This is a genomic window from Enterobacter sp. Li2LvB3, from assembly GCF_056156645.1.
This window is the reverse complement of sequence record NZ_JBSICG010000019.1, coordinates 1-110,617: the sequence shown is the minus strand read 5'-3', so window position 1 is coordinate 110,617 and position 110,617 is coordinate 1. Positions and strand designations below refer to the sequence as shown.

Annotated in this window: 105 protein-coding genes and 1 pseudogene; 50 read left to right on the top strand and 56 right to left on the bottom strand. The window is 54.2% G+C overall.

Features of this window, described 5'->3' with window-relative positions:
* The first annotated feature begins 289 nt into the window (after positions 1-289).
* From metA to aceK, 4 genes are all read left to right on the top strand, one after another.
* Complete coding sequence (gene metA, locus ACS603_RS16315) at positions 290-1,219, top strand: homoserine O-acetyltransferase MetA (protein ID WP_182063266.1); 930 nt, start codon at positions 290-292, stop codon at positions 1,217-1,219.
* A 270-nt stretch (positions 1,220-1,489) separates the two neighbouring features.
* The gene (aceB, locus tag ACS603_RS16310) at positions 1,490-3,091 is read left to right on the top strand and encodes a malate synthase A (RefSeq protein WP_474944568.1); all 1,602 of its coding nucleotides are present in this window, start codon (positions 1,490-1,492) and stop codon (positions 3,089-3,091) included.
* Between the two features lie 31 nt (positions 3,092-3,122).
* Positions 3,123-4,427: an isocitrate lyase gene (gene aceA, locus ACS603_RS16305; protein ID WP_182063267.1), complete on the top strand. Its 1,305-nt coding sequence runs from the start codon at positions 3,123-3,125 to the stop codon at positions 4,425-4,427.
* A gap of 51 nt (positions 4,428-4,478) precedes the next feature.
* The gene (gene aceK, locus ACS603_RS16300; protein ID WP_182063268.1) at positions 4,479-6,218 is read left to right on the top strand and encodes a bifunctional isocitrate dehydrogenase kinase/phosphatase; all 1,740 of its coding nucleotides are present in this window, start codon (positions 4,479-4,481) and stop codon (positions 6,216-6,218) included.
* Between the two features lie 68 nt (positions 6,219-6,286).
* On the opposite strand, the gene iclR is transcribed toward aceK, so the two are convergent.
* Positions 6,287-7,114: a glyoxylate bypass operon transcriptional repressor IclR gene (iclR, locus tag ACS603_RS16295; RefSeq protein ID WP_182063269.1), complete on the bottom strand. Its 828-nt coding sequence runs from the start codon at positions 7,112-7,114 to the stop codon at positions 6,287-6,289.
* A gap of 194 nt (positions 7,115-7,308) precedes the next feature.
* On the opposite strand from iclR, the gene metH reads away from it, so the two are divergent.
* The 5 genes from metH (at position 7,309) to rluF (ending at position 14,560) form a co-directional block, all read left to right on the top strand.
* Positions 7,309-10,992 (top strand): methionine synthase, encoded by a 3,684-nt coding sequence (gene metH, locus ACS603_RS16290; RefSeq protein ID WP_182063270.1) that lies wholly within the window; start codon positions 7,309-7,311, stop codon positions 10,990-10,992.
* A gap of 176 nt (positions 10,993-11,168) precedes the next feature.
* Positions 11,169-12,800, top strand: coding sequence for a Na/Pi cotransporter family protein (locus ACS603_RS16285; protein WP_182063271.1), 1,632 nt, complete (start codon positions 11,169-11,171; stop codon positions 12,798-12,800).
* A 144-nt stretch (positions 12,801-12,944) separates the two neighbouring features.
* On the top strand, positions 12,945-13,301 hold the full coding sequence (locus ACS603_RS16280; protein WP_182063272.1) for a type II toxin-antitoxin system RelE/ParE family toxin: 357 nt from the start codon (positions 12,945-12,947) through the stop codon (positions 13,299-13,301).
* Positions 13,298-13,636 carry a helix-turn-helix domain-containing protein gene (locus tag ACS603_RS16275; protein WP_182063273.1) on the top strand — a complete coding sequence of 113 codons (339 nt, stop codon included), beginning with the start codon at positions 13,298-13,300 and terminating at the stop codon, positions 13,634-13,636. The genes ACS603_RS16280 and ACS603_RS16275 overlap by 4 nt, the downstream gene beginning before the upstream one ends.
* Positions 13,637-13,687: 51 nt before the next feature.
* Positions 13,688-14,560 (top strand): 23S rRNA pseudouridine(2604) synthase RluF, encoded by an 873-nt coding sequence (gene rluF / locus ACS603_RS16270; protein WP_182063274.1) that lies wholly within the window; start codon positions 13,688-13,690, stop codon positions 14,558-14,560.
* On the opposite strand, the gene ACS603_RS16265 is transcribed toward rluF, so the two are convergent.
* The 3 genes from ACS603_RS16265 to lysC all read right to left on the bottom strand — a co-directional run bounded on the left by ACS603_RS16265 (position 14,561) and on the right by lysC (position 17,271).
* Positions 14,561-14,833, bottom strand: coding sequence for a YjbD family protein (locus tag ACS603_RS16265; protein ID WP_474944565.1), 273 nt, complete (start codon positions 14,831-14,833; stop codon positions 14,561-14,563). It abuts the gene before it with no gap.
* Positions 14,834-14,883: 50 nt separating this feature from the next.
* Positions 14,884-15,828: a ketopantoate/pantoate/pantothenate transporter PanS gene (gene panS / locus ACS603_RS16260; RefSeq protein WP_182063276.1), complete on the bottom strand. Its 945-nt coding sequence runs from the start codon at positions 15,826-15,828 to the stop codon at positions 14,884-14,886.
* Positions 15,829-15,921: 93 nt separating this feature from the next.
* Positions 15,922-17,271, bottom strand: a complete 1,350-nt coding sequence (lysC, locus tag ACS603_RS16255; RefSeq protein ID WP_182063277.1) for a lysine-sensitive aspartokinase 3 — start codon at positions 17,269-17,271, stop codon at positions 15,922-15,924.
* Between the two features lie 374 nt (positions 17,272-17,645).
* Here lysC and pgi point away from each other — a divergent pair, with 374 nt between their 5' ends.
* The 6 genes from pgi (at position 17,646) to psiE (ending at position 24,026) form a co-directional block, all read left to right on the top strand.
* Positions 17,646-19,295 (top strand): glucose-6-phosphate isomerase, encoded by a 1,650-nt coding sequence (gene pgi / locus ACS603_RS16250; RefSeq protein ID WP_182063278.1) that lies wholly within the window; start codon positions 17,646-17,648, stop codon positions 19,293-19,295.
* Positions 19,296-19,661: 366 nt separating this feature from the next.
* Positions 19,662-19,904: an exopolysaccharide production protein YjbE gene (yjbE, locus tag ACS603_RS16245; protein WP_013095034.1), complete on the top strand. Its 243-nt coding sequence runs from the start codon at positions 19,662-19,664 to the stop codon at positions 19,902-19,904.
* A gap of 63 nt (positions 19,905-19,967) precedes the next feature.
* Positions 19,968-20,606 (top strand): YjbF family lipoprotein, encoded by a 639-nt coding sequence (locus ACS603_RS16240; protein WP_474944564.1) that lies wholly within the window; start codon positions 19,968-19,970, stop codon positions 20,604-20,606.
* Entirely contained in the window at positions 20,603-21,340 is a 738-nt protein-coding gene (locus ACS603_RS16235; RefSeq protein ID WP_474944563.1) for a capsule biosynthesis GfcC family protein, read from the top strand. Before ACS603_RS16240 ends, ACS603_RS16235 begins: the two co-directional genes overlap by 4 nt.
* Entirely contained in the window at positions 21,340-23,436 is a 2,097-nt protein-coding gene (locus tag ACS603_RS16230) for a YjbH domain-containing protein (protein WP_474944562.1), read from the top strand. Before ACS603_RS16235 ends, ACS603_RS16230 begins: the two co-directional genes overlap by 1 nt.
* 179 nt (positions 23,437-23,615) lie before the next feature.
* Positions 23,616-24,026 carry a phosphate-starvation-inducible protein PsiE gene (gene psiE, locus ACS603_RS16225; RefSeq protein WP_000202963.1) on the top strand — a complete coding sequence of 137 codons (411 nt, stop codon included), beginning with the start codon at positions 23,616-23,618 and terminating at the stop codon, positions 24,024-24,026.
* A gap of 96 nt (positions 24,027-24,122) precedes the next feature.
* On the opposite strand, the gene malG is transcribed toward psiE, so the two are convergent.
* The 3 genes from malG to malE all read right to left on the bottom strand — a co-directional run bounded on the left by malG (position 24,123) and on the right by malE (position 28,022).
* Positions 24,123-25,013, bottom strand: a complete 891-nt coding sequence (gene malG / locus ACS603_RS16220; RefSeq protein ID WP_182063282.1) for a maltose ABC transporter permease MalG — start codon at positions 25,011-25,013, stop codon at positions 24,123-24,125.
* Positions 25,014-25,168: 155 nt separating this feature from the next.
* Positions 25,169-26,710, bottom strand: a complete 1,542-nt coding sequence (malF, locus tag ACS603_RS16215; RefSeq protein ID WP_182063283.1) for a maltose ABC transporter permease MalF — start codon at positions 26,708-26,710, stop codon at positions 25,169-25,171.
* A gap of 121 nt (positions 26,711-26,831) precedes the next feature.
* Entirely contained in the window at positions 26,832-28,022 is a 1,191-nt protein-coding gene (malE, locus tag ACS603_RS16210) for a maltose/maltodextrin ABC transporter substrate-binding protein MalE (protein WP_182063284.1), read from the bottom strand.
* Between the two features lie 371 nt (positions 28,023-28,393).
* Here malE and malK point away from each other — a divergent pair, with 371 nt between their 5' ends.
* From malK to ubiA, 5 genes are all read left to right on the top strand, one after another.
* Complete coding sequence (gene malK, locus ACS603_RS16205) at positions 28,394-29,503, top strand: maltose/maltodextrin ABC transporter ATP-binding protein MalK (RefSeq protein ID WP_182063285.1); 1,110 nt, start codon at positions 28,394-28,396, stop codon at positions 29,501-29,503.
* 71 nt (positions 29,504-29,574) lie between these two features.
* A complete protein-coding gene (locus tag ACS603_RS16200) occupies positions 29,575-30,888 on the top strand; it encodes a maltoporin (protein WP_182063286.1) in 1,314 nt (437 codons plus the stop codon).
* A 114-nt stretch (positions 30,889-31,002) separates the two neighbouring features.
* Positions 31,003-31,956, top strand: a complete 954-nt coding sequence (malM, locus tag ACS603_RS16195) for a maltose operon protein MalM (RefSeq protein WP_182063287.1) — start codon at positions 31,003-31,005, stop codon at positions 31,954-31,956.
* A 178-nt stretch (positions 31,957-32,134) separates the two neighbouring features.
* Entirely contained in the window at positions 32,135-32,632 is a 498-nt protein-coding gene (gene ubiC, locus ACS603_RS16190) for a chorismate lyase (RefSeq protein WP_182063288.1), read from the top strand.
* A 12-nt stretch (positions 32,633-32,644) separates the two neighbouring features.
* Positions 32,645-33,514, top strand: a complete 870-nt coding sequence (gene ubiA, locus ACS603_RS16185; protein WP_315687576.1) for a 4-hydroxybenzoate octaprenyltransferase — start codon at positions 32,645-32,647, stop codon at positions 33,512-33,514.
* 88 nt (positions 33,515-33,602) lie between these two features.
* On the opposite strand, the gene plsB is transcribed toward ubiA, so the two are convergent.
* The gene (gene plsB, locus ACS603_RS16180) at positions 33,603-36,023 is read right to left on the bottom strand and encodes a glycerol-3-phosphate 1-O-acyltransferase PlsB (RefSeq protein ID WP_182063290.1); all 2,421 of its coding nucleotides are present in this window, start codon (positions 36,021-36,023) and stop codon (positions 33,603-33,605) included.
* Positions 36,024-36,176: 153 nt separating this feature from the next.
* Here plsB and ACS603_RS16175 point away from each other — a divergent pair, with 153 nt between their 5' ends.
* The 4 genes from ACS603_RS16175 to ACS603_RS16160 all read left to right on the top strand — a co-directional run bounded on the left by ACS603_RS16175 (position 36,177) and on the right by ACS603_RS16160 (position 38,993).
* A complete protein-coding gene (locus ACS603_RS16175) occupies positions 36,177-36,545 on the top strand; it encodes a diacylglycerol kinase (protein ID WP_014068500.1) in 369 nt (122 codons plus the stop codon).
* A gap of 108 nt (positions 36,546-36,653) precedes the next feature.
* Positions 36,654-37,262 (top strand): transcriptional repressor LexA, encoded by a 609-nt coding sequence (lexA, locus tag ACS603_RS16170; RefSeq protein WP_182063291.1) that lies wholly within the window; start codon positions 36,654-36,656, stop codon positions 37,260-37,262.
* Positions 37,263-37,325: 63 nt separating this feature from the next.
* Positions 37,326-38,663: an MATE family efflux transporter DinF gene (gene dinF, locus ACS603_RS16165; RefSeq protein WP_474944561.1), complete on the top strand. Its 1,338-nt coding sequence runs from the start codon at positions 37,326-37,328 to the stop codon at positions 38,661-38,663.
* A gap of 120 nt (positions 38,664-38,783) precedes the next feature.
* Positions 38,784-38,993 (top strand): CsbD family protein, encoded by a 210-nt coding sequence (locus ACS603_RS16160; RefSeq protein ID WP_028017939.1) that lies wholly within the window; start codon positions 38,784-38,786, stop codon positions 38,991-38,993.
* Positions 38,994-39,062: 69 nt separating this feature from the next.
* On the opposite strand, the gene zur is transcribed toward ACS603_RS16160, so the two are convergent.
* Positions 39,063-39,575: a zinc uptake transcriptional repressor Zur gene (gene zur / locus ACS603_RS16155; protein ID WP_182063293.1), complete on the bottom strand. Its 513-nt coding sequence runs from the start codon at positions 39,573-39,575 to the stop codon at positions 39,063-39,065.
* A 116-nt stretch (positions 39,576-39,691) separates the two neighbouring features.
* Between zur and ACS603_RS16150 the strand changes: the two genes are divergently transcribed.
* A complete protein-coding gene (locus tag ACS603_RS16150) occupies positions 39,692-40,180 on the top strand; it encodes a cupin domain-containing protein (RefSeq protein WP_166718264.1) in 489 nt (162 codons plus the stop codon).
* Between the two features lie 170 nt (positions 40,181-40,350).
* The gene (locus ACS603_RS16145; protein WP_474944560.1) at positions 40,351-41,598 is read left to right on the top strand and encodes a conjugal transfer protein TraF; all 1,248 of its coding nucleotides are present in this window, start codon (positions 40,351-40,353) and stop codon (positions 41,596-41,598) included.
* Between the two features lie 32 nt (positions 41,599-41,630).
* On the opposite strand, the gene ACS603_RS16140 is transcribed toward ACS603_RS16145, so the two are convergent.
* From ACS603_RS16140 to ACS603_RS16130, 3 genes are read right to left on the bottom strand one after another with little or no spacing between them, the layout of a single operon-like run.
* Positions 41,631-41,966 carry a type II toxin-antitoxin system HicB family antitoxin gene (locus ACS603_RS16140; protein WP_014068507.1) on the bottom strand — a complete coding sequence of 112 codons (336 nt, stop codon included), beginning with the start codon at positions 41,964-41,966 and terminating at the stop codon, positions 41,631-41,633.
* Entirely contained in the window at positions 41,963-42,109 is a 147-nt protein-coding gene (locus ACS603_RS16135) for a type II toxin-antitoxin system HicA family toxin (RefSeq protein WP_474944559.1), read from the bottom strand. Before ACS603_RS16135 ends, ACS603_RS16140 begins: the two co-directional genes overlap by 4 nt.
* Positions 42,082-42,228, bottom strand: a complete 147-nt coding sequence (locus ACS603_RS16130) for a hypothetical protein (protein ID WP_474944570.1) — start codon at positions 42,226-42,228, stop codon at positions 42,082-42,084. The genes ACS603_RS16135 and ACS603_RS16130 overlap by 28 nt, the downstream gene beginning before the upstream one ends.
* A gap of 143 nt (positions 42,229-42,371) precedes the next feature.
* Between ACS603_RS16130 and dusA the strand changes: the two genes are divergently transcribed.
* Together dusA and pspG are read left to right on the top strand one after the other, a co-directional pair.
* On the top strand, positions 42,372-43,367 hold the full coding sequence (gene dusA / locus ACS603_RS16125; protein ID WP_182063295.1) for a tRNA dihydrouridine(20/20a) synthase DusA: 996 nt from the start codon (positions 42,372-42,374) through the stop codon (positions 43,365-43,367).
* Positions 43,368-43,503: 136 nt separating this feature from the next.
* Positions 43,504-43,746 (top strand): envelope stress response protein PspG, encoded by a 243-nt coding sequence (pspG, locus tag ACS603_RS16120; RefSeq protein ID WP_182063296.1) that lies wholly within the window; start codon positions 43,504-43,506, stop codon positions 43,744-43,746.
* Positions 43,747-43,932: 186 nt separating this feature from the next.
* Here the strand turns inward: pspG and ACS603_RS16115 are convergent, their stop codons facing one another.
* Complete coding sequence (locus ACS603_RS16115) at positions 43,933-44,916, bottom strand: quinone oxidoreductase (protein ID WP_182063297.1); 984 nt, start codon at positions 44,914-44,916, stop codon at positions 43,933-43,935.
* Between the two features lie 65 nt (positions 44,917-44,981).
* Here ACS603_RS16115 and dnaB point away from each other — a divergent pair, with 65 nt between their 5' ends.
* Complete coding sequence (gene dnaB / locus ACS603_RS16110; RefSeq protein ID WP_182063298.1) at positions 44,982-46,394, top strand: replicative DNA helicase; 1,413 nt, start codon at positions 44,982-44,984, stop codon at positions 46,392-46,394.
* A gap of 16 nt (positions 46,395-46,410) precedes the next feature.
* Positions 46,411-47,490, top strand: a complete 1,080-nt coding sequence (alr, locus tag ACS603_RS16105; protein WP_182063299.1) for an alanine racemase — start codon at positions 46,411-46,413, stop codon at positions 47,488-47,490.
* A 59-nt stretch (positions 47,491-47,549) separates the two neighbouring features.
* Here alr and ACS603_RS16100 read toward each other — a convergent pair whose 3' ends face one another.
* Positions 47,550-48,680 carry a hypothetical protein gene (locus tag ACS603_RS16100; RefSeq protein WP_182063300.1) on the bottom strand — a complete coding sequence of 377 codons (1,131 nt, stop codon included), beginning with the start codon at positions 48,678-48,680 and terminating at the stop codon, positions 47,550-47,552.
* A gap of 279 nt (positions 48,681-48,959) precedes the next feature.
* Between ACS603_RS16100 and ACS603_RS16095 the strand changes: the two genes are divergently transcribed.
* A complete protein-coding gene (locus tag ACS603_RS16095) occupies positions 48,960-49,592 on the top strand; it encodes a response regulator transcription factor (RefSeq protein ID WP_259349695.1) in 633 nt (210 codons plus the stop codon).
* An 83-nt stretch (positions 49,593-49,675) separates the two neighbouring features.
* Here ACS603_RS16095 and ACS603_RS16090 read toward each other — a convergent pair whose 3' ends face one another.
* The 6 genes from ACS603_RS16090 to ACS603_RS16065 all read right to left on the bottom strand — a co-directional run bounded on the left by ACS603_RS16090 (position 49,676) and on the right by ACS603_RS16065 (position 52,623).
* The gene (locus ACS603_RS16090; RefSeq protein ID WP_315687584.1) at positions 49,676-49,966 is read right to left on the bottom strand and encodes a hypothetical protein; all 291 of its coding nucleotides are present in this window, start codon (positions 49,964-49,966) and stop codon (positions 49,676-49,678) included.
* A 1-nt stretch (position 49,967) separates the two neighbouring features.
* A complete protein-coding gene (locus tag ACS603_RS16085; RefSeq protein ID WP_182063302.1) occupies positions 49,968-50,375 on the bottom strand; it encodes a hypothetical protein in 408 nt (135 codons plus the stop codon).
* A 64-nt stretch (positions 50,376-50,439) separates the two neighbouring features.
* The gene (locus tag ACS603_RS16080; RefSeq protein WP_474944558.1) at positions 50,440-50,922 is read right to left on the bottom strand and encodes a ribonuclease; all 483 of its coding nucleotides are present in this window, start codon (positions 50,920-50,922) and stop codon (positions 50,440-50,442) included.
* Between the two features lie 17 nt (positions 50,923-50,939).
* Entirely contained in the window at positions 50,940-51,389 is a 450-nt protein-coding gene (locus ACS603_RS16075) for a lysozyme (protein WP_182063509.1), read from the bottom strand.
* Positions 51,389-51,991, bottom strand: coding sequence for a DUF2589 domain-containing protein (locus ACS603_RS16070; protein WP_474944557.1), 603 nt, complete (start codon positions 51,989-51,991; stop codon positions 51,389-51,391). Before ACS603_RS16070 ends, ACS603_RS16075 begins: the two co-directional genes overlap by 1 nt.
* A 74-nt stretch (positions 51,992-52,065) precedes the next feature.
* Positions 52,066-52,623, bottom strand: a complete 558-nt coding sequence (locus ACS603_RS16065) for a DUF2589 domain-containing protein (RefSeq protein ID WP_182063305.1) — start codon at positions 52,621-52,623, stop codon at positions 52,066-52,068.
* Positions 52,624-52,829: 206 nt separating this feature from the next.
* Between ACS603_RS16065 and tyrB the strand changes: the two genes are divergently transcribed.
* The 3 genes from tyrB to ACS603_RS16050 all read left to right on the top strand — a co-directional run bounded on the left by tyrB (position 52,830) and on the right by ACS603_RS16050 (position 55,467).
* Entirely contained in the window at positions 52,830-54,023 is a 1,194-nt protein-coding gene (gene tyrB / locus ACS603_RS16060; protein WP_315687586.1) for an aromatic amino acid transaminase, read from the top strand.
* A gap of 260 nt (positions 54,024-54,283) precedes the next feature.
* Positions 54,284-54,997 (top strand): acid phosphatase AphA, encoded by a 714-nt coding sequence (gene aphA, locus ACS603_RS16055; RefSeq protein ID WP_166718272.1) that lies wholly within the window; start codon positions 54,284-54,286, stop codon positions 54,995-54,997.
* Positions 54,998-55,113: 116 nt separating this feature from the next.
* Complete coding sequence (locus ACS603_RS16050) at positions 55,114-55,467, top strand: MmcQ/YjbR family DNA-binding protein (RefSeq protein WP_182063307.1); 354 nt, start codon at positions 55,114-55,116, stop codon at positions 55,465-55,467.
* Between the two features lie 3 nt (positions 55,468-55,470).
* On the opposite strand, the gene uvrA is transcribed toward ACS603_RS16050, so the two are convergent.
* Positions 55,471-58,293, bottom strand: coding sequence for an excinuclease ABC subunit UvrA (gene uvrA, locus ACS603_RS16045; protein ID WP_182063308.1), 2,823 nt, complete (start codon positions 58,291-58,293; stop codon positions 55,471-55,473).
* Positions 58,294-58,544: 251 nt separating this feature from the next.
* Between uvrA and ssb1 the strand changes: the two genes are divergently transcribed.
* Positions 58,545-59,069, top strand: coding sequence for a single-stranded DNA-binding protein SSB1 (gene ssb1, locus ACS603_RS16040; RefSeq protein ID WP_014068526.1), 525 nt, complete (start codon positions 58,545-58,547; stop codon positions 59,067-59,069).
* 79 nt (positions 59,070-59,148) lie between these two features.
* Here the strand turns inward: ssb1 and ACS603_RS16035 are convergent, their stop codons facing one another.
* Positions 59,149-59,430 (bottom strand): YjcB family protein, encoded by a 282-nt coding sequence (locus ACS603_RS16035; protein WP_014068527.1) that lies wholly within the window; start codon positions 59,428-59,430, stop codon positions 59,149-59,151.
* A gap of 481 nt (positions 59,431-59,911) precedes the next feature.
* Here ACS603_RS16035 and ACS603_RS16030 point away from each other — a divergent pair, with 481 nt between their 5' ends.
* Together ACS603_RS16030 and ACS603_RS16025 are read left to right on the top strand one after the other, a co-directional pair.
* Complete coding sequence (locus ACS603_RS16030) at positions 59,912-61,315, top strand: diguanylate cyclase (RefSeq protein ID WP_474944567.1); 1,404 nt, start codon at positions 59,912-59,914, stop codon at positions 61,313-61,315.
* Positions 61,316-61,654: 339 nt separating this feature from the next.
* Positions 61,655-63,223 carry an EAL domain-containing protein gene (locus ACS603_RS16025; protein WP_315687591.1) on the top strand — a complete coding sequence of 523 codons (1,569 nt, stop codon included), beginning with the start codon at positions 61,655-61,657 and terminating at the stop codon, positions 63,221-63,223.
* Positions 63,224-63,228: 5 nt separating this feature from the next.
* Here ACS603_RS16025 and soxS read toward each other — a convergent pair whose 3' ends face one another.
* The gene (soxS, locus tag ACS603_RS16020) at positions 63,229-63,555 is read right to left on the bottom strand and encodes a superoxide response transcriptional regulator SoxS (RefSeq protein WP_003860277.1); all 327 of its coding nucleotides are present in this window, start codon (positions 63,553-63,555) and stop codon (positions 63,229-63,231) included.
* A 98-nt stretch (positions 63,556-63,653) separates the two neighbouring features.
* Here soxS and soxR point away from each other — a divergent pair, with 98 nt between their 5' ends.
* From soxR to ACS603_RS16000, 4 genes are all read left to right on the top strand, one after another.
* Positions 63,654-64,112, top strand: coding sequence for a redox-sensitive transcriptional activator SoxR (soxR, locus tag ACS603_RS16015; RefSeq protein ID WP_014068530.1), 459 nt, complete (start codon positions 63,654-63,656; stop codon positions 64,110-64,112).
* Between the two features lie 331 nt (positions 64,113-64,443).
* A complete protein-coding gene (locus ACS603_RS16010; RefSeq protein ID WP_182063511.1) occupies positions 64,444-65,115 on the top strand; it encodes a glutathione S-transferase family protein in 672 nt (223 codons plus the stop codon).
* Positions 65,116-65,413: 298 nt separating this feature from the next.
* Positions 65,414-66,763: a guanine/hypoxanthine transporter GhxP gene (gene ghxP, locus ACS603_RS16005; RefSeq protein WP_182063310.1), complete on the top strand. Its 1,350-nt coding sequence runs from the start codon at positions 65,414-65,416 to the stop codon at positions 66,761-66,763.
* Positions 66,764-66,912: 149 nt separating this feature from the next.
* Positions 66,913-68,559 (top strand): Na+/H+ antiporter, encoded by a 1,647-nt coding sequence (locus ACS603_RS16000; RefSeq protein ID WP_182063311.1) that lies wholly within the window; start codon positions 66,913-66,915, stop codon positions 68,557-68,559.
* A gap of 81 nt (positions 68,560-68,640) precedes the next feature.
* Here the strand turns inward: ACS603_RS16000 and ACS603_RS15995 are convergent, their stop codons facing one another.
* Positions 68,641-69,528: a LysR family transcriptional regulator gene (locus ACS603_RS15995; protein ID WP_182063312.1), complete on the bottom strand. Its 888-nt coding sequence runs from the start codon at positions 69,526-69,528 to the stop codon at positions 68,641-68,643.
* Between the two features lie 102 nt (positions 69,529-69,630).
* Here ACS603_RS15995 and ACS603_RS15990 point away from each other — a divergent pair, with 102 nt between their 5' ends.
* Positions 69,631-70,041, top strand: a complete 411-nt coding sequence (locus ACS603_RS15990; RefSeq protein WP_182063313.1) for a CidA/LrgA family protein — start codon at positions 69,631-69,633, stop codon at positions 70,039-70,041.
* Positions 70,034-70,723, top strand: a complete 690-nt coding sequence (locus tag ACS603_RS15985) for an LrgB family protein (RefSeq protein ID WP_014830302.1) — start codon at positions 70,034-70,036, stop codon at positions 70,721-70,723. Before ACS603_RS15990 ends, ACS603_RS15985 begins: the two co-directional genes overlap by 8 nt.
* 34 nt (positions 70,724-70,757) lie before the next feature.
* Here ACS603_RS15985 and actP read toward each other — a convergent pair whose 3' ends face one another.
* The 3 genes from actP to acs all read right to left on the bottom strand — a co-directional run bounded on the left by actP (position 70,758) and on the right by acs (position 74,818).
* Positions 70,758-72,407, bottom strand: coding sequence for a cation/acetate symporter ActP (gene actP, locus ACS603_RS15980; RefSeq protein WP_182063314.1), 1,650 nt, complete (start codon positions 72,405-72,407; stop codon positions 70,758-70,760).
* The gene (locus tag ACS603_RS15975) at positions 72,404-72,718 is read right to left on the bottom strand and encodes a DUF485 domain-containing protein (protein ID WP_182063315.1); all 315 of its coding nucleotides are present in this window, start codon (positions 72,716-72,718) and stop codon (positions 72,404-72,406) included. Before ACS603_RS15975 ends, actP begins: the two co-directional genes overlap by 4 nt.
* Positions 72,719-72,859: 141 nt before the next feature.
* The gene (acs, locus tag ACS603_RS15970; RefSeq protein ID WP_474944556.1) at positions 72,860-74,818 is read right to left on the bottom strand and encodes an acetate--CoA ligase; all 1,959 of its coding nucleotides are present in this window, start codon (positions 74,816-74,818) and stop codon (positions 72,860-72,862) included.
* A gap of 423 nt (positions 74,819-75,241) precedes the next feature.
* Between acs and gltP the strand changes: the two genes are divergently transcribed.
* A complete protein-coding gene (gene gltP, locus ACS603_RS15965; RefSeq protein ID WP_182063317.1) occupies positions 75,242-76,555 on the top strand; it encodes a glutamate/aspartate:proton symporter GltP in 1,314 nt (437 codons plus the stop codon).
* 54 nt (positions 76,556-76,609) lie between these two features.
* On the opposite strand, the gene ACS603_RS15960 is transcribed toward gltP, so the two are convergent.
* The 3 genes and pseudogenes from ACS603_RS15960 to fdhF all read right to left on the bottom strand — a co-directional run bounded on the left by ACS603_RS15960 (position 76,610) and on the right by fdhF (position 80,027).
* Positions 76,610-77,284 (bottom strand): tetratricopeptide repeat protein, encoded by a 675-nt coding sequence (locus ACS603_RS15960; RefSeq protein WP_446491954.1) that lies wholly within the window; start codon positions 77,282-77,284, stop codon positions 76,610-76,612.
* A 124-nt stretch (positions 77,285-77,408) separates the two neighbouring features.
* Positions 77,409-77,558 (bottom strand): annotated as a pseudogene (locus ACS603_RS15955) (Hok/Gef family protein); the annotation flags it as partial.
* Positions 77,559-77,879: 321 nt separating this feature from the next.
* Positions 77,880-80,027, bottom strand: coding sequence for a formate dehydrogenase subunit alpha (gene fdhF / locus ACS603_RS15950; protein ID WP_474944555.1), 2,148 nt, complete (start codon positions 80,025-80,027; stop codon positions 77,880-77,882).
* Between the two features lie 257 nt (positions 80,028-80,284).
* On the opposite strand from fdhF, the gene ACS603_RS15945 reads away from it, so the two are divergent.
* Positions 80,285-81,016: a response regulator gene (locus ACS603_RS15945; protein WP_182063321.1), complete on the top strand. Its 732-nt coding sequence runs from the start codon at positions 80,285-80,287 to the stop codon at positions 81,014-81,016.
* Here the strand turns inward: ACS603_RS15945 and ACS603_RS15940 are convergent.
* The 6 genes from ACS603_RS15940 to ACS603_RS15915 all read right to left on the bottom strand — a co-directional run bounded on the left by ACS603_RS15940 (position 81,013) and on the right by ACS603_RS15915 (position 87,131).
* Positions 81,013-82,020 carry a carbohydrate kinase family protein gene (locus ACS603_RS15940; protein WP_182063512.1) on the bottom strand — a complete coding sequence of 336 codons (1,008 nt, stop codon included), beginning with the start codon at positions 82,018-82,020 and terminating at the stop codon, positions 81,013-81,015. The genes ACS603_RS15945 and ACS603_RS15940 overlap by 4 nt on opposite strands.
* Positions 82,017-82,877, bottom strand: coding sequence for a ketose 1,6-bisphosphate aldolase (locus tag ACS603_RS15935; RefSeq protein ID WP_182063513.1), 861 nt, complete (start codon positions 82,875-82,877; stop codon positions 82,017-82,019). Before ACS603_RS15935 ends, ACS603_RS15940 begins: the two co-directional genes overlap by 4 nt.
* A gap of 10 nt (positions 82,878-82,887) precedes the next feature.
* Positions 82,888-83,574, bottom strand: coding sequence for a D-lyxose/D-mannose isomerase (locus ACS603_RS15930; RefSeq protein WP_259833976.1), 687 nt, complete (start codon positions 83,572-83,574; stop codon positions 82,888-82,890).
* A gap of 72 nt (positions 83,575-83,646) precedes the next feature.
* Positions 83,647-84,588, bottom strand: coding sequence for an ABC transporter substrate-binding protein (locus tag ACS603_RS15925; protein ID WP_166718280.1), 942 nt, complete (start codon positions 84,586-84,588; stop codon positions 83,647-83,649).
* A 30-nt stretch (positions 84,589-84,618) separates the two neighbouring features.
* Positions 84,619-85,614, bottom strand: coding sequence for an ABC transporter permease subunit (locus ACS603_RS15920; protein ID WP_474944554.1), 996 nt, complete (start codon positions 85,612-85,614; stop codon positions 84,619-84,621).
* Between the two features lie 2 nt (positions 85,615-85,616).
* On the bottom strand, positions 85,617-87,131 hold the full coding sequence (locus ACS603_RS15915) for a sugar ABC transporter ATP-binding protein (RefSeq protein ID WP_182063324.1): 1,515 nt from the start codon (positions 87,129-87,131) through the stop codon (positions 85,617-85,619).
* 181 nt (positions 87,132-87,312) lie between these two features.
* Between ACS603_RS15915 and ACS603_RS15910 the strand changes: the two genes are divergently transcribed.
* A complete protein-coding gene (locus ACS603_RS15910) occupies positions 87,313-89,592 on the top strand; it encodes an ATP-binding protein (protein WP_315687604.1) in 2,280 nt (759 codons plus the stop codon).
* Between the two features lie 83 nt (positions 89,593-89,675).
* A complete protein-coding gene (gene yjdP / locus ACS603_RS15905; RefSeq protein ID WP_182063326.1) occupies positions 89,676-90,008 on the top strand; it encodes a DDRRRQL repeat protein YjdP in 333 nt (110 codons plus the stop codon).
* A 52-nt stretch (positions 90,009-90,060) separates the two neighbouring features.
* On the opposite strand, the gene phnP is transcribed toward yjdP, so the two are convergent.
* The 16 genes from phnP to ACS603_RS15825 form a co-directional block, all read right to left on the bottom strand.
* A complete protein-coding gene (gene phnP, locus ACS603_RS15900; protein WP_182063327.1) occupies positions 90,061-90,819 on the bottom strand; it encodes a phosphonate metabolism protein PhnP in 759 nt (252 codons plus the stop codon).
* 9 nt (positions 90,820-90,828) lie between these two features.
* On the bottom strand, positions 90,829-91,263 hold the full coding sequence (gene phnO / locus ACS603_RS15895) for an aminoalkylphosphonate N-acetyltransferase (protein WP_315687606.1): 435 nt from the start codon (positions 91,261-91,263) through the stop codon (positions 90,829-90,831).
* Positions 91,256-91,807, bottom strand: a complete 552-nt coding sequence (phnN, locus tag ACS603_RS15890; RefSeq protein ID WP_315688676.1) for a ribose 1,5-bisphosphokinase — start codon at positions 91,805-91,807, stop codon at positions 91,256-91,258. The genes phnO and phnN overlap by 8 nt, the downstream gene beginning before the upstream one ends.
* Positions 91,804-92,940, bottom strand: a complete 1,137-nt coding sequence (gene phnM / locus ACS603_RS15885; RefSeq protein ID WP_182063329.1) for an alpha-D-ribose 1-methylphosphonate 5-triphosphate diphosphatase — start codon at positions 92,938-92,940, stop codon at positions 91,804-91,806. The genes phnN and phnM overlap by 4 nt, the downstream gene beginning before the upstream one ends.
* Complete coding sequence (phnL, locus tag ACS603_RS15880) at positions 92,937-93,617, bottom strand: phosphonate C-P lyase system protein PhnL (protein ID WP_474944553.1); 681 nt, start codon at positions 93,615-93,617, stop codon at positions 92,937-92,939. Before phnL ends, phnM begins: the two co-directional genes overlap by 4 nt.
* Before the next feature lie 107 nt (positions 93,618-93,724).
* Positions 93,725-94,480, bottom strand: a complete 756-nt coding sequence (gene phnK, locus ACS603_RS15875; protein ID WP_182063330.1) for a phosphonate C-P lyase system protein PhnK — start codon at positions 94,478-94,480, stop codon at positions 93,725-93,727.
* Positions 94,477-95,322 carry an alpha-D-ribose 1-methylphosphonate 5-phosphate C-P-lyase PhnJ gene (phnJ, locus tag ACS603_RS15870; RefSeq protein ID WP_182063331.1) on the bottom strand — a complete coding sequence of 282 codons (846 nt, stop codon included), beginning with the start codon at positions 95,320-95,322 and terminating at the stop codon, positions 94,477-94,479. Before phnJ ends, phnK begins: the two co-directional genes overlap by 4 nt.
* Positions 95,315-96,379 (bottom strand): carbon-phosphorus lyase complex subunit, encoded by a 1,065-nt coding sequence (locus tag ACS603_RS15865; protein ID WP_182063332.1) that lies wholly within the window; start codon positions 96,377-96,379, stop codon positions 95,315-95,317. Before ACS603_RS15865 ends, phnJ begins: the two co-directional genes overlap by 8 nt.
* The gene (phnH, locus tag ACS603_RS15860) at positions 96,379-96,963 is read right to left on the bottom strand and encodes a phosphonate C-P lyase system protein PhnH (RefSeq protein WP_182063333.1); all 585 of its coding nucleotides are present in this window, start codon (positions 96,961-96,963) and stop codon (positions 96,379-96,381) included. Before phnH ends, ACS603_RS15865 begins: the two co-directional genes overlap by 1 nt.
* Positions 96,960-97,412: a phosphonate C-P lyase system protein PhnG gene (gene phnG, locus ACS603_RS15855; RefSeq protein ID WP_182063334.1), complete on the bottom strand. Its 453-nt coding sequence runs from the start codon at positions 97,410-97,412 to the stop codon at positions 96,960-96,962. The genes phnH and phnG overlap by 4 nt, the downstream gene beginning before the upstream one ends.
* Positions 97,413-98,138, bottom strand: a complete 726-nt coding sequence (gene phnF / locus ACS603_RS15850) for a phosphonate metabolism transcriptional regulator PhnF (protein ID WP_315687615.1) — start codon at positions 98,136-98,138, stop codon at positions 97,413-97,415.
* A 20-nt stretch (positions 98,139-98,158) separates the two neighbouring features.
* A complete protein-coding gene (gene phnE / locus ACS603_RS15845) occupies positions 98,159-98,938 on the bottom strand; it encodes a phosphonate ABC transporter, permease protein PhnE (RefSeq protein ID WP_182063336.1) in 780 nt (259 codons plus the stop codon).
* 51 nt (positions 98,939-98,989) lie between these two features.
* Positions 98,990-100,006 (bottom strand): phosphonate ABC transporter substrate-binding protein, encoded by a 1,017-nt coding sequence (phnD, locus tag ACS603_RS15840; protein WP_446491969.1) that lies wholly within the window; start codon positions 100,004-100,006, stop codon positions 98,990-98,992.
* A 24-nt stretch (positions 100,007-100,030) separates the two neighbouring features.
* Positions 100,031-100,819 carry a phosphonate ABC transporter ATP-binding protein gene (phnC, locus tag ACS603_RS15835; RefSeq protein WP_014068573.1) on the bottom strand — a complete coding sequence of 263 codons (789 nt, stop codon included), beginning with the start codon at positions 100,817-100,819 and terminating at the stop codon, positions 100,031-100,033.
* A 171-nt stretch (positions 100,820-100,990) separates the two neighbouring features.
* Positions 100,991-101,434, bottom strand: coding sequence for a VOC family metalloprotein YjdN (yjdN, locus tag ACS603_RS15830; protein WP_182063338.1), 444 nt, complete (start codon positions 101,432-101,434; stop codon positions 100,991-100,993).
* Between the two features lie 135 nt (positions 101,435-101,569).
* Positions 101,570-101,905, bottom strand: coding sequence for a zinc ribbon domain-containing protein YjdM (locus ACS603_RS15825; protein ID WP_182063339.1), 336 nt, complete (start codon positions 101,903-101,905; stop codon positions 101,570-101,572).
* 598 nt (positions 101,906-102,503) lie between these two features.
* Between ACS603_RS15825 and crfC the strand changes: the two genes are divergently transcribed.
* The gene (gene crfC / locus ACS603_RS15820) at positions 102,504-104,858 is read left to right on the top strand and encodes a clamp-binding protein CrfC (protein ID WP_474944552.1); all 2,355 of its coding nucleotides are present in this window, start codon (positions 102,504-102,506) and stop codon (positions 104,856-104,858) included.
* The gene (locus tag ACS603_RS15815; RefSeq protein WP_182063341.1) at positions 104,855-105,730 is read left to right on the top strand and encodes a diguanylate cyclase regulator RdcB family protein; all 876 of its coding nucleotides are present in this window, start codon (positions 104,855-104,857) and stop codon (positions 105,728-105,730) included. Before crfC ends, ACS603_RS15815 begins: the two co-directional genes overlap by 4 nt.
* A gap of 55 nt (positions 105,731-105,785) precedes the next feature.
* Here ACS603_RS15815 and kdgT read toward each other — a convergent pair whose 3' ends face one another.
* Entirely contained in the window at positions 105,786-106,778 is a 993-nt protein-coding gene (gene kdgT, locus ACS603_RS15810; protein ID WP_182063342.1) for a 2-keto-3-deoxygluconate transporter, read from the bottom strand.
* A gap of 649 nt (positions 106,779-107,427) precedes the next feature.
* On the opposite strand from kdgT, the gene proP reads away from it, so the two are divergent.
* Positions 107,428-108,930 carry a glycine betaine/L-proline transporter ProP gene (proP, locus tag ACS603_RS15805; RefSeq protein ID WP_182063343.1) on the top strand — a complete coding sequence of 501 codons (1,503 nt, stop codon included), beginning with the start codon at positions 107,428-107,430 and terminating at the stop codon, positions 108,928-108,930.
* A 53-nt stretch (positions 108,931-108,983) separates the two neighbouring features.
* On the opposite strand, the gene ACS603_RS15800 is transcribed toward proP, so the two are convergent.
* The 3 genes from ACS603_RS15800 to ACS603_RS15790 all read right to left on the bottom strand — a co-directional run.
* Positions 108,984-109,937 carry a nickel/cobalt transporter gene (locus ACS603_RS15800; protein WP_182063345.1) on the bottom strand — a complete coding sequence of 318 codons (954 nt, stop codon included), beginning with the start codon at positions 109,935-109,937 and terminating at the stop codon, positions 108,984-108,986.
* Positions 109,938-110,162: 225 nt separating this feature from the next.
* Positions 110,163-110,375, bottom strand: coding sequence for a hypothetical protein (locus tag ACS603_RS15795; RefSeq protein WP_474944569.1), 213 nt, complete (start codon positions 110,373-110,375; stop codon positions 110,163-110,165).
* A gap of 154 nt (positions 110,376-110,529) precedes the next feature.
* The coding region (locus ACS603_RS15790; RefSeq protein WP_474944566.1) for a hypothetical protein at positions 110,530-110,617 on the bottom strand (88 nt) is incomplete at its 5' end.

The window sequence follows — 110,617 nt, the reverse complement described above, 5'->3', positions numbered from 1 at the left end:
GGAAGCCCGGCATACAACTGCCAGGCATCAATTAAGAAGAACCCCGTACCGAAGGTGCGGGGTTTTTTGCTTTTGTGCGAAAAAAATGCCCGGTGGCGCTACGCTTACCGGACCTGCAAAACCGTAGGCCGGGTAAGGCGAAGCCGCCACCCGGCAATGTCGACCGCACGATCCCTCCTTGAAACTTTCTCACCTTTCACTTGCAGGCTCGACATTCAGGCCATTTCTGCGTATCGTTAGCTATCTGGATGTCTAAACGTTTATACGTATGCTGTGAGGATATAAGGTTATGCCGATTCGGGTGCAGGACGAGCTACCAGCCGTCAATTTCTTACGTGAAGAAAATGTCTTCGTAATGACAGCTTCACGTGCAACAGGTCAGGAAATTCGCCCGCTGAAGGTGCTTATTCTCAATCTGATGCCGAAAAAGATCGAAACAGAGAATCAGTTCCTGCGTCTGCTGTCGAACTCGCCGCTTCAGGTGGATATCCAGCTGCTGCGTATCGATGCCCGTGAGTCGCGCAATACCCCTTCTGAGCATCTGAACAATTTCTACTGTAATTTCGACGATATCCGCGACGAAAATTTCGATGGTCTGATCGTGACTGGCGCACCGCTTGGGTTGGTAGAGTTTAATGATGTCGCCTACTGGCCGCAGATCAAACAGGTGCTGGAGTGGGCAAAAGATCACGTCACCTCCACACTCTTTGTCTGTTGGGCGGTACAAGCCGCGCTGAACATTCTTTATGGTATCCCCAAACAAACCCGCACTGAAAAGCTCTCTGGCGTATACGAACACCACATCCTTCATCCTCATGCGCTGCTGACGCGCGGTTTTGATGACTCCTTCCTCGCCCCGCATTCCCGCTATGCCGATTTCCCGGCACAGCTGATCCGTGATTACACCGATCTCGAGATCCTGGCGGAAACGGAAGAGGGTGATGCCTACTTGTTTGCCAGCAAAGACAAGCGTATCGCGTTTGTGACCGGGCATCCTGAGTACGATCCAAACACACTCGCGGCGGAGTTTTTCCGCGATGTTGAAGCCGGTTTAAGCCCGGAAGTTCCTTATAACTATTTCCCAAAAGACGACCCACAAAACAAACCACGGGCCACCTGGCGCAGCCATGGAAATCTGCTCTTCACCAACTGGCTCAACTATTACGTCTATCAAATCACGCCATACGATCTGCGCCACATGAATCCGACGCTGGAGTAATCCACTACTCTGGACGATCCTAAAGCGTTTCAGCTATTCAGATCAGGCACCTTCGGGTGCCTTTTTTATTTCCGAAATGCCACTCAACATTGCAAAAAACTTTAACTCTATATTAATCAGTAAGTTGCATTCAATTAATAATTAAAATGGAAATTGTTTTTGATTTTGAAAAAATTATAGATAATCTTAATTCTGCTGAGCGAAAACCACACAACGATCTTTCGCTCGCATTGGGGGAGTGTTTTTGGATCTTTGATGAGGAGCAGAATGATGACTCAACAGGCAACCACGGCCGACGAACTGGCTTTTAACCAGCCACATGGCGAACAAGAGCAGCAAATCTTAACGCCAGAGGCTGTCGAATTCCTGACCGAACTGGTGACCCGCTTTACGCCAAAGCGCAATAAGCTGCTGGCGGCACGCATCCATCAACAGCAGGAAATTGACGATGGCAAGTTGCCTGGGTTTATTTCGGAAACCGCTTCCATTCGCCGTAGTGACTGGACAATCCGCGGTATTCCTGAAGACTTACAGGATCGTCGCGTCGAGATCACCGGCCCGGTGGAGCGCAAAATGGTGATCAACGCCATGAACGCCAACGTTAAAGTCTTTATGGCCGATTTTGAAGACTCTCTGGCTCCGGACTGGCGCAAAGTCATCGATGGGCAAATCAACCTGCGTGATGCCGTGAACGGCACCATCAGCTATACCAACGAAGCCGGGAAAATCTACCAGCTCAAGCCGAACCCGGCAGTGCTGATTTGCCGTGTACGTGGTCTGCATCTGCCTGAAAAGCATGTCACCTGGCGCGGTGAAGCCATTCCTGGCAGCCTGTTCGATTTTGCCCTCTATTTCTTCCACAACTACAAAAGCTTGCTGGCGAAAGGCAGCGGCCCGTACTTCTATCTGCCAAAAACCCAGTCCTGGCAGGAAGCGGCCTGGTGGAGTGAAGTCTTTAGCTATGCAGAAGATCGTTTCAACCTGTCGCGGGGCACCATTAAAGCCACGCTGTTAATTGAAACGCTGCCGGCGGTATTCCAGATGAATGAAATCCTGCACGCGCTGCGTGACCACATTGTTGGCCTGAACTGCGGACGCTGGGACTACATCTTTAGCTACATCAAAACCCTGAAAAATCACGCTGACCGGGTGCTGCCGGATCGTCAGGTTGTCACCATGGACAAGCCATTCCTCAGCGCCTATTCGCGTCTGCTGATTAAGACCTGCCACAAGCGCGGTGCGTTTGCGATGGGCGGTATGGCGGCATTTATTCCAAGCAAAGACACCGAGCGAAACAACCAGGTACTCAACAAGGTGAAAGCCGACAAAGAGCTGGAAGCACGTAACGGCCATGACGGCACGTGGATTGCGCACCCGGGCCTTGCCGATACGGCGATGGAGGTGTTCAACCGCGTACTGGGCGACAACAAAAACCAGCTGTTTGTCACGCGCGAAGAGGATGCGCCAACCGCAGAAGAGCAGCTGCTGGCGCCGTGTACGGGCGAACGCACTGAAGAGGGAATGCGCGCCAATATTCGCGTTGCCGTGCAGTACATCGAAGCGTGGATCTCCGGTAACGGCTGCGTGCCAATCTACGGGCTGATGGAAGATGCCGCCACGGCGGAGATCTCCCGTACCTCTATCTGGCAGTGGATCCATCACCAAAAAACGCTCAGTAACGGTAAGCCGGTAACCAAATCCTTGTTCCGTCAGATGCTGGCCGAAGAGATGCTGGTTATCCAGGACGAACTGGGCGAGCACCGCTTCAGTAGCGGGCGTTTTGACGACGCTGCGCGCCTGATGGAGCAAATCACCACATCAGATGACTTAATCGACTTCCTCACCCTGCCAGGCTACCGCCTGCTTGCGTAATCCACCACATAACAATATGGAGCATCTGCACATGAAAACACGTACCCAACAGATCGAAGAATTACAAAAAGAGTGGACACAGCCGCGCTGGGAAGGCATTCGTCGCCCGTACAGTGCCGAGGAAGTGGTGAGATTACGTGGCTCGGTCAACCCGGAGTGCACGCTGGCGCAGCTGGGTGCGGCCAAAATGTGGCGTCTGCTGCATGGCGGCTCGAAAAAAGGCTACATCAACAGCCTGGGGGCGCTGACGGGTGGTCAGGCGCTGCAACAGGCGAAGGCGGGTATTGAGGCGGTTTACCTGTCGGGCTGGCAGGTGGCGGCGGACGCCAACCTCGCCTCCAGTATGTATCCGGATCAATCGCTCTATCCGGCAAACTCTGTGCCGTCGGTAGTGGATCGGATCAACAACACCTTCCGTCGTGCGGATCAGATCCAGTGGTCTGCGGGCATTGAGCCAAACGATCCGCGTTTTGTGGATTACTTCCTGCCGATCGTCGCTGATGCAGAAGCTGGTTTCGGTGGCGTGCTGAATGCGTTTGAGCTGATGAAATCGATGATTGAGGCCGGTGCAGCGGCCGTACACTTCGAAGATCAGCTGGCATCGGTGAAGAAGTGCGGACATATGGGCGGTAAGGTATTGGTTCCGACTCAGGAAGCGATTCAGAAACTGGTTGCAGCGCGTCTGGCTGCGGATGTTCTGGGTGTTCCGACGTTGGTGATTGCCCGTACCGATGCAGACGCGGCTGACCTGATCACCTCTGACTGCGACCCGTATGATAGCGAGTTTATTACCGGTGAGCGTACCAGCGAAGGCTTCTACCGCACTCATGCTGGCATTGAACAGGCTATCAGCCGTGGTCTGGCCTATGCCCCGTATGCAGACCTGGTGTGGTGTGAAACCTCGACACCGGATCTGGCGCTGGCAAAACGCTTTGCCGATGCTATTCATGCGAAATATCCGGGCAAACTGCTGGCCTATAACTGTTCGCCATCCTTCAACTGGCAGAAGAATCTGGACGACAAAACGATCGCCAGCTTCCAGCAGCAGCTGTCTGATATGGGCTACAAATATCAGTTCATCACCCTGGCGGGTATCCACAGCATGTGGTTCAACATGTTCGACCTGGCCCACGCTTATGCGCAGGGTGAGGGTATGAAGCACTATGTTGAGAAAGTACAACAGCCAGAGTTCGAGGCCGGTAAAGAGGGTTATACCTTCGTTTCTCACCAGCAGGAGGTGGGAACAGGCTACTTCGATAAAGTCACCACCATCATTCAGGGGGGCGCCTCCTCCGTGACGGCCTTAACGGGATCGACGGAAGAAGCACAGTTCTGATGTTTTCCCCCTCTCCCCGCTGGGGAGAGGGTTGGGGTGAGGGGGAATAAGATGTCGCGTGGCCTGGAATTATTGATTGCACAAACCATCCTGCAAGGCTTTGACGCGCAGTATGGTCGTTTTCTGGAAGTGACGTCCGGCGCACAGCAACGTTTTGAACACGCCGACTGGCACGCCGTTCAGCAGGCCATGAAGCAGCGTATTCACCTTTACGATCACCATGTGGGTCTGGTGGTGGAACAGCTGCGCTGTATTACCGATGGCAAAAACCCTGATGCCGCATTTTTGCTACGTGTTAAAGAGCACTACACCCATTTATTACCCGATTACCCGCGCTTCGAAATTGCGGAGAGCTTTTTTAACTCTGTCTATTGCCGGTTATTTGACCACCGCTCGTTATCTCCCGAGCGGTTATTTATTTTCAGCTCCCAGCCTGAGCGCCGTTTTCGCACCATCCCGCGGCCGCTGGCGAAAGACTTCTTTCCCGATAACGGCTGGGAATCTCTGCTACACCGTGTGTTAACCGATTTACCGCTGCGCTTGCCCTGGCAGAACAAAACCAGAGACATCGGTTTTATCATCGCGCATCTCAGTGAGACGTTTGGTGAAGAGGTGCTCACTCACAGCCATCTGCACGTTGCGAATGAGCTTTTTTACCGTAATAAGGCTGCCTGGCTGGTCGGCAAACTGATTACACCCACCGCTACCGTGCCGTTCCTGCTGCCCATTCACCGCAGCGATGAGGGCGAGCTGTTTGTTGATACCTGCCTGACAACCAGCGCCGAGGCCAGCATTGTTTTTGGTTTTGCCCGTTCTTATTTCATGGTGTACGCCCCGCTACCTGCGGCTCTGGTGGAGTGGCTGCGTGAGATCCTGCCGGGGAAAACCACCGCCGAGCTGTATATGGCGATTGGCTGTCAGAAGCACGCCAAAACCGAAAGCTACCGGGAATATCTGCACTACATCTCAACGGCTGATGAGCAGTTTATCGAAGCCCCCGGCATTCGCGGGATGGTGATGCTGGTGTTCACCCTGCCAGGTTTCGATCGGGTGTTTAAGGTTATCAAAGACAAGTTCGCGCCACAGAAAGAGATGACCGCCGCCCATGTCCGATCCTGCTATCAGCTGGTGAAAGAACACGACCGCGTCGGGCGTATGGCGGATACCCAGGAGTTCGAAAATTTTGTGCTGGATAAGCAGCAGATTGACCCGGTGCTAATGGCGCTTTTGCTCCAGGAAGCTCCGGCAAAGATAACCGACCTGGGCGATAAGATTGTCATCAGCCACCTCTACATAGAGCGCCGCATGGTGCCGCTGAATATCTGGCTGGAGCAGTCGGAAGGGCAAGGATTACGGGATGCCATTGAAGAGTATGGCAATGCTATCCGTCAGCTTGCCGCCGCCAATATCTTCCCGGGCGACATGCTGTTTAAAAACTTCGGCGTCACCCGTCACGGGCGTGTGGTGTTCTACGATTACGATGAAATTTGCTATATGACCGAAGTGAATTTCCGCGATATACCGCCCCCACGCTACCCGGAAGACGAGATGTCCAGCGAGCCGTGGTATAGCGTCTCACCGGGGGATGTTTTCCCGGAGGAGTTTCGTCACTGGCTATGTGCCGACCCGCGCATCGGGCCGTTATTTGAAGAGATGCACGACGACCTGTTCCACGCCAGCTACTGGCGCGGGCTGCAAACGCGGATTAAAAACGGGCACGTGGAGGATGTGTACGCCTACCGGCGTAAGCAGCGGTTTTGCATCAGATTTTCTCCCTCCCCCGCAGGGTGAGGTCATCATGTTTTCTCCCTCTCCCGGTGGGAGAGGGCCGGGGTGAGGGCATCTGGCCGCACTCAATCCTAACGGATCCCACCGTACGCCAGCGTCACCTCTTTTGCCGCTTTAATCACCAGCGCACCTAGCTCGGTTACCCGGTCATCGGTCATGCGGGAGATTGGCCCGGAGATGGAAATGGCTGCAAACGGCTCGCGGTGCTCGTCAAAAATACAGGCCGCGAGGCAGCGCAGACCCAGCGCATGTTCCTCATCATCGAACGAATAGCCGCGCTTGCGGGTCAATGCCAAATCTTCTTTCAGATGCACCGGCGAAACCAATGTGGCGTGGGTATAGGCGTGTAGCCCTTTACGATGCAGCAACCCCGTCACTTGTTCCTCGCTAAGCTGCGAGAGAAACGCTTTGCCCGCCCCGGAGGCGTGCATTGGCAGCTTGCCGCCAATGGGAGCAGACATACGCATCAGCTGTGTACATTGCACCTGGTCGATGATGATCGCCTGATGGTCACTCTGGTCCAGAACGGCCAGGTTCACTGTTTCACCGGAATCTTCCATCAGCTTGCGCAGAATAGGGTGCACAATGGCCAGCAGGTTGCGGCTTTGCAGGAAACTACTGCCGACGATAAACGCATGTGCGCCCACCGCCCAGTGCCCCAGCTCGCCCACCTGACGCACAAAGCCCAGCTGTTGCATGGTGGTGAGCAGACGGTGAGTGGTGGAGTTCGGCAGTCCGGCCTGTTGAGCCAGCTCCGTCAGGGCCACGCTGCTGTGCGACTCGGCTATCCATTCCAGCAGCTTCAGACCGCGAGTCAGCGATTGAACCTGTCCGCCCTGTGGTGCAGCGGTGGTGGCAGCAGGTTTTCTGCCGCGTTTAGCGGGAACGGTCGCGACCATGACGATCTCCTTTTTCTGTATCGTGGAAATCATTTTCGTTTTATTTGCTGTTTTTGCAACCGTTATCCTGACTGATCGGATGAGTGATGGTGAACATGTCTCATGTTACCGCTGTGTGACTTTTCCACTCTGTCAGATTATGCCAGTATGGACTGCTGGCCTTTTGGCCTGGTTGAGCGTTGTCGGGAGCAAGTGTGAGCAGCAAAGTAGAGCAACTGCGTGCGCAGTTAAATGAACGAATTCTGGTGCTGGACGGCGGCATGGGCACCATGATCCAGGGCTATCGTCTGAGTGAAGACGATTTCCGCGGCGATCGTTTTGCCGACTGGCCATGTGATCTGAAAGGGAACAACGACCTGCTGGTGTTAAGCAAGCCGCAAGTGATTGCGGATATCCACAATGCCTATTTCGAAGCAGGCGCGGATATCGTTGAAACCAACACCTTTAACTCGACAACCATCGCCATGGCGGATTACCAGATGGAATCCCTGTCGGCGGAAATCAACTATGAAGCCGCGAAACTGGCGCGCGCATGTGCAGACGAATGGACGGCCCGCACGCCGGATAAACCGCGCTACGTTGCCGGGGTACTTGGCCCGACAAACCGCACGGCGTCGATTTCACCTGACGTGAACGACCCGGCGTTTCGTAACATTAGCTTCGATCAGCTAGTGGCCGCGTACCGCGAATCCACAAAAGCGCTGGTGGAAGGCGGTTCCGATCTGATCCTGATTGAAACGGTATTCGATACCCTCAATGCCAAAGCCGCGATTTTCGCGGTGAAAGAGGAATTCGAAGCACTGGGCGTTGACCTGCCGATCATGATTTCCGGCACCATTACCGACGCCTCCGGCCGTACGTTATCCGGCCAGACAACTGAAGCCTTTTATAACTCGTTACGCCATGCCGAAGCGCTCTCCTTCGGCCTGAACTGCGCCCTGGGGCCAGACGAACTGCGCCAGTATGTGCAGGAGCTCTCGCGTATTGCGGAATGCTACGTCACCGCCCACCCGAATGCCGGTCTGCCAAATGCCTTTGGTGAATACGATCTGGATGCCGACACCATGGCGGCGCAAATCCGCGAGTGGGCTGAATCGGGCTTCCTGAATATCGTGGGTGGTTGTTGCGGTACGACGCCAGAGCATATTGCCGCAATGAGCAATGCGGTGGCCGGGCTGCCGCCGCGTAAATTACCTGAGCTTCCCGTTGCCTGCCGTCTTGCCGGCCTTGAGCCGTTGACCATCGGCGACGATAGCCTGTTTGTGAACGTCGGTGAACGTACTAACGTCACCGGCTCCGCGAAATTCAAACGCCTGATCAAAGAAGAGAAGTACAGCGAAGCGCTGGACGTTGCCCGCCAGCAGGTGGAAAGCGGCGCACAGATTATCGATATCAACATGGATGAGGGGATGCTTGACGCCGAAGCGGCGATGGTGCGTTTCCTCAACCTGATCGCCGGTGAGCCAGACATCGCCCGCGTGCCGATTATGATTGACTCCTCGAAGTGGGAGGTCATCGAAAAAGGGCTGAAATGCATTCAGGGTAAAGGCATCGTTAACTCCATCTCGATGAAAGAGGGGATCGATATCTTTATCCACCACGCGAAGCTGGTACGCCGTTACGGCGCAGCTGTGGTGGTTATGGCATTTGATGAAGTCGGTCAGGCCGACACTCGCGAGCGCAAGATTCAGATTTGCCGTCGCGCGTATAAAATTCTGACCGAAGAGGTAGGTTTCCCACCGGAAGACATTATCTTCGACCCGAACATCTTCGCGGTGGCAACCGGGATTGAAGAACATAACAACTACGCCCAGGACTTTATCGGCGCGTGTGAAGACATCAAACGCGAGCTGCCACATGCGCTTATTTCTGGCGGTGTGTCGAACGTGTCGTTCTCATTCCGTGGTAACGACCCGGTGCGTGAGGCTATCCACGCTGTATTCCTTTACTACGCTATCCGTAACGGAATGGATATGGGGATCGTGAACGCCGGGCAACTGGCGATTTACGACGACCTGCCGGCAGAGCTGCGTGATGCGGTGGAAGACGTTATCCTCAACCGTCGTGACGATGCCACCGAGCGAATGCTGGATCTGGCAGAAAAATACCGTGGCAGTAAATCGGATGAAGCCGTCAACGTTCAGCAGGCTGAGTGGCGCTCCTGGGATGTGAAAAAACGACTGGAATATTCGCTGGTTAAAGGTATCACCGAGTTTATCGAACTGGATACCGAAGAAGCGCGTCTTCAGTCCGCACGTCCGATTGAAGTGATCGAAGGGCCGCTGATGGACGGCATGAACGTGGTCGGTGACCTGTTCGGCGAGGGCAAAATGTTCCTGCCACAGGTGGTGAAATCTGCCCGCGTAATGAAGCAGGCGGTGGCCTACCTCGAGCCGTATATTGAAGCCAGCAAAGAGAAAGGCTCCAGTAACGGGAAAATGGTTATCGCCACCGTGAAAGGCGATGTTCACGACATCGGTAAGAATATCGTCGGCGTGGTGTTGCAGTGTAATAACTACGAAATTATCGATCTTGGCGTGATGGTGCCTGCGGATAAAATCCTCAAAACCGCACGTGAAGTGAATGCTGACCTGATTGGCCTTTCCGGGCTGATCACCCCGTCACTGGACGAGATGGTCAACGTGGCGAAAGAGATGGAGCGTCAGGGCTTTACCATTCCGCTGCTGATTGGCGGTGCGACCACCTCTAAAGCGCATACCGCAGTGAAAATCGAGCAGAATTACAGTGGCCCGACGGTCTACGTGCAAAACGCCTCGCGAACCGTGGGGGTCGTCTCTGCGTTGCTTTCAGCCACGCAGCACGATGACTTTGTGGCACGAACCCGCAAAGAGTACGAAACCGTCCGTATTCAGCATGCGCGTAAAAAACCACGTACGCCGCCGGTTACGCTACAGGCCGCGCGCGATAACGATCTGGCGTTTGACTGGTCCAGCTATACGCCGCCGGTTGCGCACCGTCTGGGCGTGCAGGATGTGACTGCCAGCATTGAAACGCTGCGTAACTACATCGACTGGACACCGTTCTTTATGACCTGGTCGCTGGCGGGGAAATATCCGCGCATCCTCGAAGACGACGTGGTCGGTGAAGAAGCACAGCGCCTGTTCAAAGACGCGAACGAGATGCTCGACACGCTGAGTGCAGAGAAAACCCTTAACCCGCGCGGCGTTGTCGGGTTGTTCCCGGCAAACCGCGTGGGCGATGACATCGAAATTTATCGCGACGAAACCCGTACCCACGTACTGACGGTGAGCCATCACCTGCGCCAGCAAACCGAGAAAGTGGGTTTCGCGAACTACTGTCTGGCCGATTTCGTGGCACCGAAGCTTTCCGGGAAAGCCGATTACATCGGCGCATTTGCCGTAACCGGTGGTCTGGAAGAAGATGCGCTGGCAGATGCATTCGAAGCGCAGCACGATGATTACAACAAAATCATGGTCAAAGCGATTGCCGACCGCCTGGCGGAGGCCTTCGCCGAGTACCTGCACGAACGCGTGCGTAAGGTGCACTGGGGTTATGCGGCGAACGAAAACCTCAGTAATGAGGAGCTGATCCGCGAAAACTACCAGGGCATTCGCCCGGCACCGGGCTACCCGGCCTGCCCGGAACACACCGAGAAGGGCACCATCTGGGAGCTGCTGGATGTGGAAACACACACAGGCATGAAGCTGACCGAATCCTTCGCCATGTGGCCCGGGGCGTCGGTTTCTGGCTGGTACTTCAGTCACCCGGACAGCAAGTACTTTGCTGTGGCACAGCTTCAGCGCGATCAGATAGAAGATTATGCGCAGCGTAAAGGGATGAGCGTTCCAGAAGTGGAGCGCTGGCTGGCGCCGAATTTAGGCTACGACGCGGACTAAGGTCACTTTTCCTTACAACAAACAGGGCGCTCATTGGGCGCCCTGTCTCTTTCTTACGCTTAAACCCTTATACTTGAGAAAAGCTCAGGTTAATCGTAGGCCGGATAAGCGAAGCGCCATCCGGCTTGTATAACATGGGCTTAAGGAACCTATAACGATAAGGAGAACCCCCTTCTGTGCTGACTCTGTTACACCTGCTCTCCGCAGTGGCATTGCTGGTATGGGGCACGCATATTGTCCGTACCGGTGTGATGCGCGTATTCGGTGCGCGCCTACGAACCGTTCTCAGCAGCAGCGTTGAGAAGAAGCCGCTCGCCTTCTGTGCGGGCATCGGCGTGACGGCGCTGGTGCAAAGCAGTAACGCCACCACCATGCTTGTCACTTCGTTTGTGGCGCAGGATCTGGTGGCGCTAACGCCTGCGCTGGTGATTGTGCTGGGTGCCGATGTGGGGACCGCGCTGATGGCGCGTATCCTGACGTTCGATCTGTCGTGGTTGTCGCCGCTGCTGATTTTCATCGGCGTTATCTTCTTCCTGGGTCGTAAGCAGACCCGTGCCGGGCAGCTCGGGCGAGTGGGCATTGGCCTGGGGCTGATCCTGCTGGCACTGGAGCTGATTGTGCAGGCGGTGACACCCATTACTCAGGCCAACGGCGTGCAGGTGATTTTCGCCTCGTTGACGGGCGATATCATGCTGGATGCGCTGATCGGCGCCGTCTTTGCCATCGTCAGTTATTCAAGCCTGGCCGCCGTGCTGTTGACCGCTACGCTGGCGAGTGCCGGGGTTATCTCGTTCCCGGTGGCGCTGTGTCTGGTGATTGGCGCGAACCTCGGCTCTGGCCTGCTGGCGATGCTCAACAACAGCGCCGCCAATGCTGCTGCCCGTCGCGTTGCGCTCGGCAGCCTGTTGTTTAAGCTGGTGGGAAGCCTGATTATTCTGCCGTTTGTGCACCTGCTGGCTGGGATCATGCAAAAGCTGCCTTTGTCGGACGCCGAGCTGGTTATCTATTTCCACGTGTTCTACAACCTTGTCCGCTGCCTGGCGATGGTTCCCTTCGCCGCGCCAATGGCCCGTTTCTGCGAACGTCTTATCCGCGATGAACCTGAGCTGGATGCCCGGCTGAAACCGAAGCATCTGGACACCTCTGCACTGGACACGCCAGCTCTGGGCCTGGCCAATGCTGCCCGCGAGACGCTGCGCATGGGCGATGCGATGGAAACGATGCTGGAAGGGCTGCAAAAGGTCATGCATGGCGAGCCTCGCGAAGAAAAAGAGCTGCGCAGGCTGGCAGATGATATCAACGTGCTTTATACCGCCATCAAGCTCTATCTGGCGCGGATGCCGCAGGACGAGCTGGCGGAAGAGGAATCGCGCAGGTGGGCGGAAATCATCGAAATGTCCCTCAACCTGGAGCAGGCCTCTGACATCGTCGAACGTATGGGCAGTGAAATAGCCGATAAATCGCTGGCTGCGCGCCGTGCGTTCTCGGTCGAAGGTCTGAAGGAGCTTGAAGCCCTGCACGAACAGTTGTTGAGTAACCTCAAGCTGGCGATGTTGGTCTTTTTCTCAAGCGATGTGCCAGGCGCACGCCGTTTACGCCGCAACAAACACCGTTTCCGTATTCTTAACCGCCGCTACTCTCATGCGCACGTTGAACGCCTGCATCAGCAAAACGTGCAAAGCATTGAAACCAGCTCCCTGCACCTGGGGCTGCTGGGCGATATGAAACGTCTTAACTCGTTGTTCTGTTCCGTGGCCTACAGCGTGATGGAACAGCCGGATGAAGACGACGAGCGAGACGAGTATTAATCTCTGAAAGCGCCTCGCAGTTTCCCGCTGTGGGGCGTGACTCAATCTCACTGAAAATTTAACGTTATCCCATTGGACATGTGCGTACGCATGAAGGAATGTGTTATGCCTGTGTTTGTATAAAATTTTATACAGGGATGTGTTATGCTTTCAGAAAGGCCAGCGATGCGACCCATCGCATGGATAGGGAGTGCATTTGACGATTTACTCAGCTTTCCTGAGGTCATCCGCAAAGACGCAGGTTTTCAGTTACACCGCCTGCAAGCCGGGTTAGAGGCCGCTGACTGGAAGCCGATGCCGGAAATCGGTAAAGGCGTTGCTGAAATACGGCTTAGAAGCCATACGGGCGCTTATCGAATTCTCTATTTGGCCCGTTTTGAAGATGCGGTATATGTGCTGCATTGCTTTATGAAGAAAACACAGCGGACTTCCGGACAGGATAAGCACATCGCTAAAGCCCGTTTGCAGGCAGTGATTGATGCGAGGAATAATCGAAAATGAGTAAAGGTGTTGATACTAAAATTCGCCATGTTACGGCGGCAGAAACCAACATATTTTCCGAGCTGGGCTTTGAAGCGAGTGAAGCAAAACGGCTGCAAAAGGATGCTGATAAAGAAGTTGAACAACTGCTGGCCATCAAGCGACAACTGATGCAGGAGATCTCCGCATGGATTGCTGATAATAAGCTCCGTCAGGCTGATGCTGCAGCCATGCTAAATGTCTCTCGTCCACGTGTTTCGGATGTGGTTAACCTCAAAACCAGCAAGTTCACGCTCGATACTCTGGTCATGATGCTAAGTAAACTTGGAAAACCTGTCTCAGTTACCATCGGCTAATCTTTTTACCAGCCCAAACCTAAGGTATATTTCGCCTCTACAGGAGAAACTATGCTGCCAACTCAATCAACCCGATTAAACAAATACATTAGCGAGAGCGGGATCTGCTCACGTCGCGAGGCTGACCGTTACATTGAACAGGGTAACGTGTTCCTCAACGGCAAACGCGCCACCATCGGCGACCAGGTGGTACCTGGCGATGTGGTCAAAGTGAATGGTCAGGTCATCGAACCCCGCGATGCCGAAGACCTGGTGTTTATCGCGTTGAATAAACCGGTTGGTATCGTCAGTACCACGGAAGATGGCGAGCGGGACAACATTGTTGATTTCGTTAACCACAGCAGCCGTGTCTTCCCGATTGGCCGACTGGATAAAGACTCTCAGGGGCTGATTTTTCTCACCAACCACGGCGACCTGGTAAACAAAATTCTGCGTGCCGGAAACGACCACGAAAAAGAGTACATCGTCACGGTGAATAAACCGGTCACTGACGAGTTTATCCGTGGAATGGGCGCTGGCGTGCCGATTCTGGGCACCGTTACCAAAAAGTGTAAGGTGAAGAAAGAAGCCCCGTTTGCGTTTCGCATTACGCTGGTACAGGGCTTAAACCGCCAGATCCGCCGTATGTGCGAGCACTTCGGTTATGACGTGACGAAGCTGGAACGCACCCGAATCATGAACGTCAGCCTGTCCGGTATTCCATTGGGTGAGTGGCGTGATTTAACCGGTGACGAGCTGATTGAGCTGTTCAAGCTGATTGAGGATTCATCTTCTGAAGCGAAACCAAAAGCGAAAGCCAAACCGAAGGCTCAGGCGGTTAAACGCCCGGTGGTGAAAGCCCCGCAGGCAGAAGATAAAGGGCGAGGTAAACCGGCTAACGGAAAACGCTTTACCCAGCCTGGGCGCAAAAAGAAAGGGCGCTAATCAGCGCCGTCCCCGGGTAGAGGTGTTTGCCGACCAGGAAAAAGTCGTCTCTGCATCGGGTTTATAAGCCTGCTGTTTCTTCAACTTGCGGGCTTTTTTTGCTTCTGCTTCACGCTGTTCCATCAGTTTGTCGATGTACTCTTTTTTTACCTGATTGGTTTCGCCGTTAGTCAGTGTGCGGCCATGGGCGATACGGGCGCGGTCGAGAAGCGTCTTGAGTTCACGCTGCTCGGCTTCTGTCATCTCTTGCTGGGTCAATCGTTGTGTCGCCATCGCTGAAGCCTCATGTGGAAGAGGCTTCAGTGTAAAACAAGTGGCGGAAATTAACCTTGTTTCACCACATCTTTTTTCGGTTGTTCTTCGATGGGTTTACCAGACCAGTAACCTGCCAGCAGGGAGCCTGAAAGGTTATGCCAGACGGAGAACAACGCGCCAGGCAGGGCGGCCAGCGGCGAGAAGTAGATTTTACCGAGTGCCGCTGCCAGGCCAGAGTTTTGCATTCCCACTTCAATCGCCAGCGTGCGGCAGGTAGATTCGTCAAAGCCGAACAGTTTGCCACCCCAGTAGCCGCCCAGCAGGCCAATGGTGTTATGCAGTACCACAGCAATGATCACCACAAAGCCGACAGACGCAATGTGCGAGGCGGAGCCTGCTACCACGGCGCTGATGATTGCCAGAATACAGACCATCGAAAACGCCGGCAGACAGGGTTCGACCGCCTTCACCAGGCGCGGGAACAGATGGTGGATAACCAGCCCCAGTGCAATCGGGATCACCACAATTTGCAGAATGCTGAGCAACATCCCCATTACGTCTACCTGAATATGTGCATCGACATACAGGCGGGTTAACAGCGGTGTGGCAATCACGCCCACGAGAGTAGACGCGGACGAGATGGTCACGGAGAGCGCAACATCGCCTTTCGCCAGATAGATCATCACGTTGGATGCCGTACCGCTTGCCACGCTGCCCACCAGCACCATCCCGGCGGATAAATCTGGCGGCATCTTAAAGGCCATTGCCAGCAGCCAGGCCGCGAGCGGCATCACCAGATAGTGCAGGAAAATACCCGCCGCGACAGGTGCAGGGCGCGACAGCACGCGTTTAAAGTCGTCAATTTTCAGGTGCACGCCCATGCCGAACATAATCAGCATCAGCAGCGTGGTGACCCAGGGGCCGATGCCCGTGAAGCTGGTGGGGGTGTAATACGCGAGTACAGAGAGCAGCAGTGCCCATAACGGGAACAGCCGGGTGATGGCGGATAACATAGTTAATTCCTTGCAGTATTGTCGTGTTGTTTAGTTATGAAAAAGCCGGGTCTGTGCCCAGCTTATAGATATTGTTTATCGTGCTAACGAATTTTATTCAAACAAATTCTGATGAAGTTTTTGCACGACAAGCTCTGCCTGATCGGCCGGCACCAGGAAGCAAAGGTTGTAGCTGGATGCACCGTAGCAAATCATGCGGATGTTGAACGGGTCGAGCACGCCGAAGACCTCTTTACCCACGCCACAGGCGCGTGACAGCTTGTTACCGATGATGGCAACCAGCGCCAGGTTTTCTTCGACTTCCACACGGCACAGCTCCGACAGCTCAATCAACAGCGATTGCGTCAGCAAGGTATCGCCAGTAGAAGTTGAACCGGTGGTATCCAGCGTCAACGCGATGCTCACTTCGGAGGTGGTGATCAGATCCACGGAGATATTATGGCGTGCCAGAATGCTAAACACTTCCGCCAGGAAACCGCGGGAATGCAGCATATTGTGGCTATGGAGCGTCACCAGCGTCTGGCGGCGACGCAGGGCCAGCGCGCGGAACAGCGGTGGGTTTTCCGTTTTTTTACAGACCAGCGTACCACCCGCTTTCGGATCTTTACTGGAGCCGACGAACACCGGAATATCGCTGCGCACGGCTGGCAGCAGCGTTGCAGGGTGCAGCACTTTCGCGCCGAAGGTGGCCATTTCCGCCGCTTCTTCAAATGCGATCACATCAATTCGTTTCGCTGCGGAAACGACGCGCGGGTCGGTGGTGTAAATGCCCGGAACGTCAGTCCAGATATCCACACGGGTAGCGTGCAGTGCTTCACCCAGCAGTGCGGCGGTGTAGTCGCTGCCACCACGGCCAAGCGTTGTAGTACGGCCTTTCGCTTCGCTACCGATAAAGCCCTGGGTGATAACGATACCCTCTGCCAGACGTGGTGCCAGCTGCTGAGTAGTCAGCTCGGCCAGCGCTTCAACGTCCGGTTCGGCGCGGCCAAAGCGATCGCTGGTACGCATCACTTTACGAACGTCAAACCACTGCGCCTGAATGTTACGTTCGCGCATGATTTCCACAAACAGCAGAGTGGACATCAGTTCACCATGGCTGACCAGTTCGTCGGTCAGGGCGGTGGAGGTTGCCAGAGAGGCGGCTTCTGCCAGGGTGGTGATGTTTTCCAGCAGACGTTCCACTTCCTCGCGGATGACGTTCGGGTTCTGCAGGCGTTCAAGGATGTCGAACTGAATTTTGCGCAGTGCATCCAGCTTAACGAAACGTTCTGTCGCTTCCAGTCCTTCAGACAGAGAAACCAGCAGGTTCGTCACGCCAGCGGATGCAGAAAGCACCACCAGGCGGGCATTCGGATCGGCTAGCACCACATCGGCGCTGCGGTTCATGGCATCGTAATCAGCCACACTGGTGCCGCCAAACTTAGCGACCACAAAACTCGTCATAACAACCTCGTGTCAGGGAATGAATAAAGCGACCTTGGCACAAGAATGAAACGAAAACAGGTGCAGGCGCAAATACGGCCCTATAAATAAAATGTGGGGGAGGTCCTGTCAATGCTGGGATTATGCGGATTTTTCATGGGGGGGCACCCCTCAGTAACAGGACTTATAACAAGCCGCTATTTTATTCTGCAAATCAGGACGTTCTGAACGACATTCAACCCCCTCGGGGGCAGGTTTTAGCAGCTATACTTTTCGGGTCTTTTCACCTGCGTTTGATGCAGGCCAGGGCAATGGCATAAAAACCATCACAATTTTTATTTGCAGGCGCTACAATCGACCGCAGTCACAATTCTCAAATCAGAAGAGTATTGCTAATGAAAAACATCAACCCAACGCAGACCGCTGCCTGGCAGGCACTACAGAAACATTTTGATGAAATGAAAGACGTCACTATCGCGGATCTGTTCGCGAAAGATGCCGATCGTTTCAACAAGTTCTCCGCGACCTTCGACGACCTGATGCTGGTGGACTTCTCCAAAAACCGCATTACCGAAGAGACACTGGCAAAATTGCAGGATCTGGCGAAAGAAACCGCGCTCAGCGATGCCATTAAATCCATGTTCTCTGGTGAGAAGATCAACCGCACCGAAGACCGCGCTGTGCTGCACGTTGCACTGCGTAACCGTAGCAATACTCCAATCATCGTCGATGGCAAAGATGTGATGCCGGAAGTGAACGCGGTGCTGGAGAAGATGAAAGCCTTCTCTGAAGCGATCATCTCTGGTAGCTGGAAAGGTTACACCGGTAAAGCTATCACTGACGTGGTGAACATCGGTATCGGCGGTTCAGACCTCGGTCCATTCATGGTGACCGAAGCGCTGCGCCCGTACAAAAACCACCTCAACATGCACTTCGTTTCTAACGTTGATGGTACACACATCGCTGAAGTGCTGAAGAACGTGAATCCGGAAACCACCCTGTTCCTGGTGGCGTCTAAAACCTTCACCACGCAGGAAACCATGACCAACGCCCATAGCGCGCGTGACTGGTTCCTGGAAACCGCAGGTGACAACAAGCACGTAGCGAAACACTTCGCCGCGCTGTCTACCAACGGTAAAGCGGTTGGCGAGTTCGGTATCGACACGGCAAACATGTTCGAGTTCTGGGACTGGGTTGGTGGCCGTTACTCTCTGTGGTCTGCAATCGGTTTGTCCATCATCCTGTCTGTTGGCTTTGACAACTTCGTTGAGCTGCTTTCCGGCGCACATGCGATGGATAAACACTTCGCGTCCACCGCGCCTGAGAAAAACCTGCCAGTGCTGCTGGCGCTGATTGGTATCTGGTACAACAACTTCTTTGGCGCTGAAACCGAAGCCATCCTGCCATACGACCAGTACATGCACCGCTTTGCTGCCTACTTCCAGCAGGGCAACATGGAATCCAACGGTAAATACGTTGACCGTAACGGCAATGCCGTGGACTACCAGACTGGCCCAATCATCTGGGGCGAGCCAGGCACCAACGGCCAACATGCGTTCTACCAGCTGATCCACCAGGGCACCAAGATGGTACCGTGCGATTTCATCGCGCCTGCTATTACTCATAACCCGCTGTCGGATCACCATCCGAAACTGCTGTCTAACTTCTTCGCTCAGACTGAAGCGCTGGCGTTCGGCAAGTCCCGCGACGTGGTTGAACAGGAATACCGCGACCAGGGTAAAGATCCGGCGACCCTGGATCACGTTGTGCCGTTCAAAGTGTTCGAAGGCAACCGTCCAACCAACTCTATCCTGCTGCGCGAAATCACCCCGTTCAGCCTGGGTGCGCTGATTGCCCTGTATGAGCACAAAATCTTTACTCAGGGCGCGATCCTGAACATCTTCACCTTTGACCAGTGGGGCGTTGAGCTGGGCAAACAGCTGGCAAACCGCATTCTGCCAGAGCTGGGTGACGACAAAGCGATTAACAGCCACGACAGTTCTACAAATGGTTTGATTAACCGTTATAAAGCATGGCGTGCATAATTAATATGTCATGAAAAATGCCGGCGAAATGCCGGCATTTTTTTATCGGATAATTCCTGATGTCTGTTATTTAACTCAAATTACTGTTCTGAGTTTAATCTGAAAAAGTCCATTAACCTGTTAATTACTGCGGTTTATTTTAGGAATATACGGAGAATGAAACCGGTAATAACTTATTATAACTTTATGAATATAATGTAATTTATATTTATTTAATTATTGTTGTGTGTCGCAAATATCCAATATTCTGAAAACCCCCTCTCTATTTACCTGCACGGCAATCCCTCTGCTTTAGTTGTGTATACTCGATTCCGCTCGAAATTCTTTTTGGGCACATCTCCATTCATTCAATGAAGGGAAATTGTTATGAAGAAAGTACTGTATGGCATTTTTGCCATATCTGCGCTTGCGGCGACATCTGTATATGCGGCTCCGGTTCAGGTCGGGGAAGCGGCAGGGTCGGCAGCGACGTCTGCGTCTGCGGGGAGTTCTACCGCAGCCAGCACCAGCACCGTAAGTTCAGCCGTGGGTGTCGCGCTGGCGGCAACCGGTGGCGGTGATGGCTCCAATACCGGAACCACGACCACCACGACGACCAGCACCCAGTAATACCGGGTGTTTTAATCATAACCACACTTCGGTGTGGTTATTTCGCCCCTTCGGAGAAGAGTCGTGAAGCGACCTGCAATCATCATGATTTGCCTGCTCTTGCAGGCGTGCTCAGCCACCACTAAAGGGCTGGGGAATTCGCTGTGGGACAGCCTGTTTGGTACGCCTGGCGTCCATCTTACTGATGACGATATCCAGAACATGCCTTATGCCAGCCAGTACATGCAGTTAAACGATGGCCCACAACTGTTTGTGGTGCTCGCTTTCGATGAAAACGGGCAGCAGAAATGGGTGACGCAGGATCAGGCCACCATCGTGACGCAGCATGGTCGCATCGTAAAAACGCTGCTCGGCGGCGACAACCTGCTTGAGGTCAACAACCTTGCGGCCGACCCGCTCATCAAGCCGAATCAGGTAACCGACGGCGCAAGCTGGACACGCACGATGGGCTGGACGGAACACAAACAGGTGCGCTACGCCACGGCACACTCTGTATTCCGCTGGGACGGTACGGACAGCGTAAGGGTCGGCAGTGATGAAACCCAGGTTCGCGTGCTGGATGAAGCGGTCACGACCGACCAGGCAAGCTGGCATAACCGCTACTGGGTGGATGAAGAAGGGCAGATACGCCAGTCACTACAGTACCTCGGCGCTAATTTCTTCCCGGTAAAAACCACTCTGATCAAGGCGGCGAAACCATGAAAATCCGCACTAGCATGGCGCTGATCCTGTGCCTTGCCGCGCCGCTGGCCTGGTCTGCGGGCACGGTGAAGGTTTACACGCCTGACAGCACACAACCCAAAACCTTAACCAATGCCGGGCATCTGCTTGATCTTGTCGGTCAGCCAAGGCTTGCAAACAGCTGGTGGCCCGGGGCTGTTATCAGCGAGCGTCAGGCAACGGTGCTGGCAGAACAAAAACAGCGCGCGTTGCTCGCAAGGCTTACCGGCCTTGCAGAACAGGAAGATGGCGATGACGCGGCGGCACTCAACAGCGTTCGCCAGCAGATGCAGACGCTGAAGATAACCGGCCGCCAGCAGATCAATCTCGACCCGGATGCGGTGAGAGTGGCAGAGAACGGCAACCCAACGCTCGAAGGGGAGTACACGCTCTGGCTTCCGGCTCAGCCTTCAACCATCACCGTGATGGGGCTTGTCAGCAGTCCGGGTAAAAAGCCCTTCACGCCAGGGCGCGATGTGGCGAGTTACCTTGACGAGCAGAGCGTGTTAAGCGGCGCGGATAACAGCTACGCCTGGGTAGTTTATCCCGACGGGCGCACGCAAAAAGTCCCCGTGGCCTACTGGAACAAACGCCATATCGAGCCCATGCCCGGCAGCGTGATTTTTGTCGGCTTTGCCGACCACTTCTGGACGAAGGCATATGACGGACTCAACGCCGATATCCTTCACACCCTGATGCAGCGGATACCGGATTAATGAAAAGAACTTATCTCTACAGCATGTTAGCGCTGTGCGTTAGCGCTGCCTGCCATGCAGAAACGTATCCGGCGCCTGTTGGTCCATCGCAATCGGACTTCGGCGGTGTCGGGTTAATGCAAACGCCCACGGCACGCATGGCGCGTGAAGGGGAACTGAGCCTTAACTATCGCGATAACGATCAGTACCGCTATTACTCTGCTTCTGTGCAGCTGTTTCCATGGCTTGAAACCACGCTGCGTTATACCGATGTGCGCACCAAAAAATACAGCAGCGTAGAGGCATTCTCCGGCGACCAGACATACAAAGATAAAGCTTTCGACGTCAAACTGCGATTATGGGAAGAGAGCTACTGGATGCCACAAGTGTCCGTGGGGGCGCGGGATATCGGCGGTACGGGCTTGTTTGATGCGGAGTATATTGTTGCCAGCAAAGCCTGGGGCCCGTTTGATTTCTCGTTGGGTATGGGCTGGGGGTATCTCGGCACCAGCAGTAACGTGAAAAACCCGTTCTGCTCCTACAGCGACAAATATTGTTATCGCGACAACAGCTACCAGAAAGCCGGCTCCATCAACGGCGACCAGATGTTCCATGGCCCAGCCTCACTGTTTGGCGGCGTAGAATACCAGACGCCGTGGCAGCCATTACGCCTCAAGCTGGAGTACGAAGGGAATAACTACAGCGACGATTTCGCCGGGAAGATTGAGCAGAAGAGCAAGTTTAACGTCGGCGCCATTTACCGCGTCACCGATTGGGCCGACGTTAACCTCAGCTATGAGCGCGGTAACACCGTGATGTTTGGTTTCACCCTGCGCACCAACTTCAATGATATGCGGCCGCATTACAACGACAATGCACGGCCTGCGTATCAGCCCGAGCCGCAGGACGCCATTATTCAGCACTCCGTGGTGGCCAACCAGCTTACGCTGCTGAAATACAACGCGGGCCTGGCGGATCCGAAAATTCAGGTGAAAGGCGACACACTTTACGTCACCGGCGAGCAGGTGAAATACCGCGACTCGCGTGAAGGGATCGAGCGCGCCAACCGGATAATCATGAACGATCTGCCGGACGGGATCCGCACGATCCGCGTCACGGAAAACCGCCTTAACTTACCGCAGGTGACCACGGAAACGGATGTGGCCAGCCTGAAACGCCATCTGGAAGGTGAACCGCTGGGCCATGAAACCGAGCTGGTGCAAAAACGCATTGAGCCCGTTGTGCCTGATACCACCGAGCAGGGCTGGTATATCGATAAATCGCGCTTTGATTTCCATATCGATCCGGTGCTGAACCAGTCCGTCGGCGGGCCGGAAAACTTCTACATGTATCAGCTGGGTGTAATGGCCACGGCGGATCTGTGGGTTACTGACCATCTGCTGACCACTGGTAGTCTGTTTGGCAACATCGCCAACAACTACGACAAATTCAACTACACCAACCCGCCAAACGACTCGAAGCTGCCGCGCGTGCGTACACGCGTGCGTGAGTACGTGCAGAATAATGCCTATGTGAATAACCTCCAGGCGAACTACTTCCAGTACTTCGGCAACGGTTTCTACGGCCAGGTGTACGGTGGCTATCTGGAAACCATGTACGGCGGCGCGGGGGCAGAGGTGCTTTACCGTCCTGTTGACAGCAACTGGGCGTTTGGAGTGGATGCCAACTACGTGAAACAGCGTGACTGGCGCAGTGCGCAGGACATGATGAAGTTCACCGATTACAGCGTTAAAACAGGCCATCTGACGGCCTACTGGACGCCATCGTTCGCCCCGGATGTGCTGGTCAAAGCCAGCGTCGGGCAGTATCTGGCGGGGGATAAAGGCGGTACGCTGGATATCTCTAAACACTTCGACAGCGGTGTTGTGGTGGGCGGTTATGCCACTATCACCAACGTGTCACCGGATGAATACGGGGAAGGGGACTTCACCAAAGGGGTGTATGTATCGATTCCGCTGGATCTGTTCTCCACCAGTGCGACGCGCAGCCGCGCGGCAATCGGCTGGACGCCACTCACGCGTGACGGTGGCCAGCAGCTTGGGCGTAAGTTCCAGCTGTACGACATGACCAGCGATAAGAACATTAACTTCCGCTGATGTTTGTTTGCCCGGTGGCGCTGCGCTTACCGGGCCTACGATAGTGTTTTTTGTAGGCCGGGCAAACGCAGTGCCGCCCGGCAAGAATGCTCATGCGGACAAAACATAAACAAAAAATATAGATCTCCGTCACATTTTTGCGTTATACAGGAACCTCGCCCTGGAGAATGAGGTGCTGTATGACATCCCTGACTCGTCCGCGCGTTGAGTTTATCTCAACAATCCTCCAGACCGTGCTGAATCTCGGTCTGCTGAGCCTTGGTCTGATACTGGTCGTCTTTCTGGGAAAAGAAACGGTGCATCTGGCGGATGTGCTGTTCGCCCCTGAACAAACCAGCAAATATGCGCTGGTAGAAGGACTGGTGGTCTACTTTCTCTACTTTGAATTTATCGCCCTGATTGTGAAGTATTTTCAGTCAGGCTTTCACTTCCCGCTACGCTATTTTGTCTACATTGGGATCACGGCGATAGTGCGGCTGATCATCGTCGATCATAAATCTCCCCTGGATGTGCTGATCTACTCGGCGGCGATCCTGCTTTTGGTTATCACCCTCTGGCTGTGCAACTCTAAACGGCTGAAACGAGAATAAAAAAAGGGCGCTCCGAAGAGCGCCTAACAACAGTCACAAGTTGGGTCAATACAATACGTCAAAGTTGAGGGTTGCAGTGGCATAACACAATGAAACTTAGCCTTTTACACCGCCCGCCGTCAGGCCGTTAACCAGCCAGCGCTGCGCCAGCAGGAACACCACGGTAATCGGGATGGCAGAGAGTACAGCTGCCGCAGCAAAGTCGCCCCACAGGTAGTTTTGCGGGTTGAGGTATTGCTGCATCCCTACCGCCAGGGTGTAGCTGTTCACATCGCGCAGTAACAGAGACGCGACCGGCACTTCGGTGATAGCGGCGATAAACGACAGGATAAACACCACCGCCAGGATAGGCACCGACAGTGGCAGCAGTACCAGACGGAACGCCTGCCATGGGGTTGCGCCATCCAGCGCCGCCGCTTCTTCCAGCGAGTTGTCGATGGTTTCGAAATACCCTTTGATGGTCCACACATGCAGTGCGATACCGCCAAGATAGGCGAAGATCACGCCGCCGTGCGTGTTCAGGCCGATAAACGGCACATACTGCCCAAGGCGGTCAAACAAGGCATACAAGGCGACCAGAGACAGTACCGCCGGGAACATCTGGAAAATCAACATCCCTTTCAGCAGTGTAGCTTTGCCCGGGAAGCGCATACGGGCGAAAGCATACGCACAGGTGGTTGAGAGCGTTACGATACCAATCGCGGTGATCCCGGCGATTTTTATCGAGTTCCACAGCCACAGCAGCACCGGGAACGGTGGCGGCGTGACGCGGCCATCCGCATGTTCCACGCTAAAGCCAAGCGCTAACTTCCAGTGTTCCCAGGAGATTTCATCCGGGATCAGGCTACCTGTCGCAAAGTTACCCGAGCGCAGGGAGATGGCGATGACCATCAGCAGCGGGAACATAATAGCCGCGATAAATATCAGCAGGCCTAAATGCGTCGCGAAGAGGCGCAATTTCTGAGATTTGGGTTGAACCATAGACATAGTCTTCTTTACTCCTTAACACCGCTCCAGGCTATTTTGCTTGCCATTTTGAACGCTGGCAGTGCTCAGAATCCTCACGTACTTCGTGTACGCTCCGGTTCTTGCGCGCTGGCAGCGTCCAAACTGGCTGCGCCAATGACGCCTGGTGATTCCAGTTAGTCAAATTTCATTCGTGTAGCTTTCAGATTCACAATCGCCAGAGCGCCTACCAGCAGGAAGATCAGGGTGGCAATCGCCGCCGCCAGACCGAAGTCCTGACCACCGCCACCTTCGAAGGCGATACGGTAGGTGTAGCTCACGAGCAGGTCGGTATAGCCTGCGGGCGTTGTGGTGCCAAGACGGTCAGGGCCGCCGTTGGTCAACAGCTGAATCAGTACGAAGTTGTTAAAGTTAAAAGCAAAGCTTGCAATCATCAGCGGCGTCAGCGGTTTAATAAGCAGCGGCAGCGTGATTTTAAAGAAGTTCTGGAACGGGCCAGCGCCATCCATTGCCGAGGCTTCGTACAGGTCGTCCGGGATGGCTTTCAGCAGGCCCATGCACAGGATCATCATGTACGGATAACCAAGCCAGGTGTTCACGATGATAATCATCGAACGGGCCGTTGTCGGGTCGCTGAACCAGGCCGGTTTGATACCGAACAGTGCGCTCAGCATCATGTTGATTTCACCGAAGCTCTGGTTAAACAGCCCTTTGAAAATCAGAATCGAGATAAACGATGGTACGGCATACGGCAGGATAAGCAGCACGCGGTAAATCGCTTTGCCTTTCAGGGATTCCCACTGTACGAGACACGCCAGCACCATGCCCACGGCAACGGTCAGGATCACGGTCAGCACCGAGAAGACGACCGTCCAGACAAAGATGGCGAAGAAGGGTTTTTGAATGCCTTCATCGGTAAACACGCGGGCAAAGTTGTCCCAGCCGATGGTCACGGTATAGCCCGGGCTGAGTTTGTCATCACCCCATTTGCCATCGGCAGTGATGGACTGATAGAAACCAATGTCGTTGTTCGGGCGATATTTCACGCCGCTCTGGTTGTTAGTCAGCGTGCCGTCATTGGCCAGTGTGTAAAGCGGCTGAGTGCCGGAGAACTGGCGCAGTGAACTCATGGTCACTTTGCTTTCATCGGGCAGCATGGCAGTCAACTGGGTCAGTGCCAGGCGGTTCTGGGTAATGATTCGCAGGTTGGCGCGTTCACCTTCCGGCAGGGCGGCCTCTTTTAAGGCCAGCTTCTGTTCGCCGCCGAATTTGAACGTGTCGGAAACAAAGCTTTTACCGCTCTCTTCGTCAGTGAGTGCTAACTTCCACTCATCACCCGCAGGATACAAGCCGAAGTTGAAGGTCTTACCCGCCTGGTATGAGCGATCCAGAAGCACCTGCGTTGCGCGTTCTTGCGCCAGCTGGTTGGTGCTGCTGTAGTTAGTAAAGGCGATAGCAATGGTACAAATCAGCGGGAACAGGACGAACAGCCCCATCCCGGCGACCCCCGGATAAACGTAACGCCATGCATAGGCTTTACGATTAGCGAAAATATACAGGCCAGCAGAGCTTAAAATCAGCGTCACGATGGCGAACAGGTACTCCCCCTGTACGTACATTAAAACAATCAAGTAGCCCACCAGCAGGCATAACAGACCAATCACTGACCATTTCAGTGTGTCACTTTGCCACCAGTGTTTCTTTTTAATGACATCCATGGGGTTCTTCCTCTACAACGGTGAAAACTTATTGTCAGGTGGCGCTGCGCTTACCTGACCTACGGATCGTGCCGTAGTCGTAGGGCGGGTAAGCGCAAGCGCCACCCGCCGTTTTTCTGACTTACTTGGTGATACGGCCCTGAGCATCTTTCAGCGCAGCATCAACAGTCTGACGACCGCTTGCGGCGTTAATGACCGCAGTACGGGTGGCATACCAGAATGCGGCCATTTGTGGGATGTTCGGCATGATTTCGCCTTTCTGGGCGTTATCCATGGTGGCCGCGATACGTGGGTCTTTTGCTAAATGATCCTGGAAGGATTTCAGCGCAACAGCACCCAGCGGTTTGTCCTTGTTCACTTCATCCAGACCCTGATCGGTCAGCAGGTAGTTTTCCAGGAACTCTTTCGCCAGCTCTTTGTTCGGGCTGGCGGCGTTGATACCTGCGCTCAGCACGCCAACGAACGGTTTAGACGGCTTGCCTTTGAACGTTGGCAGCAGCGTTACGCCGTAGTTGATTTTGCTCTTGTCGATGTTGGTCCAGGCCCACGGACCGTTGATGGTCATCGCGGTTTCGCCTTTGTTGAACGCAGCTTCCGCGATGGAGTAATCGGTATCAGCGTTCATGTGTTTGTTCTTGATAAGGTCAACCAGGAAGGTCAGACCCGCTTTCGCGCCAGCGCTGTCCACGCCCACGTCTTTCACGTCATACTTGCCGTTTGCAAATTTGAACGCGTAACCACCGTCGGCGGCAATCAGCGGCCAGGTGAAGTACGGTTCTTGCAGGTTGAACATCAGCGCAGATTTACCTTTCGCCTTCAGCGCTTTATCCAGAGCAGGGATCTCTTCCCAGGTTTTCGGTGGGTTTGGCACCAGGTCTTTGTTGTAGATCAGAGAGAGGGCTTCAACCGCGATTGGGTAGGCGATCAGCTTGCCGTTATAGCGAACGGCATCCCAGGTGAACGGGAACAGTTTGTCCTGGAACGCTTTGTCTGGCGTAACTTCAGCCAGCAGGCCAGATTGTGCGTAACCGCCGAAACGGTCATGCGCCCAGAAGATGATGTCCGGGCCATCGCCCGTTGCAGCAACTTGTGGGAATTTCTCTTCCAGTTTATCCGGGTGTTCAATGGTGACTTTGATACCCGTGTCTTTCTCGAATTTTTTACCCACTTCGGCCAGGCCGTTATAGCCTTTATCGCCGTTAATCCAGATAACCAGCTTACCTTCTTCAATTTTGGCGAGAGCCGGTGCGGAAATCATCATTGCTGCCAGGGCGGACAATGCGAAAACGCGTGCGCCAGTCTTGATCTTCATATCTGCCATCCTTTTTTGGTGATGTGCTCGTGGATACACTGAGGTGGTTCAACGTGACTCAGTCTCCTTATTTGACATCCTCTTTCCATCCTCCTGAGCCCTACGCCCCACCCCCTGTTTGTGTGATCTCTGTTGCATAAATTTAAGTTATGAGTGCTGGCGCACATAAAAACACACTGAATTTTGCAGGCCGCTTCACGATTTTAGTATCAGCGCCCCAGACGCGGTCGCAGAGCCTGCTCTCTCATCCTCCCGTCTCCTCCCCCATAAAAAAGCCGGGGGTGGAGGATTCACGAAAGTTATGGATACCCCATAGTGAACTTATCTTGAATGTTTCTGTCGGTGACAGGTTGTAACGAAGGGAGAAGGGCATGGCGAGCGTACAGCTGCGTAATGTAACGAAAGCCTGGGGCGACGTAGTGGTGTCGAAAGACATCAATCTGGACATCACCGAAGGTGAGTTTGTGGTGTTTGTTGGCCCATCAGGCTGCGGTAAATCTACTCTGCTGCGTATGATTGCCGGTCTTGAAACGATCACCAGTGGCGATTTGTTCATTGGTGAAACCCGTATGAACGACATCCCGCCTGCCGAACGTGGTGTAGGCATGGTGTTCCAGTCTTATGCACTTTATCCACACCTGTCCGTTGCCGAAAACATGTCATTTGGCCTGAAGCTGGCAGGGGCGAAAAAAGAGGTGATTAACCAGCGTGTGACTCAGGTCGCCGAAGTTTTACAGCTGGCTCACCTGCTGGAGCGTAAACCAAAAGCGCTCTCCGGTGGTCAGCGTCAACGTGTGGCAATTGGCCGTACGCTGGTGGCGGAACCGCGCGTGTTCCTGCTTGATGAACCTCTTTCTAACCTGGATGCCGCACTGCGCGTCCAGATGCGTATCGAAATTTCCCGTCTGCACAAGCGTCTTGGTCGCACCATGATTTACGTCACCCACGATCAGGTCGAAGCGATGACGCTGGCCGACAAGATTGTGGTGCTGGATGCCGGTCGTGTGGCGCAGGTGGGCAAACCGCTGGAGCTTTATCACTACCCGGCAGACCGCTTTGTTGCGGGCTTTATTGGCTCGCCAAAGATGAACTTCCTGCCGGTTAAAGTGACAGCCACCGCGATTGAACAGGTACAGGTGGAGCTGCCAAACCGCCAGCAAGTCTGGCTGCCCGTTGACAGCGCCAACGTACAGGTAGGGGCGAATATGTCCCTCGGAATTCGCCCTGAACATTTACTGCCGAGCCACATCGCTGATGTGACGCTGGAAGGTGAAGTTCAGGTTGTAGAACAGCTTGGTCACGAAACACAGATTCATATCCAGATCCCCGCCATCCGTCAGAACCTGGTTTACCGCCAGAATGACGTGGTGTTGGTAGAAGAGGGTGCCACATTCGCTATCGGCTTGCCGCCAGAGCGTTGCCATCTGTTCCGTGAGGATGGCACTGCATGTCGTCGGCTGCACAAAGAGCCAGGCGTTTAAGCAATCCCAATAAAAGACACGAAACCATCAGGTGAAGTGTTCAAAGAAAAGCAATGATCTCAGGAGATAGAATGATGATTACTCTGCGCAAACAAGTCCCTCTGGCGATCGCCATTGCGGCAGGCATCCTGTCTGCCCAGGCAGGAGCCGTAGACTTTAAAGGTTATGCTCGTTCCGGCATTGGCTGGACCGGGAGTGGCGGTGAACAACAATGTTTCCAGGCAACAGGTGCTCAAAGTAAATACCGTCTTGGTAACGAATGTGAAACGTATGCCGAGTTAAAACTGGGCCAGGAAGTATGGAAAGAAGGCGATAAGAGCTTCTATTTCGATACTAACGTAGCGTATTCCGTTTCTCAGCAGAACGACTGGGAATCCACCAGCCCGGCTTTCCGTGAAGCTAACGTGCAGGGTAAAAACCTCATCGACGCACTGCCAGGTTCTACCATCTGGGCAGGTAAGCGTTTCTATCAACGTCATGACGTCCACATGATCGACTTCTACTACTGGGATATTTCTGGTCCTGGTGCGGGTATCGAAAACATCGATCTGGGCTTCGGTAAACTTTCTCTGGCAGCGACCCGTTCTTCTGAATCGGGCGGTTCTGCGACCTTCGCTGACCGTGATGCACTGGGTAACCGTATTTATGACAACCTGGTACCGAACGATGTCTTCGACGTCCGTTTAGCACAGATGCAGGTCAACGAAGGCGGTACGCTGGAGTTCGGTGTTGACTACGGTCACACCAACATTCCAGACGACTACTACCTGCAACCTGGCGCGTCTAAAGACGGCTGGATGTTCACCGCTGAACATACCCAAAGTATGCTGAAGGGCTTCAACAAGTTCGTTCTGCAATACGCAACTGACTCTATGACCTCCAACGGTAAAGGCCGTCCTGAAGGTGGTAGCATCAACAACAACGGTGACATGTGGCGCGTGCTGGACCACGGTGCGATCTCTCTGGGCGACTCCTGGGACCTGATGTACGTGGGCATGTACCAGGACATCAACCTGGATAACAACAACGGCACCAAATGGTGGACCGTCGGTGTTCGTCCTATGTACAAATGGACGCCAATCATGAGCACCTTGCTGGAAGTTGGCTACGACAACGTCAAATCTCAGAAAACTGACGATACCAACAGCCAGTACAAAATCACCCTGGCACAACAATGGCAGGCAGGCGACAGCATCTGGTCCCGTCCGGCTATCCGTGTCTTCGCAACCTACGCGAAGTGGGATGAGAAATGGGGCTACGCGAACAGCGACTCCGGTACTGGTTATGATTCTGGCGTAGCGTACAGCGACACTTCCGCGAAAACCTTCAGCCGTGGCGACTCTGATGAGTGGACCTTCGGTGCCCAGATGGAAATCTGGTGGTAATACGTAAGACCTGACGTAATGACCTAAAAAGAGGGGCGAAAGCCCCTCTATCCTTAGGGTGCTGCGCGCTATTGCCTGGCCACCGCAGTGCTCACGCTATCAGAGGTAATAACAATGAAAATGAAGAAAAGTCTCGTCGCGCTGTGCCTCTCTGCGGGGCTGCTGGCAAGTGTACCGGCTATCACCTTTGCAGATGTGAATTTCGTTCCTCAGAATACCAGTGCTGCGCCAGCAATTCCGGCGGCGGCGCTCCAGCAACTCGCCTGGACCCCGGTTGATCAATCTAAAGTCCAGTCAACGCAGCTCTCTGCGGGCGGCCAACAGCTTAATGTTCCCGGCATTACTGGCCCGGTTGCCGCCTTTAGCGTACCGGCAAATATCGGTGAACTGACGCTGACCCTGACCAGTGAAGTGAGCAATCAAACCAGCGTATTTGCGCCTAACGTGCTGATCCTTGATCAGAATATGACGCCATCTGCCTTCTTCCCAAGCGAGTACTTTGGCTACCAGGAACCTGGCGTGATGAGCGCTGATCGCCTGGAAGGGAAAATGCGCCTGACGCCTGCGCTGGGTCAGCAGAAGATCTATGTGCTGGTCTTCACCACCGAGAAAGACTTGCAGCAGACCACCAAGCTTATCGACCCGGCTAAAGCCTATGCCAAAGGCACAGGTAACTCGGTACCGGATATCCCGGACCCGTTGGCGCGCCACGTAACCGATGGCCTGCTGAAGCTGAAAGTTTCAACAAACAATGCATCCAGCGTCCTGGTTGGCCCACTGTTTGGCTCCTCCGGCACCGGCCCTGTGACCGTGGGTAATACCGCCGCACCTGTTTATGCTGCTCCAGCCGCTGCGGCAGCTGCACCGGTTGCCGCTGCATCTCAGGCTCCGGCAAAACCATCCGAGCCGGTGCTCAACGATACCGAATCTTACTTTAACAACGCCATTAAGCAGGCTGTTAAGAAAGGCGATGTCGATAAAGCACTGAAGCTGCTTGATGAAGCTGAGCGTTTAGGTTCAACCACTGCCCGTTCCACCTTTATCAGCAGTGTAAAAGGCAAGGGGTAACCGTTTCCCCACAGTGCTGATTTGTTAGTTTTAGTGCGCCTGAGTGGGCGCACTTTTTTTTGTGTCGCCCGCGCTGTTGCGCTGTTGTTGCGATAGTGATCGCTAAATAACGTTTGGCCGCCCTCAATCCGTTTTTCTGCGATACAATGCCATTACGTTATGTATCGGAGAGTCTGGCATGTCACACCCTGCGCTAACGCAACTGCGTGCGCTGCGCTATTTCGACCAAATACCTGCGCTTGACCCGGAGCAGCTTGACTGGTTGCTGCTGGAAGATTCCATGACTAAACGTTTTGAGCAACAGGGCAAAACGGTCACCGTGACGCTGATTCAGGAAGGGTTTGTCACCCCTGAGGCGATTGCCAGTGAGTTGCCGCTGCTGCCAAAAGAAGAACGCTACTGGTTACGTGAGATTTTACTTTGTGCAGATGGCGAGCCGTGGCTTGCCGGGCGGACGGTTGTGCCTGAATCCACCTTGTCCGGGCCGGAATTAGCGCTGCAACAACTGGGGAAAACGCCGCTGGGGCGATATCTTTTCACCTCCTCCGAACTTACCCGTGATTTTATTGAGATTGGCCGCGATGCCGATCTGTGGGGGCGCCGTTCCCGCCTTCGCCTGAGCGGTAAACCGTTAATGCTGACGGAGCTTTTTTTACCGGCATCGCCGTTGTACTGAGAGGAAGAAAAAATGGAGTGGAGTCTGAAGCAGAACAAGCTGCTGGCCTATCACCGCTTAATGCGTACTGATAAACCCATCGGCGCGTTGCTGCTGCTGTGGCCTACCCTGTGGGCGCTGTGGGTTGCGACCCCCGGTTTGCCGCCACTGTGGATCCTGGCGGTGTTTGTCGCTGGAGTCTGGCTGATGCGTGCGGCAGGCTGCGTGGTAAACGACTACGCGGACCGTAAATTCGACGGCCACGTGAAACGTACCGCCAACCGCCCGCTACCAAGCGGTCAGGTCACGGAAAAAGAAGCGCGCACGTTGTTTATCGTGCTGGTGGTGCTCTCCTTTTTACTGGTGTTAACCCTCAACACCATGACCATCCTGCTTTCTGTCGCGGCACTGGCGCTGGCCTGGGTGTATCCGTTTATGAAGCGCTATACCCATCTGCCGCAGGTGGTGCTGGGTGCTGCGTTTGGCTGGTCGATTCCGATGGCGTTTGCGGCGGTCAGCGAAACCGTACCGCTCAGCTGTTGGCTGATGTTCCTGGCTAATATCCTGTGGGCCGTGGCGTACGATACCCAGTATGCAATGGTCGACCGCGACGATGACCTGAAAATTGGGATCAAATCGACGGCAATCCTGTTTGGCCGCCAGGACAAGCTGATTATCGGGATTTTGCAGGTAGCGGTGCTGGCGCTGATGGTGGCGATTGGTCGCCTGAACGAGCTGAACTGGGAATTTTACTGGTCAGTGCTGGTTGCCGGGATGCTGTTTGTATATCAGCAAAAGCTGATCGCGAAGCGCGAGCGTGAAGCCTGCTTTAAAGCGTTCCTGAACAATAACTACGTGGGCCTGGTGCTGTTTTTAGGGCTGGCGATGAGTTATTTTTCATAATAAAAAAGCAGCCAGATGGCTGCTTTTTTATTTTCACCCTCTCCCTGTGGGAGAGGGCCGGGGTGAGGGCATCAGGCCGCGATTTACATCATTCGTCCTGCGTCGCGCTCTCAATCGTTAAACGCACATCAGACGTAATCAGATCAGCCAGCATCTGGTAAACCTTCAGCGTCTCTTCTGGCTCGGCATCGCCGGTATCACTGATAAACCCTTCATCACGCAGCGTCAGCACTAAAGAGCTGAATACCGCCTTGTCGAAGAATTCTGGCGCGTTAATGCCGTGCAGTACCGACAGGCGCTGTGCCAGCGTGCGGCTCTCTTTCTCAAGCGTGCCGCGGTTGATGGATGGGTTAGCACTCAACAACCAGAACGTAATGGCATAGCGTTGCAGGGTTTCACGCGCGCCAGCCGCCAGCAGTTGCAGGGTGCGGGAGCGAGATGGGTTGATATGCAGCTCGTCATTATTGACGGTGATAAGCCCCTGACGACGCAGCTCTTCGGTCAATTTATCCAGCTCTGCTGCCAGCTCGGTTTTACTCCAGCGCAGGAACAGCTCGGCTTTCAACATCGGATACAGCGCGTCGACATGACGCAGCAGGTCCTGACGAGAAATACGACGATGCTGGGTAATAATGGCGGCCATCAGCGAAGGCAGCATCAGCATATGCGCGATGTTGTTACGATAGTAAGTCATCAGCACCGCCTGCTCGCGCGGCAGAATGATGATGTCGCCAATCGTATCTTTCTCAACTTCGAACTTATTCATCTGCAAGGCATGATCGATAAGCTCGCTGGCGGTTGCGGCAGGCGCCGTCGAGTCCACTGAGTACGGAACATTCCGCATAATGTCCAGATAGCAATCGAGCTGCTCGGTAAGCTGTTCACGGGTCAGTGAACGCTGACGCGATGCCAGCAGCGCAGTACAGCACAGGTTCATGGCGTTGGCCGCACCTGCGTTGTTAATACGCACCATCAGCTCGGCGGCAATGCCGTTCACCGTTGGCGTCAGCCATGCAGGGCGTATCGCTTCGATAGGGTCGATAGACTCGCGCCATTCCGGGACATGGTGGTTAAGGTAGTTCATCAGCGGCATTGGCTCGCCGAAGTTCACGTAGCCCTGACCCAGATTACGCAGCTTGCTCAGACCGCGCAGCATCTGTGGCAGGCTCTCTTTCTCTTTAGTCGCACCGCGCAGCTCTTTGGCGTACGTTCCCACTTCCATCACGTGCTCGTAACCGATGTATATCGGCACCAGCGTAATTGGGCGGGTACCGCCGCGCAACATGGCCTGGATAGTCATCGACAGCGTGCCGGTTTTCGGATCAAGCAGGCGGCCAGTACGGGAACGCCCACCTTCCACGAAATACTCAACGGAATAACCACGGCTGAACAGCTCGCCCAGATATTCGCGGAATACGGTGGAATAGAGCTTATTACCTTTGAAGGTACGACGAATAAAGAAGGCACCAAGGCGGCGGAAAATCGGCCCTGCTGGCCAGAAGTTCAGGTTAATACCGGCCGCGATGTGCGGTGGCACCAGACCCTGATGATAAAGCACGTAGGAAAGCAGCAGGTAGTCCATGTGGCTGCGGTGGCAGGGCACATAGACAATTTCGTGGCCGTCATGTGCCAGCTGGCGCACGCGCTCGGCGTTGTGGACGTTGATCCCCTGATAGAGGCGGTTCCACGTAAAGCTCAGAATACGATCGGACAGGCGAATCATCTCGTAGGAGAAGTTCGCGGCGATCTCTTCCATCAATGCGATGGCGTTCTGCTGTGCTTTCTCATGCGAAATCTTCTTGCTGCGCGCTTCGTCTTCCACGGCGCGGGCAATGGCTTTAGACGCCAGCAATTTATTGAACAGGTCCTGACGCGCCGGGAGGCGCGGCCCTACGGCTGCAAGACGCTGGCGCGCAAAGTGCATACGTGCCACGCGAGCCAGTTTTTGCGCGATGATTTTATCCGTACCGTGTTCATCTGCCATACGGCGCAGCGACACAGAAGGAGAGAAACGCACGAAGCTATCGCGACCAAGCCAGGACACCGCGAAGAATTTCTGGATACCGTTGAGCATCCGCAGCGGTGGGTTTTCTTCCCCTTTTTCGCGACCTGGGCGACGACCAAACATCACCGATACCGGCACCATCTGCACATCCAAATCAGGATTGCTGCGGTGTAGATCGAGGTAGTCGTGGAACAGCTTGATGGACTCTTCTTTTGGCGTGTAATAGGTAAACACACGCGGCCCGCCGTGAATGAACACGTAGCGCGGCAGCAGAGTACCGTCGATCTCCAGTGGTTCAAGCGGATCGGGTAAATCATGCGCCAGACACTGGGCGCGGAGCGTGAGCAAGTCTGCCTTCGAGTTGTAAGGCAAAACATACATAATAGGGCGAGAGGTATCGAGCCCTAATTCCAGCGCGGGTTCTGCTGGGATAGACTTGCTTTTTACCAGAACGGTTAATGGTAAATTAAGTAATTTGTAGTAAATTCGTGGCCAGCCGGACATAAACGATGTAAAGCCTCTGGTTAATAATGCAATTGCGGCGCAAGGATAACAGAAAGCGCGCAAAATTTCTGTTGTTACCCGTCATACTTCAGGCGGCAGTAAACGCACTGCGTCTATAGTTACTGACGCTATTTCTAATAAAAGGTTCTTTTAATGGCCAATAATACCACTGGGTTAACCCGAATCATCAAAGCTGCCGGCTATTCATGGAAAGGTTTCCGTGCCGCGTGGATCAATGAAGCCGCTTTTCGTCAGGAAGGCGTTGCCGCAATCGTTGCGGTAATCATTGCCTGTTTCCTTGATGTTGATGCCATAACGCGCGTTCTTCTTATTGGTTCTGTGCTTCTGGTGATGATAGTGGAAATTCTCAATAGCGCTATTGAGGCGGTAGTTGATCGTATTGGCTCTGATTTCCATGAGCTCTCTGGTCGTGCAAAAGATATGGGGTCTGCCGCCGTGTTGCTGGCGATTATCACTGCGGTTATCACCTGGGTCACGCTGCTTTGGTCGCATTTCCGATGAGCCTCGAGGAATAATTAAGTCCCTGGTTTTTTGTGCAGTTTTTGGTTCCAAAATCACCTTTGACTGTATATACTCACAGCATAACTGTATATACACCCAGGGGGCGGAATGAAAGCGTTAACGACCAGGCAGCAAGAGGTGTTTGATCTCATCCGGGATCATATCGGCCAGACAGGAATGCCACCTACGCGTGCGGAAATCGCGCAGCGTCTGGGTTTCCGTTCTCCAAATGCTGCCGAGGAACACCTTAAAGCGCTGGCGCGTAAAGGCGTGATTGAGATTGTTTCTGGCGCTTCACGCGGCATCCGTCTGCTGGTAGAAGAAGAGACGGGCATTCCGCTGGTTGGCCGTGTCGCGGCAGGTGAACCTTTGCTCGCACAACAGCATATTGAAGGTCACTATCAGGTCGATCCTGGCATGTTCAAACCGAGTGCAGATTTCCTGCTGCGCGTTAGCGGCATGTCCATGAAAGATATCGGTATTCTCGATGGCGATCTGCTGGCGGTTCATAAGACTCAGGATGTGCGCAACGGCCAGGTGGTGGTGGCGCGTATTGATGACGAAGTTACCGTTAAGCGCCTGAAAAAACAGGGCAATACTGTGCAACTGCTGCCGGAAAACAGCGAATTCTCTCCAATCGTGGTGGATCTTCGCGAACATAACTTCTCCATTGAAGGTCTGGCGGTTGGCGTCATCCGCAACGGAGAATGGCTGTAATCTCCCCCTGACAGGCTACGGAGCCTCCGTAGCCTGATTCATTTCCCACTCCCGGTATTTTTCATGTCACTGCTGACTGCTTCCGATAAGGCATTGTGGCGTCTTGCACTGCCGATGATTTTTTCCAATATCACCGTTCCGCTGTTGGGGCTGGTCGATACGGCGGTTATTGGTCATCTGGATTCACCGGTGTATCTGGGTGGCGTGGCGATTGGCGCAACGGCAACCAGCTTCCTCTTTATGCTGCTGCTTTTTTTACGCATGAGCACCACCGGGTTAACGGCACAGGCGTTTGGCGCAAAAGATCCCCTGCGTCTGGCGCGTGCGCTGGTACAGCCGTTAATTCTGGCGCTGGGTGCGGGTGTACTTATCGTTCTGCTGCGTACACCACTGATTGAGCTGGCATTACACATTGTAGGTGGCAGTGAAGCGGTGCTGGAGCAGGCACGGCTTTTCCTTGATATTCGCTGGCTAAGCGCACCGGCATCTCTGGCGAATCTGGTTCTGCTGGGCTGGTTGCTGGGCGTTCAGTATGCCCGTGCTCCCGTTATCCTGCTGGTTGTCGGGAACGTCCTGAACATAGTGCTCGACCTCTGGCTGGTTATGGGGTTGCACATGAATGTGCAGGGCGCGGCGCTGGCAACGGCTATTGCCGAGTACGGCACGCTGATTATCGGGTTGTGGATGGTCTGGCGTGTTCTGGTTATGCGGGGCATAACACCTGCACTGCTGAAGGCTGCCTGGCGCGGCAATATCCGCAAGCTGCTGGCGCTTAACCGCGACATCATGCTGCGCTCGCTTTTGCTGCAACTGTGCTTTGGCACACTGACGGTCTTTGGCGCGCGGCTTGGCCCGGAAATCGTTGCTGTCAACGCGGTGTTAATGACGCTGCTGACCTTTACCGCCTATGCCCTCGACGGCTTTGCCTACGCGGTAGAAGCCCATTCCGGGCAAGCGTATGGCGCGCGCGAAAGCGGGCAATTACATGATGTCTGGCGTGCTGCATGTCGTCAGGCTGGGCTGGTGGCGCTGGCATTTGCACTCATCTACGCCTGCTTTGGTGAGTATATTGTTGCGCTGCTCACGTCATTACCTGCACTGCGTGAGCTGGCAAGCCACTACATCATCTGGCAGGTGATCTTACCGGTTGTGGGCGTCTGGTGTTATTTACTCGACGGGATGTTCATTGGCGCAACGCGTGGCGCGGAAATGCGTAACAGCATGGCGGTCGCGGCGGGTGGGTTTGGTTTAACGCTGCTCACGGTGCCGTATCTGGGGAATCATGGGTTATGGCTGGCCCTCGCGGTCTTTCTTCTTCTTCGTGGCCTTTCGCTGGCGTTTATCTGGCGTCGTCACTGGAAAAATAATACCTGGCTTTCATCTCGTCACGACATCTCCTGATGGTAAAAGATTCTGAATAAATTCCTGAGTGCCAGATGCTCAACTAAAATTGTTATCACGTCCAGCATGAAATGAAGGTTTTGGGCGGCCCTTTCACTCTTTAACGATGAGGACCTGATGATGAATAAAGACGAAATCAGCGGCAACTGGAAACAGTTCAAAGGTAAAGCGAAAGAGCAATGGGGTAAGCTGACAGATGACGATATGACGGTCATCGAAGGAAAGCGCGATCAGCTTGTCGGTAAAATTCAGGAACGCTATGGCTACGCCAAAGATCAGGCGGAGAAAGAAGTCGGCGACTGGGAAAAGCGTAACGACTATCGCTGGTAGACCGGTAATACCCGCAAGTACAAGGATGTACACCCTGAGGGCGGCCCTGAGCCGCCTTATCTTTTGCCGTTAGCGCGGTTTTTTCTTTACCAGAATGGAGTGGTCATGCTGGCACGCATCCTGATGGCTGCATGATTCGACCTCCACGCACGCAGAGCATAATCCGTGTGCTTCAATCACATTATGGCGCAGGGCGAAGCCCATTTTGGCTGCCAGCGTATGCATAATGTCTTCAACACCTTCTGCACACTCTTCTTTCACCACGCCGCAGCGGTCGCAGATAAACATGGCCGAGGTGTGGGTAGGCTGATCAAATAAATGGCACAGCACATAGCTGTTTGTTGATTCGACCTTGTGCACAAAGCCCTGCTCCAGCAGGAAATCCAGCGCGCGATAGACGGTAGGCGGCTTGGCCTGCGGCTCGCTTGCGCGCAGCAGGTCGAGTAAATCATACGCACTGATGGCGCCCTGTTGCAGGCTCATCAGACGCAATACTTCAAGGCGCTGTGGGGTCAGGCGCACATTGCGTTGCGCACAGAGCTTTTCAGCTTGCGCCAGCAGCTCTTTTGTGGACTTATCCATTTAGCACCTCGGCTGTATATGGGATGGAAAACCCTCACTTTATCATGTTCTGTTAAAAACACCGAGAACCGCCAGGTGTGCTATACCTGAGGCATTGAAATTCGGGGAAACACCTAATGAAAAGACCTGACTGTATTCGACACTGGCGCGATGTGGAAGGCGCGGATGATTCTACTTATCCCGACAGCACTGAGCGTTTTTCCATTGGCGCACCACTGGCCCGTAAACTTGGCCTGGGGCGAATTGGTATTCATCACGAACGCCTGCCGCCAGGGCGGCGTACGTCTTATCCCCATGCGGAAAGTGACGAAGAGGAGTTTATCTATGTACTGGAAGGCTATCCGGAAGCCTGGATAAATGGCTATCTGTGGAAGCTGGAGCCGGGTGATAGCGTGGGGTTTCCGGCCGGAACCGGGGTATGCCATACCTTTATCAACAATACGGATGAAGAGGTCCGGCTGCTGGTCGTTGGCGAGGCCAACAAAAAGCACAACCGCATCTATTATCCACTGAATCCGGTTTATGCCGCCACGCGTGAAGACCGGTGGGTAGACCATCCGCCGCAGTTTTTTGGCCCGCACGATGGAAAACCTGGGCGAAAATAATATCCTCTTCTATAAATATTGAAGGCCGTCACAAAATACAACAGGCCCGGTGGTGATTTAACTTAGGGAAATAGCGGGTCTTTTTGTACTTATTCACAGCAATAGTTCGTTCCTGTTTGGGTGATAACAGACAGGGGTTATTTCATAACAGACTATAAGACGAGCATACTGTGAAGAAACATTTTAAATTTTCGGTGGTTAGCATCGCTGTCTCCTTGTTTATGGCAAATCAGGCGGGAGCAGCCAATACCTGGACAGAAGCGCGTAGTGACGCGATGGGTGGCACGGGCGTAGCGGCAGGCAGCTATGGCAGCGGGGTGTTAATCAACCCGGCATTGCTGGCAAAGGCGAAACCTGACGATGACGTCACCCTTATTTTACCCTCCATTGGCGCGCAGATTTCTGATAAAGACAATCTGCGGGATAAGATTGATGACATCAGCGATGACGTGAACCGTTATCGCAGCACGCTGGATAGCATCAATCTTATCGACCTGTTAAATCCTCTTAGTCCTGCATCGCGGGAAGTTTCTTCTGCGGCAGGCGACCTGGCCGATCAACTGGATTCACTGAAAGGAAAAACTGCCAGCGGTAAAGCGGGTGGTGGGATCGCTGTAAGCATTCCTAATGATGTGCTCTCGGTGGCATTTGTGGCAAAAGCCAACGCGCGTGCACGCGTGAGTTCTTACATCGATCAGGGCGATATCGACAAACTACGGGCAGTGGAAGCTGCACCATCTGCTGTGTTTGGCGTTGATCCGAACGATCTGAAATCGAAAGGTTTTGGCCGTGCGGCAATTGTTTCAGACTACGGCGTGGCGGTGGCGCGTCAGTTTGATATCAGCGGTGTGCCAGTGTCTGTGGGGATCACCCCGAAGCTGCAACAAACCTGGCTGTATAACTACACGGTGTCTATCTACAACTTCAACAGCGACGACATCAACAGCAGCCGTTACCGTAACGATGACACCGGGTTTAACGTCGATGCGGGTATTGCCGCTGACTTTGGCGATAACTGGACGGTCGGCCTGACCGGGCATAACCTCTTCTCGCGCGATATCGATACCAAAGAGGTGGATGGCGTGCGCGATACCTACCAGATAAGCCCTGTCGTCACCGCTGGTGCAGCATGGCATACCGATCTTCTGACCCTGACTGCGGATGGCGACCTGACGGAAACCAAAGGCTTTAAAAGTGAAGAGAACTCTCAGTACGTGGGTGTTGGTGCAGAAGTTACTCCGTTGAGCTGGCTGGCGGTTCGCGCCGGTTACCGGGCAGACGTGAAGAACAATGACAGCAACGTCTTTACGGCGGGTGTCGGGTTCGCACCGCTCAACACGGTACATGTCGACCTGATGGGCCTGTACGGTGAAGACGAAACCTGGGGGGCGGGAGCACAGTTGACTCTGGCATTCTAAGAAAAAAGGCACCAGCAATGGTGCCTTTTAACTTATCCATGCGCCGCTTTAGTGAGCGTATCGCTGATCCACTGGTTAACGCTTTTACCTGACACTTCAGCTGCGATATTAATCGCAGAGTGAATTTCCGGCGCTATTCGTAAACTGATTTTCCCGCTTGCCGGACGCAGGGGCTCTCGACCTTGTTCTGTGCAGTAAGCAAGATAATCATCAACGGCTTCTTCAAAGGCTGTACGGAGGCCAGAAACATTATCTGCATGAAAACCAATAACATCTCTTATACCTGCTACATGCCCAACGAAGCACAGGTCTTCATCACTGTAATCGATTTTTGCGGCATAGCCTTTATAAGTCATGGTGTTAATCATGGAGATACTCCTGTTGCGATGAGAAAAGCCATTGCGTCGCGAACCTGGTAAACCTTCGCTTCTTTATCCGGATGAGGACGATGAAACGAAGCTACAACTCCATTAATTTCGAATCTCACCCTTGAGCCGTTACCTTCAGACATTTTGCACCCAGCGCGATAAAAAGTGCTTCAATTTTGCGCCATTCCAGAGAGCAAGGTGTTGGTAAAGAGAAAATTAACTGCAATGTTTTTTGGTGGCGGGCGTTCAATGTTTTCATCATTTGTATATTCCATTCAATGTTAATCCTCCGCCAGGTTGAGAATAATGATATCATTTTTTGATATCACATTAAGTCGAATCGTATCCTTTTTGAGCCTGTGCTATAGTAGCGCCCCTTTTCCACCAGATGCTTAAAACTTCGCCATGTCGTCAGAATCACAGACTGTTTTTCCTGCACACCGTTTCTCCATTGCGCCGATGCTCGACTGGACGGACAGACACTGCCGCTACTTCCTGCGTCAGCTCTCCCGCCATACATTGCTGTACACCGAAATGGTGACAACCGGTGCGATCATTCACGGAAAGGGCGACTATCTGGCGTACAGCGAAGAAGAGCATCCGGTTGCGTTGCAGCTTGGCGGGAGCGATCCGGCAGCGCTGGCGCAGTGCGCGAAGCTTGCTGAGGAGCGGGGTTACGACGAGATTAACCTCAACGTCGGCTGCCCGTCCGATCGCGTGCAGAATGGCATGTTTGGCGCGTGCCTGATGGGTAATGCGCAGCTGGTCGCAGACTGCATCAAGGCGATGCGTGATGTGGTCTCCATACCTGTAACGGTCAAAACCCGTATCGGTATCGACGATCAGGACAGCTACGAATTCCTGTGTGAATTCATCAATACCGTTGCCGGAAAAGGCGAGTGCGAGATGTTTATCATCCATGCACGTAAAGCCTGGCTATCAGGCCTCAGCCCGAAAGAGAACCGCGAAATTCCACCGCTGGACTACCCGCGCGTCTATCAGCTGAAGCGTGATTTCCCGCAGCTGACGATGTCGATTAACGGCGGAATTAAATCGCTGGAAGAAGCCAAAGTGCATCTTGACCATATGGATGGTGTGATGGTTGGCCGTGAGGCGTACCAGAACCCGGGCATCCTGGCGACGGTTGACCGTGAAATCTTTGGCGTGGAAGGTGCTGATACTGACCCGGTCTCCGTAGTGCGAGCCATGTATCCGTACATTGAACGCGAGCTGAGCAACGGCACCTATCTTGGCCACATTACCCGCCACATGCTTGGCCTGTTCCAGGGGATCCCGGGGGCGCGTCAGTGGCGTCGTTACCTCAGCGAGAACGCGCATAAGGCCGGTGCAGACATCGAGGTGCTGGAGCACGCGCTGCGTCTGGTCGCCGATAAGCGATAAATTTCGCTAAAAGATAGTTAATTTCACCACGCCCTGCACATTGTTGCGGGGCGTTTTGTTTTGATAACAATGAGTTAGGTTTGGCATGTTTCTTGTAATGCTCAATGCATCATTGGGCATTACCTGGGAGAGAACCATGCTCGAACTACTTTTTGTGATTGGCTTTTTTGTCATGCTGCTGGTGACCGGCGTATCGTTGCTCGGTATCCTGGCGGCGATGGTGGTGGCGACGGTCGTCATGTTTATTGGTGGGTTATTTGCCCTGACGATCAAACTGTTACCGTGGTTACTGCTGGCAATTGCTGTTGTGTGGGTGATTCGGGCGATTAGATCACCAAAAGTCCAAAATTATCAGCGCAATAACCGCTTTCGTTACTAAGGTATTGAGGGGTTCATCACATACCTGCAACTTTTCCGGCTGCATTGCATAGAACGGAATAGGATTTAGTTATCTATTCTGTCACTATGGCTACCGCTAAAGAATTCATCGAGCTGTACCCTACATACAGCCGAACTAAAAAAAGAAAGGGCTTCCTGAAAAGGAAGCCCAATTTCTTTTCAGGGATCAGGGAATTAACAGACTCGACCCCTGCGTCACCCGACTCTCCAGCACCTCATGCGCGCGCTGCGCATCAGCCAGCGGATATTTCTGCGCATCTGCCACATCCACTTTAATTACCCCGCTGGCGATCAGTGAAAACAGCTCGTTGCTGGCTTCCTCCAGCTCCTCCCGGTTAGTGATGTAACCCTGAAGAGAAGGGCGCGTGACATACAGCGAGCCTTTCTGATTCAGAATACCCAGGTTAACACCGGTCACGGCACCTGACGAATTACCAAAGCTCACCATCAGGCCGCGGCGTTGCAGGCAGTCCAGCGAGGCTTCCCAGGTGTCTTTGCCCACCGAGTCATACACCACGCGCACTTTTTTGCCGTTGGTTATCTCTTTTAACCGCTCAACAATGCTCTCTTCACGGTAGTTAATCACCTGCCATGCGCCAGCCTTCAATGCGCGCTGTGCTTTTTGCGCATTGCCTACGGTGCCGATAAGTTTCGCACCTAACGCTTTTGCCCACTGGCAGGCGATAAGGCCCACACCTCCGGCGGCGGCATGGAACAGGAATTGTTCGTCGGGTTTGATCTCGTAAGTTTTGCGCAGCAGATAGTAAACGGTTAGCCCTTTCAGGAAAGAGGCCGCCGCTTGTTCAAACGAAATAGCATTAGGTAAAAGGGCGGCTTTATCCGCCGGCACGTTGTGTACGGAGCTGTAGGCTCCCAGCGCCGATTGCGCATAAACCACGCGGTCACCTTCTTTAAGGTGCTTAACGGCGCTGCCCACTTTAATCACCACACCTGCCGCTTCGGTTCCCAGCCCGCTTGGCAGAGACGGTGGTGGATAGAGCCCACCGCGAATATAGGTGTCGATGTAATTAATGCCGATGGCTTTGTTTTCAACCTGAACGTCGTTTTCACCCGGTGCGGCGGGGGTAAACTCCACGGCGTTGAGTACCTCAGGGCCACCATGCTTGTGAAATTCAATACGCGTTGCCATGCTTCCTCCATAAGAAAATGTGGTAATCTTTCGACCCACTCTTTATCTCGGTAACTCCATTCACTATGGCAGGAAACAAACCCTTCAACAAACAGACTGAACCCCGTGAACGTGATTATCAGGTCGCCGGGTTAAAAGTCCCGCCGCACTCGATTGAAGCGGAACAGTCGGTGTTGGGCGGTTTAATGCTGGACAACGAACGCTGGGACGATGTCGCCGAGCGCGTCGTGTCCGACGACTTCTATACCCGTCCGCACCGCCATATTTTTACCGAAATGGCGCGTCTGCAAGAATCGGGCAGTCCGATTGACCTGATTACGCTCGCGGAATCGCTGGAGCGACAGGGGCAACTGGACAGCGTCGGTGGGTTTGCCTATCTGGCCGAGTTATCGAAAAACACGCCAAGTGCGGCGAACATCAGTGCCTACGCCGACATCGTGCGTGAACGTGCCGTTGTCCGCGAAATGATTTCGGTGGCCAATGAAATCGCCGAAGCAGGCTTTGACCCACAGGGGCGCAACAGCGAAGATCTGCTCGACCTGGCTGAATCACGCGTGTTTAAAATCGCTGAAAGCCGCGCGAATAAAGACGAAGGCCCCAAAAATATAGCCGATGTGCTCGACGCCACCGTCGCGCGTATCGAACAACTTTTCCAGCAACCGCACGACGGTGTAACCGGCGTCAATACCGGCTACGACGACCTCAACAAGAAAACCGCAGGCCTACAGCCGTCGGACTTGATTATCGTCGCTGCGCGTCCTTCGATGGGTAAAACGACATTTGCGATGAACCTCGTCGAAAATGCAGCGATGTTGCAGGATAAACCGGTTCTGATTTTCAGTCTTGAGATGCCATCAGAACAGATCATGATGCGTTCTCTGGCATCGCTGTCACGCGTGGATCAGACCCGAATTCGTACCGGTCAGCTTGATGACGAGGACTGGGCGCGTATCTCCGGCACCATGGGGATCTTGCTGGAAAAACGTAATATCTATATCGATGACTCGTCCGGTCTGACGCCAACGGAAGTGCGTTCCCGTGCGCGCCGTATTGCCCGCGAACACGGCGGCATCGGCCTTATCATGATCGACTACCTCCAGCTGATGCGCGTGCCGTCACTTTCGGACAACCGTACGCTGGAAATCGCAGAAATTTCCCGCTCACTCAAAGCGTTAGCTAAAGAACTACAGGTTCCTGTTGTGGCCCTGTCACAGCTTAACCGCTCCCTGGAACAACGTGCGGATAAACGCCCGGTCAACTCCGACCTGCGTGAATCTGGCTCCATTGAGCAGGATGCGGACTTAATCATGTTTATCTACCGTGATGAGGTTTATCACGAGAACAGCGACCTGAAAGGGATCGCGGAAATCATTATCGGTAAGCAACGTAACGGCCCAATCGGTACGGTACGTCTGACCTTTAACGGACAGTGGTCGCGTTTCGACAACTATGCCGGTCCTCAATATGATGATGAGTAATTTCTAAGGAATTCAAATGCAAGCGGCAACAGTTGTTATTAACCGCCGCGCTCTGCGACACAACCTGCAACGTCTGCGTGAACTGGCACCTGCCAGCAAGCTCGTTGCAGTCGTGAAAGCGAACGCTTACGGACACGGTCTTCTTGAGACCGCGCGAACGCTCCCCGATGCCGACGCTTTTGGCGTCGCCCGTCTTGAAGAAGCTCTGCGCCTGCGCGCAGGCGGAATTACCCAGCCCATTCTGCTGCTCGAAGGCTTCTTTGAAGCCAGCGACCTCACCACGATTGCCGACCAGCATCTGCATACCGCGATCCATAACGAAGAGCAGCTTGCTGCACTGGAAACCGCTGAGCTGAGCGAGCCGGTGACCGTGTGGATGAAACTCGACACCGGGATGCACCGTCTGGGCGTGCGCCCGGAGAAGGCGGATGCGTTTTACCAGCGCCTGTGTGAGTGCAAAAACGTGCGCCAGCCGGTCAATATTGTCAGCCATTTTGCCCGTGCCGATGAGCCAGAATGTGGCGCCACTGAGCAACAGCTCGATATCTTCAACACTTTCTGTGAAGGCAAACCGGGAATGCGCTCTATTGCCGCATCCGGCGGCATTTTGCTCTGGCCGCAGTCCCATTTCGACTGGGCGCGTCCTGGCATCATTCTCTATGGCGTTTCGCCGCTGGACAACAAGCCCTGGGGGCCGGATTTTGGCTTCCAGCCAGTGATGTCGCTGGTGTCTAACCTGATTGCCGTGCGTGAGCACAAAGCGGGTGAGCCTGTGGGCTACGGGGGAACCTGGATCAGCGAGCGCGATACGCGGCTTGGCGTGGTGGCGATGGGGTATGGCGATGGTTATCCACGCGCCGCGCCGTCTGGTACACCAGTGCTGGTCAATGGCCGCGAAGTGACGATTGTTGGCCGCGTGGCGATGGACATGATTTGCGTCGACCTGGGGCCGGAAGCCCAGGACAAAGCGGGTGATGATGTGGTGATGTGGGGCGAAGGATTACCCGTAGAACGCATTGCTGAAATAACGAAAGTGAGTGCTTACGAACTTATTACGCGCCTGACGTCAAGGGTGGCGATGAAGTACGTCGATTAAATTAAGGCGTTCGCGTCCAACCGCCTCGGGTGCCGTTGGACGCGATCCCGCCACCAGACTTATTTCAACACGTTGTAGATGGCCTGGTTGGTTAAGTAATCCGATGCCAGCCCCGATACTGGGTTAAAGCGAGTACCCTGCACGGACGAGAACGGTTTTCCGGTACTGCCCAGAGAAACGTAACGCTCCCCCTGATCGTTCTCAGAAACCGTATATACCGTTTTTTGCATCTGTGCGAATTGCCCCGCATTACGCTGGTTTGCCTGATGCAGTTCCAGCAGCTGTAATCCGCTCAGATTCAGCGTTTTATCCAGGCTTACTCCCCATCTTTGCAGGCACACTTCAGCGAAATGCCGCACGATCGTTCCCGGTTCATGCAGCACTTTTTCGCCACTGTCGCCATTTGCGGAAGCATTGCCTACCAGCGTCGCATGTCGCCCTGACATCGGGTAAATATGCACCGCCGTCGCATTGTCGGTATCCGGGACCACGCACGAGAAACCTTTCGAGCGCTCGTCTCTGGCGTAGAAGGCCACATACTCTTTGACATTGCGGCCAAGCGTGACCTTCTCCGTCTGGAAGTTCCCCATACCCGGCACCGGATCGATGGCAAAAATATTCACCGGAATAGTGGCCAAAAGCGGATCGGCCAGCATGGCATTGGCGAGCATATGGCAGCTAATTCCCCCGCGGCTCCAGCCTACCAGGTTAACCTGAGTTGGCAGGATTTGCCCTTTGCGGAAGGTCTTGATGATCTGCTGCTGAAGCGCCTGCTGCGTCACTTTGCGATCACCATAGTCATATTTACGCCACCAGAAAGAGCCAGTCACTTCGACATCCTGGATGGGGACTCCCGCTTTTTTTAGCTGTTCATAATTCTCCTGGGTCAGCTTTTCGCGCTGCCAGTCAACGTGGCCTTTAATAATATTGATGGCATGTTGCACGTTTTCCTTCCAGCCACTGCCCACAAGCTGTCCGCGAAGTTGCGAATAATCGCCGCTTTTTACCCACAGCTCATCGCTTTGCAAATTGCCGCTTCCTGGCCCATCAAGAATGACCCATTCGGCAAACTCTTTGCCTTTGTTGTTAGCGGCCAGTGCGGAAATTAATTCGCCATTCCAGTAATTAGCATGAGAATCATCGAATTTATTAGAGCCGGTACCACAAAAAAATACTGTTAATGTCGTCATAAATAACCTCGTTAAAATATTACTGTATAGGTGGATGACACAGCTGCCTTTTAATAATAAGTGTCAGGGTTATATTTAAAATATGCCGATAAGCCTGGGCTTTTTCTGATAGAAATGATTTTTCGGGTTATATTTTATTAAGGCTGTGTTTTTCGTTAAGTGTTACTTAACTTTTTGATCAGGGAATATGACATTCGCCTTATGCCGAATGCTGTTTTTACAGTTCGGGAATAGCACTCATACTCATTTTCGGAAAAGGTTGATTGAATAATTCAAGGAATGGAAATCACACGAGGTTATGCTGCGATGAATATATTGATGATCGATGAATTGCCGATCTACATTCACGGTATGAAGACTGAGCTGAAAAGAGTCATGCCGGAATGTACTGTTTTTGCTACAAACAGCTTTGAAGATGCACAGACTATTCTGGCATCAATGCCGGTAAACATTATTTTGCTCGACGGTGAAATGAAATGCAGTGATTTCATCAATAGCCTGACGTCCAATTGGCCCACATTGCCGATTGTGGTGATGTTAAGAAAAGCGACAGACAGGATATTTAATTTTTACATTCGACAAAATGTAAAAGGCATTTTCACCAAAGAGCTTCCGGTAGAGAAAATCAGCCAGATATTAAGCATGGTTTCCTCCGGGGTGGTCTGCTTTCCCGAGCAGGCGGTGGTTCACCGGGAACAGCCCGTTAGCGCATTGCCGATCCACTCTCTGAGCCGTCGGCAGCAGGAAGTTCTCAAACTTCTGGCCAACGGAGGAACAAATAAGCAAATCAGCAGACAACTCAACATCAGTGCAGGCACGGTCAAAGTGCACCTCGAGTCAATCTTTCATCGGCTTCAGGTAAACAACCGCACCCAGGCCGCAATGCTTTATTTTAAATATATTGCTAATTAGACGGCACGCCGTAAATTTTTGCACTATGATTGTCATGTTAAATAAAAGCGCAACAAGTGGGCCCTGTTGCGCTTTTATCGTGTTTAGTGAGATTGTGATTTGAAATAATAGATAACCACAATTAAGGTTCCGAAATCTTGTAATAACCAAAAAGGGAAGCTATCGCTCAAAATGTCAGCGCCTGTCAAAATAAATTTAACGTTTAAGCTGCTTTCGCCAAAAAAGCCAAACGCCAGTGCTGCCAAACCGACTTTACAGAGTGTCGGTAAAGCGTGTACGCGTCGGCTGTAGGCCGCAAATAATATCAATAGCGACGTCACCAGATCGACAACAATAATAAAAGGCAGAACCCATCCATTCATTATGTTAAGCATCTTATTCTCCATCAGGTTTGTTGTTATTTAAATCAGGCTGAGGGAGTGACTCATTTCTGACTTTGCTTTTGATGACGCTGGCAACATCAAAAATATCGCGCTGTTCATGACGGCGAAAGAAGTTAGCCAGCCAAACAATCAGCCCATTGCTCATGGCGCCCAATATGTACCCTAAACCCAGCGTAATATCGGCCTGGTTAAGATCTATTTTCAGCCAGCGGGCTGCTAACCCACCTAACGCCACCGCGGCCCCCATACTGATACCACCAAAAATGATGCCCGCCATAAACCGGCTGTGCTGGTGCAACCGCTGTGGTTGCCAGAAAAAAGAGATACTTACACCACCAAATAAACCTGAAAAAGCCAGTAATGCTTCACTGATAAGCGTAGGGAGAAAGTTGTCAGACATGACGTTATCCTCAACAAAGATAAAACCCCGGTAAATGGGGTTTTATCACCGTGACAGGGGCGGATTATTGGCAAGGTTCCAGCTCAGCCAAATGCTGATACGTATCGGTTGTGATAAACCGCTGTTGCCCGGAAAGGCTGTAAATCAGGTGCTTAGGGCTGCGATAGCCCTTCTGGACGTCGATGTCCGCGCTGAGCCACTGTTGTTTTGCGGGCAAAGCCGGGTTTGCGTAGCTATCGCCGCCAATCCATTTTTTGTTGGTGGGTTTTACCCCCCAGAGAGTCTCCATTTCACTGCCGGACCAGCCAAGACGTTTTGCTTCGTGGGTCGTGATATAGCGAGCGGGCAGGCGGCCAAAGTTCTTGATATTGCGCAGCGTGGTCGCCAGGTCAGTCACGTCGTTAATAGGTGCGACGCCCTGCTCAGATAAAAACGTATTGGTCTCTTTAATTTCATCTTCGCAGGTTTTCAGGGCGGCGCTGGCCTGCATAGCAGCAGAAAGGGTGACGGCCAGAACAGCGACGTTTATGAAAGTACATTTTTTCATCGTATTTTCCTGTTTAATTAACTGAGAAATAACTTCATTTCCGCCTCACGGCGTCGGGTAAGGCCAGTCAACACTTTGCCGCCCGCTTTGTTCCAGCTTTTGAACTGGAGCGCTGCGCCGTCGATATCCCCGGCGTTAAATTTCTTCAGCAGGGTCGATTTCTTTAAATTGCCGACGCCGAGGTTGAAGGCAAACGACACCAGTGCATCGAACTGACTTTGGGTTGCGCTGTGGATCAGCAGCTTTTTAACGCCATCCTCCGTGCGCTTCAGGTCTTTGCGCAGCAGGGTTTTGGCTTCGCCAGTGGTGATTTTGATGAGTTTTTCCATCTCCTCTTTGAGGATCAAATGGCCGTAGCCGATGGTCCACAAACCCACGGCGTCGCGATAACGCTCCAGCTTCAGTCCTTCAAAATGGCAAATCAGCTCGACGCCTTTATCGCCGGTGCTATCAGGTTGTTTTTGCATCATGGAGTCTCCTCTGCTTTGGGACGGGGAATGACTTTGTTGGTGTATTCGTCGATCAAACGCATCACGCTTTCCGGCGGGGGTAATGCGGTAAATTGCATCTCCACGTCGACGTGGCGGCTATCGCGTCCACCTTTGCAGTCGCTTGAGGGCGAAAGGCTGACGTGGAAGCGACCAAATTCGTTTTCACCTGCCTGCTGCGACGGGGTTTGCATCCCTTCAGTGCGGATCGTGAGGTTGACCTTCATTTTTTCCAGCATCAGCCCGCGCGGGGTGGAAAGCGCGACCAGCGGCAGGTCAAAATAGTGCTTTTCATCCAGCGCCAGCTGAACGGTGCGGGGGATCAGCGAGCCGTCGTCCGCCGGTTCAAAAAAAGGGTCCAGCGCCTTCATATATTGCTGGGCGATCATTTCATTGGCTGCCGTCGCCGCGTATTGCATTCCCCGGGTAATATCTTCAAGCGTGACGGGTACGCCCGGAATATCTGCGGGAGGCGGTGGATTATTTCCCTTTACCGGAGGCGGCGTTCCATCAGCCTCTTTCTCCGTCTTATTCTCTGGCTCCTCATCCTTGTTGCCGCGTAGCCATGTTTTAAAAGACATAATTCACTCCTGAAGTGAGGCCACCGACGGCAGCCTCATGCGTTAGGGAAGAGCAATACTCTGCTGGCGAGCCGTTACTGCGCCGCGACAGGCTTGGTTTTGGCGTTGGTGAGGTAATCAATAACGCGTTGCAGCGCTTCAGGCGGTTCCTGACGTTTGATCTGCGTGTGAATGGAATACTTGGCGCGGGTGTCGGTGGAGCGAGTTTGCTCCGATTTATGCGATACCTTGCCGGTCATTTTGGCTTTGAACACGCCCCAGCCGATGGACGCTTCAACGGAGGCTTCCGCTTCAGTGCTGCTGGAGCTGGCTTCGCTCTGGCTCACTTCCAGCTCGAAGTCGATGGTGCCGTCTTCAATGCAAATGATTGGGTGAGTGATGGCCGCCAGCAGCGGGATGCTCATTTTGCGGGTGACGCTGCCTTTGCTAACGCCTTGCTCGTCCACCACGGTTTCGTCGTAATCGAACTCAATGGCGACGGCTTTACCGTCTTTAATACAGACGGAAAGCAGGAAATCGGTATACGACTTGCTGGCCTGAACCTGCGCTTTGATCATTGCCTGCAGCGGGCCGCCGATCATATGTTCCAGCGGCAGGGCGTTAATGACTGAACCAATAAATTGTGAATCCATAATGTGAACTCCTTGAATCAGTGAATGCGCGGATGCGCAGGGTTCACATTACGGCAGGGCGAGAGCGTGAAATATTGGGCAAATGACACGGGGCGAGAGTGCAAAAAACCTATGCCGATCGCAGGATGCGGGGAAAGGGTGGTGTTACGGGAGGTTCCGGTTTATTGTTGAATTCCCTGCCTGATAATAATCTGGAGAACCATCGCGTGTTTCAGAAAGTTGACGCCTACGCCGGCGACCCCATTCTCTCCTTAATGGAGCGTTTCAAAGAAGATCCTCGCAGCGACAAAGTGAACCTGAGCATTGGTCTGTATTACAACGAGGATGCCATTATTCCTCAGTTGCAGGCTGTTGCAGAAGCCGAAGCGCGTCTGAATGCTGTACCACATGGCGCATCGCTTTATCTGCCGATGGAAGGGTTAAATGCCTACCGTAACACCATCGCGCCGCTGCTGTTTGGTGCCGATCATCCGGTGCTTGCGCAAAAACGCGTCGCCACCATCCAGACGCTGGGCGGCTCGGGTGCGCTGAAAGTCGGCGCAGACTTCCTGAAAAAATATTTCCCGGATTCCGGCGTGTGGGTCAGTGATCCTACGTGGGAAAACCACATTGCTATCTTCGAAGGTGCGGGTTTTAAGGTCGCGACTTATCCGTGGTTCGACAATGAAACCAACGGTGTGCGTGTAGAGTCACTGCTGGAAAAACTGAATACCCTGCCAGAGCGCAGTATTGTGCTGCTGCACCCTTGCTGTCATAACCCAACGGGCGCAGACCTCACCAATGCTCAATGGGATGCGGTGATTGAGGTACTGAAAGCGCGCAACCTGATCCCGTTCCTCGACATTGCCTATCAGGGTTTTGGCGCAGGTATGGAAGAAGATGCCTACGCTATTCGCGCCGTTGCCAGCGCCGGATTACCTGCACTGGTCAGCAACTCGTTCTCGAAAATCTTCTCCCTGTATGGCGAGCGCGTAGGCGGCCTGTCTGTGATCTGTGAAGATGCTGAAGCCGCAGGGCGCGTGCTGGGTCAGCTGAAAGCGACCGTGCGCCGTATCTACTCCAGCCCACCAAACTTTGGTGCGCAGGTTGTGGCGACCGTTCTGGGTGACGATAAACTGAAGGCCACCTGGCTTGCGGAAGTGGAAGCGATGCGTAAGCGTATCCTGGCGATGCGTCAGGAGCTGGTAAACGTGCTGAAAGAGGCGGTTCCAGGGCATAACTTTGACTACCTGCTCAGGCAGCGCGGTATGTTCAGCTATACCGGCCTGAGTGCCGCACAGGTTGACCGTATGCGTGATGAGTTCGGTGTTTACCTGATTGCCAGCGGCCGTATGTGCTTAGCCGGTCTGAATACCAGTAACGTTCAGCGCGTGGCGCAGGCATTTGCTGCTGTAATGTAAGTACTCACTCACTGAACTATGTAGGCCGGGTAAGGCGTAGCCGCCACCCGGCTTTTTTTGTACCCGTGTAAAAGATTGCCCGGTGGCGCGGCGCTTACCCGGCCTGCGTCTCTCATCCACACTCTGTGATCTTCTTCTTTTTATTCAGATCCATAAGCAAAAACTCCTTTCATTCGACTCCCCCAGAGGTTATGGTCGGGTAGTTTTTTGACCATTCGCTCAAAATAAAACGATAACAAACTGAATATTCAGGGGAAAACATGCGCAAGATCACACTGGCGCTCAGCGCCGCCTGCTTATTGTTCTCGCTTAATAGTGCAGTCGTTGCGCGAGCTTCCGCGCCCACACCGGTTTACACCGGAACCACCGCCGCCATTCTTGCTGAGCAAGCACCGATTCACTGGGTTTCTGTGGCACAGATTGAAAACAGCCTGATGGGCCGCCCGCCGATGGCCGTGGGTTTTGATATCGACGACACCGTCTTGTTCTCAAGCCCGGGTTTCTGGCGCGGTAAGAAAATGTACTCACCGGACAGCGAAGCCTATCTGAAAAACCCGGAATTCTGGGAAAAAATGAATAATGGCTGGGATGAGTTCAGCATTCCGAAAGAAGTGGCTCGCTCACTGATTGCCATGCACGTTAAGCGTGGCGACAGCATTTTCTTTGTGACCGGACGCAGCCAGACCAAAACCGAAACGGTATCCAAAACCTTGCAGGACGATTTTCTGATCCCTGCCGCCAATATGAACCCGGTGATTTTTGCGGGTGATAAACCTGGCCAGAACACCAAAACGCAGTGGCTGGAGCAGAAAAATATCAAAGTGTTTTATGGTGATTCTGACAACGATATCACCGCTGCTCGTGATGTAGGTGCCAGAGGGATCAGGGTGTTACGCGCCTCTAATTCGACCTATCGACCACTGCCGATGGCGGGGAGTTTTGGCGAAGAGGTGATTGTGAATTCTGAATACTGAGGTATGCTGATTTTTTGAACAAATCAGGCCTGCCGGGTTTACCTTTTGTCGTCTTGCTGCACACTTAAAGAGGCAGGTACTCAGGTCGTGTTCAACCCATTTACAGGTGAGCAAAGATGACAATCTCGGAGATACTTCAATACTGCATGAATAAGCCTGGCGCAGAGCAAAGCGTCCACAGTGACTGGAAAGCCACGCAGATAAAGGTTGGTGATGTACTGTTTGCCATGGTGAAAGAGATCGAAGGTCGCCCGGCGGCATCGCTGAAAACCAGCCCGGAGCTGGCTGAGCTGTTACGCGAGCAGCACCATGATGTCCGGCCAAGCAAGCATCTCAATAAAGCCCACTGGAGCACCGTCTATCTTGATGGCTCGCTGCCTGGCTCGCAAATTTACTATCTGGTGGATGCGTCTTATCAGCAGGCCGTTGAACTGTTGCCGGACACGACCCGACAACAGCTCTCCGTGTGACGATTACAGCAAAGGCTTGAGGAAACGTGCGGTGTGCGAAGCTTCGCACTCTGCAACGGTTTCTGGCGTACCGGACACGAGAATTTCACCGCCGCCGCTACCGCCTTCCGGGCCGAGATCCACAATCCAGTCTGCAGTTTTAATCACATCGAGATTGTGCTCAATCACCACAATGGTATTGCCCTGATCGCGCAACTGATGCAGTACGTCGAGCAACTGCTGGATATCCGCAAAGTGCAGGCCTGTGGTCGGTTCATCCAGAATGTACAGCGTCTGACCGGTGCCGCGCTTGGACAGTTCGCGCGCCAGCTTCACGCGCTGCGCTTCACCGCCGGAAAGCGTGGTCGCTGACTGCCCCAGACGGATATAGGTCAGCCCCACATCCATCAGCGTTTGCAGTTTACGCGCCAGCGCAGGAACGGCATCAAAGAACTCGCGCGCCTCTTCAATGGTCATATCCAGCACTTCGTGGATGGTCTTGCCTTTGTATTTAATCTCCAGCGTTTCGCGGTTATAGCGCTTACCTTTGCACTGGTCGCACGGTACGTAGATATCTGGCAGGAAGTGCATCTCAACCTTGATAACCCCGTCGCCCTGACAGGCTTCACAACGACCACCGCGCACGTTAAAGCTGAAACGTCCTGGCGTATACCCGCGCGAACGGGATTCCGGCACACCAGCGAAGAGTTCGCGCACAGGTGTGAACACGCCGGTATAGGTTGCCGGGTTGGAACGCGGCGTGCGGCCAATCGGGCTCTGATCGATATCGATAACCTTATCGAAATGCTCCAGCCCCTGAATATCGCGGTACGGTGCTGGTTCTGCGAGCGTTGCGCCATTAAGCTGGGTCTGCGCAATCGGGAACAGCGTATCGTTGATAAGCGTCGATTTACCGGAACCGGACACGCCGGTAATACAGGTGAACAGGCCGACGGGCAGCGTCAGGGTTACGTCTTTCAGGTTGTTGCCGCGCGCCCCAGTCAGCTTCAGCACTTTTTCTGGGTTCGCCGCCACACGCTGTTTCGGTACCTCAATCTTGCGTTTGCCGCTCATGTACTGGCCGGTCAGTGATTCTGGCACCGCCATAATATCCTTGAGCGTCCCTTCCGCCACGACCTGACCGCCGTGCACGCCTGCGCCCGGGCCGATGTCGATAACGTGGTCAGCGGCGCGAATAGCGTCTTCATCGTGCTCGACCACAATCACCGTGTTGCCGAGGTTACGCAGGTGGATAAGCGTACCGAGCAGGCGTTCGTTATCGCGCTGATGCAGGCCGATAGACGGCTCGTCCAGCACGTACATCACGCCCACTAAGCCCGCACCAATCTGGCTTGCCAGGCGGATACGCTGTGCTTCACCACCGGAGAGCGTTTCAGCCGATCGGGAAAGCGTCAGGTAGTTCAGACCCACGTTCACCAGGAATTTCAGGCGATCGCCAATCTCTTTCAGCACTTTTTCGGCAATTTTCGCGCGCTGTCCGGAAAGCTTCAGGTTAGTGAAGAAGTCCATCGCGTGGCCGATGCTCATATCTGAGATGGTCGGCAGCGCCGTGTTTTCGACAAACACATGACGTGCTTCGCGACGCAGGCGCGTGCCGTCGCAGGTGGCGCAGGAGCGGTTGCTGATAAACTTCGCCAGCTCTTCACGTACAGCGCTGGATTCCGTCTCTTTGTAGCGGCGCTCCATGTTGTGCAGCACGCCCTCAAACGGGTGACGGCGCACGGAGGTATCGCCACGATCGTTCATGTATTTGAATTCGATGTTCTCTTTACCGGAACCGTACAGCACCACTTTGTGTACCGTCGGGTTCAGGCTGCCCCATGGGGCTTCAACATCGAATTTATAGTGCTCTGCTAACGACTTGAGCATCTGGAAATAGTAGAAGTTACGCTTATCCCAGCCGCGAATAGCGCCGCCAGCCAGCGACAGCTCCGGGTTCTGAATCACGCGGTCTGGATCGAAATACTGCTGAACGCCCAGCCCGTCGCATGTCGGACATGCGCCCGCCGGGTTGTTGAACGAGAACAGGCGTGGTTCAAGCTCGCGCATACTGTAGCCGCAAATTGGGCAGGCAAAGTTAGCAGAGAAGAGCAGCTCTTCGGCTTTTGGGTCGTCCATGTCGGACACCACGGCGGTGCCGCCTGAGAGTTCGAGCGCCGTTTCAAACGATTCGGCCAGACGTGTTGCCAGATCCTCACGCACTTTGAAGCGGTCAATCACCACTTCGATGGTGTGTTTCTTCTGTAATTCCAGCTTCGGTGGATCAGACAGGTCACACACTTCTCCGTCGATACGGGCGCGGATGTAGCCCTGGCTTGCCAGGTTTTCCAGCGTTTTGGTGTGCTCGCCTTTACGCTCTTTAATGATAGGGGCGAGCAGCATCAGGCGTTTACCTTCCGGCTGCGCCAGCACGTTATCGACCATCTGGCTCACGGTTTGCGCGGCCAGCGGTACATCGTGGTCCGGGCAGCGCGGCTCACCAACGCGTGCAAACAGCAGGCGCAGGTAATCATGAATTTCGGTAATCGTACCGACCGTTGAACGCGGGTTATGTGAAGTCGATTTCTGCTCGATAGAGATAGCAGGTGACAACCCTTCAATGTGGTCAACGTCCGGTTTTTCCATTAACGACAGGAACTGCCGGGCATAGGCTGAGAGTGATTCAACGTAACGACGCTGTCCTTCGGCGTATAAAGTGTCGAAAGCCAGCGAGGATTTGCCAGACCCCGAAAGCCCGGTCACGACGATGAGTTTGTCGCGAGGGATAATGAGGTTGATATTCTTGAGATTATGGGTGCGGGCGCCCCGAACTTCGATCTTATCCATTCACCTTTCCCGGTAGGAACACTGTTTGCCTGGTTTGTTTGAAGGACAACCGGCTGTCAGAAACGGCTAATTATGACACAAATTAACCTGTTTGGATATACAGTATTGGAATGCATTTTCTGATTTGCTGTGTAACAATGTCGAGTTCGCGAGAGATTTCTGAACCGACTACGCAACTATGCAAATTGCTGCGTGGAAATGGTACACTCTCGCGTTTACACTATTAAGAAACGTATTCAGGAGACACGAACATGGCCAGCAGAGGCGTAAACAAGGTGATTCTCGTCGGTAATCTGGGCCAGGACCCGGAAGTACGCTATATGCCGAGTGGTGGCGCAGTTGCCAACATTACGCTGGCTACTTCCGAATCCTGGCGTGATAAAGCGACCGGCGAAATGAAAGAGCAGACCGAATGGCACCGTGTTGTGCTGTTTGGCAAACTGGCTGAAGTGGCGGGTGAGTACCTGCGTAAAGGTTCTCAGGTGTACATCGAAGGCCAGCTGCGTACCCGCAAATGGACCGATCAGTCCGGCGCTGAAAAATACACGACCGAAATCGTGGTTAACGTTGGTGGCACCATGCAGATGCTGGGTGGCCGTCAGGGCGGTGGCGCACCAGCAGGTGGCGGCCAGCAGCAGGGCGGTTGGGGTCAGCCTCAGCAGCCACAGGGTGGCAACCAGTTCAGCGGCGGCGCGCAGTCTCGTCCGCAGCAGCAGTCTGCTCCAGCGCCATCTAATGAGCCGCCAATGGACTTCGACGACGATATCCCGTTCTGATTTCCTTTCAGGCATAAAAAAACCTCGCAAATGCGAGGTTTTTTTATTGTGCTCATCAGCACCCGCAGGAATTACTCTGTCAGGTAATCACCATCGGCCAGTCCGGCGGGGTGTGGCTCATTGCTTCAACCATGACGACTTTCACATTTTCCCAGATGGTTGCGATATCCAGCAGAGTGATGCCAAGCAAGCCCGTTGCAAACCAACATGCTGCGCCCAGTCCCAGCACGGTGCTGATCACTGCAAGGCCAGCGTAGTCAGATTTACGAAATTGAATGTTCAGCGTGCTGGCTAAAAACATCAATACCGCACTGAACAACGGCCAGCGCAGGAGAACCATGCTGGTGGTAATGGTTGCCATAAACCTATCCTCGAAAAGCAGACGAACGACTGAAACAGTGTTTTGAGTTACATGATATGTGTGAACTATATCACACTTGATGTTTTATTCGCCAGTATCAGGAAGATGAAAAGAGGGGCAGGTATAGACACGAGATATGCTTCAGAACGTAAAGTGAAAATATATCTTTGCAGGCTAATGATGAGCTTTTCCCGCTCTTTTTAATAAATTCATTGAGATAGCAAAACCTCTGCAATATTTCATTAGTTGTATAATGTTTACAGCATAAACCCTATAGATTATGCTTGAGTGGACAAATAAATGTACTCGTAGCTAATAATTCAGGTTTTTGAATTTTTTGGTTTTTTTCTGTTGCGTATCATTTTCATTACACACAGAGTGTTATTTAATTATTCTGAATTTTTATTCAGTAATTAACGGTTTTTTTGAATCTGAATATATGTTGCGGTCGGTCTATCATTTAATGACCTGCGAACAAATGATGAAAGAAAAACGACGCGATATTGTTAATGACAGTATGCAGGCGCTGCACGCACTGGCTAAGCTTATGCCACTGCTTAATTCTCAGTGCTCTTTATCGGAAATGCTGGACACCATTAACCGGGTTTTAGGTTCAACACTTGCCTGGGTCAGCGTTGATGACGATGACGGATTGCAACGGGTAGTGTGTGCAGGTGACGTCACCTGTCACTCTTTCGAAGTGACTGATTTTCTTGCCAGTACCTCGCTGCAACGCCATCACCGATCGTGGCGGGTGGTGTACTGGAAAGAGCATATCGGCCGCACGCTTTTTCCTCCTCAGCACCCGGGCTACACGCAGTTACAAAGCGGTGTTTTATGCAAACTCTCTTCACACGACTGGCGCTGTAGCGGTTATTTCTTTTTAGCGTTTGATGAACGACTCAATTCTCTCCCTATCCTCAAAAATATCGTGGTGGTACTGGTTGAGAAGCTAAAAGACTATTTTGAAGAAATTATTGCGCGAGAAAAAACAGCGCAAGAAATGCAGCGGGTTGTCACGCAGTATAAAACCTTGTTCGAGCGGGCCCCGGTGCTAATGAACTCCTTCGACAAACACAATCGTTGTGTATTGTGGAATGCGGAATGCGAAAAAGTGTTTGGCTGGAGTATGGCGGAGGTCGCCGCACATTCCGATCCGTTGGTACTTTTCTATCCTGATCCTGAAGAGCGCCGGCGGGTGCGGGAGTCTGTGCATGTTTCCCCCCTTAAAGACATGTATGAGTGGCATCCTCTGCGCAGAGATGGGATGCAGCTGACTATCTTGTGGTCTAACATTCTGTTACCCGACAACTCGATTCTGAATATTGGTCTGGACATTACCGAGCGGAAAAAAGCAGAGCAGCAGCTGGCGGTTAAGGCCACCACTGACGATCTCACCGGCTGTTTTAACCGTTCAGCGATTTTGCAGCAGCTTAAATCGGCGCTGGCGGCGAATTCGCGACAGGATGCAGACAGTCACTTTTGTGTGCTGATGTTCGACCTGGATTATTTTAAGCAAATCAACGATGAGTGGGGACATCTGGTTGGCGATGCCGCACTGATCCATTTTTGCGACCGGCTACGGGAGTTAAGTCCGACAGGTTCTGCACTTGGGCGAGTGGGTGGCGAAGAATTTTTACTTTTGCTGGCGCGAACTGACGGTGATGCTGCAACTCGGCTCTCCAACCAGTTACGTCACATATTGAAGACAAAACCCCTGATTGTCGGCGACAGAAAACTGGAGCTCGCGTTTAGCGCGGGTGTTGTGGAGGTGGGGCAGGGTCAGCGTGATGCCTCGACATTACTCACGCGAGCAGATAAAGCATTATATGATGCGAAGCGTGCAGGAAGAGGAAAAACAGTGCTGGCTTCTGATTATTTATAAATCGAATCAGGGATGACTTGCCACCAAATAGGATAAAATTGCATGCTCAACTTGTTCTTTTTTCATGCTGCCAATAGTTTAGCTTAATCACCGATCCTCTGTTGTGTTATCTTAAAACCTCCCGCTCAGACTGGATAATTATTTTCCTTAATAGAAACGGAACGAATACTTTCAGTTTGGCTTACGGGAGAATATTATCGGCATAACGAAAATTAAGATTTTTAATACTAAAAGTCAGTTGCTAACTTCGCATGATTCATGCAACGTAATCACCTGTTTATCAAAGCATCCGGCCTTCATTACTACAGGCGTACAAAATGCAGGGATATAGGGCGGGAAATGAATCGTAGCGCACGGCGCAAGATGCTAAGGGTGGTAGGGATCATCATGGTAGTTCTGCTACCGGTGATGCTTGCGCTATGGTTTGCCCAGCTAAGAGCCGTAACAGAAACAAGTGCCCAATTACGAACATTTGCCGAGCTGGCGTTAGATAAAACAGAGCTTGTAATTCAGCAGGTTGACCTGGCGCGTGATGACGCTGAAAAATATCGGGGTAAATTGTGTACGCCTACACATCGTCAATATATGTTGAACGTTGTGCGTGGTCGTTTGTTCGTCGCTGATTTAATTTATGCCGAAGGTCAGAATTTTCTTTGTTCGACAGTTCTTACGCCTGAACAACCCTACTTAATATCCTCCGCCAATTACAAACGCAAACCTGATGTTGCTATCTATTATTATCGTGATACGCCATTTTTTACCGGTTATAAAATGACGTATATGCAGCGCGGGAATTATGTCGTCGTGGTCAACCCACTTTCTTACAGCGAGGTGATGTCGGCCGATCATTCGCTGGCGTGGGGAGTATATGACACCGTCACCAATGCATTTTTTTCAGTCAGCGCGCAGGCCAACGTTTCATTATTAAATTCGATGATTCGACATAAGGAATCGACATTTCAAAAAGATGAGCGTTTTTACACGATTGTAAATTCCGAAAAACGCCCTATTGCCGCCATCGTCTCGACATCGAATAAACGTTTTTATGAAACGCTCTATCACCAGGCAACCCTGACGCTGCCGCTGGGGATGATTTGCAGCATTATTATACTGCTGGTGTGGTCACGTACGCATCGTGAGCTCAATTCACCTGGACGATTGCTGCACCGGGCGCTGAATAAGCGCCAGTTGTGCGTTCATTATCAACCCATCATTGATATTAAAAATAACCGCTGTGTGGGTGCGGAAGCCCTGCTGAGATGGCCTGGATTTAACGGTCAGATAGTGATGAGCCCTGCGGATTTTATTCCGCTGGCCGAAAAAGAAGGGATGATTGAACGCATTACCGATTACGTCGTTGAAGAGGTCTTCAGCGATCTGGGTAATTTCCTTGCCGCAAATCCCCATCTTTATATTTCGATTAACTTATCGGCTGCGGATTTCCACTCCTCGCGTCTGATCGCCCTGATCTCGGATAAGGCCCGCTTCCACTCGGTTCGCGCACAGCAGATCAAAATCGAAGTAACAGAACGTGGCTTTATCGATGTTCCTAAAACGACACCGGTTATCCAGGCGTTCCGCCAGGCGGGTTATGAAGTGGCTATCGATGACTTCGGTACAGGCTACTCGAACCTGCATAACCTCTATTCCCTGAACGTCGATATCCTCAAGATTGATAAATCTTTCGTCGACACGCTGACAACTAACAGCACCAGCCACCTGATTGCAGAGCACATTATCGAAATGGCGCAAAGCCTGCGCTTAAAAACCATCGCGGAAGGGGTGGAAACGGCAGAGCAGGTGAGCTGGCTGTTAAAGCGTGGCGTGCAATATTGTCAGGGATGGCACTTCGCGAAAGCGATGCCGCCGCAGGAATTTATGACCTGGCAGCAGCAACCTTTGCACTAAACGCATTAATTCAACTGATGGCGATAATCGCTCGGCGTGCGGTCGAACTCGCGACGGAACACGCGGGAAAAGGTCTGTTGCGACACATAACCCAGATCCATGGCGATATCAAAGATAGGCCGTTGCGTAGAGCGCAATGCCTGCGCTGCCAGTAGTAGCCTGCGCTGACGTATGTAATCGCCCAGCGTTTGATGCATGACTGTGCGGAACATTCTCTGTAAATACCATTTCGAATAGCCCGACTTCTTAGCGACCACATCAATGTTCAACGGTTGGTCGATATGTTCATCAATCCATTCAATAAGTGTCTGAATAATCTGCTGATGCGACATAAGGTTTCCCCTCTGTAGATACAACTATCTCTGTTGATTCGTCGTTTTCTCTGCGGGGGAGTATAATTCCTCAAGTTAACTTGAGGTAAAGAGGTTTTATGGAAAAGAGATTACCGCGCATCAAAGCGCTCTTAACCCCTGGAGAAGTGGCAAAACGAAGCGGTGTGGCGGTATCGGCGCTCCACTTCTATGAAAGCAAAGGGTTAATTAAAAGTATTCGTAATGGCGGGAACCAGCGTCGTTACACCCGCGATGTGCTCCGTTACGTGGCCATTATCAAAATTGCGCAACGAATCGGAATTCCCCTGGCCACCATTGGCGATGCATTTGGCGTTCTGCCGGAAGGACACACACTGAGCGCAAAAGAGTGGAAGGAGCTTTCCTCCCAGTGGCGTGATGAACTGGACAGGCGCATTCATACCCTGGTGGCATTGCGCGATGAACTGGACGGCTGCATTGGCTGCGGATGTCTATCACGCAGTGATTGTCCGTTGCGTAACCCGGGAGACAAACTCGGCGAGCAGGGGACAGGGGCGCGCTTACTGGAAGAGGATTGAGGAGATGTGCAGCCTGTTTGCCGGGTAAGGCGCAGCCGCAACCCGGCAAAAACACCGCACCCTATAAAGAACTAAAGCGCCACATAAAGGGCGCTTTAGTTTTTCCCGGTCTTTGTCTTTCACTCTATCCCGCTGGTTCACGGGAGGGTTTCCCCCGACATCAGCACCCCTCATGTCGAGCTAGTTGGGGAGGTTCCGGATTGTGCTGACACTTTAATTCTATGCAAGGAGCTGATTTTCGCCAGCGATTGAGTTCACTTTTTAGCCAAATTATTTTCGCTGTGTTATTCAATTTTCTATAGTTAAACAGTGTGAATCACAGGAGAACATGATGCTCACCGTACACCATCTTAATCAGTCGCGTTCGCAGCGTGTGATTTGGGCGCTGGAGGAACTCTCTCTGCCTTATCAGATAGTTCGCTATCAGCGCGAAAAAAACATGCTGGCACCTGCAGCGCTTCGGAAAGTACATCCGCTGGGTAAATCCCCGGTGATTGAAGATAACGGGCTGATTCTGGCAGAGTCGGGAGCCATTCTGGAATATCTCCAGGAAACCTATGACGCAGAATTTCAGTTTAAACCGCGAGATCCTGCGCATAAGGTGCAATACCGTTTCTGGCTGCACTACGCAGAAGGTTCTCTTATGCCGCTGCTGTTGATGAAGCTCGTTTTTGCAAGCCTTGGAAAACCGCCTATCCCGTTTGGCCTGCGGGCCCTGGGTAAGGTACTGGGGCAAGGTGTACAAAAGGCCTGGCTCAATCGACAGCTGGAAACACACGCGCGCTATATCGAATCTTATCTTAGCGAAAATAGCTGGTTTGCCGGTGAGCACTTCAGCATGGCCGATATTCAGATGAGTTTTCCGATTTTTGCGCTGCTGGCGCGAGGTGGCGTTGAAAACCTGCCGCATATTCATGCCTGGAAGAAAAGGGTGGAAATGCGCCCGGGATGGCAGCGTACACTCGAACAAGGCGGGCCGTTCGATATTCCAGGTGAAGGCTGAAATGTTACTAAATTGCGCATAGACGATAACGTTTGCGCATCCTCTGGTTAATTCTTCAGCGTCATAAGGTAATTTTAGTGAAAAACGAGAAAGTTAAGTTGAAAAGGGCGGTGATTAGGCTAGATAATCGTTTGCCTTAACTTGACCACCCGTTTTGTAAGCGCGGAGCTAAACGTTTGCTTTTTTTGTGACGCCCCTATTCGTCACAAACGTAGCACAAGGATTTGACGTTTTGCTGGCAGTGGAGTCTCCACCACGTTTACGGACTTTCTATAAAAACTCTCAGGGGATGTTTTCTATGTCTACGCCATCTGCGCGTACTGGCGGTTCACTTGACGCCATGTTTAAAATTTCTGCACGCGGCAGCACCGTGCGCCAGGAAGTCGTTGCCGGTCTGACAACGTTTCTGGCGATGGTTTATTCCGTCATCGTTGTGCCGGGGATGCTCGGTAAAGCGGGCTTCCCGCCAGCGGCTGTTTTTGTTGCCACCTGCCTCGTGGCCGGTGTCGGCTCCATCGTGATGGGCCTGTGGGCGAACCTGCCACTGGCCATCGGTTGCGCCATCTCTCTGACCGCATTTACCGCATTCAGCCTGGTTCTGGGTCAACACATCAGCGTACCTGTTGCGCTCGGCGCCGTGTTCCTGATGGGTGTCCTGTTTACGGTGATTTCCGCAACCGGCATTCGTAGCTGGATCTTGCGCAACCTTCCGCACGGTGTGGCGCACGGTACGGGTATCGGTATCGGCCTGTTCCTGCTGCTGATCGCGGCTAACGGTGTAGGTCTGGTTATCAAAAACCCACTGGACGGCCTGCCGGTTGCCCTGGGTCACTTCGCCAGCTTCCCGGTTATCATGTCTCTGATTGGCCTTGCGGTGATTATCGGTCTGGAAAAACTGAAAGTCCCGGGCGGTATCCTGCTGACCATTATCGGTGTTTCCGTTGTTGGCCTGATTTTCGATCCGAGCGTTCATTTCTCCGGTATCTTCGCCATGCCATCCCTGAGCGATGACAAAGGCAACTCCCTGATTGGCAGCCTGGATATCGTTGGTGCGCTGAACCCGGTGATCCTGCCAAGTGTACTGGCACTGGTGATGACGGCGGTGTTTGATGCCACCGGTACCATCCGTGCGGTAGCAGGCCAGGCGAATCTGCTGGACAAAGACGGCCAGATTATCGATGGCGGCAAAGCGCTGACCACCGACTCCCTGAGCAGCGTCTTCTCAGGCCTGGTGGGTGCCGCGCCAGCAGCTGTGTACATCGAGTCCGCAGCGGGCACGGCGGCAGGCGGTAAAACCGGCCTGACAGCTATCACCGTTGGTGTGCTGTTCCTGCTTATCCTGTTCCTCTCCCCACTTTCCTACCTGGTGCCTGCGTATGCAACGGCACCGGCGCTGATGTATGTCGGCCTGCTGATGCTGAGCAACGTGGCTAAAATCGACTTTGCTGATTTCGTCGATGCCATGTCAGGCCTGATTACGGCGGTGTTCATCGTGCTGACCTGTAACATCGTTACCGGCATCATGATTGGTTTCGCATCGCTGGTGATTGGCCGCCTGGTGTCCGGTGAGTGGCGTAAGCTGAACATCGGTACTGTGGTCATCGCCATTGCACTGGTCGCGTTCTACGCGGGTGGCTGGGCGATTTAAGTTGTCGATATATGCGAAAACGGGTGGCTTTGGCCGCCCGTTTTTATTTTCGGAACACACATCGTTGCCAATTGCGTTACTCTCTGGAAGATAGAATAGAGGCACGACGCCTTCCGTAGTACACAAGAATCATCGCAAACAGGGAACGCATGGAAATCTTTTTCACAATACTCATCATGACCCTTTTGGTCTCGCTATCCGGGGTGGTCACCCGCGTACTGCCCTTTCAGTTACCCCTGCCATTAATGCAAATTGCTATCGGTGCGCTGCTGGCATGGCCGACCTTTGGTTTACACGTCGAGTTCGACCCGGAGTTGTTCCTCGTGCTGTTTATCCCGCCGCTGCTGTTTGCTGATGGCTGGAAAACCCCGACGCGCGAATTCCTGGAGCACGGGCGAGAGATCTTCGGCCTGGCGCTGGCGCTGGTGGTGGTGACGGTGGTGGGGATAGGGTTCCTGATTTACTGGGCGGTGCCGGGTATCCCGCTGATTCCGGCCTTTGCGCTGGCGGCGGTGCTGTCGCCAACCGATGCCGTGGCGCTGTCCGGCATTGTAGGTGAAGGCCGTATTCCGAAGAAAATCATGGGCATTTTGCAGGGTGAGGCGCTGATGAACGACGCCTCCGGTCTGGTCGCCCTGAAATTTGCCGTGGCCGTTGCGATGGGCACGATGGTCTTTACCGTCGGCGGCGCGACCCTGGAGTTCTTTAAGGTGGCCATTGGCGGTATCCTGGCAGGCTTTGTGGTGAGCTGGCTGTATGGCCGTTCACTGGGCTTTCTCAGCCGCTGGGGCGGTGATGAACCTGCTACGCAGATTGTTCTGCTGTTCCTGCTGCCGTTCGCCTCCTATCTGATTGCTGAACATATTGGCGTGTCGGGCATCCTCGCGGCGGTTGCGGCAGGGATGACCATCACCCGCGCGGGCGTAATGCGCCGTGCGCCGCTGGCGATGCGTCTGCGTGCGAACAGTACCTGGGCGATGCTGGAGTTCGTGTTTAACGGCATGGTATTCCTGCTGTTAGGCCTGCAACTGCCGGGCATTCTGGAGTCTTCACTGGTGGCGGCAGAAGCCGATCCCAACGTCGAAACCTGGATGCTGTTCACTGATATCGTGCTTATCTACCTTGCGCTGATGCTGGTCCGTTTTGGCTGGCTATGGACGATGAAGAAATTCAGCGTGCGCTTCCTGACGAAAAAACCGATGGAGTTCGGGTCGTGGACCACGCGTGAGCTGCTGATTGCCTCATTCGCCGGGGTGCGCGGGGCGATAACCCTTGCTGGTGTGCTCTCCATTCCGCTGTTGTTGCCGACTGGCGATGTCTTCCCGGCCCGTTACGAGCTGGTGTTCCTGTCGGCGGGCGTGATCCTGTTCTCGCTGTTTGTCGGCGTGGTCATGCTACCGATCCTGCTCCAGCATATCGACACGGGGGATTCGACTCAGCAGCATAAAGAGGAGCGTATTGCCCGCGCAGCAACGGCAGAAGTGGCGATTGTCGCGATCCAGAAAATGGAAGAACGACTGGCATCAGATGCCGAAGAGAACATCGACAACCAGCTGCTGACGGAAGTGAGTTCACGCGTTATCGGGAACCTGCGCCGCCGTGCCGACGGGCGAAATGATGTGGAAAGTTCGCTACAGGAAGAGAACCTGGAGCGCCGCTTCCGACTGGCGGCGTTGCGTTCAGAGCGTGCCGAACTTTATCACCTGCGCGCCACGCGTCAGATCAGTAATGAGACGCTGCAAAAACTGCTGCACGATCTGGATCTGCTGGAAGCGCTGTTGATAGAGAATCAGTAGCGCTGTTTTGCCGGGTGGCGGCTTCGCCTTACCGGGCCTACGGTTCGAACGTAGGCCCGGTAAGCGCAGCGCCACCGGGCACTATTCAGACCGCACCCAAAACCCCTCGCAGCACTTCAGCCACGCCTGCGCGCTGTGCGACAAATAGACCCCTTCGCGCCAAATCATTCCTAGCTGCCAGTGCAAATCACTTTCCAGCGGGATCCAGCGCAGGGTGTTTTTATCCAGCCGCTCGCAGATAGGCTGCGGCAAAATCGCAATCCCCACGCCTGCCTGAACCATTGCTGCCAGAAAGTCCCACTGACCGCTACGCACCGCAATACGCGGTTTCACATTGTGCTGGTTAAACAGCGCCATCAGCTGACGGCTTAGGGCAAAATCTTCGTTGTAAATAAGCAGCGGGTGCTCGCCCAACAGTTCGGGTTTTACCGAGTCTATCTTCAGCCAGTCGCCGGAGCGCGGCACCAGCACGCACAGTGGGTGGCTAAAGAGCGGCAGGGTTGCCAGCCCGCTCTCTTCTTCGACGGGGAGCGCGGTCATCGCCACGTCCAGTTCACCGTTGGTGACGGCCTGCTGCACGGTTAAACCGCCGAATTCGGAAATTTTCAGCTCCACGCCCGGGTAGCGCTGGCGGAACAGGCTGATCGGCCCGGCCATCATCATCCCCACCATGGGCGGGATGCCCAGACGCAGCAGCCCGCTCGTCAGATGGTTGATATCACCAAGCTCCGCTTCCAGTTGGCGAAACTCCGCCAGGATAGCCAGCCCGCGCTCAAACACCACGCGTCCGGTATCGGTCAGCAGCAGCTTGCGGCCGTCGCGAATAAGCAGCGTACAATTCAGTTCATCTTCGAGATTTTTCAGCATCTTGCTGATGGTAGGTTGGGTGACAAATAACTTCTCCGCTGCGCGGGTAAAACTTTGCTGACGAACCACTTCGACAAAATAGCGCAGCGTTCTTATGTCCATGATTATTCCTCGAAACTATACATTTGATGATTTTAATTCATTTCAGTCCATTACGTGTGGTCACTATACTGGCGCTTCATCTCATTTTTGAGGAAATCACCCATGGCCGTGGCGTTAAGTCGTGTTACGCCTGCCGTTGTGCAACGACTTCAGGTACCGGTTCAGGTACTGCTCTATGCCGCACTGTTTGTTTTCGCGGAATATCTTGTCGGCTGGCTGCATCTGCCGCTGCCTGCCAATCTGGTCGGTATGGTGCTGATGCTGACGCTCATTCTTTGCCGCGTTGTTCCCCTTAACTGGGTCCGCGCTGGCGCACGCTGGCTGCTGGCGGAAATGCTGCTGTTCTTTGTCCCGGCGGTGGTGGCGGTGGTGAACTACGCGCAACTGCTGATGGTTGACGGCTGGCGTATTTTTGCTGTTATCGCCCTGAGCACGTTGATGGTGCTGGGTGCGACGGCCTGGGTAGTGGATAAAGTCTATCGGTTTGAAATCAGCAGGCAGAAGCATGACTAACTTTCAGATAAGCGTGCTGTGCCTGATTGCCACCCTGGTTATCTACTTTGCCAACAAGCGTCTGTATCGGCGTTTTCACGCCCTGCCGCTGATGCCACTGGTGTTCACGCCGATCCTGCTGGTGCTCATGCTGGTGTTCGGGCACATCTCCTGGCAGAACTACATTGGTGAATCCCACTGGCTGCTGTGGCTGCTCGGCCCGGCGACTATCGCTTTTGCGGTGCCGGTGTACGACAACCTGGCGATCATCAAACGCCACTGGATGTCGCTGAGTGCGGGTGTGATTACCGCCACGGTGGTGGCGGTGTGCAGTTCGGTCTGGCTGGCGCGGCTGTTTACCCTGCCGGATGAAATTCAGCGCAGCCTGGCCGTGCGTTCGGTAACCACACCCTTTGCGCTGGCGGCAGCCAAACCGCTCGGTGGGCAGCCGGATCTGGTGGCGTTGTTTGTCGTCGTCACCGGGGTCTTCGGCATGGCGGTAGGCGATATGCTGTTTCTGCGCTTGTCTATCCGCGAAGGGATGGCAAAAGGGGCCGGGTTTGGCGCGGCTTCGCACGGTGCGGGAACGGCGCGTTCTTACGAACTCGGTCAGCAGGAGGGCGTGGTCGCAAGCCTGGTGATGATGCTTTCGGGTGTGGTGATGGTGCTGATTGCGCCGCTGGTGGCATGGGTGATGTTCTGACATCCCCGGCCAGATGGCCGGGGAAGAGAGCAGGTTAGTGCGCGCGGCCTTGTTCGACGCCCAGGCCGGTTTGGGAACGGATAAACTGGGCGCGGAATTTCTCGCGCTCCAGGTTGCCTTCCGGTGAATTATCGGTTGCGGAGAAGGCCCAGATACCGATAAACGCCACGGCGATAGAGAACAACGCCGGGTACTCATACGGGAAGATAGCTTTCTCGTGACCGAGGATCTGCACCCAAATCGTCGGGCCGAGGATCATCAGGATCACCGCCGTCAGCAGGCCCAGCCAGCCGCCAATCATCGCTCCACGGGTGGTCAGTTTTGACCAATACATAGAGAGCAGGATAATTGGGAAGTTGCAGCTTGCCGCAATCGAGAAGGCCAGCCCCACCATAAAGGCGATGTTCTGTTTCTCGAACAGAATGCCCAGCAGGATAGCCACCACGCCCAGTACCAGCACGGTGATTTTGGAGACTTTCAGTTCATCTCGCTCACTGGCCCCTCTACGGAACACGTTGGCATACAGGTCATGCGATACCGCCGAAGCACCTGCCAGCGTCAGCCCTGCAACTACCGCGAGGATGGTGGCAAAGGCCACGGCTGAGATAAAGCCGAGGAACAGGTTACCGCCTACCGCATCCGCCAGATGTACCGCTGCCATGTTGTTACCACCAATCAGCGCGCCCGCAGCATCTTTAAACGCCGGATTTGCCCCCACCAGCATGATGGCGCCAAAACCAATGATAAAGGTCAGAATGTAGAAATAACCCATAAAACCGGTGGCATAGAAGACACTCTTACGCGCTTCGCGGGCATCTGACACCGTGAAGAAACGCATCAGGATATGCGGCAAGCCCGCGGTACCAAACATCAGACCCAGACCGAGAGAGAGCGCCGATATCGGGTCTTTCACCAGCCCACCCGGGCTCATGATCGCTTCCCCTTTCGGGTGTACCGCCATCGCTTCTTTAAACAGGTTATTGAAGCTGAAACCGACGTGCTTCATGACCATAAAGGCCATAAAGCTTGCGCCGAACAGTAACAACACGGCTTTGATGATTTGTACCCAGGTGGTCGCGAGCATTCCGCCGAACAGCACATACATCACCATCAGCACGCCGACCAGCACCACCGCAACGTGGTAGTTCAGGCCGAACAACAGTTCGATAAGCTTGCCTGCACCCACCATCTGGGCAATCAGATACAGCGCTACAACCACCAGCGATCCGCAGGCAGAAAGGATACGAATCGGGCCTTGTTTCAGGCGATACGATGCCACATCAGCAAAGGTGAAACGTCCGAGGTTACGTAAGCGTTCGGCAATCAGGAACAGAATGATTGGCCAGCCCACGAGGAAGCCGAGGGAATAAATCAGACCGTCATAACCAGAGGTGTAAACCAGCGCCGAGATCCCAAGGAACGATGCGGCAGACATAAAGTCCCCGGCAATCGCCAGCCCGTTCTGGAAGCCTGTAATGTTGCCGCCCGCGGTGTAGTAATCATTACGGGAGCGTACGCGTTTTGACGCCCAGTAAGTGATATAGAGCGTCAACAGCACGAAAATCAGGAACATGATTATCGCCTGCCAGTTGGTCGGCTGGCGTTGTACTTCGCCGGTAATAGCATCGGCTGCGTTTGCCGCAAAGGGAAGTGTGGTGGCAAGCGCCGTCAGGACTCGCTTCATGATGCTTTTACCTCACGCAGTACTGCTTTATTAAGACGATCAAACTCGCCGTTCGCGCGCCAGACGTACACGCCGGTCAGCACAAACGAAATGACAATCACGCCAATGCCAATAGGGATCCCGCGGGTGACGCTGGTACCCTCATGTAGCGGGGTGCCGAGCCAGTGCGGGGCAAAGGCGATAAGCAGAATAAAGCCGACGTAAATAATCAGCATGATGAGGGAAAGAAAGAAGGCAAACCGTTGCCGTTTATCGACGAGCTCCCTGTAGTGCGCACTATTCTCTATCTGCTGACAAATATCGTTATTCATCACAGAGTCTCCAGAGTTTTGTAGGGTAGGTGTTTGTAGTTATTCCCTCTCCCTTGAGGGAGAGGGTTAGGGTGAGGGGGTAAGGTGCGGTCTGATGCCCTCACCCCGGCCCTCTCCCACAGGGAGAGGGAGAAAACAGCATTACGATGGCATTGCGATGGCCTGCTTCTCTTCGAGCAGTTTTTCCACCACGCCTGGATCGGCGAGCGTAGAAGTATCACCGAGGTTACTGGTGTCACCTGCCGCGATTTTACGCAGAATACGGCGCATAATTTTGCCGGAGCGGGTTTTCGGTAGCGAGTCCGTCCAGTGCAGTACATCCGGTGTGGCAAGCGGGCCAATCTCTTTACGTACCCAGTTTCGCACCTCGGCATACAGCTCTGGCGACGGCTCTTCACCGTGGTTCAGCGTAACGTACGCGTAAATCGCCTGACCTTTAATGTTATGTGGGATACCCACCACGGCAGCTTCGGCAATCTTCGGATGCGACACCAGCGCAGATTCAATCTCCGCCGTACCCAGACGGTGACCGGAAACGTTCAACACATCGTCCACGCGTCCGGTTATCCAGTAGTAACCATCTTCATCACGACGTGCGCCGTCGCCGCTGAAATACATGTTTTTAAAGGTGGAGAAATAGGTCTGCTCGAAGCGCTCGTGATCGCCGAACAAGGTACGTGCCTGACCAGGCCAGGAGTCGGTGATGACCAGGTTACCTTCGGTTGCTCCTTCAAGCGGATGACCTTCGTTATCCACCAGCGCAGGTTGTACGCCGAAGAATGGGTTGGTTGCCGAACCCGCTTTCAGCTGGGTCGCACCCGGCATCGGGGTGATCATGAAGCCGCCCGTTTCGGTCTGCCACCAGGTGTCCATCACCGGGCATTTCTCGTTACCGATTTTCTTCCAGTACCACTCCCAGGCTTCCGGGTTGATGGGCTCACCCACGGAACCGAGAATGCGCAGGGAAGAGCGGTCAGTACCTTCGATGGCTTTGTCGCCTTCCGCCATCAGCGCGCGGATCGCCGTTGGCGCGGTATAGAGGATGTTGACCTTGTGTTTGTCGACCACCTGGCACATACGCGCCGGGGTTGGCCAGTTCGGTACGCCTTCAAACATCAGGGTCGTGGCGCCGCAGGCCAGCGGGCCGTACAGCAGGTAGCTGTGCCCGGTGACCCAGCCCACATCAGCGGTACACCAGTAAATGTCACCCGGGTGGTAATCGAACACATATTTGAAGGTGGTTGCTGCATAAACCAGATAGCCGCCAGTGGTATGCAGCACGCCTTTTGGTTTACCGGTAGAGCCAGAGGTATAAAGGATAAACAGCGGGTCTTCCGCGTTCATCTCTTCTGGCTGGTGCTGGTCGCTCGCGTTTTCAATCAGATCGCTCCACCACAGGTCGCGACCCTCTTTCCAGTCGATCTTACCGCCGGTACGCTTAAGCACCACAACGTTGCTGACGCTTTTCACGTTAGGGTTTTTCAGCGCTTCGTCGACGTTTTTCTTCAGCGGAATACTGCGACCGGCGCGCACGCCTTCATCGGCAGTGATCACCAGTTTAGAATTTGAATCGACAATGCGACCGGCAACCGCTTCTGGCGAGAAGCCGCCGAAGATAACGGAGTGAATGGCACCGATGCGCGCACATGCCAGCATGGCCACCGCCGCTTCCGGCACCATCGGCATATAAATAGCCACGACGTCGCCTTTTTTAATACCCTGCTCCAGCAGCACGTTAGCAAAGTGGCACACGTCGCGGTGCAACTCTTTATAAGTAATGTGTTTGCTCTGAGAGGCGTCATCGCCTTCCCAGATGATGGCCGTCTCGTTCCCACGTTCGGCCAGGTGGCGATCCAGACAGTTCGCCGCCAGGTTCAGCGTGCCATCTTCATACCATTTAATTGAGACATTACCTGGCGCAAAGGAGGTGTTTTTCACCTTCTGATAAGGTTTGATCCAGTCAAGGATATGACCCTGTTCACCCCAGAAGAGATCAGGGCTGGAGACGGATTGCTGATACTTCTCGTGGTACTGCTCCGGGGTGATCAGGCATCGGTCCGCAATGTTTGCGGGAATGTCGTGTTTATGTATTTGGCTCATGGCTTTTTTTCTCCTTGTAAGATGTTAATAATATGTCTCAAAAACGTTAATTGTAGGGGCTTTACAAGCTTTGTTTATTATTTGGGCGGCAGATCACGCATTGTTTGAATAGTGTGAAAAATGAGCGAATGAAACTTTGAAGGGAAATAATTTAGTTGAAGGATTATTCACATTTGTGCAGAAAAAAGCGTTTTTATAACAAAAGGTTATTTATAAGAATTATTACAAATTAGCGTCATAGCCCTTTTTTGTAGTGAAAAGCCTCGTTCTTTAAGGCTTGCGCAGGATGCCGTACAAATGATACTCATACGCCGCGTTAAAAAATCCCATAAACCAACGCAACACAATTCATACCCTTTCAGTATGTCTCCATATTCATGCAGTTTTGGTGAACTGGATGCTTCATTGAGGAAGTCTGTTTCTATGAAAAACGTTAAAGTCAGCCTGGCCTGGCAAATCTTGCTAGCCCTTGTGCTGGGTATCCTGCTGGGTAGTTACCTCCATTATCATAGCGAGAGCCGCGAGTGGCTGATTGCGAACCTGCTCTCTCCGGCAGGTGATATTTTTATTCATCTGATCAAGATGATTGTTGTACCTATTGTTATCTCTACGCTGGTAGTTGGCATTGCGGGCGTGGGCGATGCAAAACAGTTAGGCCGCATCGGCGCGAAAACCATCCTTTATTTCGAAGTGATCACGACGATAGCCATTATCCTGGGTATCACCATGGCGAATGTCTTCCAGCCGGGCTCCGGGATCGACATGTCGCAACTGGCGACCGTGGATATTTCGAAATACCAAAGTACGACCGCGGATGTGCAAAGCCATGCCCACGGGCTGATGGGGACTATCCTGTCGCTGGTGCCGACCAACATTGTGGCATCGATGGCGAAAGGTGAAATGCTGCCGATCATCTTCTTCTCTGTGCTGTTTGGGCTGGGGCTCTCTTCCCTGCCAGCGACGCACCGTGAACCGCTAGTGACGGTATTCCGCTCTATCTCTGAAACCATGTTCAAAGTCACCCACATGGTGATGCGCTATGCGCCGGTAGGGGTGTTCGCGCTCATCGCCGTCACGGTAGCGAACTTCGGTTTTGCGTCACTGTGGCCGCTGGCGAAGCTGGTTATCCTGGTGCACTTCGCGATCCTGTTCTTCGCGCTGGTGGTGCTCGGGATTGTGGCGCGTATCTGCGGGCTGAGTATCTGGATCCTGATCCGTATTCTGAAGGATGAGCTGATTCTGGCATACTCCACCGCCAGCTCTGAAAGCGTGCTGCCGCGTATTATCGAGAAGATGGAGGCTTACGGTGCGCCAGCTTCTATTACCAGCTTCGTGGTGCCGACCGGTTACTCCTTTAACCTGGATGGCTCAACGCTGTACCAGAGTATTGCCGCCATCTTTATTGCACAGCTGTACGGTATCGATCTCTCGCTGTGGCAGGAAATCGTACTGGTGCTGACCCTGATGGTGACCTCAAAAGGTATCGCAGGCGTGCCGGGTGTTTCATTTGTGGTGCTGCTGGCAACGCTGGGGAGCGTTGGTATTCCGCTGGAAGGCCTGGCGTTTATCGCCGGTGTTGACCGTATCCTCGACATGGCGCGTACGGCGCTGAATGTGGTGGGTAACGCGCTGGCGGTACTGGTTATTGCCAAGTGGGAACACAAATTCGACCGCAAAAAAGCGCTGGCGTATGAACGCGAGGTGCTGGGTCGTTTTGATAAGACGGCTGACCAGTAATATAACGTATTCTTCCCTCTCCCCTTTGGGGAGAGGGTTAGGGTGAGGGGAAAATTACTCCCCGCTCAACGCGTCAAACTCTTCACACCCCGTATCAAACCCTTCGGAACAACTCAGGTTTAACCAGTAAAGCGCCTTCTGTTTATTCGGTGTGATAAAGCCTTTTTCGCCCTGCTGGAACAGCATTCCCGCCCAGTATTCGGCATAACCGGTGCGCGACAATGATGAACTGCGTTTGAACCAGGAGGCCGCTTTTACATCGTCCTGAGCCACTTCAACGCCGTTGGCATAAATCAGCCCCAGCAGCAGTTGGGCGTCGACTGCGGAGTCGTTATCAATATCTTCGGTGGCTGTTTGCAGCAATTTGATGGCCTGTGGGTAATCGGTTTTGCCCGCCTGGGTGTTCACCAGCACGCGCGCCAGCATAATTGCACCGCGCTTACTGCCCGCAATGGTGGCCTGCTGGGCCAGCGCTTTGGCATGCGCGTAATCGCCCTGGGTAAACTGGATTTGGGACAGTAACGCCATCGCATCGATATCCCCGCCTTTTGCCGCTTTCTCTGCCCAGAACGTGGCCTGCTTGCTATCGCCAGAACTGAAGTAAGTATCGGCCAGATAATACTGGGCATGGGCATCACCGGCCTCGGCTTGCTCTTTGTATTGGCTGCCAATTTCATCTGCGTAAGCGAATGACGTAATAAGGAACAACAACAGAAAAAGTGGTTTCATGGATCGTTATCATCTGGGTACATGGCGCGCAGTATAATCGTGCGCACAAAATAAAAAAACGGGTGCATTAAGACCTCAGCATCCGACAAGCCGGGCGGAACAGATGTTCCGCCCGATGAGGCCTGCCTGCGAGGCAGGCTAATTTCGCCGCCACCTCCTGATGTTCACTCTTTATTGTCAGCTCGCACAACCTGCCGCGATTAATAAAGGTAAAAATCACTATGGTCAGGCAGATAATAAAGACAATGCCTAACACAGTTTTTAATGGCGTCATGCCTTTTACTCCTTGTGTAAAAAAGAATAAGAGGCTACTCTCAACCTGTTGGTTGTTGAGGGGTAGCCTCGGGTGAATGAAAATTTCCCGGGGCTTTCCACTTTCTGTCCCTCAACAATGCTCAAGACAGAAAGTCTTAAGCACCCGCTGCACATCTTATCTCTCTGAAATAAAATGCAAAGATGTAATTCTTTTTCGCGGAAATTACATTATTTCTGCGAAACGTATTCCGTAATGAATATTGATAAAATAAATATTTCTATTTGAAATAAAAAAGGGGTGAATAGATCACCCCTTTTATTCACCGATTAATTAACGGCTTCACCCCATAGCACTTTCACGCAGACGGGCTTTCAGCTTGTTATATTCGTCGATGACATACTGTTCGGCAGCATGTTGATCGACAATCGGCTCTACGCGTACGGCGCAGTATTTATACTCCGGCGTTTTGGTTATCGGACTTAAGTTTTCCGTCACCAGTTCGTTACAGGCACCGATCCACCACTGGTAGGTCATATAGACCGCCCCTTTGTTGGGTCGATCGCTGACCTGCGCGCGGGTGATGATGCGGCCTTTGCGTGAGTTCACCCACACCAGCGCTTCATCCTGAATGCCAAGACGTTCAGCGTCGGCGGTGTTGATCTGCGCATAGCCAGGTTCATCCGCCAGGGCGGCCAGAGCAGCACAGTTGCCGGTCATCGAACGACAAGAGTAGTGGCCCACTTCACGCACGGTGGAGAGCACCATCGGATACTCATCGGTGAGTTTATCGATTGGCGCCACCCAGTCGCAGGTGAAGAACTGTGCCAGCCCGTTCGGGGTATCGAATTTCTCCTGGAAGAGATACGACGTACCCTGATCGGCTTCTGACTCATCGCGGCATGGCCACTGGATATACCCCAGTTCACCCATTTTTTCATAGGTGGCCCCGTAGAAGTCCGGGCACAGATGACGCAACTCGTCCCAGATTTCCTGGGTGTTGTTGTAGTGCATCGGATACCCCATCCGGGTGGCGATTTCGCTGATAATCTGCCAGTCGGTTTTCAGGTCCCACTTCGGCTCTACCGCTTTAAAGAAGCGCTGGAAGCCACGGTCTGCCGCCGTATAGACACCTTCATGCTCGCCCCATGACGTAGACGGTAAAATCACATCCGCCGCTGCCGCGGTTTTGGTCATAAAGATATCCTGGACAATCACCAGCTCCAGATCCTCAAATCCTTTACGTACCGCAGACAGCTCGGCATCGGTCTGGAGTGGATCTTCACCCATGATGTAGGCCGCACGCACTTCGCCATGCGCCGCGCGGTGCGGCAGCTCGCTGATGCGATAGCCAGTGTGCTCAGGCAAGCTTTCCACACCCCAGGCCTTCGCAAACTTGGCGCGGTTTTCCGGGAACTTCACGTACTGATATCCCGGATAGGTATCCGGCAGCGCGCCCATATCACACGCACCCTGCACGTTATTCTGGCCACGCACCGGGTTCACGCCGACATGCGGCTTGCCAAGGTTGCCGGTCAGCATGGCGAGGCTCGTCAGGGAGCGCACGGTTTCCACGCCCTGATAGAACTGGGTCACGCCCATTCCCCACAGAATGGCGGCGGTTTTTGCTGCCGCGTACATCCGTGCTGCCTGGCGGATCTCCTGCGCGCTGACGCCGGTTACCGCTTCGACCGACTCTGGCGTATAGCCTTCGACAATTTTACGATACTCTTCAAAGCCTTCCGTACGGGTGGCGACAAACGCCTTGTCGTACAGATTCTCCTCAATAATGACGTGGCCCATCGCATTCAACAGCGCGATATTCGAGCCGTTTTTCAGTGCGATGTGCATATCCGCAATGCGCGCAGTTTCAATTTTGCGCGGATCGCAGACGATGATTTTCGCCCCGTTGCGTTTCGCGTTAATCACGTGGTTCGCGACGATAGGGTGAGAATCCGCCGGGTTGTAGCCAAAAATAAACACCAGATCGGTGTTATCTATCTCGTTAATCGCATTACTCATTGCGCCGTTACCGACCGACTGGTGCAGACCTGCAACCGATGGGCCGTGTCAGACGCGAGCGCAGCAGTCGACGTTATTGGTACCAATAACGGCGCGCGCGAATTTTTGCATTACATAGTTGGTTTCATTACCGGTCCCGCGTGATGAGCCGGTAGTCTGAATCGCATCCGGGCCATACTTGGCTTTGATGGCGCTCAGGCGCGTGGCGACGTAATCCAGCGCTTCGCTCCAGGAGACGGATTCTAGCTTGCCACCGCGTTCGCGGCGGATCATCGGGGTTTTCAGGCGCGGGGTCAGGATCTGGGTATCGTTAATAAAATCCCAGCCGTAGTAGCCTTTCAGGCACAGCGTGCCCTGGTTGGTTTTCCCCTGTGCCGCCTCCGCCCGTACGATTTTACCGTTATCGACCACCAGGTGGATCTTGCAACCTGAGGCACAATAAGGGCAAACCGTGACGACTTTTTTCATCGCTTTTGCTCCAGTTAAACAGTTCTTTTGCACCTATTATGCAGCTTCTATGCCATGTTTTTATTGTGGGTATCCCCAGACTTTACGGCCTATTTCTGGACAAAACGCTGACGAAAAACAGGCAATCGTCAAAATTGACGTGTCGAAGGGGCGGGGGATGTGACCTGGATTGAAATTCCATCACGAAAAAATAGATTTGGCTGGAGCCGATTGCAGAATGGATCAGACTTAACTCTACACCTCTGATGGATGATGCGATGAAACCGGCGATTCTGGTGGTTGATGACGATACCGCAGTGTGCGAACTGCTACAGGACGTGCTTAACGAGCACGTCTTTACGGTGTTGGTTTGTCATAACGGCCAGGACGCCCTGAGCCTGGCGCAGCTTGAACCCAACATTGCGCTGGTATTGCTGGATATGATGTTGCCGGATATCAACGGCTTGCAGGTGTTATTGCAGCTACAGAAATTGCGCCCGGAGCTACCCGTCATCATGCTGACGGGGCTTGGCAGTGAATCCGATGTCGTGGTTGGCCTGGAGATGGGCGCTGACGATTACATCGGTAAGCCGTTTAATCCACGTGTGGTGGTTGCGCGCGTTAAAGCCGTGCTGCGCCGTACTGGCGTGTTGGCAACCGAAGCCGCCGCCCCGCGCGCGCCGGGGATTGCCTTTAATGGCTGGACGCTGGATACCACCCGTTGTGAGCTGAGCGATCCGCAGCGCAATACCGTGTCGTTAACGCAGGGTGAGTATGGTCTGCTGCTGGCGCTGACGCAAAACGCCCGCCGGGTACTGAGCCGCGAACAACTTCTTGAGCTTACCCACAGCGAAAGTGCCGAGGTGTTTGACCGCACTATCGATGTGTTGATTATGCGTCTGCGGCGCAAAATCGAGGCCAACCCGCACCAGCCTGCGCTGATTAAAACCATTCGCGGGCTGGGCTATGTCTTTGCCACCGATGTTTCTCACAACGAAAAAGCCGCTTAACGGTTCTCTTTAATAAACACCTGCAACTCTGTCAGCGTCTTTGCGCCATCAATGGCGTTGGCGGCCATCAGGCTTGCCCGCGCGCAGGCGTGGGCCAGATAAATACTCTCAGCCAGCGGCAGTGATTCATGGCAGCCGTATAAAAAGCCCGCGCAAAACGCATCGCCTGCACCCACGCTGCCAATAATCTCCTCTTGTTCCAGCATCCATGACGGGATCCAGCGACCCGCTTCACCCGGTACTTCTCCCCAGGCGCCTTCCGGGCAGTGGATCACCACGCGCTGCCTGACGCCAGCCGCCAGTAATTGCGCAGCCGCTTCGGCGATGTGGGCGATATCCGGGGCATCGTTGCTGTCGCGCATCTCCAGGCCACTAAACTCGCCGGCTTCAAGTTCGTTAATCACCAGATAGTCGAGATGGCGCAGGGCAGGGAGCACCAGCGGCTGATAGCGCGGGTCGCCCTTACGGGAGACGAGATCGAGCGAGGTTTCATATCCCTGGTCGCGCATCTGTGCCAGCAGGCGTGCGCTGCGCGTGCCAAATTCATCGTCCGGCATATCCAGGCTATCGAGCAGCAGCAGATACCCCAGATGGAAGATTTTCATCGTGCCATCAAGCCGGTCGAAAGCGGGGAGATCCAACAGACGGTTTGCCCCTGGCGAGTGAAAGAAGGTGCGCTGCCCGCTGGGGTCGGTCATCACCTGCGACATCGAGGTGGGGGCAAAAGTGGTGCGTTGTACGCGCTGGCGGTTGACATGATACTGGTCGAGCATCGCCAGAATATAATCCCCGTCGCCATCTTCGCCAATCAACCCCACCGCCTGTAAAGGCAGGCCGACATGCATTTTCGCCAGCGTCAGTAGAACGTTCAGCGGCGCGCCGCCGGTTGAGCGCTCGCTGTGGGTGATTTCCGCCAGCCAGCCGCGCTCCGGCCATTGCACTATCTGGTGAACATGATCCACCAGCATATTACCTGCGGCGATGATCCCTTTGCGTTCCATTATGCCTGCCCCGCGCTGCCGAAGATGCGCATCTGTTCGGCCACCGTGTCGGTTATCGCCTCTTCAATGCCCAGCAGCAGCTCGGCAAACTCGTCATACAGCGGCTGACGGTGCGACATCCGGTGTTCCACCGACGCCAGTGCTGCCTGCGACATGCCGGTATAGAAATTGATTTTGTGGATCCCCAGTTCGATGGCGCGGCGGAAGTCGGCATCGCTAATGCCAGAGCCGCCGTGCAATACCAGCGGCAGACCGGTTTGCTGGCGAATGGCATCCAGACGGGGAAAATCGAGTTTGGGCTCGCCTTTGTATTTGCCGTGCGCATTGCCAATAGCCACCGCCAGCGCGTCGATGCCGGTCAAATCGACAAATTCGCGCGCCAGGTGCGGATCGGTAAAGAAGGCTTCATCCGCATGGCCATACAAAGCTCCGCCTTCATCGCCCCCCACGGCACCCAGCTCCGCTTCAACGGAGACCCCCACCGCATGACACATCTTCACCACTTCCCGGGTCTGGCGGATGTTTTCTTCGTAGCTCAGCGTGGAGCCATCGAACATCACCGAGCTGAATCCTAAGCGCAGCGCACGCACTACTGCCTCATAATGCAGCCCGTGATCGAGGTTAAGCACCACGGGGATATCGTGTCTGGCGGCCTCGAATTTGACCGCTTCAACAAGCGAATCCAAAGACACATATTTAAAATGCACTTCCGCGATGTTGATGATAAAAGGCGACCGCTCCTGTTTTGCTGCGGCAAACAGCGCGCGCAGGAAGTGGGAGTCGAGAACGTTAAACGCACCCAGCGCGTAATGGTGTTCCCTGGCGTGCTCAAGACCGTCGGCAAGAGAAATTAATGGCATCATTCACTCCTTAAATCCGAAACAGGTTGTATTCGTTGCACAGCACCAGCACTGCCGGTTCGTCTTCTTCGATATTGTTGTAGCGGGCGACTGGCTGTAAAAAGTGATTGTCGTGTTCATCGTCATTGACCGACGACACTTCGCCGACCAGCACATCACCAAAGCCGCGCTCGCCCCAGAAACTGTGGTACAGGCCGGGCGTCAGGCAGATGCTCTCCCCTGGTGCCAGGCGCAGCTGGCTGCCGGGTGCGTGGGTCTGAAGGCAGCCATCGATTGTCACGGTAACGTCGGTGTTTTCCGTTTCTTCATGCGCGCCGGCGTTCCATAACTCAATAATCAGATTGCCACCGCCGCGATTAATGATGTCCTCGCGTTTACGCCAGTGAAAATGCATGGGTGTAACCTGGCCGTCGCGTACGTGCATGATTTTTTCGGCATAGCATTTTTCATACGGCACGCCGTTGGGGGAGCCGTTGCGCAGCGTAAACAGCGTTAACCCCTGAGCGGCAAAGTTGTTACCGCCAAACGCGGTTACATCCCAGCCGAGCTTGAGGTCGAACACTTCACGCCATGCGCCCTGGTCGAGCTGTTGCCATTGCGTTGGCGGGAAGCTGGCAAAGGGTGGCAGGTGAACATCGTGCATGGAAAAGAACTGCCGCGTATGGCCGAGGATTTCGTTGATTTCGGAGCGTTTCATGAGGACTCCTTGAAAACAGTTCCCTCTCCCGGTGGGAGAGGGTTAGGGTGAGGGCATCAGGCCGCACAACCGTTACTTAACTGTCCATCCCTTATACGTACCGACGTTCTTTTTATCGATCATCGTCACCGGGATCAGCACAGGCTCTTTCGGCGCAGGTTTGCCCTGTAGAATGTCATAGCCGATTTCTACCGCTTTTGCCGCCATCACCTGTGGATCTTGTGCCGGGGTCGCCACAAACAGGGAATTTTCCCGTTTCAGCGCCTCTTCACCATCTGGCGAGCCGTCCACGCCGACGATAAAGAACTCACTGCGTTGCGCCTGTTTCGCTGCCAGATCGGCCCCGATCGCCGTAGGATCGTTAATCGCGAACACGCCGTCGATCTTCGGATTGGCGGCCAGCAGGGAAGTCATTACCTCCAGCCCGCCTTCACGGCTGCCTTTGGCGTTCTGGTTGTCTGACAGCACTTTGATATCCGGGTGGCGCTTAAACTCGGTCTGGCAGCCTTCCACACGGTTTTGTACCGCAGAAACCGGTGGTCCGTTGATGATAACCACATTGCCTTTGCCTTTGAGGCGATCGGTGATGTACTTACAGGCCATTTCCCCCGCCTGGGTGTTATCGGAGGTGATCGTTGCATCTGCCCCTTCCGCCGCCACGTCAACCGCCACCACGACGATCCCGGCATCTTTCGCGCGTTTTACCGCCGGGCCGATCCCTTTAGAATCCGCCGCGTTGAGGATGATCATGTCGACTTTTGCAGCGATAAAGTTATCAATCTGCGCCACCTGCTGACCCAGATCGTAACCGCTGGAAACCAGCGTCACTTTCACGTTATCACCTGCCAGTTTGCGCGCTTCCAGCTCGGCACCTTTGGTTATCTGCACGAAGAACGGGTTAGCCAGGTCACCCACCGTTACGCCGATGGATTTCAGGTCTTTTGCCTGCGCAAATGGAGCTGCGGCAAGCAGTGCGCCAGCACAGAGCGCGGTCACTAAGGGCTTCAATCTCATGCTGTATTCCTCACTCGTAGGGTTTTGTTGTTATGCACTTTGATGGTGTCGGGTACGGTATTTGTCGATCAGCACCGCAATGATGATCACCGCCCCTTTGATCACCAGTTGCCAGAAATAGGAGACGCCCATCAGCGTCATGCCGTTGTTAAGCGTCGCGATGATCAATGCGCCCACCAGCGTGCCGGTGATCGTACCGATCCCGCCGACAAAACTGGTGCCGCCGAGGATCACCGCGGCAATCGCGTCCAGCTCATAGCCCATGCCTAAGTTGCCGTTGGCGCTGTAGAGTCGCGATGCGCTCATCACCCCGCCTAAGCCCGAAAGCAGCCCGCTCATGCCATACACAAACAGCAGCACCATCCACACCTTGATACCGGTTAAGCGTGCCGCCTGCATATTGCCGCCCACTGCATAGATATGAACGCCCAGTGTGGTCCGGCGCAGGATGAACCAGCAAATTGCGATGACGGCCAGCGCGATCACCACCAGCCACGGCACGGGGCCGAGATAGTTATTACCGATCCACTCGAAGTTGATGTTCGAGTTGATAACCGTTGTACCGTCTGCCAGCAGATAGGCTGCGCCGCGCAGGGCCGTGTAGGTTCCTAGAGTAACGATAAACGGCGGTAGCCCGGCAAAGGCCACCAGCGCACCGTTGAATAACCCCAGCACCATACCCAGCATCAGCGCCGCCGGAATCGACAGCATCGCGAATTCAGGGATAAGCGACACCACCATGGCCGCCACCGCCGTGGTGCCCAGAATCGACCCCACGGAGAGGTCAATCCCGCCGGTTAAAATGATGAAAGTCATCCCCGCCGCCAGCACAATGTTGATAGACGCCTGACGGGTAATGTTGAGCAGGTTACTTTCGGTGAAGAAGTTAGGCGCGATAACGCCAAATACCGCCACAATCAGAATTAATATCGGCAAAATACCGATCGTTTGCATCAGATCGCTCATCAGCATTTTTTTGGCGGAGGCGGATTTCGCCACCTGTTGCGGATTGGTTGAATTGGTCATGATTACACCGCCTGATGATGAGAGTCGTTCACGCCGGTAGCCAGCGTCATAATGTTTTCCTGGGTGATGTCGTGCCCGTGAAGCTCGCCTGCAATGCTGCCTTCGCGCATCACATAGACCCGGTCACTCATGCCCACCACTTCCGGCAGCTCGCTGGAGATCATCAAAATGGCCACCCCCTTGCGCGCCATCTGGTTCATGATGCGGTAGATTTCGCTTTTAGCGCCCACGTCCACGCCGCGCGTTGGCTCATCCAGAATCAGAATGCGCGGGCCTATCGCCACCCAGCGCGAGATCAGCAGCTTTTGCTGGTTTCCACCGGATAACCCACCCGCCCGCACCTGGGAGTGGGGAACGCGAATATTGAGCAGGGCAATGGCGTCATCGGAGATGGACTGGGCTTTTTTACGATTCAACATGCCGAAGGTGGCGTCGCGTTCAAGCGTCGCCATGGTGATGTTCTCTTGCGCTGCCAGCTCCAGGAACAGCCCTTGCTCCTTGCGGTTTTCAGTCAGAAAACCGATGCCGTTATCAATGGCGACGCGCGGGGAGTGGATCACCACCGGTTCGCCGTCCACTTCGATCATCCCGCCTGTGGCTTTGCGCACGCCAAAAATCAGCTGCGCCAGCTCGGAACGCCCGGCGCCCACCAACCCGGCCAGGCCGACAATTTCGCCGGAACGGACCTGCACGCTACAGGGCTGCACTTTTTTGCCGTCGGTCAGGTGGTGCACGTTAAGGCGCGGGCTGCCGAGCGGGATGTCGCGTTCTTTGTTGAACAGATCGCTTAACGGGCGGCCGACCATCATCCTGACCAGCTCAGAGGCGTTGAGTTTGTCGCGCGTCAGGCTGCCGACGTACTGCCCGTCGCGCAGAACGCTGACGCGGTCGGAGAGTTCGTACACTTCCGCCATCCGGTGACTGATATAGATAATCGCCATCCCTTCATCACGCAGGCGCAAAATCAGCTCAAACAGACGATGGGTTTCGCGCGAGGAGAGGGCGGCGGTGGGTTCATCCATCACCAGAATGCGGCTTTTACGATGCAGCGCACGGGCGATCTCCACCTGCTGCTGTTCGGCGATGGTGAGTCTCATCACCAGGTCAGTCGCTTTAAAGTGCGCACCCAGGCGGTCAATGACGGCCTGAGCCTGGGCGGCCATCTCTTTACGCTGCACCAGCCCGCCGCGCGACAGCTCGCTGCCAAGGAAGATGTTTTCGGCAACGGTCAGGTTGGGTGCGAGCTGCATCTCCTGATAAATCAGGGTAATGCCTGCGGCCAGCGCATCTTTTGGGCCTTTGATATGGAACGGCTGGCCGTCGATCAGGATCTCGCCGCTGGTGGCGGTATAAGCCCCGGCGAGGATCTTCATCAGTGTGCTTTTACCGGCGCCGTTTTCACCCATTAACGCGTGGATCTCACCGGGGAAAACCGTCAAATCCACACCCTTGAGCGCGTGGAAATTGCCAAACGTCTTGGCAATATTGCGCATCTCTAATACCGGGGTTCTGCTCATGGCGGATCTCCTGCAAATGTCGATATCCGCACTTCATCACAGGTTCGTAAATGCAAAATGTCAGAAGCTGTTCATATTTGTCATAGTTATGAATAGCTAATCGCCGTCACATTTTTCTTTTCCCTCTCCCCGTGGGAGAGGGCCAGGGTGAGGGCATCAGACCGCAAAGGAGCCTAAACAGATGCCATCACGCCGTCCTCCGTTCTTCGCCAGTGCCCGCGGACGCCTGCTGATTTTTAATCTGCTGGTGGTGGCGGTGACGTTAATGGTCAGCGGGGTGGCGGTGCTTGGCTTCCGTCATGCCAGCCAGATCCAGGAGCAGGTGCAGCAGCAAACGCTGGATGACATGACCGGCAGCATGAACCTTGCGCGCGATACGGCGAATGTGGCCACGGCGGCGGTGCGACTCTCTCAGGTGGTGGGGGCGCTGGAATACAAAGGGGAAGCCGACAGGCTGAAGCAAACGCAAATGGCGTTGCGTCATTCGCTGGAGCAACTTGCCGATGCGCCACTGGCCCAGCAGGAGCCAGCGCTGGTGGCGCGAATTATTCGCCGGAGTAATGAATTACAGCAGAGCGTGACGGGGATGCTGGAGCGTGGGCAGCGCCGACATCTTGAGCGTAACGCGCTGCTTAGCTCGCTCTACCAGAGCCAAAGTTATCTGCGCCATTTGCAGGACATTAACCGCCGCTTCGGCAGCAATGTGCCGGATGCGCAGCAGCTTACGGAAATGGACCGGCTTATCATCGCCGCCATCGACACGCCTTCGCCCCGCGCCACGGTTCAACAGCTGGATGCGGTGACGGCAACCTTGCCCCGCAGCGCCACGCAGTCGGTGGTGAACATGGTGCTGCCCGACTTTGACAACGAACTGCGCAAGCTCGCCCCGCTATCTAACCAGCTGGAAGAGAGCGATTTGTCTATCAGCTGGTATATGTTTCATATCAAGGCGCTGGTGGCTATTTTAAACAGCGACATCAATCAGTACGTTGAGCAGGTCGCGCAAGCCTCTACCCTGCGTACTGCCCAGAGCCATCAGGAGCTGCGCTCCATCAGCGTCTTTATCAGTGTGTTTGCCCTGCTGGCGCTGATTATCACCGGCTGCGCCTGCTGGTATATCTACCGCAATCTCGGGACTAACCTGACGGCGATTTCCAGAGCGATGTCGCGCCTTGCCCACGGGGAGCAGGATGTCTCGGTTCCCGCACTGCAACGGCGCGATGAGCTGGGTGAGCTGGCGCGCGCGTTTAGCGTTTTTGCCCGCAACACTGCGTCGCTTGAGCACACTACCCGGCTGCTGAAACAAAAAACCTCGCAGATGGAGATAGACCGCATAGAGCGTCAGGGGCTGGAAGAGGCGCTACTGCACAGCCAGAAGATGAAGGCTGTCGGGCAGCTGACGGGCGGGCTGGCGCATGACTTTAACAACCTGCTGGCGGTGATTATCGGCAGCCTGGAATTAACCGACCCCGCCTCGCCGGATGCGCTGCGCATCAACCGGGCGCGCAAGGCGGCCGAGCGCGGGGCACTGCTGACCCAGCGTTTGCTGGCATTTTCCCGCAAACAGTCCCTGAATCCACACGCGGTAGAGATGAAACCGCTGCTGGAAAACCTCGGCGAACTGATGTGCCACTCGCTGCCTGCCACCATCACGCTGGACATCGAAGCGCAGTCCCCGGCCTGGCCTGCGTGGATTGACGTCAGCCAGCTGGAAAACGCCATTATCAACCTGGTGATGAACGCCCGTGATGCCATGGAAGGGCAAACTGGGGTGATTAAGGTCCGCACCTGGAACCAGCGTGTCACCCGCAGTGACGGGCGCAGGCAGGACATGGTGGCACTGGAGGTGATTGATCATGGCAGCGGGATGTCGCAGGAGGTGAAATCCCAGGTCTTCGAGCCGTTTTTCACCACCAAACAGACCGGCAGCGGCAGCGGACTGGGGCTGTCGATGGTTTACGGATTTGTGCGCCAGTCCGGGGGGCGCGTGGAGATAGAAAGCGCGCCAGGGCAGGGAACCACGGTGCGGCTACAGCTTCCGCGTTCAACGCTTGCGCCCGTTCCCCGGGATGAAACGCTGGCTGCTACCACCACGGCAGACAGCGATCGGCTGGTGCTGGTGCTGGAAGATGAGAGTGATGTTCGCCAGACCCTGTGCGAGCAACTTCACCAGCTAGGTTACCTGACGCTTGAAGCCGAAAGCGGCGAGCAGGCGCTGAAAATGCTGAATGCTTCGCCAGATATTGGATTGTTTATCAGTGACTTAATGTTACCGGGTGGCTTAAGTGGCGCAGAGGTGATTAACCAGGTGCGAACCCAGTTCCCGCAGCTACCGGTGTTGCTGATGAGCGGTCAGGATCTCCGTCCGGCGCATAACCCACAGCTGCCGGACGTGGCGTTATTACGCAAACCTTTTACCCGTGTACAGCTGGCGCAGGCGTTACGTAAGGTGACGGCATGAGCTACAAAATTTGAGATTCCTCCGCTACCTCATGTCCCGGCCGTTCAATACAGTAAAGCCAGCCCCCCTGCGAGACTGGCTTTATGAAACGTTACTCTACCGCTTTGTTATTGGGTTTGCTGTCCCTGACCAGCCAACTGGCACATGCCGATATCGTTGATGATGCCATTGGCAACATTCAGAAGGCGATTAATGACGCCTATAACCCCAGCAGCAGTAGCAGCGATCGCAGCAGTGATGACGACGATCGTTATGACACCAGTCGTTCCACGGACAGCCGTCAGTATGACGACCGTCGCAGGCAGCTCGAGGACCGACGTCGCCGTCTGGATGAACGTCAGCGCCAGCTTGATGATGACAGGCGTCGTCTGGAAGATGATGAGCGGCGGTTAGAGGAAGATTACGATCGCGGATAAGTGCGGTCTGTTGCCCTCACCTTAACCCTCTCCCACGGGAGAGGGAGAAAGCCTAATCCAGCACCAAAACCATTCCGTCATACCCCGCTTCAATCCCCTCCGGCAGCGGGTTATCCATCATCCACACGTCAAACTGGTGGCTGATATGCGTCAGTATCACCTGCGGGCAGCCAATGACCTCGTTCAGGGCAATCACTGCGTTTAAATCGCTGTGATTACGTGGCGTCTCTTCACGCGGCGCGTGGCTACAGTCGATGATGATGACCTGCGGCTGGTTGTTGAGCAGAAACTTCACCGTTTTATCCGGCAACCCGGCGGTATCCGACAGCCACGCCACGCGGCTGTGCGCGCTTTCCAGCAGATAGCCGAAGGTCAGTTTTGAGTGATTGAGCGGCAGCGGCGTAACCCGTAATCCCTGAAGCTCAAACACCACGAACGGTGCCACGGTGTGATTAAAATCGAGCAGCCCCGGGTGTTTGAAAAGATCGTCGCATCCTTCTTCATCCGGCGGGCCGTACACCGGAATGGTGGCTCCCACACCCCAGCGCAGCGGGAACAAGCCCTGGACGTGATCCATATGATAGTGGGTGAGTAAAAACTGCTGGAAGCTACCTGCCGGCCAGTCGTCCATCAGGTGCGGTATCCCCGCGTCCAGCAGCGTTACCGCATCATTGAATTTGACCACCGCGCTACAGGGGCGGCGGCGGTGTTCATCCTGCAAACGTGCCCGGCGACAGGCCGCGCAGTCACAACCAAACACCGGCACCAGCTGTGCCCCACCTGTTCCCGTCAGCGTGATCGTCAGACTCATAACGCACCTCTACAGCGGTTTAGTGAACCGGAAATGGCTCTGGGTATACCCTTCACGAACGTAAAAGCGGTGCGCACTGGTGCGCTTCACGCTGGTGGACAACTCGGTTAACTCGGCACCCGCGTGGCGAGCATAATCTTCCGCCCACGCCAGCAGCTGGCTGCCTATCCCCAGGCTTCGCGCCTGTGGCATCACCACCAGCTCCTGGATCTCACCAATCCATCTGGCGTGGTGCAGATGAAACTGCATATGCAGCCCAATCATGCCGATAATTGTTCCGTCGAGCACTGCCAGCTGATAGTGCATATTGCGGTCCTGAAGATTGGTGAGAAACCCGGCGTGAAATGCCTGATGATCGAACTCGCTTTGTTTCAGCTCGCAAATCAGGCTATAAACGGCGGAAGCATCATCAGGCGTGGCAGGGCGAAGCTGGCAGTCAGGCATGTTGTTTTTCCTTTTGGCGGATAAGTGAGAGGAAATTATTCACTGACTGTAACAAACTTCCATCGTTGTTGAGGATATGACATTGCGAAGGGGTATACCGTGCCGCACGCTCCAGCCGCAGGTCTATCTCCCGCGCGTTTTCACGCCCACGGCTTTGCAGCCGGTTTCGCAGAATATCTGGCGATACCTGTAAGCACACCGGAAGCAGCGCGGATTCGTATCTGGCGCTGGCCTGGGTCAGATGTGCGCGTGAACCGTTCACCAGCACGTCAAACCCCGCGTGAAGCCACAAATCTATCTCCACGCCAACGCCATAGTAAAAGCCGTTAGCGTGCCAGCTCAGCGCCAGTAAATTCTTCCCGGCGCGGGTAAAAAACTCCTGCTCGCTCAGCGAGATATGATTCTCACTTCCGGCGTTTGCCGCGCGGGTAATGTAACGATGCGCGACCAGCAGTTGTGAATGCTCTCGCTGGCGTAACGCCGTCAGCAGGCTGTCTTTACCGGAGCCCGAAGGCCCCATTAACCAGATTAATCTTCCCATCAGAACACCCGTTTTCCCTGACGCCATACATGGTCGATATGGATGTGCTCGCCCTTACGATGCGCCAGCACCAGATCCGCTCGTTTACCTTCACCAATCACACCGCGATCCTGAAGGTGCAGCGCGTTGGCCGGGTTTTTCGTCACCAGACGGATCGCCTGCGGCAGGGTGAATGTGTTGCTTTCGTCATCCGCCACCCGGAACGCCGCATCCAGCAGGCTGGCGGGGTAGTAATCAGAAGAGAGGATATCCAGCAGCCCGAGCGAAGCCAGTTTACTGGCGGCTACGTTGCCGGAGTGGGAGCCGCCGCGCACGATGTTTGGCGCGCCCATCAACACGTTCATGCCGTGCCTGCGCGAGGCCTCTGCGGCATCGAATGTGGTCGGGAATTCGGCGATCACACTGCCAAGCTGATGAGACTCAACCACATGCTCATGCGTGGCGTCGTCGTGGCTGGCAAGCGCGATATTACGGTCACGGCACATGGCCGCGATGGAGAGGCGGTTAGGCTGCGACCAGCGGGCAGCCAGGGCGAGTTGCTCTTCCTCGTAGCGCGCCATCTCGTCATTAGTAAGGGAGTATTTTCCCTGGTAGTACTCGCGATATTTTTCGATATTGGCAAACTGGCGCTGCCCCGGCGAGTGATCCATCAGCGACACCAGGGTGACGGGCTCGCGCCCGACCAGCTTCTCAAACAGCGGCAGCGTGGTGTGATGCGGCAGCTCGCAGCGCAGATGCAGACGATGCTCGGCACGGTTGAGGCCGCGTTTTTGCGTCTCTTCTACGGCGTTGATCATCTTTTCCAGATTCTCAAGGCGATCGCCGCCGTCGCGCACGTCACCAATTGCCACCGCGTCCAGTACGGTCGTGATCCCGCTGGCCACCATCAGCGCATCGTGACTGCTCATCGCCGAATGGGCGGGCCAGTCGACTTTTGGCCGTGGGGTAAAAAATTTGTCCAGATTATCGGTATGCAGTTCGATAAGCCCCGGCAGCAGCCAGCCGCCTTCGCCGTCCATCGCTTCAGGCGCGCGGCTTTGGGTTTCGGCAAACGCGCGGATCACCCCATCCTGGATCTCAATCGAGCCGCCAACCACTTCATTTTCCAGCACCAGCTTTACGTTATTAACGATCATGCGTGGGTCCCCATCGGGTGCAATCTGTCAGCCACGCGCGAACGCACGGTTTCATCGTGGAAGATCCCCACGATCGCCGCGCCGCGTGTTTTGGCCTGTTCGATCAGCTCAACCACGGCTGTACAGTTTTTGCTGTCCAGCGAGGCGGTAGGTTCATCGAGCAGTAAAATCGGGTAATCGACGATAAACCCACGCGCAATGTTCACGCGCTGCTGTTCACCACCAGAAAACGTGGAAGGGGCGAGATGCCACAGGCGTTCCGGCACGTTGAGGCGCGTCAGCAGGCCTGCGGCTTTGGCGGCGCAGGTTTCACGCTGCACGCCCAGATCCAGCAGCGGCTGCATCACCACGTCCAGCGCGGAGATCCTGGGGATCACCCGCAGAAACTGGCTCACCCAGCCGATCGTTGACCGGCGGACTTCCAGCACCTTGCGTGCCGGGGCCTGCACCAGATCCACCCACTCGCCATTGTGGCGGATGTGAATGTGGCCTTCGTCCGGCAGATAGTTGGCATAAAGCGAGCGCAGCAGGGTGGATTTACCGCTGCCGGAATGGCCATGCAGCACCACACATTCGCCCTTGCTGACCTCAAGCGAGGCATTTTGCAGCACCGGCAGGCGCACGCCGTTTTGCTGGTGGAGCACAAAAGTCTTACTGACATTTTCAACGTGGATCATTTTGGCCTCGCGGAAATTTCATGCCGGGTGGCGGCTTCGCCTTACCCGGCCTACAGGTGCGGTGTTCGTAGGCCGGGTAAGCGCAGCGCCACCCGGCAACAGCAACATCAGTTCTGCAAAACAGACGACACCAGCAGCTGAGTGTACGGATGGTGCGGATCGTCCAGCACGCGGTCGGTTAAACCACTTTCCACCACCTGGCCCTGCTTCATCACCAACAGGCGGTCGGCCAGCAGGCGCGCAACACCCAGATCGTGGGTGACAATCACCACGGCAAGGTTCAGCTCTACCACCAGGCCGCGCAGCAGGTCGAGCAGGCGAGCCTGTACAGAAACGTCCAGCCCCCCGGTTGGCTCATCCATAAACACCAGCTTCGGGTGCGTGACCAGGTTGCGGGCGATTTGCAGACGTTGCTGCATCCCGCCGGAAAATGTCGTTGGCAGGTCGTCGATACGCGAGGCCGGGATTTCAACCTCTTCCAGCCAGTGTTGCGCAGTGGCGCGGATATGGCCGTAGTGGCGTGCACCGGTCGCCATCAGCCGCTCGCCGATATTTCCACCCGCCGATACCTGGCGGCGCAGGCCGTCCATTGGGTGTTGATGCACCACCCCCCATTCGGTGCGCAGCAGGCGACGGCGTTCGGCTTCGCTCATCCCGTACAGCGATTGGCCTTCATATAAAATGTCGCCATTTTGCGGCGTCAGGCGCGCAGAAATGGACTTCAGCAGAGTGGTTTTGCCCGAGCCGGACTCGCCGACAATCCCGAGCACTTCCCCCGGCCATAGCTCAAAGGAGACATCGCTGAAGCCTTTGCCAGGCGCATAAAGGTGGGTCAGATTGTTGACCGAAAGCAGCGGTTTCATTGGCCTTTCGCCTCGCTCTGTTGGCGGCAGAAATCGGTGTCGGAACAGACAAACATCCGTTTGCCGGTGTCATCCAGCACCACTTCATCCAGGTAGCTGTGTTTCGAGCCGCAGATGGCACATGGCTCATCCCACTCCTGCACCGTAAATGGGTGATCGTCGAAATCGAGGCTTTCCACACGGGTGTAAGGTGGCACAGCGTAAATACGCTTCTCGCGCCCTGCGCCGAATAGCTGGAGCGCAGGCATCATGTCCATTTTCGGGTTATCGAATTTTGGGATGGGCGACGGGTCCATCACGTAGCGCCCGTTGACCTTCACCGGGTAGGCGTAGGTGGTGGCAATATGGCCGAAGCGGGCGATATCTTCATACAGTTTCACCTGCATGATGCCGTACTCTTCCAGAGCGTGCATGGTGCGGGTTTCCGTTTCGCGCGGCTCGATAAAGCGCAGCGGCTCCGGGATAGGGACCTGGAAAATCAGGATCTGATCTTCAGTGAGCGGTGTTTCGGGAATGCGGTGGCGGGTCTGGATAAGCGTTGCGTCTTCCGTGCGCTCGGTGGTGTTTACGCCCGTTACGCGCTTAAAGAAGTTGCGAATCGACACGGCGTTGGTGGTGTCGTCCGCGCCCTGGTCGATGACTTTCAGCACGTCGGCTTCACCGATCACGCTGGCCGTGAGCTGAATACCGCCAGTGCCCCAGCCATAGGGCATCGGCATTTCCCGGCCGCCGAACGGCACCTGATACCCCGGGATCGCCACGGCTTTTAAAATGGCGCGGCGGATCATGCGTTTGGTTTGCTCATCCAGATAAGCGAAGTTGTAGCCGTTTAAGTTAGCCATGCGATCGCTCCCGTTGCAGGCGTTTCAGCAGTTCCAGTTCGGCCTGGAAATCAACGTAGTGCGGCAGCTTGAGGTGCGAGACAAAGCCTGCTGCTTCCACGTTATCGGCATGAGCCAGCACAAATTCCTCGTCCTGTGCCGGGCCGGAGATATGTTCACCGTAGTCGGGTGCCTGCAACGCGCGGTCGACCAGCGCCATGGCCATTGCCTTGCGTTCGCTCATGCCATACGCCAGGCCGTAACCGCGCGTGAAGTGCGGATCTTCGTCTTCCGGCGCCACAAAACCGTTGACCATTTCACACTCGGTCATCAGCAGTTCGCCGACGTTAACCGCAAAACCCAGCTCTTCTGGCACAATTTCTACATCGATATAGCCACTGCGAATTTCTGCGGCGAACGGGTGGTTACGCCCGTAACCGCGCTGCGTAGAGTAGGCGAGCGCCAGCAGATAACCTTCGTCGCCGCGCATCAGCTGTTGCAGGCGCGATGAGCGTGAGCAAGGGTAAACCGGGGGCGTGCGGGTGATGTCGTCCGGCGTGCTTCCGGTATCTTCTTCGGCTTTTGCCAGCCCCTGATGCGCCAACAGGCTAAACACGTGCGGGGAGGTATCTTGCTGCGGCCCGGCCGTACTCAGGGAGGGCGTTTCACCGTTTGCCAGCAGCGTGAAATCCAGCAGACGGTGGGTGTAATCGTAGGTCGGGCCAAGCAGCTGGCCGCCGGGGATATCTTTGTACACCGCCGATATTCGGCGCTCTAAGCGCATCTCCGCTGAATTAATCGGCTCGCTTACCGCCAGTCTGGCAAGGGTGGTGCGGTAGGCGCGCAGCAGGAAAATGGCTTCGATGTTATCACCGCTGGCCTGCTTGAGTGCCAGCGCGGCCAGCTCGCGATCGGCAATGCCGCCTTCGGTCATCACCCGGTCGACGGCCAGATTCAGCTGTTGTTCTATCTGGGCAACGCTCAGCTCGGGAAGCTGCTCATCACCCCGTCGTCTGTGCTCCTGCAACGAATGGGCGGCGGCAATCGCCTTTTCGCCCCCTTTAACGGCGACGTACATCAGCACACCTCCACATGAGTGGTTCGCGGTATCGCCAGCAGGCGTTCGCCGCAGGTCAGGATCAGGTCGATACCCAGCGGGAACGGGTGCGGGCGCTCGGTGAGTTCATGGATGATGCACTCCGGCAGCTGTGGCGCGATCATGCGCTCGTCGGCGATCCCTGCCCCGGTGAGGCGTAACATGCGCCCGCCACTCAGGCTGGATACCTGCAAAATCAGCGTGGCGCTGGTTTCCGGGGCCACGGCGCTGCCTTCGCTCAGGGCGTTGAGCTGCTCGTGGCTTATCTGCTCATCCGCCACCGCAAATATCGCCTGATGTGGCTGCTCTACCAGCGGGGCATTGGTGTGAAAACGCAGGTTCTGGCAGGCGATGTCGTTCGACATCCGGCCAGAAAGCCACACCGGGGTGTCGTTATCGGCAAGGGTCAGCAGCACGCTGGTGGTAGCCAGGTTTAGTGGCAGCCAGCCTTGTGAAAGCTGATGCAGAGATACAATAACGCCCGGCTCGCTCATGGCTTTCAGCAGGCGACGAAAACTGTGTTGGGCATCCTGGACGGCCAGGGTAAAAGCGGGTTGAAGCGTCATGCGTTGTCTCCGCGAACGAGCGTAAAGAAGTCGACCCGGCTGGTGTTTACTTCGGCCTGACGCGCGGCAAGGCGTGCGGCGCGGTCAGCTTCCAGCGGGGCAATGAGGGTTTCCATTAATGACTGGAAATGAGGTTGTTCCTGCAACAGGGCGTCGATGACCGCGCAGCGCTCTGCGTGCGCTTTATCGCGCCCTATCACGTAGCTATAGCCAAGCGTGCCGCTGTTCAGGCGAATGACGGCGCGGGTGAGCGTGGCATCTCCGGCAAAGAAGCGCTCGCCGGTTCCGCCCATGCGCGCCTGGATCTGCACCAGGCCAATCTCCGGCGTACGGATGGCTTCGTAATCTGGCGTCAGGCTGAGCGCATTCATGCGGCCATGCAGCGCGGCAGGCTGGCTATGAGCCAGCACACGCATCCAGCGCTGGCGGGTGGAGGTATCAAAGTGCATTCAATGCTCCATTGTGAATTCAATCATGTCGGCGCGGGTCAGGCTGACGGAGTATTCCGTTGCGTTGATCTCACCGTCACGGTGGTTAAGGGTGCGCACGCAGAGCAGCGGAGCCATGTTGGGGATCTCCAGCACTTTGCTCTCTTTGGCCTGCGCGCGGCGGGCGCTGATACGGGTCTGGGTGCGTTTGAGCGCAATACCTGTAGCATCACGCATGAAGTCGTGCAGCGAGCCGCTGGAAAAGTTTTGCAGTACCGGCCAGAGGCCCAGGTCTGCGAAGTAGTGGTCTATCTGGCAGACCGCCACGCCGTTGACCCGGCGCAGCGTGCGCAGGTGCACCACGTTATCGCCCTCCTGAATGCCCAGCGCGTCAGCTACGTGGCTGGAGGCCGGACGCAGTACCGACAGCAGCTTTTCGCTGGTGGGGTGGCTACCCTGATCGAGCAGATTCTGGCTAAAGCGGGCCTGCGCGTTGAGCGGGTAGTCGAACGGGCGCATCAGCACCAGCACGCCCACGCCCTGACGACGCTGTACCCATCCGCGTTCGACCAGTTGATCGATGGCGCGGCGCAAGGTATGACGATTCACTTCATAACGGTCTGCAAGCTGTTGTTCGGCAGGCAGGTAGTCTCCGCAGCGGTAGTGCGTGCGCAGTTCCACTTCAAGCTTTGCCGCGATCTCTTGCCAGCGGGTAGGGTAACTGGTCGGATGTCTGGATAAGTGCATATAAATCAAAGCCTCGCTTCTCAGATGAAGTGCTTACGCAAACGTTGAGAGAGGAAATCCAGCAGGCTGACGGTGATGATGATAAGCACCATCAGGGCGCAGGTTTGCTGGAACTGGAAACCGCGAATGGCTTCCCATAGCGTCACACCAATGCCGCCTGCACCCACCATGCCGACCACGGTGGCGGAACGGACGTTGGACTCGAAGCGGTACAGGGAGTAGGAGATGAGCAGCGGCATCACCTGCGGCAGCACGCCGTAAAGAATTTCTTCGATTTTATTGGCACCGGTCGCGCGGATGCCTTCAACCGGGCCGGGCTCAATGGCTTCAACCGCTTCCGAAAGCAGCTTGGAGAGCACGCCGGTGGTGTGAATGAACAGCGCCATTACCCCGGCAAACGGGCCAAGTCCCACGGCGACCACGAAAAGCATCGCGAAGACCATTTCGTTGATGGCGCGGCAGGCGTCCATCAGGCGACGCATCGGCTGGTATACCCACCACGGCACGATGTTTTCGGCGCTCATCAGGCCAAACGGAATGGAGAGAATGACGGCAAGGGCGGTACCCCAGACGGCGATTTGCAGGGTGGTGGCCATCTCGCCGAGGTAATCCTGCCACTGGCTGAAGTCCGGCGGGAAGAAGTCGGCGGCGAAGGTTGCCATGTTGCCGGAGTCTTTGAAGAGCAGCAGCGGATCCATTTCCGCGCCCTTCCAGGAGATAACAAGCACCGCCAGCAGAATGGCCCAGCTAAATAGCGAGAACCAGCTGCGCTTTGGTGGCGGGACGGTGATGGTTTGCATGTGTGCTCCTTTATCTGTTCTCCCTCTCCCTCAAGGGAGAGGGGACTTGAGTTACTGAACCACTTTATTCACGCTGGTCATTGCGCTCAGCGCCGCAGTCAGGCGGTCAAGGTCTTCAAGCTGCGCCTGAATCTCAGAGACTTTGCTGGTCTTCTCTTCATCCTTCAGACCTTTGTTGTCCTTCACGCCCTGCATCTGTTTAAACAGCGCCAGCTGGCGAATCGGCACCAGTTGCAGGTCGCTTGAGGCGCGGAACGGCGCCCAGCCCAGACGTTCCAGCACGGCTTTCTCTTCCGGCGTTTTGCCGTAGTTCATGAAGAAGTCGTACACCTTGTCCTTGGTGCTTTCGGAGAGGTTTTTGCGCCACACGATTGGGTCACCCGGGATCAACGGGGACTTCCAGATAACCTTCAGCTCTTTCAGCTTGTCCGGCGCGGAGGTCTTCAACTTGTCGAGGTTTTCGGTGTTGTTGGTGGCAACATCTACCTGCTTGTTCGCCACGGCCAGCGCGTTGGTTTCGTGGCTGGCGTTGACGGTGCGCTTAAAGTCACTGGCAGACGCATTGTTCTTGGCGAAGACGTAGTAGCCCGGGACCAGGAAGCCAGAGGTAGAGTTCGGGTCGCCGTTACCAAAGGTCAGATCTTTGCGTTTGGCGAGCATGTCGTTGAGGTTATTGATTGGGCTGTCTTTATTGACGATCAGCACACTCCAGTAACCCGGAGAGCCATCTGCCGCAACGGTCTGGGCAAAGACCTGGCCGTTCGCGCGATCGACCGCTTCCATCGCAGAGAGGTTGCCGTACCAGGCGATGTCCACTTTGTTAAAGCGCATTCCCTGGATGATGCCCGCGTAATCCGGAGCGAAGAAGGCGTTCACTTTGATCCCCAGTTTGGTTTCCATATCTTTCAGGAACGGTTCCCACTGAGGTTTGAGATTCTGCTGTGATTCCGTCGAAATAATGCCGAAGTTCAGTGCTTTTTCCTGCTCTTCCGCGTACGCAGGGCTTAACAGGGTGCTGATGCTGAACATGCTGGTGAAGGCCAGCGCGGCAACGGCTTTGTAGCTCATGTACTTTCCTCGGATCGGGTTGAGTTATGCAGCCTGCGCGTTCTCATCGACGCGATTAATGCTGCGGTAGAGATGGTCAAAACGGTCGTTATCAAACTGATGGCTTGCGCCATCAAAGAACACATGCCCCTGACGCAGCGCGACAATGCGTTCGCAGTAGCGCAGGGCGTAATCCACCTGATGCAGCGTCACCACCACGGTGATGCCGTCGTTCTGGTTAATGTCGCGCAGGGTTTCCATCACGATGCGGGCAGATTCCGGGTCGAGCGAGGCAATCGGCTCATCGGCCAGGATCACTTTGGCTTTTTGCATCAGCGCACGGGCAATCGCCACGCGCTGCTGCTGGCCACCGGACAGGGTGGACACGCGCTGGTGAGCAAAATGGGCCATGCCGACGCGGGTCAGCGCCTGCAACGCTTGTTGTTTCTGTGAAGGGGAGAACCAACGCAGGCAGGTACGCCAGAACGGGGTGCTGCCGAGTGCGCCAATCAGAACGTTCTCCAGCACCGTCAGGCGATTCACCAGGTTGAACTGCTGGAAGATGTAGCCTGTTTGCGCGCGGCTTTTGCGGATATCACGCGCCAGACGGCCCGCGCGTTGCACGGTGTTACCCAATAGCTCAACGTGGCTTTCGGGCGTTTTATCGCAGGTGATAAGCCCGCTCAAATGACGCAGAAGGGTGGATTTACCTGAACCGGAGGGGCCCAGCAGTGCCACCATTTCGCCCTGCTGGACGGTCAGATCAACGGCATGAAGAGCCTTATTGTGATGAAAGGTCTTGCTCAGTTTCTCGACGCGGATGACAGTTTGCATGTGCACAGGCCTCAGAATAAATGTGGCCTCATGCTGGCGCATCAATGTGACATTTGGGTTAAGTCCTGGTTGCGGGAATTTGAAGAGTTGAGGGGAAAACGATGACAATCACGGCAGGCCCGCCAACAGCGCCCGGTGGCACTGTTGGCGGATGCGTTGCGCGTATCCGGTCTACGACGTTTGTTGCTGTTTAACGACGTTAATCATCCACGGCACACCGTATTTGTCGGTGACTTTACCGAAACCGTGCGCCCAGAAGGTCTCCTGCCAGGCCATTTCAATGCTGCCGCCAGCGGCCAGATTATCGAACCAGCGTTTACCTTCCACCACGTCCTGGGTGTCGAGGACCAGGGTAAACCCGGCGTACTGTGCTTTAGTGCCGGGCGGTAACCCATCGCTCATCATGATATCGCTGCCCGCGATGCGGACATTCGAGTGAGCAATAGCGGAATCCGGGAATTTCATACCTGACGGACAGCCTTCTTCACTGTTGTCGTCTTTTGGCATTTCGCCGAAGGTGATTTTGTAGAGAACGTCTGCGCCGACGGCCTGCTGGTAGAAGGCGCTGGCCTCTGCACAGTTGCCGGCGAAAGAGATGTAGGGACTTAATGGCATAATCTTTACCTCAGGTAAAAGAAGCCCAATAAGTGTAGTTCTGTTTTTGTAGGCTGGATAAGCGCAGCGCATCCGGTAAAAGCGCCTGGCGGCGCTTCGTTTACCGGGCCTGCATGAGAGATAAAGGCAGGTAAATCAGTTCTTTTTCACGAATTCAGATTTCAACTTCATTGGGCCAAAACCGTCAATTTTGCAGTCAATATTATGGTCGCCTTCAACCAGACGGATATTCTTCACTTTGGTGCCAATCTTCAGCATTGAAGAGCTGCCTTTCACTTTCAGGTCTTTAACGACGGTAACACTGTCGCCATCGGCCAGCAGATTACCGTTAGCATCTTTAACGATCAGCGTATCGCTATCCGCAGAAGGTTCTGCATTGTTCCATTCGTGGGCGCATTCCGGGCAGATGAACATGCCATTATCTTCGTAAGTGTATTCAGAATTGCATTTCGGGCAGTGTGGGAGTTGCATGTCGGTATCCTCAAAAAAGTGCTTAACGGGCTGGAAAGTGCCAGCTAAATGACGGCATGGTGCCGAAAAAGGCGGCAAGTATAGCGCAAATCCACAACCTTGTCGGTGATATTACATAATAAAAAAAGTGCAAAATTTCTGCCGGGAATGACACTTCCTGTCAGTCAGATAAGCGATTCTTACAGCATTAAGACCGTGGAAAACGTTGATGTTAAATATATCGATTATTTTATTACATCAAATTGCTACGCTCCTTCATTTCGGATAAGGTTAAGCAGTAAGTTGTTATTTATCCACAGTCTCTACCGCCATGCAGCAAATGGCGGCGGTGAATTACCTCTCTTTTTAGGTGGGTAAATAATGATGATATATCCTGAAATTTCCTAAAAATGCGCTACGCTTTTTATCTTTTGGTTATCTGACCAAGGGGGGAGTTTTACACGCAATACAATGATAAGAATATAATTCTGATTATCATCAATCAGTTATATTTAAGTGACCATGTTTTCCACACGTGATCATATAAGCCAAAACAGCATAATTAAAACGAAGTGGCTTAATAAAAGTAATAAATTTGCGTTAAGGAAAGGCTTTTATCATGCACACACAGACCATTTTTGAATTAAGCCAGGAAGCGGAACGTTTGCTCCAGCTTGCTTTGCAGAATCTTGATACGTTGAAATCAATGCCAGTTGCGATGCTGGATAGTACGACTGCCGCTATATCTGGTGAAAATAACAACGTTTTACCTTTGCATTTCAGCGCGCGTGGCGTCGAATCTCAGCAAGCGATGCTGAATAATGAATTACGGAAAATAACCCGTCTTGAAATGGTATTGGCAATTGTTGGAACCATGAAAGCGGGTAAATCGACAACCATTAATGCAATTGTGGGTACGGAGGTCTTACCGAACCGCAACCGCCCAATGACAGCGCTGCCCACGCTTATCCGCCATACCCCTGGTCAGAAAGAGCCTGTGCTGCATTTCTCACATGTTTCGCCTATTGATGCCTTGATCCAGCAGCTTCAGCAAAAGCTGTGTAACTCTGACCGCGGCAAACTGACGCGTCGTCTTGAAATTGATAAAGATATGAATGCGCTACTGGAGCGTATCGAAAAAGGCGAAGCATTTGAAAAACACCATCTTGGTGCGCAACCTATATTTAATTGTTTGAAAAACCTGAACGATCTGGTGAGGTTATCTCAGGCGCTGGGTGTCGATTTTCCGTTTACAGAATATGTGTCCATTGAACATATTCCGGTAATTGAAGTGGAGTTTGTGCATCTTGCCGGAATGGATGCCCATCTTGGGCAATTGACCCTGCTGGACACCCCGGGGCCGAATGAGGCCGGGCAGCCACATCTGCAAAAAATGCTCAGTGAGCAACTGGCGCGCGCATCGGCGGTGCTGGCGGTGATGGATTACACCCAGCTTAAATCGATTTCCGATCAGGAGGTGCGCCAGGCGATTTCAGCCGTTGGGAAATCGGTGCCACTGTACGCCCTGGTTAATAAGTTCGATCAGAAAGACCGCAATAGCGACGATGAAGAACAAGTCAGGGCAATGATTTCCGGCACACTGATGAAAGGGAATATTTCGCCGGGGCAGATTTACCCGGTTTCTTCAATGTGGGCCTACCTTGCAAATCGTGCGCGTTTTGAGATGACAGTAAACGGCCGCCTGCCTAATCATCAGGAGCAGCGTTGGGTGCAGGATTTTGCCGAAGCGGCGCTTGGACGGCGCTGGCGTACGGCTGATTTGGACAATGTTGAACATCTTCGCCATGCGGCGGATCTGTTGTGGGAAGACTCGTTGTTTGAGCAGCCAATCCGTAAACTGATTTATGCCGCTTATGCTAACGCTTCACTCTTTGCCCTGCGCTCGGCCTCACATAAGTTGCTGAACTATGCGCAAAACGCCAGGGAGTACCTCGAGTTTCGCTATCAGGGTTTGACGGTTGCTTTTGAGGCGCTTGAACTTAACATTGCGCGCCTCGAAGAGGATATGGCGTTACTCCAGACCCGCCAGAATGCGGTAAGCGATGAAGTGGAACATGAGGTGGCACAGGCGCTGAGTACCACAGATTACGTTATTGCCCAGCAAAAACTCTGGCTGCAATCGTCGATTGAACATGTCTTCAGTAACGACAATATTCTTGATTTGGCGGGGATTGATTCGCGGGATTTACGCCACAACCCCCTGGAAGAGCTGCAACAGTTAGTGCTGGAAGATGAAGGCCAGGCCCAGATTGTCCTGAGCAAGATCCGCTCTTCCTGTGAACTGATTATGCTGGATGTGCAGAGTAAAATCAGCCGGGAGCTGGCGCTGCGCTTTGATCAGCTGGAGGTCACGCTGGCGCGTTCGCTCAATGAGGCGATGCGCCCTATCGAAACGCGTATTAAAGAACAACTGAGCCACGCCGGGTTCCGCGCGCGGATCAGCTTCCCGGCGTTTCAGGCAAATCAGCTGAATTTCAACACCCGCGCGCTGTTTAACGATGCGATCGCGATGGATAACCGCCCTACGGGGCAGCCTTCATGCGCGGGGAGCGTGCGCGAAACGGTTTCCCGCTGGCTGAACAATCCGGGTTGGGGCTGGGAAGATTACGTCGAGACACGCACACGATATGTTATTGATGTTGGCCAGCTTCATGACAAGTTTAAGCAACATATTGATCAGTTTTGTGAACAAATCCGTAAAGCTTTGGCCGCGCAGGTCGATGTCTCTGTTACGGCGGGTATGGCAACCTTCTTTGCAGAATTTTCGTTATGCCTGACCGGGTTACAGGAAAGCTTGCGTGATAGCCTCGCAGTACGGCAGCAAAATGAGCATTCGACCCGAGCGCTCAGTCAGCTGTTGAAGCACAGTATCACTACTGCGACGTGGATTCAGGAAGATACCCGACTGTTACGCGATGATATTCAAACTCTATTCGCGGCAGAGCAACCATGACAACACAACTACTGGACGGTCCCGGGCGGACGCTGGAGTGTATTCATCCTAAATTTATGGTCGATCTGGTTCAGGGGGTGGACGCTGTGCGTCATTCCCCTTTGGGGCCGCAACAGCTGCAATTTCGTGAGCGTTTGACTCAAGAGATCATGACGCACACCCGGCTGCGGCCCTGGGCAATGGCGGGAATGCTCAACGAAAATGCGGCATTGCGTCTGGGCCTGGCCGAGAAACTGGCGGGGATGCTCGACCCGGGGCACCTGGCGTTGACGCGGATGACGGAAAAACTGACCGCACTGCGCCAGCAGGCTAACCCGCGCGCGCCGCAGTCGCCGGCGCTAATGCAGCAATACGACGAACTTTCATCCCATTTTCAGCAGCGCGCAAACTATAAAGAAAAAGCGTTAACACAACGCGGCCTGACGGTGCAGGCGGGCGAGCACAGCGAACAGATTTTTACCCGCTGGCGGGCCGGGCATTACGACGGCTGGTCACTCGCCGGGCGGTGCTACATCGTGCTGGAGGAGCTGCGCTGGGGGCCGTTTGGCGATGCATGTCGGCTGGCAAATGAAGATGTGGCGGAGATGCTCAAAGATAATCTGCGCAGCATGGCAGCGAATTATCTTGCGCAGGGAATCAATGCATCCCCCGCGACCCGGCATTTTTATCATCAATGGCTGACGACGCCTGCCTCTCCGAGGCTGGTTGATCACAAAGATATGCTGGGCTGGCTTGGCGACTGGTGTCAGGCAGATAAACACCCGGTGAGCTGGTCGGTAACGCAGAACTGGCAAACCGTCGCCTTAGGGATGCCGAGACTCTGTTCAGCGAAACGGCTGGTGGATGCCATGGTAGAAGAGATTTTTGGCTGACGTTCTTGTTACGAACCCTCCCCACACAAGGAGAGGGTATCGTTAGCACGGCGTATTAGTGATGCAACTCTACCGCTTTTTGTTCCACTTTCTGAGCCGCTACACTCCCGAAGCGTTTGGCGTACAGCGCGGTAATGATCGGCACCAGAATGGCCGTCACAATCACGCTGGCTGCAACCAGCGCAGTCGCTGAGGCGGCAACAGGTTCGAAGGCCGGGTTAATCTGGGCAATAATGACCGGGTTTGCCACGGCGGCCCCCGCGGCTGACGAGGCGGCAACACCTGCGGTTCCGTTTCCTCCCCCAATCACACGGTCGGCAATAATCAGCGGGATCCCGGTGATGATGATAACCGCCACACCCAGCACAATACCCAGCAGGCCAGTATCGAGGATAACATTCAGGTTAATGGTATTCCCGAGCGCAAAACCAAAGAACGGGATCAGCACCGGTGTCGCTTTGCTGAAGAAATCACGCAGATCGTGGTCCAGGTTACCCAGCGCAAACCCGATCAGGAATGGCAGGACTGCGCCAACAAAGTGATGCGGTTCAAACGTTGCCAGACCCGCAGAGCCGAGGATCAGCATGGTCATGAGTGGGCCGGATTCCAGAGACATCAGGACGAAGGCGCCGGATTCTTCTTTTGTGCCGTACTGGTTCATCAGGCTGGCATATAACCCGCCGTTGGTCATATCCATCGCCGAGACAATAGCCAGAACGGATAATCCGGCAAAGAAACCGGTCTGTACGCCATTCTCAGGAATAAACAAGGCGCAGACCATTGCGACTACCCAGGCTACAGCGATTTTGGTGATAACCAGCGTCCCGGATTTACGCAATACCGTCCCTGTCGCGCGTAAATTAATAGAGGCACCAATACAAAAGAACCATACCGCCAGAATCGGGACTGTACCGGTGATCATCCCTTTCGTGAAACCACCAAAATAAGCCCCGGTATTCGGTGCCAGAGTATTTAGGATCGCACCAAGCACCAGCGGGACCAGCATCATACCGCCAGGAATGCGTTCAATCGTGGCTTTAATTTTCATGTTTAACCCTCACATCTCACCCCGCGTGGTTGGCGAAAAAGGCGAAAAAATAATTCAATTAATTCAACGAATTGATGGTTTGTGACAGCCGTTAATTCGTTATCCATGCAATAAATTTAAATAAGTGACCTCCTCTTAACGTTCGAAGGAAGCACTCAAAGTGTGGTGTTCGGATTTATGATGCGATCATCGGAATGATGATTCAATGAAAATAAAACAGCGTTTTAGTTATCTAAATCACATATTTCGTGTAAACATTCGCATTGCCGGTTGATAATTAAAAATTCTGTAAATTTGGTGTGAAGAAATGTGGATTGTTTTTTGTTAGGGGAAAAATAATAACGTCCGCAAGGATATTTATGGGGAGCCACTCTGAAAGAGTACGGAGGAGGGATAATTGACAAATCCTGAAGGCAGCTGACGAACAGGGCAAATATGTGTGAAGTTGATCACAAATATAAACGCTGGTAGGGTAAAGAAGTCATTAACTGCCCAGACAGGCGTCAACAGGTTCGGTTGTATAGGCGTAAAACGTCAATGTAAGTAAACCTGCTACGCTTGAAGAGGACATGCGCAAGAGGCGCTCACCTGGTCCACAGACCGCATGAATTTCTGTGGCGCGGACAGGGCCAACTCTACGAGGATAGCAATGCTTAAAAGGAAAAAGGTAAAACCCATCACCCTTCGCGATGTCACCATTATTGATGACGCGAAACTGCGTAAAGCGATCACTGCCGCCTCGCTCGGTAATGCGATGGAATGGTTCGATTTCGGTGTCTACGGCTTTGTCGCCTATGCGTTAGGCAAAGTGTTCTTCCCGGGTGCCGACCCCAGCTTACAGATGATAGCCGCGCTGGGTACGTTCTCCGTGCCCTTCCTGATCCGCCCGCTTGGCGGTTTGTTCTTCGGGATGCTCGGCGATAAATACGGGCGTCAGAAAATACTCGCCATCACCATTGTGATTATGTCGATCAGTACGTTCTGTATCGGCTTGATACCGTCTTACGCCTCCATCGGCATCTGGGCACCTGTGCTGCTGCTGCTCTGTAAGATGGCGCAGGGCTTCTCTGTGGGCGGTGAATACACCGGTGCGTCAATCTTCGTTGCGGAGTACTCCCCGGACAGAAAACGCGGCTTTATGGGAAGCTGGCTGGATTTCGGCTCGATTGCCGGCTTTGTGATGGGTGCGGGGGTTGTTGTTCTGATCTCTACCGTCGTGGGCGAAGATAACTTCCTGGACTGGGGCTGGCGTATTCCGTTCTTCCTGGCGCTGCCGCTGGGGATTATCGGTCTGTACCTGCGTCATGCTCTTGAAGAGACGCCAGCATTTCAGCAGCACGTCGAAAAGCTGGAACAGGGCGATCGTGAAAGCCTTCAGGAAGGCCCGAAAGTCTCGTTCAAAGAGATTGCGACCAAACACTGGCGCAGCCTGCTGGTCTGTATCGGGATGGTGATTTCCACCAACGTTACTTACTACATGCTGCTGACCTACATGCCGAGCTACCTGTCGCATAACCTGCACTACTCGGAAGATCACGGTGTGCTGATTATCATCGCCATCATGGTGGGGATGCTGTTTGTTCAGCCGATTATGGGGCTGATGAGCGACCGTTTTGGCCGTCGACCTTTTATCATTCTGGGCAGTATTGCGCTGTTCCTGCTGGCGATCCCGGCCTTTATCCTGATTAACAGCGATGTGCTGGGGCTGATTTTTGCCGGGCTGCTGATGCTGGCCGTGATCCTCAACTGTTTCATCGGGGTGATGGCCTCTACGTTGCCTGCTATGTTCCCGACGCATATTCGCTACAGTGCACTGGCCGCTGCGTTTAACATTTCGGTGCTGATTGCCGGTCTGACGCCAACGCTTGCCGCTTCGCTGGTGGAAAGCACGCAGAACCTGATGATGCCTGCTTATTATCTGATGGTTATTGCGGTAATCGGCCTGATTACCGGCTTAACAATGAAAGAAACGGCGAATCTGCCGCTGAAAGGGGCTACGCCTGCGGCGTCTGACCTCCAGGAAGCGAAAGAGATCCTGCGCGAGCATCACGATAATATCGAGCAGAAGATTGAAGATATCGATGCCGAGATTGAGGCATTGCAGGCGAAGCGTTCGCGCCTGGTGGATCAGCATCCACGCATCAACGAGTAAGACAAAAAACCCGCCGATGGCGCAATGCCGATGGCGGGTTTTTCTTTATGGGGTTAGCATCCTGCTGCGATGTAATCGCCATTGGCGCTGATGGGGATAACCGTCAGGAACAGAACCGTTGCAAACAGGATCAGTACAACCCCGCCGGTAATTTTAACCACCGGAACCAGCCAGCTCAGAGACGAATTCCCGCCAAAGTACGCGACCGTGCGCTCACGCGCATAACGCACCGCCAGTGACAGACCCATGATCGACAGTGCAGTGCCTAGCGCCATGGTCATTACCGCTGCAATTCCCCAGGTCACAATCCCCAGCGCATTGGAAAACATCAAAATCATAATGGCCCCGCTGCACGGGCGCGCGCCAATCGCCAGAATCACACCCAGGCGCGTTTTCCAGTCGCCCTGAGTCAGGTCTGCGCCTACACCGTGGTGGCCGCAGCCGCAATGTTCATCGTGCTGGTGCAGGGGCCTGAAGGCATTGATGGTCATTTTTCGCGGACGCAGGCTTTTCAGCGCCTGGTAAATGACAAAGGCGCCGAATGCGCCAATCAGCACCGCGCTGATTTTCTCCACATACCAGCGGCTGGTACTGAGATCGCCGGACGCCAGGTTAAACCCGACGGCGAGAATAAAGACAAACAGGATTGCGCTAACGCCCTGCATCAGGCTGCCGAGGAAGGGCACTATCCGTGCGGCAAGCTGGCTCTCTTTGTTGGTGCTGAGATAGGTAGTGACGATAAATTTGCCGTGCCCCGGGCCAATCGCGTGCAGCACGCCGTAAAAAAACGCCCCTGTGAGCAGCCATAACCCACCGCTGTACTGGTGGTTATTGAGTTGCAGCAGATACATAACAAGGTAGCGATGCAGCGTGATTTGTGTGGCGAGACACCACTGAATAAAGGCATTCCAGTGGGAATGCAGGGTAAAACCTGCGACCAGGAGAGCCAGCAACATCAACCCTGCGGTCGGGATGCGCCAGTCGTAGCTAAGGCGTTGAGTGGTCATGAGTTGGCCTGCAACGGGAGTGGACTCTGCGGGAAGTATAGCAAGTTAAGTGTGGGCAATCTCTGATGGAAGGTATCTGGGGTAGCGATTGCCAGAATTCCAAAAGCAAAAACCCGCCTTTTGGGCGGGTTCTTTAAATAGTGGTGCCGGACTCGGAATCGATGTGTTTTGTTATTTCTATGATTTATATATCTGTTTTTTTTGGTTATTTTTCATTTTATACCCTCAATTGTACCCTATGTCCGTCAGGCCCGTTTTACTGAACGGCGACACGGCCGCAGCCGTTTTATGGTAAGCCACTGCATCAGCTCCCTCAGCCGGATAGACGATAGTCGTGTTCATCGGACCAGGGCTGATAGCTGTCACCGAAATACCGCGTTCCGTTATCTGACGGACGGCTTCTTCCTTAAATTCAGGTGTAAATCGTGGTGTGCCCATATGCTCCTCCTATGCTCAAACTATAGGGCAGGATCGTCTACCGGGGTGGGGTCAGTCCACCATTCTAATCCTGCTTCCGACTAAACGAACAAAGCCCTCCGAAGCATATACCCTAAATAATTCGGGTTGCAGCCAATGCACATGCGATATGATCTTAAAAGCTCGCCTGTATACCGGTAAGCGCGATGGTGTAGACGATATCGTCTACCAGCGCGCCACGAGACAGGTCGTTCACAGGTTTA

Coding starts and splice junctions, on each gene's coding strand:
- metA (WP_182063266.1), top strand. CDS start 290: ATGCCGATTCGGGTGCAGGACGAGCTACCAGCCGTCAATTTCTTACGT.
- aceB (WP_474944568.1), top strand. CDS start 1,490: ATGACTCAACAGGCAACCACGGCCGACGAACTGGCTTTTAACCAGCCA.
- aceA (WP_182063267.1), top strand. CDS start 3,123: ATGAAAACACGTACCCAACAGATCGAAGAATTACAAAAAGAGTGGACA.
- aceK (WP_182063268.1), top strand. CDS start 4,479: ATGTCGCGTGGCCTGGAATTATTGATTGCACAAACCATCCTGCAAGGC.
- iclR (WP_182063269.1), bottom strand. CDS start 7,114: ATGGTCGCGACCGTTCCCGCTAAACGCGGCAGAAAACCTGCTGCCACC.
- ACS603_RS16280 (WP_182063272.1), top strand. CDS start 12,945: ATGCTTTCAGAAAGGCCAGCGATGCGACCCATCGCATGGATAGGGAGT.
- ACS603_RS16275 (WP_182063273.1), top strand. CDS start 13,298: ATGAGTAAAGGTGTTGATACTAAAATTCGCCATGTTACGGCGGCAGAA.
- rluF (WP_182063274.1), top strand. CDS start 13,688: ATGCTGCCAACTCAATCAACCCGATTAAACAAATACATTAGCGAGAGC.
- ACS603_RS16265 (WP_474944565.1), bottom strand. CDS start 14,833: ATGGCGACACAACGATTGACCCAGCAAGAGATGACAGAAGCCGAGCAG.
- panS (WP_182063276.1), bottom strand. CDS start 15,828: ATGTTATCCGCCATCACCCGGCTGTTCCCGTTATGGGCACTGCTGCTC.
- lysC (WP_182063277.1), bottom strand. CDS start 17,271: ATGACGAGTTTTGTGGTCGCTAAGTTTGGCGGCACCAGTGTGGCTGAT.
- pgi (WP_182063278.1), top strand. CDS start 17,646: ATGAAAAACATCAACCCAACGCAGACCGCTGCCTGGCAGGCACTACAG.
- yjbE (WP_013095034.1), top strand. CDS start 19,662: ATGAAGAAAGTACTGTATGGCATTTTTGCCATATCTGCGCTTGCGGCG.
- ACS603_RS16235 (WP_474944563.1), top strand. CDS start 20,603: ATGAAAATCCGCACTAGCATGGCGCTGATCCTGTGCCTTGCCGCGCCG.
- ACS603_RS16230 (WP_474944562.1), top strand. CDS start 21,340: ATGAAAAGAACTTATCTCTACAGCATGTTAGCGCTGTGCGTTAGCGCT.
- psiE (WP_000202963.1), top strand. CDS start 23,616: ATGACATCCCTGACTCGTCCGCGCGTTGAGTTTATCTCAACAATCCTC.
- malG (WP_182063282.1), bottom strand. CDS start 25,013: ATGTCTATGGTTCAACCCAAATCTCAGAAATTGCGCCTCTTCGCGACG.
- malF (WP_182063283.1), bottom strand. CDS start 26,710: ATGGATGTCATTAAAAAGAAACACTGGTGGCAAAGTGACACACTGAAA.
- malE (WP_182063284.1), bottom strand. CDS start 28,022: ATGAAGATCAAGACTGGCGCACGCGTTTTCGCATTGTCCGCCCTGGCA.
- malK (WP_182063285.1), top strand. CDS start 28,394: ATGGCGAGCGTACAGCTGCGTAATGTAACGAAAGCCTGGGGCGACGTA.
- ACS603_RS16200 (WP_182063286.1), top strand. CDS start 29,575: ATGATGATTACTCTGCGCAAACAAGTCCCTCTGGCGATCGCCATTGCG.
- malM (WP_182063287.1), top strand. CDS start 31,003: ATGAAAATGAAGAAAAGTCTCGTCGCGCTGTGCCTCTCTGCGGGGCTG.
- ubiC (WP_182063288.1), top strand. CDS start 32,135: ATGTCACACCCTGCGCTAACGCAACTGCGTGCGCTGCGCTATTTCGAC.
- ubiA (WP_315687576.1), top strand. CDS start 32,645: ATGGAGTGGAGTCTGAAGCAGAACAAGCTGCTGGCCTATCACCGCTTA.
- plsB (WP_182063290.1), bottom strand. CDS start 36,023: ATGTCCGGCTGGCCACGAATTTACTACAAATTACTTAATTTACCATTA.
- ACS603_RS16175 (WP_014068500.1), top strand. CDS start 36,177: ATGGCCAATAATACCACTGGGTTAACCCGAATCATCAAAGCTGCCGGC.
- lexA (WP_182063291.1), top strand. CDS start 36,654: ATGAAAGCGTTAACGACCAGGCAGCAAGAGGTGTTTGATCTCATCCGG.
- dinF (WP_474944561.1), top strand. CDS start 37,326: ATGTCACTGCTGACTGCTTCCGATAAGGCATTGTGGCGTCTTGCACTG.
- ACS603_RS16160 (WP_028017939.1), top strand. CDS start 38,784: ATGAATAAAGACGAAATCAGCGGCAACTGGAAACAGTTCAAAGGTAAA.
- zur (WP_182063293.1), bottom strand. CDS start 39,575: ATGGATAAGTCCACAAAAGAGCTGCTGGCGCAAGCTGAAAAGCTCTGT.
- ACS603_RS16150 (WP_166718264.1), top strand. CDS start 39,692: ATGAAAAGACCTGACTGTATTCGACACTGGCGCGATGTGGAAGGCGCG.
- ACS603_RS16140 (WP_014068507.1), bottom strand. CDS start 41,966: ATGATTAACACCATGACTTATAAAGGCTATGCCGCAAAAATCGATTAC.
- ACS603_RS16135 (WP_474944559.1), bottom strand. CDS start 42,109: ATGTCTGAAGGTAACGGCTCAAGGGTGAGATTCGAAATTAATGGAGTT.
- ACS603_RS16130 (WP_474944570.1), bottom strand. CDS start 42,228: ATGATGAAAACATTGAACGCCCGCCACCAAAAAACATTGCAGTTAATT.
- dusA (WP_182063295.1), top strand. CDS start 42,372: ATGTCGTCAGAATCACAGACTGTTTTTCCTGCACACCGTTTCTCCATT.
- pspG (WP_182063296.1), top strand. CDS start 43,504: ATGCTCGAACTACTTTTTGTGATTGGCTTTTTTGTCATGCTGCTGGTG.
- ACS603_RS16115 (WP_182063297.1), bottom strand. CDS start 44,916: ATGGCAACGCGTATTGAATTTCACAAGCATGGTGGCCCTGAGGTACTC.
- dnaB (WP_182063298.1), top strand. CDS start 44,982: ATGGCAGGAAACAAACCCTTCAACAAACAGACTGAACCCCGTGAACGT.
- alr (WP_182063299.1), top strand. CDS start 46,411: ATGCAAGCGGCAACAGTTGTTATTAACCGCCGCGCTCTGCGACACAAC.
- ACS603_RS16100 (WP_182063300.1), bottom strand. CDS start 48,680: ATGACGACATTAACAGTATTTTTTTGTGGTACCGGCTCTAATAAATTC.
- ACS603_RS16095 (WP_259349695.1), top strand. CDS start 48,960: ATGGAAATCACACGAGGTTATGCTGCGATGAATATATTGATGATCGAT.
- ACS603_RS16090 (WP_315687584.1), bottom strand. CDS start 49,966: ATGCTTAACATAATGAATGGATGGGTTCTGCCTTTTATTATTGTTGTC.
- ACS603_RS16085 (WP_182063302.1), bottom strand. CDS start 50,375: ATGTCTGACAACTTTCTCCCTACGCTTATCAGTGAAGCATTACTGGCT.
- ACS603_RS16080 (WP_474944558.1), bottom strand. CDS start 50,922: ATGAAAAAATGTACTTTCATAAACGTCGCTGTTCTGGCCGTCACCCTT.
- ACS603_RS16075 (WP_182063509.1), bottom strand. CDS start 51,389: ATGCAAAAACAACCTGATAGCACCGGCGATAAAGGCGTCGAGCTGATT.
- ACS603_RS16070 (WP_474944557.1), bottom strand. CDS start 51,991: ATGTCTTTTAAAACATGGCTACGCGGCAACAAGGATGAGGAGCCAGAG.
- ACS603_RS16065 (WP_182063305.1), bottom strand. CDS start 52,623: ATGGATTCACAATTTATTGGTTCAGTCATTAACGCCCTGCCGCTGGAA.
- aphA (WP_166718272.1), top strand. CDS start 54,284: ATGCGCAAGATCACACTGGCGCTCAGCGCCGCCTGCTTATTGTTCTCG.
- ACS603_RS16050 (WP_182063307.1), top strand. CDS start 55,114: ATGACAATCTCGGAGATACTTCAATACTGCATGAATAAGCCTGGCGCA.
- uvrA (WP_182063308.1), bottom strand. CDS start 58,293: ATGGATAAGATCGAAGTTCGGGGCGCCCGCACCCATAATCTCAAGAAT.
- ssb1 (WP_014068526.1), top strand. CDS start 58,545: ATGGCCAGCAGAGGCGTAAACAAGGTGATTCTCGTCGGTAATCTGGGC.
- ACS603_RS16035 (WP_014068527.1), bottom strand. CDS start 59,430: ATGGCAACCATTACCACCAGCATGGTTCTCCTGCGCTGGCCGTTGTTC.
- ACS603_RS16030 (WP_474944567.1), top strand. CDS start 59,912: ATGAAAGAAAAACGACGCGATATTGTTAATGACAGTATGCAGGCGCTG.
- ACS603_RS16025 (WP_315687591.1), top strand. CDS start 61,655: ATGAATCGTAGCGCACGGCGCAAGATGCTAAGGGTGGTAGGGATCATC.
- soxS (WP_003860277.1), bottom strand. CDS start 63,555: ATGTCGCATCAGCAGATTATTCAGACACTTATTGAATGGATTGATGAA.
- soxR (WP_014068530.1), top strand. CDS start 63,654: ATGGAAAAGAGATTACCGCGCATCAAAGCGCTCTTAACCCCTGGAGAA.
- ACS603_RS16010 (WP_182063511.1), top strand. CDS start 64,444: ATGCTCACCGTACACCATCTTAATCAGTCGCGTTCGCAGCGTGTGATT.
- ghxP (WP_182063310.1), top strand. CDS start 65,414: ATGTCTACGCCATCTGCGCGTACTGGCGGTTCACTTGACGCCATGTTT.
- ACS603_RS16000 (WP_182063311.1), top strand. CDS start 66,913: ATGGAAATCTTTTTCACAATACTCATCATGACCCTTTTGGTCTCGCTA.
- ACS603_RS15995 (WP_182063312.1), bottom strand. CDS start 69,528: ATGGACATAAGAACGCTGCGCTATTTTGTCGAAGTGGTTCGTCAGCAA.
- ACS603_RS15990 (WP_182063313.1), top strand. CDS start 69,631: ATGGCCGTGGCGTTAAGTCGTGTTACGCCTGCCGTTGTGCAACGACTT.
- ACS603_RS15985 (WP_014830302.1), top strand. CDS start 70,034: ATGACTAACTTTCAGATAAGCGTGCTGTGCCTGATTGCCACCCTGGTT.
- actP (WP_182063314.1), bottom strand. CDS start 72,407: ATGAAGCGAGTCCTGACGGCGCTTGCCACCACACTTCCCTTTGCGGCA.
- ACS603_RS15975 (WP_182063315.1), bottom strand. CDS start 72,718: ATGAATAACGATATTTGTCAGCAGATAGAGAATAGTGCGCACTACAGG.
- acs (WP_474944556.1), bottom strand. CDS start 74,818: ATGAGCCAAATACATAAACACGACATTCCCGCAAACATTGCGGACCGA.
- gltP (WP_182063317.1), top strand. CDS start 75,242: ATGAAAAACGTTAAAGTCAGCCTGGCCTGGCAAATCTTGCTAGCCCTT.
- ACS603_RS15960 (WP_446491954.1), bottom strand. CDS start 77,284: ATGAAACCACTTTTTCTGTTGTTGTTCCTTATTACGTCATTCGCTTAC.
- ACS603_RS15945 (WP_182063321.1), top strand. CDS start 80,285: ATGAAACCGGCGATTCTGGTGGTTGATGACGATACCGCAGTGTGCGAA.
- ACS603_RS15935 (WP_182063513.1), bottom strand. CDS start 82,877: ATGCCATTAATTTCTCTTGCCGACGGTCTTGAGCACGCCAGGGAACAC.
- ACS603_RS15930 (WP_259833976.1), bottom strand. CDS start 83,574: ATGAAACGCTCCGAAATCAACGAAATCCTCGGCCATACGCGGCAGTTC.
- ACS603_RS15925 (WP_166718280.1), bottom strand. CDS start 84,588: ATGAGATTGAAGCCCTTAGTGACCGCGCTCTGTGCTGGCGCACTGCTT.
- ACS603_RS15920 (WP_474944554.1), bottom strand. CDS start 85,614: ATGACCAATTCAACCAATCCGCAACAGGTGGCGAAATCCGCCTCCGCC.
- ACS603_RS15915 (WP_182063324.1), bottom strand. CDS start 87,131: ATGAGCAGAACCCCGGTATTAGAGATGCGCAATATTGCCAAGACGTTT.
- ACS603_RS15910 (WP_315687604.1), top strand. CDS start 87,313: ATGCCATCACGCCGTCCTCCGTTCTTCGCCAGTGCCCGCGGACGCCTG.
- yjdP (WP_182063326.1), top strand. CDS start 89,676: ATGAAACGTTACTCTACCGCTTTGTTATTGGGTTTGCTGTCCCTGACC.
- phnP (WP_182063327.1), bottom strand. CDS start 90,819: ATGAGTCTGACGATCACGCTGACGGGAACAGGTGGGGCACAGCTGGTG.
- phnO (WP_315687606.1), bottom strand. CDS start 91,263: ATGCCTGACTGCCAGCTTCGCCCTGCCACGCCTGATGATGCTTCCGCC.
- phnM (WP_182063329.1), bottom strand. CDS start 92,940: ATGATCGTTAATAACGTAAAGCTGGTGCTGGAAAATGAAGTGGTTGGC.
- phnL (WP_474944553.1), bottom strand. CDS start 93,617: ATGATCCACGTTGAAAATGTCAGTAAGACTTTTGTGCTCCACCAGCAA.
- phnK (WP_182063330.1), bottom strand. CDS start 94,480: ATGAAACCGCTGCTTTCGGTCAACAATCTGACCCACCTTTATGCGCCT.
- phnJ (WP_182063331.1), bottom strand. CDS start 95,322: ATGGCTAACTTAAACGGCTACAACTTCGCTTATCTGGATGAGCAAACC.
- ACS603_RS15865 (WP_182063332.1), bottom strand. CDS start 96,379: ATGTACGTCGCCGTTAAAGGGGGCGAAAAGGCGATTGCCGCCGCCCAT.
- phnH (WP_182063333.1), bottom strand. CDS start 96,963: ATGACGCTTCAACCCGCTTTTACCCTGGCCGTCCAGGATGCCCAACAC.
- phnG (WP_182063334.1), bottom strand. CDS start 97,412: ATGCACTTTGATACCTCCACCCGCCAGCGCTGGATGCGTGTGCTGGCT.
- phnF (WP_315687615.1), bottom strand. CDS start 98,138: ATGCACTTATCCAGACATCCGACCAGTTACCCTACCCGCTGGCAAGAG.
- phnE (WP_182063336.1), bottom strand. CDS start 98,938: ATGCAAACCATCACCGTCCCGCCACCAAAGCGCAGCTGGTTCTCGCTA.
- phnD (WP_446491969.1), bottom strand. CDS start 100,006: ATGAGCTACAAAGCCGTTGCCGCGCTGGCCTTCACCAGCATGTTCAGC.
- phnC (WP_014068573.1), bottom strand. CDS start 100,819: ATGCAAACTGTCATCCGCGTCGAGAAACTGAGCAAGACCTTTCATCAC.
- yjdN (WP_182063338.1), bottom strand. CDS start 101,434: ATGCCATTAAGTCCCTACATCTCTTTCGCCGGCAACTGTGCAGAGGCC.
- ACS603_RS15825 (WP_182063339.1), bottom strand. CDS start 101,905: ATGCAACTCCCACACTGCCCGAAATGCAATTCTGAATACACTTACGAA.
- crfC (WP_474944552.1), top strand. CDS start 102,504: ATGCACACACAGACCATTTTTGAATTAAGCCAGGAAGCGGAACGTTTG.
- ACS603_RS15815 (WP_182063341.1), top strand. CDS start 104,855: ATGACAACACAACTACTGGACGGTCCCGGGCGGACGCTGGAGTGTATT.
- kdgT (WP_182063342.1), bottom strand. CDS start 106,778: ATGAAAATTAAAGCCACGATTGAACGCATTCCTGGCGGTATGATGCTG.
- proP (WP_182063343.1), top strand. CDS start 107,428: ATGCTTAAAAGGAAAAAGGTAAAACCCATCACCCTTCGCGATGTCACC.
- ACS603_RS15800 (WP_182063345.1), bottom strand. CDS start 109,937: ATGACCACTCAACGCCTTAGCTACGACTGGCGCATCCCGACCGCAGGG.
- ACS603_RS15795 (WP_474944569.1), bottom strand. CDS start 110,375: ATGGGCACACCACGATTTACACCTGAATTTAAGGAAGAAGCCGTCCGT.